General features: G+C 61.6%; 111 protein-coding genes, 3 tRNA genes, 1 other RNA gene and 1 pseudogene (2 of these 116 only partly in view). 42 read left to right on the top strand and 74 right to left on the bottom strand.

Going from position 1 to position 115343, the window contains the following annotated elements; translation table 11 throughout:
• Together lipA and DBV08_RS26060 are read left to right on the top strand one after the other, a co-directional pair.
• Positions 1-458 carry the end of a lipoyl synthase gene (gene lipA / locus DBV08_RS26065; RefSeq protein ID WP_003941610.1) on the top strand. It extends 553 nt beyond the left edge of the window, so the window shows 458 of its 1011 coding nt (coding positions 554-1011); its start codon lies off the left edge, out of view; the stop codon is at positions 456-458.
• A gap of 77 nt (positions 459-535) precedes the next feature.
• Positions 536-1291 carry a DUF4191 domain-containing protein gene (locus DBV08_RS26060; RefSeq protein ID WP_003941625.1) on the top strand — a complete coding sequence of 252 codons (756 nt, stop codon included), beginning with the start codon at positions 536-538 and terminating at the stop codon, positions 1289-1291.
• Positions 1292-1363: 72 nt separating this feature from the next.
• Here DBV08_RS26060 and DBV08_RS26055 read toward each other — a convergent pair whose 3' ends face one another.
• Complete coding sequence (locus DBV08_RS26055) at positions 1364-1837, bottom strand: RDD family protein (protein WP_124569331.1); 474 nt, start codon at positions 1835-1837, stop codon at positions 1364-1366.
• Positions 1838-2050: 213 nt separating this feature from the next.
• On the opposite strand from DBV08_RS26055, the gene glnA reads away from it, so the two are divergent.
• Positions 2051-3487: a type I glutamate--ammonia ligase gene (glnA, locus tag DBV08_RS26050; protein ID WP_003941609.1), complete on the top strand. Its 1437-nt coding sequence runs from the start codon at positions 2051-2053 to the stop codon at positions 3485-3487.
• A gap of 38 nt (positions 3488-3525) precedes the next feature.
• Here the strand turns inward: glnA and DBV08_RS33025 are convergent, their stop codons facing one another.
• Positions 3526-3660, bottom strand: a complete 135-nt coding sequence (locus tag DBV08_RS33025) for a hypothetical protein (protein ID WP_260395764.1) — start codon at positions 3658-3660, stop codon at positions 3526-3528.
• 563 nt (positions 3661-4223) lie between these two features.
• Between DBV08_RS33025 and DBV08_RS26045 the strand changes: the two genes are divergently transcribed.
• On the top strand, positions 4224-4409 hold the full coding sequence (locus tag DBV08_RS26045; RefSeq protein WP_124569330.1) for a hypothetical protein: 186 nt from the start codon (positions 4224-4226) through the stop codon (positions 4407-4409).
• Between the two features lie 46 nt (positions 4410-4455).
• Here the strand turns inward: DBV08_RS26045 and DBV08_RS26040 are convergent, their stop codons facing one another.
• From DBV08_RS26040 to DBV08_RS26005, 8 genes are all read right to left on the bottom strand, one after another.
• Positions 4456-5664 carry an LppP/LprE family lipoprotein gene (locus tag DBV08_RS26040; protein WP_124569329.1) on the bottom strand — a complete coding sequence of 403 codons (1209 nt, stop codon included), beginning with the start codon at positions 5662-5664 and terminating at the stop codon, positions 4456-4458.
• A gap of 293 nt (positions 5665-5957) precedes the next feature.
• Positions 5958-6272 (bottom strand): helix-turn-helix transcriptional regulator, encoded by a 315-nt coding sequence (locus DBV08_RS26035; RefSeq protein ID WP_124569328.1) that lies wholly within the window; start codon positions 6270-6272, stop codon positions 5958-5960.
• A 215-nt stretch (positions 6273-6487) separates the two neighbouring features.
• Positions 6488-7669: a hypothetical protein gene (locus tag DBV08_RS26030; RefSeq protein ID WP_124569327.1), complete on the bottom strand. Its 1182-nt coding sequence runs from the start codon at positions 7667-7669 to the stop codon at positions 6488-6490.
• Positions 7670-7756: 87 nt separating this feature from the next.
• Complete coding sequence (locus DBV08_RS26025; protein ID WP_260395763.1) at positions 7757-8671, bottom strand: hypothetical protein; 915 nt, start codon at positions 8669-8671, stop codon at positions 7757-7759.
• 308 nt (positions 8672-8979) lie between these two features.
• Complete coding sequence (locus tag DBV08_RS26020; RefSeq protein ID WP_185564915.1) at positions 8980-11445, bottom strand: LuxR family transcriptional regulator; 2466 nt, start codon at positions 11443-11445, stop codon at positions 8980-8982.
• Positions 11446-11854: 409 nt separating this feature from the next.
• Positions 11855-12541, bottom strand: a complete 687-nt coding sequence (locus DBV08_RS26015) for a class F sortase (protein ID WP_260395762.1) — start codon at positions 12539-12541, stop codon at positions 11855-11857.
• Positions 12542-12644: 103 nt separating this feature from the next.
• On the bottom strand, positions 12645-14132 hold the full coding sequence (locus DBV08_RS26010; RefSeq protein WP_124569325.1) for a hypothetical protein: 1488 nt from the start codon (positions 14130-14132) through the stop codon (positions 12645-12647).
• A gap of 353 nt (positions 14133-14485) precedes the next feature.
• On the bottom strand, positions 14486-15115 hold the full coding sequence (locus tag DBV08_RS26005) for a response regulator (RefSeq protein ID WP_185564912.1): 630 nt from the start codon (positions 15113-15115) through the stop codon (positions 14486-14488).
• A gap of 809 nt (positions 15116-15924) precedes the next feature.
• Between DBV08_RS26005 and DBV08_RS26000 the strand changes: the two genes are divergently transcribed.
• Positions 15925-18138, top strand: a complete 2214-nt coding sequence (locus DBV08_RS26000) for a sensor histidine kinase (protein WP_185564910.1) — start codon at positions 15925-15927, stop codon at positions 18136-18138.
• 421 nt (positions 18139-18559) lie between these two features.
• On the opposite strand, the gene DBV08_RS25995 is transcribed toward DBV08_RS26000, so the two are convergent.
• A complete protein-coding gene (locus tag DBV08_RS25995; protein ID WP_185564907.1) occupies positions 18560-19195 on the bottom strand; it encodes an SMI1/KNR4 family protein in 636 nt (211 codons plus the stop codon).
• A gap of 103 nt (positions 19196-19298) precedes the next feature.
• On the opposite strand from DBV08_RS25995, the gene DBV08_RS25990 reads away from it, so the two are divergent.
• Positions 19299-20264, top strand: coding sequence for a hypothetical protein (locus DBV08_RS25990; RefSeq protein WP_124569321.1), 966 nt, complete (start codon positions 19299-19301; stop codon positions 20262-20264).
• A gap of 300 nt (positions 20265-20564) precedes the next feature.
• Here the strand turns inward: DBV08_RS25990 and DBV08_RS32145 are convergent, their stop codons facing one another.
• Entirely contained in the window at positions 20565-21071 is a 507-nt protein-coding gene (locus DBV08_RS32145) for a hypothetical protein (protein WP_148090792.1), read from the bottom strand.
• Between the two features lie 137 nt (positions 21072-21208).
• Between DBV08_RS32145 and DBV08_RS25985 the strand changes: the two genes are divergently transcribed.
• Entirely contained in the window at positions 21209-21625 is a 417-nt protein-coding gene (locus tag DBV08_RS25985; protein WP_124569320.1) for a hypothetical protein, read from the top strand.
• 178 nt (positions 21626-21803) lie between these two features.
• A complete protein-coding gene (locus tag DBV08_RS25980; protein ID WP_124569319.1) occupies positions 21804-22565 on the top strand; it encodes a hypothetical protein in 762 nt (253 codons plus the stop codon).
• 101 nt (positions 22566-22666) lie between these two features.
• Here DBV08_RS25980 and DBV08_RS25975 read toward each other — a convergent pair whose 3' ends face one another.
• The 10 genes from DBV08_RS25975 to DBV08_RS25930 all read right to left on the bottom strand — a co-directional run bounded on the left by DBV08_RS25975 (position 22667) and on the right by DBV08_RS25930 (position 32169).
• Entirely contained in the window at positions 22667-23485 is an 819-nt protein-coding gene (locus DBV08_RS25975) for a helix-turn-helix domain-containing protein (RefSeq protein ID WP_124569318.1), read from the bottom strand.
• Positions 23486-23820: 335 nt separating this feature from the next.
• Positions 23821-24102 (bottom strand): hypothetical protein, encoded by a 282-nt coding sequence (locus tag DBV08_RS25970; protein ID WP_124569317.1) that lies wholly within the window; start codon positions 24100-24102, stop codon positions 23821-23823.
• Between the two features lie 74 nt (positions 24103-24176).
• Entirely contained in the window at positions 24177-24722 is a 546-nt protein-coding gene (locus tag DBV08_RS25965) for a hypothetical protein (protein ID WP_124569316.1), read from the bottom strand.
• A 355-nt stretch (positions 24723-25077) separates the two neighbouring features.
• On the bottom strand, positions 25078-25497 hold the full coding sequence (locus DBV08_RS25960; protein ID WP_124569315.1) for a hypothetical protein: 420 nt from the start codon (positions 25495-25497) through the stop codon (positions 25078-25080).
• Positions 25498-25559: 62 nt separating this feature from the next.
• Positions 25560-26381, bottom strand: coding sequence for a hypothetical protein (locus tag DBV08_RS25955; RefSeq protein ID WP_124569314.1), 822 nt, complete (start codon positions 26379-26381; stop codon positions 25560-25562).
• 119 nt (positions 26382-26500) lie between these two features.
• Complete coding sequence (locus DBV08_RS25950) at positions 26501-27286, bottom strand: hypothetical protein (protein ID WP_124569313.1); 786 nt, start codon at positions 27284-27286, stop codon at positions 26501-26503.
• A 45-nt stretch (positions 27287-27331) separates the two neighbouring features.
• Positions 27332-30073, bottom strand: coding sequence for a hypothetical protein (locus DBV08_RS33020; RefSeq protein WP_260395761.1), 2742 nt, complete (start codon positions 30071-30073; stop codon positions 27332-27334).
• Entirely contained in the window at positions 30070-30414 is a 345-nt protein-coding gene (locus tag DBV08_RS25940) for a hypothetical protein (protein WP_260395760.1), read from the bottom strand. The genes DBV08_RS33020 and DBV08_RS25940 overlap by 4 nt, the downstream gene beginning before the upstream one ends.
• 184 nt (positions 30415-30598) lie before the next feature.
• Positions 30599-31285 (bottom strand): MspA family porin, encoded by a 687-nt coding sequence (locus DBV08_RS25935; protein ID WP_124569312.1) that lies wholly within the window; start codon positions 31283-31285, stop codon positions 30599-30601.
• Between the two features lie 476 nt (positions 31286-31761).
• Positions 31762-32169 (bottom strand): hypothetical protein, encoded by a 408-nt coding sequence (locus DBV08_RS25930; protein ID WP_124569311.1) that lies wholly within the window; start codon positions 32167-32169, stop codon positions 31762-31764.
• A 411-nt stretch (positions 32170-32580) separates the two neighbouring features.
• On the opposite strand from DBV08_RS25930, the gene DBV08_RS25925 reads away from it, so the two are divergent.
• Positions 32581-33729 (top strand): TIR domain-containing protein, encoded by a 1149-nt coding sequence (locus DBV08_RS25925; protein WP_124569310.1) that lies wholly within the window; start codon positions 32581-32583, stop codon positions 33727-33729.
• A 39-nt stretch (positions 33730-33768) separates the two neighbouring features.
• Here the strand turns inward: DBV08_RS25925 and DBV08_RS25920 are convergent, their stop codons facing one another.
• Together DBV08_RS25920 and DBV08_RS25915 are read right to left on the bottom strand one after the other, a co-directional pair.
• The gene (locus DBV08_RS25920; protein WP_260395759.1) at positions 33769-34050 is read right to left on the bottom strand and encodes a YdeI family protein; all 282 of its coding nucleotides are present in this window, start codon (positions 34048-34050) and stop codon (positions 33769-33771) included.
• A 121-nt stretch (positions 34051-34171) separates the two neighbouring features.
• On the bottom strand, positions 34172-35137 hold the full coding sequence (locus DBV08_RS25915) for a YafY family protein (RefSeq protein WP_124569309.1): 966 nt from the start codon (positions 35135-35137) through the stop codon (positions 34172-34174).
• 110 nt (positions 35138-35247) lie between these two features.
• Here DBV08_RS25915 and DBV08_RS25910 point away from each other — a divergent pair, with 110 nt between their 5' ends.
• Positions 35248-36189, top strand: a complete 942-nt coding sequence (locus tag DBV08_RS25910) for an alpha/beta fold hydrolase (RefSeq protein ID WP_124569308.1) — start codon at positions 35248-35250, stop codon at positions 36187-36189.
• A gap of 88 nt (positions 36190-36277) precedes the next feature.
• Here DBV08_RS25910 and DBV08_RS33015 read toward each other — a convergent pair.
• The 3 genes and pseudogenes from DBV08_RS33015 to DBV08_RS25890 all read right to left on the bottom strand — a co-directional run.
• Positions 36278-36590 (bottom strand): annotated as a pseudogene (locus DBV08_RS33015) (ATP-binding protein); the annotation flags it as partial.
• An 837-nt stretch (positions 36591-37427) separates the two neighbouring features.
• Positions 37428-37886 carry a DUF5994 family protein gene (locus DBV08_RS25895; protein WP_124569307.1) on the bottom strand — a complete coding sequence of 153 codons (459 nt, stop codon included), beginning with the start codon at positions 37884-37886 and terminating at the stop codon, positions 37428-37430.
• A gap of 96 nt (positions 37887-37982) precedes the next feature.
• A complete protein-coding gene (locus DBV08_RS25890) occupies positions 37983-38378 on the bottom strand; it encodes a PPOX class F420-dependent oxidoreductase (protein WP_253252826.1) in 396 nt (131 codons plus the stop codon).
• A gap of 187 nt (positions 38379-38565) precedes the next feature.
• On the opposite strand from DBV08_RS25890, the gene DBV08_RS25885 reads away from it, so the two are divergent.
• The 5 genes from DBV08_RS25885 (at position 38566) to DBV08_RS25865 (ending at position 41912) form a co-directional block, all read left to right on the top strand.
• Positions 38566-39753, top strand: a complete 1188-nt coding sequence (locus tag DBV08_RS25885; protein ID WP_003941590.1) for an inorganic phosphate transporter — start codon at positions 38566-38568, stop codon at positions 39751-39753.
• 14 nt (positions 39754-39767) lie between these two features.
• Positions 39768-40049, top strand: a complete 282-nt coding sequence (locus DBV08_RS25880; RefSeq protein WP_003941641.1) for a hypothetical protein — start codon at positions 39768-39770, stop codon at positions 40047-40049.
• 34 nt (positions 40050-40083) lie between these two features.
• The gene (locus DBV08_RS25875; RefSeq protein WP_020908123.1) at positions 40084-40410 is read left to right on the top strand and encodes a DUF3349 domain-containing protein; all 327 of its coding nucleotides are present in this window, start codon (positions 40084-40086) and stop codon (positions 40408-40410) included.
• Positions 40411-40421: 11 nt separating this feature from the next.
• Positions 40422-40733, top strand: coding sequence for a DUF3349 domain-containing protein (locus DBV08_RS25870; protein WP_095969827.1), 312 nt, complete (start codon positions 40422-40424; stop codon positions 40731-40733).
• A 198-nt stretch (positions 40734-40931) separates the two neighbouring features.
• Positions 40932-41912, top strand: a complete 981-nt coding sequence (locus tag DBV08_RS25865) for an alpha/beta hydrolase family protein (protein WP_124569306.1) — start codon at positions 40932-40934, stop codon at positions 41910-41912.
• 72 nt (positions 41913-41984) lie between these two features.
• Here DBV08_RS25865 and DBV08_RS25860 read toward each other — a convergent pair whose 3' ends face one another.
• Positions 41985-42377, bottom strand: a complete 393-nt coding sequence (locus DBV08_RS25860) for a VOC family protein (protein WP_124569305.1) — start codon at positions 42375-42377, stop codon at positions 41985-41987.
• Between the two features lie 56 nt (positions 42378-42433).
• Here DBV08_RS25860 and DBV08_RS25855 point away from each other — a divergent pair, with 56 nt between their 5' ends.
• Both DBV08_RS25855 and DBV08_RS25850 read left to right on the top strand, forming a co-directional pair.
• Complete coding sequence (locus DBV08_RS25855) at positions 42434-43213, top strand: helix-turn-helix domain-containing protein (protein WP_260395757.1); 780 nt, start codon at positions 42434-42436, stop codon at positions 43211-43213.
• Positions 43214-43215: 2 nt separating this feature from the next.
• Complete coding sequence (locus tag DBV08_RS25850) at positions 43216-43566, top strand: inorganic pyrophosphatase (protein ID WP_095969823.1); 351 nt, start codon at positions 43216-43218, stop codon at positions 43564-43566.
• Here the strand turns inward: DBV08_RS25850 and DBV08_RS25845 are convergent.
• Genes DBV08_RS25845 through DBV08_RS25835 form a run of 3 tightly spaced genes read right to left on the bottom strand, consistent with a single transcriptional unit; the run spans position 43559 to position 46478 of the window.
• Positions 43559-44668, bottom strand: a complete 1110-nt coding sequence (locus DBV08_RS25845; RefSeq protein WP_124569303.1) for an LLM class flavin-dependent oxidoreductase — start codon at positions 44666-44668, stop codon at positions 43559-43561. The two genes, DBV08_RS25850 and DBV08_RS25845, sit on opposite strands and share 8 nt — an antisense overlap.
• A complete protein-coding gene (gene thiM / locus DBV08_RS25840) occupies positions 44668-45513 on the bottom strand; it encodes a hydroxyethylthiazole kinase (protein ID WP_095969994.1) in 846 nt (281 codons plus the stop codon). The genes DBV08_RS25845 and thiM overlap by 1 nt, the downstream gene beginning before the upstream one ends.
• Positions 45514-45557: 44 nt before the next feature.
• On the bottom strand, positions 45558-46478 hold the full coding sequence (locus tag DBV08_RS25835) for a sulfurtransferase (protein WP_095969821.1): 921 nt from the start codon (positions 46476-46478) through the stop codon (positions 45558-45560).
• A gap of 129 nt (positions 46479-46607) precedes the next feature.
• Between DBV08_RS25835 and DBV08_RS25830 the strand changes: the two genes are divergently transcribed.
• Complete coding sequence (locus tag DBV08_RS25830; RefSeq protein ID WP_095969820.1) at positions 46608-47294, top strand: GntR family transcriptional regulator; 687 nt, start codon at positions 46608-46610, stop codon at positions 47292-47294.
• 46 nt (positions 47295-47340) lie between these two features.
• Here DBV08_RS25830 and DBV08_RS25825 read toward each other — a convergent pair whose 3' ends face one another.
• From DBV08_RS25825 to DBV08_RS25810, 4 genes are all read right to left on the bottom strand, one after another.
• Positions 47341-47862: a hypothetical protein gene (locus DBV08_RS25825; RefSeq protein WP_095969993.1), complete on the bottom strand. Its 522-nt coding sequence runs from the start codon at positions 47860-47862 to the stop codon at positions 47341-47343.
• An 18-nt stretch (positions 47863-47880) separates the two neighbouring features.
• Positions 47881-48912: a cupin domain-containing protein gene (locus tag DBV08_RS25820; protein WP_124569302.1), complete on the bottom strand. Its 1032-nt coding sequence runs from the start codon at positions 48910-48912 to the stop codon at positions 47881-47883.
• Between the two features lie 43 nt (positions 48913-48955).
• The gene (locus DBV08_RS25815) at positions 48956-49777 is read right to left on the bottom strand and encodes an alpha/beta fold hydrolase (RefSeq protein WP_095969819.1); all 822 of its coding nucleotides are present in this window, start codon (positions 49775-49777) and stop codon (positions 48956-48958) included.
• Between the two features lie 187 nt (positions 49778-49964).
• Positions 49965-51092 (bottom strand): NDMA-dependent alcohol dehydrogenase, encoded by a 1128-nt coding sequence (locus DBV08_RS25810; RefSeq protein ID WP_095969992.1) that lies wholly within the window; start codon positions 51090-51092, stop codon positions 49965-49967.
• Positions 51093-51267: 175 nt separating this feature from the next.
• Between DBV08_RS25810 and DBV08_RS25805 the strand changes: the two genes are divergently transcribed.
• A complete protein-coding gene (locus DBV08_RS25805; protein ID WP_172436526.1) occupies positions 51268-52119 on the top strand; it encodes a spermidine synthase in 852 nt (283 codons plus the stop codon).
• A gap of 9 nt (positions 52120-52128) precedes the next feature.
• On the opposite strand, the gene DBV08_RS25800 is transcribed toward DBV08_RS25805, so the two are convergent.
• The 3 genes from DBV08_RS25800 to DBV08_RS25790 all read right to left on the bottom strand — a co-directional run bounded on the left by DBV08_RS25800 (position 52129) and on the right by DBV08_RS25790 (position 58159).
• Entirely contained in the window at positions 52129-55143 is a 3015-nt protein-coding gene (locus DBV08_RS25800) for a bifunctional [glutamine synthetase] adenylyltransferase/[glutamine synthetase]-adenylyl-L-tyrosine phosphorylase (RefSeq protein WP_124569301.1), read from the bottom strand.
• Positions 55140-56480: a glutamine synthetase family protein gene (locus DBV08_RS25795; protein ID WP_003941637.1), complete on the bottom strand. Its 1341-nt coding sequence runs from the start codon at positions 56478-56480 to the stop codon at positions 55140-55142. Before DBV08_RS25795 ends, DBV08_RS25800 begins: the two co-directional genes overlap by 4 nt.
• A 107-nt stretch (positions 56481-56587) precedes the next feature.
• Positions 56588-58159 (bottom strand): alpha/beta hydrolase, encoded by a 1572-nt coding sequence (locus tag DBV08_RS25790; RefSeq protein WP_124569300.1) that lies wholly within the window; start codon positions 58157-58159, stop codon positions 56588-56590.
• A 207-nt stretch (positions 58160-58366) separates the two neighbouring features.
• Here DBV08_RS25790 and panB point away from each other — a divergent pair, with 207 nt between their 5' ends.
• Genes panB through pip form a run of 3 tightly spaced genes read left to right on the top strand, consistent with a single transcriptional unit; the run spans position 58367 to position 60720 of the window.
• Positions 58367-59236 (top strand): 3-methyl-2-oxobutanoate hydroxymethyltransferase, encoded by an 870-nt coding sequence (gene panB / locus DBV08_RS25785; protein ID WP_095969815.1) that lies wholly within the window; start codon positions 58367-58369, stop codon positions 59234-59236.
• A 51-nt stretch (positions 59237-59287) separates the two neighbouring features.
• The gene (locus DBV08_RS25780) at positions 59288-59728 is read left to right on the top strand and encodes a hypothetical protein (RefSeq protein ID WP_172436525.1); all 441 of its coding nucleotides are present in this window, start codon (positions 59288-59290) and stop codon (positions 59726-59728) included.
• Positions 59728-60720 (top strand): prolyl aminopeptidase, encoded by a 993-nt coding sequence (pip, locus tag DBV08_RS25775; protein WP_075833467.1) that lies wholly within the window; start codon positions 59728-59730, stop codon positions 60718-60720. Before DBV08_RS25780 ends, pip begins: the two co-directional genes overlap by 1 nt.
• 4 nt (positions 60721-60724) lie before the next feature.
• Here the strand turns inward: pip and DBV08_RS25770 are convergent, their stop codons facing one another.
• The 3 genes from DBV08_RS25770 to rnpB all read right to left on the bottom strand — a co-directional run bounded on the left by DBV08_RS25770 (position 60725) and on the right by rnpB (position 63128).
• On the bottom strand, positions 60725-62134 hold the full coding sequence (locus DBV08_RS25770) for an RNB domain-containing ribonuclease (RefSeq protein WP_124569438.1): 1410 nt from the start codon (positions 62132-62134) through the stop codon (positions 60725-60727).
• Positions 62135-62210: 76 nt separating this feature from the next.
• The gene (locus DBV08_RS25765; protein ID WP_007735457.1) at positions 62211-62396 is read right to left on the bottom strand and encodes a hypothetical protein; all 186 of its coding nucleotides are present in this window, start codon (positions 62394-62396) and stop codon (positions 62211-62213) included.
• A gap of 317 nt (positions 62397-62713) precedes the next feature.
• Positions 62714-63128, bottom strand: an RNA gene (gene rnpB / locus DBV08_RS25760) — RNase P RNA component class A.
• A gap of 54 nt (positions 63129-63182) precedes the next feature.
• On the opposite strand from rnpB, the gene DBV08_RS25755 reads away from it, so the two are divergent.
• Positions 63183-63710, top strand: a complete 528-nt coding sequence (locus tag DBV08_RS25755; RefSeq protein WP_124569299.1) for a DUF1697 domain-containing protein — start codon at positions 63183-63185, stop codon at positions 63708-63710.
• A 28-nt stretch (positions 63711-63738) separates the two neighbouring features.
• Positions 63739-64974, top strand: coding sequence for an SLC13 family permease (locus tag DBV08_RS25750; protein WP_124569298.1), 1236 nt, complete (start codon positions 63739-63741; stop codon positions 64972-64974).
• A 29-nt stretch (positions 64975-65003) separates the two neighbouring features.
• Here the strand turns inward: DBV08_RS25750 and DBV08_RS25745 are convergent, their stop codons facing one another.
• The 4 genes from DBV08_RS25745 to cobC all read right to left on the bottom strand — a co-directional run bounded on the left by DBV08_RS25745 (position 65004) and on the right by cobC (position 69150).
• Entirely contained in the window at positions 65004-66143 is a 1140-nt protein-coding gene (locus tag DBV08_RS25745; RefSeq protein WP_124569297.1) for a bifunctional RNase H/acid phosphatase, read from the bottom strand.
• Positions 66140-66877: a zinc ribbon domain-containing protein gene (locus tag DBV08_RS25740; protein WP_019748955.1), complete on the bottom strand. Its 738-nt coding sequence runs from the start codon at positions 66875-66877 to the stop codon at positions 66140-66142. The genes DBV08_RS25745 and DBV08_RS25740 overlap by 4 nt, the downstream gene beginning before the upstream one ends.
• Positions 66878-66985: 108 nt before the next feature.
• Positions 66986-68119: a Nif3-like dinuclear metal center hexameric protein gene (locus DBV08_RS25735; RefSeq protein ID WP_124569296.1), complete on the bottom strand. Its 1134-nt coding sequence runs from the start codon at positions 68117-68119 to the stop codon at positions 66986-66988.
• Positions 68116-69150, bottom strand: a complete 1035-nt coding sequence (cobC, locus tag DBV08_RS25730) for an Rv2231c family pyridoxal phosphate-dependent protein CobC (protein ID WP_124569295.1) — start codon at positions 69148-69150, stop codon at positions 68116-68118. Before cobC ends, DBV08_RS25735 begins: the two co-directional genes overlap by 4 nt.
• Positions 69151-69206: 56 nt before the next feature.
• On the opposite strand from cobC, the gene DBV08_RS25725 reads away from it, so the two are divergent.
• The 3 genes from DBV08_RS25725 to DBV08_RS25715 are packed head-to-tail and all read left to right on the top strand — an operon-like array spanning position 69207 to position 71340.
• Complete coding sequence (locus tag DBV08_RS25725; protein ID WP_019748958.1) at positions 69207-69902, top strand: HAD hydrolase-like protein; 696 nt, start codon at positions 69207-69209, stop codon at positions 69900-69902.
• Positions 69889-70362, top strand: a complete 474-nt coding sequence (locus DBV08_RS25720) for a low molecular weight protein-tyrosine-phosphatase (RefSeq protein WP_124569294.1) — start codon at positions 69889-69891, stop codon at positions 70360-70362. The genes DBV08_RS25725 and DBV08_RS25720 overlap by 14 nt, the downstream gene beginning before the upstream one ends.
• Positions 70363-70410: 48 nt before the next feature.
• The gene (locus tag DBV08_RS25715) at positions 70411-71340 is read left to right on the top strand and encodes an SURF1 family protein (RefSeq protein WP_124569293.1); all 930 of its coding nucleotides are present in this window, start codon (positions 70411-70413) and stop codon (positions 71338-71340) included.
• Here DBV08_RS25715 and DBV08_RS25710 read toward each other — a convergent pair.
• The 6 genes from DBV08_RS25710 to DBV08_RS25685 all read right to left on the bottom strand — a co-directional run bounded on the left by DBV08_RS25710 (position 71281) and on the right by DBV08_RS25685 (position 74282).
• Positions 71281-72300 (bottom strand): cobalamin biosynthesis protein, encoded by a 1020-nt coding sequence (locus DBV08_RS25710; protein ID WP_124569292.1) that lies wholly within the window; start codon positions 72298-72300, stop codon positions 71281-71283. The two genes, DBV08_RS25715 and DBV08_RS25710, sit on opposite strands and share 60 nt — an antisense overlap.
• Before the next feature lie 65 nt (positions 72301-72365).
• Positions 72366-72590: a hypothetical protein gene (locus DBV08_RS25705; RefSeq protein WP_124569291.1), complete on the bottom strand. Its 225-nt coding sequence runs from the start codon at positions 72588-72590 to the stop codon at positions 72366-72368.
• A gap of 92 nt (positions 72591-72682) precedes the next feature.
• Positions 72683-72754 (bottom strand) — tRNA-Val (locus DBV08_RS25700).
• A gap of 32 nt (positions 72755-72786) precedes the next feature.
• Positions 72787-73251: a peroxiredoxin gene (locus tag DBV08_RS25695; RefSeq protein WP_003941619.1), complete on the bottom strand. Its 465-nt coding sequence runs from the start codon at positions 73249-73251 to the stop codon at positions 72787-72789.
• A 35-nt stretch (positions 73252-73286) separates the two neighbouring features.
• Complete coding sequence (locus DBV08_RS25690; protein ID WP_003941575.1) at positions 73287-73712, bottom strand: DUF3052 domain-containing protein; 426 nt, start codon at positions 73710-73712, stop codon at positions 73287-73289.
• Between the two features lie 177 nt (positions 73713-73889).
• Positions 73890-74282 carry a hypothetical protein gene (locus DBV08_RS25685; RefSeq protein WP_260395755.1) on the bottom strand — a complete coding sequence of 131 codons (393 nt, stop codon included), beginning with the start codon at positions 74280-74282 and terminating at the stop codon, positions 73890-73892.
• Positions 74283-74683: 401 nt separating this feature from the next.
• On the opposite strand from DBV08_RS25685, the gene aceE reads away from it, so the two are divergent.
• From aceE to DBV08_RS25650, 6 genes are all read left to right on the top strand, one after another.
• On the top strand, positions 74684-77539 hold the full coding sequence (gene aceE, locus DBV08_RS25675) for a pyruvate dehydrogenase (acetyl-transferring), homodimeric type (protein WP_095969802.1): 2856 nt from the start codon (positions 74684-74686) through the stop codon (positions 77537-77539).
• Between the two features lie 99 nt (positions 77540-77638).
• Positions 77639-78967 (top strand): CdaR family transcriptional regulator, encoded by a 1329-nt coding sequence (locus DBV08_RS25670; RefSeq protein ID WP_003941635.1) that lies wholly within the window; start codon positions 77639-77641, stop codon positions 78965-78967.
• A 127-nt stretch (positions 78968-79094) separates the two neighbouring features.
• Positions 79095-80003 (top strand): ACP S-malonyltransferase, encoded by a 909-nt coding sequence (locus DBV08_RS25665; protein WP_095969801.1) that lies wholly within the window; start codon positions 79095-79097, stop codon positions 80001-80003.
• A gap of 84 nt (positions 80004-80087) precedes the next feature.
• The gene (gene acpM / locus DBV08_RS25660) at positions 80088-80363 is read left to right on the top strand and encodes a meromycolate extension acyl carrier protein AcpM (protein WP_003941649.1); all 276 of its coding nucleotides are present in this window, start codon (positions 80088-80090) and stop codon (positions 80361-80363) included.
• A 7-nt stretch (positions 80364-80370) separates the two neighbouring features.
• Positions 80371-81621: a KasA/KasB family beta-ketoacyl-ACP synthase gene (locus DBV08_RS25655; protein WP_003941591.1), complete on the top strand. Its 1251-nt coding sequence runs from the start codon at positions 80371-80373 to the stop codon at positions 81619-81621.
• A gap of 108 nt (positions 81622-81729) precedes the next feature.
• Positions 81730-83163 (top strand): acyl-CoA carboxylase subunit beta, encoded by a 1434-nt coding sequence (locus DBV08_RS25650; protein ID WP_003941597.1) that lies wholly within the window; start codon positions 81730-81732, stop codon positions 83161-83163.
• Between the two features lie 142 nt (positions 83164-83305).
• Here DBV08_RS25650 and DBV08_RS25645 read toward each other — a convergent pair whose 3' ends face one another.
• The 13 genes from DBV08_RS25645 to DBV08_RS25585 form a co-directional block, all read right to left on the bottom strand.
• Positions 83306-83815 (bottom strand): DUF3145 domain-containing protein, encoded by a 510-nt coding sequence (locus DBV08_RS25645; RefSeq protein ID WP_003941617.1) that lies wholly within the window; start codon positions 83813-83815, stop codon positions 83306-83308.
• Positions 83816-83943: 128 nt separating this feature from the next.
• Complete coding sequence (locus DBV08_RS25640) at positions 83944-84783, bottom strand: serine hydrolase (protein ID WP_124569289.1); 840 nt, start codon at positions 84781-84783, stop codon at positions 83944-83946.
• A gap of 38 nt (positions 84784-84821) precedes the next feature.
• Positions 84822-85949, bottom strand: a complete 1128-nt coding sequence (locus tag DBV08_RS25635) for an NDMA-dependent alcohol dehydrogenase (protein ID WP_019748970.1) — start codon at positions 85947-85949, stop codon at positions 84822-84824.
• Positions 85950-86290: 341 nt separating this feature from the next.
• Entirely contained in the window at positions 86291-87586 is a 1296-nt protein-coding gene (locus DBV08_RS25630; protein WP_095969799.1) for an HNH endonuclease signature motif containing protein, read from the bottom strand.
• 66 nt (positions 87587-87652) lie between these two features.
• Positions 87653-88327, bottom strand: a complete 675-nt coding sequence (locus DBV08_RS25625) for a response regulator transcription factor (RefSeq protein WP_095969798.1) — start codon at positions 88325-88327, stop codon at positions 87653-87655.
• A complete protein-coding gene (locus DBV08_RS25620) occupies positions 88324-89526 on the bottom strand; it encodes a sensor histidine kinase (RefSeq protein WP_095969797.1) in 1203 nt (400 codons plus the stop codon). The genes DBV08_RS25625 and DBV08_RS25620 overlap by 4 nt, the downstream gene beginning before the upstream one ends.
• Positions 89527-89544: 18 nt before the next feature.
• Positions 89545-91761 carry an MMPL family transporter gene (locus DBV08_RS25615; RefSeq protein ID WP_124569288.1) on the bottom strand — a complete coding sequence of 739 codons (2217 nt, stop codon included), beginning with the start codon at positions 91759-91761 and terminating at the stop codon, positions 89545-89547.
• Positions 91762-91856: 95 nt separating this feature from the next.
• The gene (locus tag DBV08_RS25610) at positions 91857-92774 is read right to left on the bottom strand and encodes a carbohydrate kinase (protein ID WP_124569287.1); all 918 of its coding nucleotides are present in this window, start codon (positions 92772-92774) and stop codon (positions 91857-91859) included.
• A gap of 95 nt (positions 92775-92869) precedes the next feature.
• The gene (locus tag DBV08_RS25605) at positions 92870-93964 is read right to left on the bottom strand and encodes an ABC transporter ATP-binding protein (protein WP_019748976.1); all 1095 of its coding nucleotides are present in this window, start codon (positions 93962-93964) and stop codon (positions 92870-92872) included.
• A gap of 25 nt (positions 93965-93989) precedes the next feature.
• Positions 93990-94856: a carbohydrate ABC transporter permease gene (locus DBV08_RS25600; RefSeq protein WP_124569286.1), complete on the bottom strand. Its 867-nt coding sequence runs from the start codon at positions 94854-94856 to the stop codon at positions 93990-93992.
• Positions 94856-95806: a carbohydrate ABC transporter permease gene (locus tag DBV08_RS25595; protein ID WP_019748978.1), complete on the bottom strand. Its 951-nt coding sequence runs from the start codon at positions 95804-95806 to the stop codon at positions 94856-94858. Before DBV08_RS25595 ends, DBV08_RS25600 begins: the two co-directional genes overlap by 1 nt.
• A complete protein-coding gene (locus DBV08_RS25590; RefSeq protein ID WP_260395754.1) occupies positions 95803-97155 on the bottom strand; it encodes a sugar ABC transporter substrate-binding protein in 1353 nt (450 codons plus the stop codon). Before DBV08_RS25590 ends, DBV08_RS25595 begins: the two co-directional genes overlap by 4 nt.
• Positions 97156-97218: 63 nt before the next feature.
• Positions 97219-98217: a sugar-binding transcriptional regulator gene (locus DBV08_RS25585; protein ID WP_124569285.1), complete on the bottom strand. Its 999-nt coding sequence runs from the start codon at positions 98215-98217 to the stop codon at positions 97219-97221.
• 139 nt (positions 98218-98356) lie between these two features.
• Here DBV08_RS25585 and DBV08_RS25580 point away from each other — a divergent pair, with 139 nt between their 5' ends.
• Together DBV08_RS25580 and DBV08_RS25575 are read left to right on the top strand one after the other, a co-directional pair.
• Entirely contained in the window at positions 98357-99367 is a 1011-nt protein-coding gene (locus DBV08_RS25580) for an NAD(P)-dependent alcohol dehydrogenase (RefSeq protein ID WP_124569435.1), read from the top strand.
• Positions 99368-99374: 7 nt separating this feature from the next.
• A complete protein-coding gene (locus DBV08_RS25575) occupies positions 99375-100847 on the top strand; it encodes a mannitol dehydrogenase family protein (RefSeq protein ID WP_124569284.1) in 1473 nt (490 codons plus the stop codon).
• On the opposite strand, the gene DBV08_RS25570 is transcribed toward DBV08_RS25575, so the two are convergent.
• Positions 100848-101366, bottom strand: a complete 519-nt coding sequence (locus DBV08_RS25570; protein ID WP_124569283.1) for a DinB family protein — start codon at positions 101364-101366, stop codon at positions 100848-100850.
• Positions 101367-101415: 49 nt separating this feature from the next.
• Here DBV08_RS25570 and DBV08_RS25565 point away from each other — a divergent pair, with 49 nt between their 5' ends.
• Positions 101416-101706, top strand: a complete 291-nt coding sequence (locus DBV08_RS25565; protein WP_124569282.1) for a hypothetical protein — start codon at positions 101416-101418, stop codon at positions 101704-101706.
• A 97-nt stretch (positions 101707-101803) separates the two neighbouring features.
• Here DBV08_RS25565 and DBV08_RS25560 read toward each other — a convergent pair whose 3' ends face one another.
• Entirely contained in the window at positions 101804-102157 is a 354-nt protein-coding gene (locus DBV08_RS25560; protein ID WP_124569281.1) for a hypothetical protein, read from the bottom strand.
• 1798 nt (positions 102158-103955) lie between these two features.
• Here DBV08_RS25560 and DBV08_RS25555 point away from each other — a divergent pair.
• Positions 103956-105020, top strand: a complete 1065-nt coding sequence (locus DBV08_RS25555; RefSeq protein WP_260395753.1) for a hypothetical protein — start codon at positions 103956-103958, stop codon at positions 105018-105020.
• Positions 105021-105214: 194 nt separating this feature from the next.
• Here the strand turns inward: DBV08_RS25555 and DBV08_RS32425 are convergent, their stop codons facing one another.
• From DBV08_RS32425 to DBV08_RS25545, 4 genes are all read right to left on the bottom strand, one after another.
• Positions 105215-105373 carry a hypothetical protein gene (locus DBV08_RS32425; protein ID WP_172436523.1) on the bottom strand — a complete coding sequence of 53 codons (159 nt, stop codon included), beginning with the start codon at positions 105371-105373 and terminating at the stop codon, positions 105215-105217.
• A 150-nt stretch (positions 105374-105523) separates the two neighbouring features.
• Complete coding sequence (locus tag DBV08_RS25550; RefSeq protein ID WP_185564901.1) at positions 105524-105877, bottom strand: hypothetical protein; 354 nt, start codon at positions 105875-105877, stop codon at positions 105524-105526.
• Positions 105878-106245: 368 nt separating this feature from the next.
• Positions 106246-106395 (bottom strand): hypothetical protein, encoded by a 150-nt coding sequence (locus DBV08_RS32420; protein WP_172436522.1) that lies wholly within the window; start codon positions 106393-106395, stop codon positions 106246-106248.
• Positions 106396-106464: 69 nt separating this feature from the next.
• Positions 106465-106538: transfer RNA gene (locus DBV08_RS25545), tRNA-Ile, on the bottom strand.
• Between the two features lie 177 nt (positions 106539-106715).
• Here DBV08_RS25545 and DBV08_RS33010 point away from each other — a divergent pair.
• On the top strand, positions 106716-106913 hold the full coding sequence (locus DBV08_RS33010; RefSeq protein WP_003941659.1) for a hypothetical protein: 198 nt from the start codon (positions 106716-106718) through the stop codon (positions 106911-106913).
• 132 nt (positions 106914-107045) lie between these two features.
• Entirely contained in the window at positions 107046-107669 is a 624-nt protein-coding gene (locus DBV08_RS25535; protein ID WP_260395752.1) for an HAD family phosphatase, read from the top strand.
• A gap of 56 nt (positions 107670-107725) precedes the next feature.
• Here the strand turns inward: DBV08_RS25535 and DBV08_RS25530 are convergent.
• Positions 107726-107798, bottom strand: a tRNA-Asn gene (locus tag DBV08_RS25530).
• 136 nt (positions 107799-107934) lie between these two features.
• Here DBV08_RS25530 and DBV08_RS25525 point away from each other — a divergent pair.
• Positions 107935-108186 (top strand): hypothetical protein, encoded by a 252-nt coding sequence (locus tag DBV08_RS25525; RefSeq protein ID WP_003941570.1) that lies wholly within the window; start codon positions 107935-107937, stop codon positions 108184-108186.
• Position 108187: 1 nt separating this feature from the next.
• Here the strand turns inward: DBV08_RS25525 and dnaG are convergent, their stop codons facing one another.
• Positions 108188-110107, bottom strand: coding sequence for a DNA primase (gene dnaG, locus DBV08_RS25520; protein WP_095969986.1), 1920 nt, complete (start codon positions 110105-110107; stop codon positions 108188-108190).
• Positions 110108-110179: 72 nt separating this feature from the next.
• On the opposite strand from dnaG, the gene DBV08_RS25515 reads away from it, so the two are divergent.
• Complete coding sequence (locus DBV08_RS25515; protein ID WP_124569278.1) at positions 110180-111730, top strand: serine/threonine-protein kinase; 1551 nt, start codon at positions 110180-110182, stop codon at positions 111728-111730.
• Between the two features lie 13 nt (positions 111731-111743).
• On the opposite strand, the gene DBV08_RS25510 is transcribed toward DBV08_RS25515, so the two are convergent.
• Complete coding sequence (locus DBV08_RS25510) at positions 111744-113042, bottom strand: deoxyguanosinetriphosphate triphosphohydrolase (protein WP_124569277.1); 1299 nt, start codon at positions 113040-113042, stop codon at positions 111744-111746.
• Between the two features lie 4 nt (positions 113043-113046).
• Entirely contained in the window at positions 113047-113736 is a 690-nt protein-coding gene (locus DBV08_RS25505; protein WP_095969784.1) for a YdcF family protein, read from the bottom strand.
• A 69-nt stretch (positions 113737-113805) separates the two neighbouring features.
• On the opposite strand from DBV08_RS25505, the gene DBV08_RS25500 reads away from it, so the two are divergent.
• Positions 113806-115343 carry the 5' portion of a TPM domain-containing protein gene (locus DBV08_RS25500; protein WP_124569276.1) on the top strand. 529 nt of this gene lie beyond the right edge of the window, so only the first 1538 of its 2067 coding nucleotides appear in the window; the start codon lies at positions 113806-113808; the stop codon falls past the right edge of the window.

Genomic DNA, 115343 nt, shown 5'->3' with positions numbered 1-115343 from the left:
CCCGCATCTTCAAGCGGATCCGTCCGGCCTTCCGGTACCAGCGCAGCCTCGACGTCATCACCGCAGCACGCGACTACGGACTGGTCACCAAGTCCAACCTGATCCTCGGTATGGGCGAAACCCCGGAAGAGGTCACCGAGGCGATGGCAGATCTCCACGCCGCCGGTTGCGACATCCTCACCATCACCCAGTACCTGCGCCCCTCGCCCCGGCACCACCCCGTCGAGCGGTGGGTCAAGCCCGAGGAGTTCGTCGCACACTCCAAGGCTGCAGAAGAGATGGGCTTCGCCGGCGTCATGGCCGGCCCGTTGGTTCGCTCGTCGTACCGCGCCGGGCGCCTGTATGCGCAGGCCATGGCACATCACGGCCGTGAACTTCCCGAGGCGCAGCGTCATCTCACCGAGGGCGGAGACGCTTCCCAGGAAGCCAGCTCGCTCATGGCGCGCCTGAATCGCTGATCCACTTTTTTGCTGTGCGCCTTTATTAACCGCGGGCGGTTAGTAAAGGCGCACAGCAATGGACGTATCCTGGGTACATGGCGAACGGCAGCAAATCCGGTAAGGGCAAACCCACCAAAGAGGCAAAGGCTGCAGCGAAGGCTGCCCGCAAGCAGGCTTCCAAGGAACGTAGAACTCAGCTCTGGCAGGCATTCCAGATGCAGCGCAAGGACGACAAGCTCCTCCTGCCGCTGATGATCGGCACCCTCGTCGGTGCGGCTCTGGTCTTCTTCCTGGTCGGTCTCATCTGGGGCCTTCAGTGGTTCCTGCTGCCGATCGGCATCGTTCTCGGTCTCCTCGGTGCCTTCATCATCTTCGGTCGCCGCGTCCAGAAATCGGTGTACAAGAAAGCTGAAGGTCAGGCCGGTGCCGCTGCGTGGGCCCTCGACAACATGCAGGGCGCGTGGCGCGTCACGAACGCCGTCGCCGGCACCACCCAGCTCGACGCCGTTCACCGCGTCGTCGGACGGCCGGGTGTCATCCTCGTCGCCGAGGGTTCGCCGCAACGCGTCAAGGGCCTCCTCGCTCAGGAGAAGAAGAAGACCGCTCGCCTCATCGGCGACACCCCGATCTACGACATCATCATCGGCAACGACGAGGGCCAAGTTCCGCTCTCGCAGCTTCAGCGTTACCTGAACAAGCTGCCTCGCAACATCGACACAAAGCGTATGGACAACATCGAAGGTCGCCTCGCTGCGCTGAGCGCACGCGGCGGCGGAGCAGCGCTTCCCAAGGGCCCGATGCCCGGAGGCGCGAAGATGAAGGGAATGCAGCGAACCATTCGTCGTCGCTGACACTCCCCCACAGCAAAACGAAAGACCCGGGCCCATACGGACCCGGGTCTTTCTTCGTTCGAGAAGTTTGTGTCAGCGCGACTTCACGAGCAAAGTGCCGGTCGCGCGGTCCTGCATACCGCGACCGTCGATGTCGGTGATGGTCGCGGGAATGACGAACACCAGCAGCGCCTGACGTCCCAACGCGCGCAGGAAGCCCACTCGGATCGGGCCTTCGATTCGCGCGACCTGAAGTCCGAGGACGAACTGCCCCGGGGTGAAGTTGAACAGCGCCACGGTGACGACACCGACGGCGAACCACACCATCAGCGTGACCGTCGAGGTCATGCCGTCGAAGAAGTCACCGGTGATGAGCGAGGCCACTCCCACGGCCATCACCCAGTCCACCAACAGTGCCGCGATACGACGGCCCGAACCGACCAGCGAACCCGGACCCTCCTGAGGGAAACCGAGGAGCTCGCCGCGGTACGACTGCTCACGGCCGTCCGCGCTCTTCGGCAAAGCTGCTTGTGGCCCAGAGAGCCAAGTTCCGGTGATACGTGCCATGCTGTCCAGGATAGGCGTCGCAGCACCGTAGTCCAGATTTGCCGGGTTTTAACTGTGTGGCCGGTCACATGGACTTCGGAAATCCCCAGGATGCTGCGACGCGTAACACTGCCGAAACAAAGGGTTGACGAGCGGGCAACACCAGCTCCCTACCGTCTGCCTCGACGGATTCAACCGACATCACTTGGCTGAAGCGACTTAAGGAGCACAAGCGTGGCGTTCACCACGGCCGAAGAGGTCATCAAGTACATCGCGGACGAGAACATCGAGTACGTCGACATTCGGTTCAGCGACCTGCCCGGCGTCCAGCAGCACTTCTCGATCCCGGCGTCTGCTTTCAACCAGGACGTGTTCGAGGACGGCCTCGCATTCGACGGATCTTCGGTCCGCGGATTCCAGTCGATCCACGAGTCCGACATGATGTTGCTTCCCGACGTCACCACGGCGCAGATCGACCCCTTCCGCAAGGCGAAGACCCTCAACATCAACTTCTTCGTGCACGACCCGTTCACCCGTGAGTCCTACAGCCGCGACCCGCGCAACGTTGCCCGCAAGGCCGAGGAGTACTTGGTCAGCACCGGCATCGCGGACACCGCATTCTTCGGCGCCGAGGCCGAGTTCTACATCTTCGACTCGGTTCGCTACGACTCCGGCATGAACTCCGCTTTCTACGAGCTGGATTCCATCTCCGGTTCCTGGAACACCGGCGCAGAGACCAACGCCGACGGCTCCCCGAACCTCGGTTACAAGGTTCGCGCCAAGGGCGGCTACTTCCCCGTCGCTCCGTACGACCACTACGTCGACCTGCGCGACGAGATCTCCACCAACCTGACCAACGCAGGCTTCGAGCTCGAGCGCGGCCACCACGAGGTCGGCACCGGCGGACAGCAGGAGATCAACTACAAGTTCAACACGCTGCTCGCAGCTGCTGACGACCTGCAGCTGTTCAAGTACATCGTCAAGAACACCTGCTGGCAGCACGGCAAGTCCGCAACCTTCATGCCGAAGCCGCTCTTCGGTGACAACGGCTCGGGCATGCACGTCCACCAGTCCCTGTGGAAGGACGGCAAGCCTCTCTTCCACGACGAGTCGGGCTACGCAGGCCTCTCGGACATGGCTCGCCACTACATCGGCGGCATCCTGCACCACGCTCCGTCGCTGTTGGCCTTCACCAACCCGACGATCAACTCGTACCACCGCCTGGTGCCGGGCTACGAAGCTCCCATCAACCTCGTGTACAGCCAGCGCAACCGCTCGGCAGCTGTCCGTATCCCGATCACGGGCAACAACCCGAAGGCAAAGCGTCTCGAGTTCCGCGCACCCGACTCCTCGGGTAACCCGTACCTCAACTTCGCTGCACAGATGATGGCCGGCCTGGACGGCATCAAGAACAAGATCGAGCCGATGGCTCCGGTCGACAAGGACCTCTACGAGCTTCCCCCGGAGGAGGCTCGCAACATCCCGCAGGCTCCGACCAGCCTCGAGACGGTCATCAACCGCCTCGAAGCCGATCACGAGTACCTGACCGAGGGTGGCGTCTTCACCACCGACCTGATCGAGACCTGGATCTCGCTCAAGCGTGAGCAGGAAATCGCTCCGGTCAACCTGCGTCCGCACCCGTACGAGTTCGAGCTCTACTACGACGTGTGATCCGCATCGGTCGCTGATCTGCGACGGGACCGGCTGACCTAGCCTTCCGTCCGCACAGCATCCGCAGCATCTTTAGACGAGTCCACCCGCTTGGTGATCACAGCATCGATCGCCGAGCGGGTGGACTCGTCTGCGCCCGCCGCAATGAGCAGCGAGGCAAGATAGTGGCGCAAGTCGTGGAATGTGAACTCGTCGGGAAGGTCGACGTCCCCCCGAGTCCTTCACAGCGCGCAACGCACGTTCGATCAACCACGGTCCCGCGGCATTCCCCAATCCGTTCGTCACCATGTGCTCATGGGGCCACTGCTGCACCGACGCCGACAACATGAGGCGCCAGAGACTGCGGCAATGGAATCGGCACGTCAATCCTCTGTGTCTTCAACGGCTTGTCTGGCCACTGCCGCTTCGGGTGAACTACTCCCCTGGTGAAGTCGACATCGTCGACAAGCGTCGCGGCCGCTTCGGAGATTCGAAGGCCCGCAAACGCGCCAAGAAGGATCGCCACTCGATAGTGCGCCGGCGTGAATCGGCGAGTAACCGAGGCCCGGCACAGACTGTTCCAGCCCTGAAACGTCGTTGTGGAAGCTCGAGACTACGACCCGAATAACTCGCGTTGATCCTCAGAAGCGATTCTGACGCCCGTTCCGGGTCTAATCGACTCGACGTATCTCGATTTGCTCCCGAGACTTTCTGAATCACACTGAGTAACAGACACTTTGCAGGAAGCCGGAGGAAGGTGGATAGCCCCGATAGCGCGCATACCTGCGGTGACGAGGAAGCCATCAGTGTCGCCAAGGCGGCCGTCCTTCTGTCCGGTGGCAGTTTCGACGCCGATACCGAAGCCGCCTGCCGCCGCGTTCTCAACGGCGAGAGCCAAGTCGCGCATGAGCTTTCGGCCTTCCGACCTCGGCTGCGTGGTTAGCGCGCCCGCGGCTCACACCAGGATGTGACCATCCGTCGTCAAACCGCTACTTGCAACCACTGACCTCGAGCAACTCTGCAGGAAGGTCATTCTGCATCACGACCCCGTCGCCGTCCCATGCGAAAGTCGCGGTAGCCAGACCTGTCGGGTTCGCATTCGAGTCCATCCCTCGCGGCCACTTGTACTGAACCGTCACGCTGTCGCTGGTGGAATCAATCACCGATGTAAAGCCGAAAGAACACGCCGTAGCTGTCCCTTGATACTCCCCACGGTGGAAGAACATCACGTGCTGCGGCGAACTACCGGTCCCGCCATTGGTTTCGGCGATCGCGTAGCTCAGATCGGCGCAAGGATCGAAGTTCGTCTCCCCCAGGAAAGTCCACTCGATACCGGGAATCTGAGTTGCGGCTGGCACCCGGTCGAGGCCGGCCGATATCGCCGCGACTTTCGGGGTCGTTCCGCATTTGACTGTCGCAACCGTTGCGGGATCGACAGCGTTTGCCCCACACAGCCACGGCCATCCGGTCATCTGTCCGAGATCTTGGGGTTCCGCGGAGAAACTCTGCTCGTCCCCGAACAGGGAACCGTCACCGAACTGACCACCGTTCGCAGTGTCGTAGCTGTACGAAGTCACCTTCATCGCCGGTTGCGAGGAACTTCCGCCGTACGGCGCAGTGAAATTCCAGACCTCGATCGGCCTGGACGGGTCGCCGGTACAACGAACCGCGGTCTCGGCCCCTTCACCTCGATGCAGTTTCCACTCGACGGGATTGCCTTCGTACAACGACGCGGGTGGTGACATGACGGCCAAATTCGCGTCCTCCCACGACCAGACCTTGTATGAGGCAGAGCCGCCGAGCTCCTTCGTGGCGACAACAACCTCCGCACCCGGCACACCGTCAACGTCCCACGCTCCGACAAACCCTGCCGCGTCCTGCACCTTCGGTTCGGTCAGTAACTTGGAGTCCGTACCGGCTACCGCAGCTTCGATGCCGGTAGCTGTCAGCACCACAATCTGACCACCTGCACGGCCGATCGAATCATCTTTGCTGTCACCGTCGACATCCACCACAGCCAAAGACACACAGTCCTGTTTGCCCGAACAGACATCCGGCGCGGATGCAATCGTCGTGGTCGGCGATGAGGCCACTGCGCTGTCCCCCGCTTGCGCAGCGCCTTCGACTGAATCGGACCCACACCCAGCCAACAACAATGCGGCGGACAAGCAGATAGAAATCGCCAGTTTGGTTCTCACTATGCCCCCTGATTCGGTACACAATCCGCGATCGGATTGGTGCAACTATCGAGCAGTATGGCAGTTGCACTTCAACATGCCACGAATTGCCGGATATATAGGGTTCGAGTTCACACTCCGAATAGAAACGGTGGAGGTTTCAACTGGGGACTCACTTGTCCTCTGCCGATGGATAATTCAACTCCAGGTTGGGAGGCCGCACAGTTGAAATTGGCACTCTCCGTAGTCCATGAAATGAACCGTTCCGCGAAATCGCTTCCCTCGCTTGTCGCGGCTCTTCGGGGGCACTGATCTCACCTGCGACGCCCGCGAACACGGGGTGCCACAGTCGCAGGTGAACGTTCGGTGCCGAGGTCGCCGCGCCTGAAGGTGACGCTGGTGGCTTCGTCGGGTGTCATGTAGCCGCCGGCAACGAGCACCTCGTGAATCGGTACGTCGAAGAGTGTTGCGACTTGTCTGGTCGTTGCCCGTGTCGGATAACGCATGCCGAGCCATCGCACAACGGTCGAAGGCGGTACTCCTAATTTCCGGGCAGCATCGGTGTCGTCGCTGTACGGACCTGCATCGAGTTGCTCCCGCACCCAACCCGCAAAATCGTTGTAGTACATGCTTTCCTCTAAATCCTCTCAGGATCTGGCGATGATTGAACAGACCCGAGTCCAGCGAGGTTGATGCACCAGGCCGGGTGGACGGACGCCAAACATCACCGCATCCCGCTGACACCGACCGGCACGTGGTGGCCAGAGCCCGACGGGAGATCCAGCGACACCCGGCCCCACAGTGATCGTGATCAGGGCTGCCCTGTTCTGATGCGTCGTGGGTGTCATCCTTGACGGATCGGTGTGCAGTCCTCGGCGTCGGGTGTCGGACTGGGCGATGTAGGCGGAATGTCGGGGTCCGATCGTCGTAAGCCCGCCGGGGCTGCCGGAAAGTTCGGATCACAGGGTGGGAGGAAACTCTCGGGCGGAGGCGGTGAGAACAGAGGTGGTGGATTGGCACTCCCACCGATCTCACCCCACTCGGACCCGGATAAACCGGGGGCGTCGGCGTTTTCGCTTTCGGTCCGGTGGTCGCCACTTTCGTTCTCGGGTTGGTGTTCGTCGACCGTGGTGGACGGCGTGTTCTCGGTGATCGATGGATCTGTGGTCGCGGTGCTCGCGTTGTCTGGAGCGAGAGTGAACAACATGCCGATCAGCAACCCGCCGAGTACGAGCAACGTCGAAATCAACATCAGTGGTGTCCATCGACGCGGTCCGGCGATCAAGCCCGCCGCACCTCCTGCGGCCCCACCGCTGCCGACGGCCAGCGGCGCCGCACTGGTGGGGGTGCTGCGTGCTGCAGCGACCAGCGCGGCACCTATTGCGAGTTGGGTACGTTCGCCGAGGAAGGTGAATCCGAGACCGGATCGCTCTGCTGCGACCGCGGACATCTGCCGGGTCTGCTCGGGGGCTCCCATGGCTACGAGCATCTTCGGAACCGGGTCTCGTTCCGCGACAATCGTATCCAGTGTGGCAGTGAAGGTTGCGCTGTTCGAAAGAAGTTCAGCGGAAGTGTAGCGATGCGCGGAGTCGATCGTGCCGGCGATCGGGTCGATCGCGGCGATCACGGTCTCGCTGCCGTCCGGCCAGAACGCCAGGATCGGGGACACTCCGGCCAGGGCGTCCACCGACCGGAGGTAGGCCAGGCGTGCGTCGAGGCTGTTGACCAGCTCGACGTTCCCGATGGCCGAGGAGGAGAACGATTCCGGAAGCAGATCCCGTACGTCCGCCCGCTCACACGTCACCCCGACCGAGGTCGGGTGCAGGTGGGAACGCGATGCTCGCTCGATCGCGACGTCTGCAGCCGAGGCGAGCGCGCGAGCCGATGAAGGCGCGGAGGGGACACTCCCACCTTCGCCCCACGGGTGGCGGAACTCGTCGATCGATCCGAGGAGAGGTGTATCGGCGTCCACGAGAGCGGTGGAGATGGAACTGCTGTCGAGTGCAATACCCAAGCTTTCACGCACAACTACCTCCGAGAACGTCACGAGAGTCGGGAACAAAGAAAAGAGTGCGGGGGATCATGTCAGGTTTCGGAATGCGCGTGTCGATGGTCAGAACGTCAACCCGTTCACAGTCATCGCACCGTGGGACAACACGACCTCCACCGGTGCCCGGCCGTCGACTGTGAGGCGATACGACCCGGGAAGGAGCCCGACGAACGCGAAGCGCCCAGCGACCGGCGTCACTGACCGAACAATCGCGTGAGCACACTGATCAGTTCCCTCGATCGTCACGAACTCTGCCGGACCGGAGGTAACCAGACCGGCGATGCGGCCGTCCGCCACCACCGAACCATCCGGAGTTGCTGCACGGTCGGAGACGGGGACTCCGTGCGGATCACAGACGCCCGCGGTGGTCGAGATCCGCACGGTGACCCCTTCCGAACGGACACGAACTGCTCCCCCGTCGGCGGCCACAACTACCGCGATCGGTAGCCCATCCGTCGATAACCCGGGACCCGCTGTCATGGTCACGGTCCGAATGAAATGACTCTCCTGCTCCATACTTCCTATGCGGCAGGTCAATCCGATCTCGTCGAGACCCGACCCGGCGCCGCAGTAATCCGGCACGGACATCAACGTGAATCCCCGAGGAATCGGCATCTCGATGACCACATCCGACAATGGCGAGTCCCGAGCGCCGATGTCGACCACGTATGTAACCGGATCGCCCTCTCGGACAATCCCGTTGGAGGGACCTGAATCCAAACCGGGCCCGTCACCGGCGTCGAACGGCGGACCGCCGTCGAAAACAGTCAGTCCGACAGTGAAGGGTGGGCCAGTGATCTCCTCCGTCGACAGCCGGACACCCAAGGGCGACGCCGGCGCACCGAATGAGGCTGCCCCCACTATCAGCGCCCCGGCGATGGCACCCACTCCGATGACTCTCATACGCCTGCCACACGTGCGCGGGCGGACTCCGACGGCAATCGCTTTGGACCACAGCTCTGACAAAATCGTTCTCACGACGTTCTCCTTCACTGTCTGACTTCAGGGTCCCCGACGGACACACGTGAATCACATTTCGGCGAATCGCAAGCTAATTTCAATTAGAACTGTCCGATGAGACCAACACCCATCGACAGAGGGTGATTTCACGAGTGATTCATTTCCCGTCAGGGTGAATTGATGAATGAATCAGCGCGGAACTCCGCGATGCCGACGACTGACTCGTGATGGCAGTTCGAGGGATGCTCGAAGGCCTCACTGAATTCTCCGTTGTCGGGCGGTTGCGACCTGGGGCGCTGGGTTCGAAAGATGACGGTAAGTCACCTTCACACTCTGGAGGTTAACTTCAAAGCGTGCGCCCGCATGATTGCATCATCCCGGTTGTGCGCGTTCAGTTTTCGGTACAGAGTTCGCAACTGAGATCTGACAGTATTGACGGAGACGTAGAGGGTTTTCGCTATCGCGACTTGGGTCATGTCTTGCTTGAGAAGTGAGAGGACCGCTTGTTCGCGATCGGTGAGGGTAACGATGTGGAGGGCTTTCGGAAAGGACTCCCCTCCGGGATCCTTACGGAACACTGCGAGGGTCTGCGAGCCAGTTGTCGCGGCGTTTTCCAACAGAGCGATGTCGGAGGCGGCGATGGTCGAGAACGGACGCAGCAGTCCAGTCTGGTCTGCGATTTTGCAGACTTTGAACCACGCCTGCGTAGCCGATTGCGGTTCTCCCAGTTCCCAGTGGGCAACTGCTTGAACGAGAAGCAGTTCCATCTGGGCGCGTGGATACGACTCGAGAGTCCAGCCGTATTGGTGACAAAGAGCCAATGCCGCCTTGTTGTCGCCGATTCGCTGACGAAGCCGTGCCACCGACGTCAGGGTCCACGGGTACGCCGCAGGATCGTTGATGCTCCCGGCCAGTGCGAGTGCCGCGTTTCCTTCTCCGAGCGCAAGCAGCAGATCGATCTCGGTAGCCTGCAACAGAGGCAGGGATAGTGAAGTGTCGGTGTGTTGATGGCTATGCGCTGAGACGGTTCTGCGCATCAACGCCAAGGCTGCGAATGGGTCGCCCCGGGTCAGGGCGTATTGACTATGCGCGTAAATGACGAAGGCCCACAGTTCTTCGGCTTCGGACGGATGCCCCAATTCATCCAGCGTGCTGATTGCCTCGTCGATCGAGAGGGAGTCGAGCGACGTCAATGTTCGTGCGACTAGTCCTGCTGTGCGCAGGATCGGTTCGAGCCGGCCGCCGTGATCGGTATGTCGTTGTTCGCATTCTGACCAGTGCAGTGAGTGGAGAGGTTCGCCCACCATCGCCCAGTTCAATGCGATAGTGCTTGCGGCAGCGCGGGCGACAAAACCGATCTGCAGCGAAAGACCATCCTGGTAGGCCAGATGCGCTTCGATGGTGGATTCGGCGAGGAGCCCGTTGAGCTGATAGGTGATGGCCCATTGGGCTCGCATGAACGGCAACTGTCGGCTGACGACGTTCGAGTTGTCTTCGAGGGCGCGACGGCTGAGATGAGACAGACGATGCGCCACAGCCGCGGATTGTTCGTAGCGGCCGCTCAATCGGAGCATGATCGACTCGATACACCCGACGCTGAGCGCATCTTTCGCCGTATCGATTGCGTCTTGGTCGGATAACATGGTCGGTGGATCCGCTAAAGCGCCGAGCGTGACGACGGGGTGCCCGTCGAACAATGCGCGAATTGCGTATGCGACGGGGTGTTTAGCTGCCATCTCCGGTGGAATTCTTCGCAGCGCCGAACTGAGTCTGTCGACATCGTCGACGAGCATCTCCACCCAGTACTGTTCGGCAATGTCGATCGCCAGAGTCCAGTTCTGTGCGTCGAGAGCGCAGTCGAGTGCGAGAGTCTGTCGGCCGCACTCGATCAGAGCGTCCGCCAGGTAAGACAGGTGCGCTGAGCTATCGATGCCGGCTGTGGTGCGGAGCCGGAGAATGGAGCGCCGAATTGCCGACGGTAGCTCCCAGGTCTCTTCTGGTTCGGATTCGACTCGGTCGTAAAGCCCGGCCGCTTCGAGGACAATCAGCCGCGTACGCACCTGCGCAACCGTATCTTCGGACGATGACACCAGCCGCGCGAGTTCCGAAGTGAGGGTGCTTGCGTACGCGGTCGCGAGTACGAATTCGAGTTCGCCCAGCTCTTCGGCGAGAGCCAGCACATGATCAGCTGTGTACTTGTCGACCGCTCGGTTGACCAGACGCTCAACGACCTTTTCGCGATCGCTGCAGTTGTCGAGGTTCTTGATCGCAGCGACAGCCACTCGCACCAGCGCGGGTATCCCTCCGGTGAGGGCAGCAACACGTTCCGTATCACCAGCAGCGGCTGGCGTGTCGGTAAGAGCCAACAGCTGTGCGGTATCGGTTTCCCTGTACCGCAGCGCCTTCGCCGTGATGACGTCATGATCCACGCCGATCTGGCGTGGCCCGGAAAACATACCGGGCCCGGACAGAGTCACGATGATGTCCACCTCGGGGCATAGAGAGAGAAGACTGGTCAGTTGATCGGCCAATCCTCCGGCATTGATCAGGTCGGGTCTGATCAGGACGAGAAGAACTGGCCGCGAGGTATTTTCGAGTAAATGGACGACAGTGGTGAAGATCTCGCGGACGTCGCCGGAAGCGGCAGACGAACCGGTGACGCCGGCATTGCGAAGCCGGGCGAGTACACCGGACCAGTACGCAGCGGGGGTGACCACGCTCTGCGCTGGCGCATCAACCCACACAACAGTCCGCTCGGTATCGGGGGAACTACGCAACCAAGACGCGATCAATGCGGATTTCCCGTGACCGCTCGGCGCTCGAATAATGGTCAGCGCTCCGCGGCGATCGAGTCTCGCAACCAACTCCGACCGAAGGGGCGTCCCGATTGACCTGTGCCTGATCATATTAGTTGTCCGATCACTATGTTCCCTCGTCACTGCAGGAGAGCGACACCCGTTTCGTGCTCATTAATTCGCTCCAGTAGCCGTCCGCGTGGGGGTGATTTCCCGCCGGAAGGTCTATTAAATTCGGGAAGCGTAGACGTAGTTGGAGTGTTCGTTGTTCGTGTGGTGGTGCGCCGGTGCCAGCATCGACGATGCCGCGGTATCGCCGACGGTCGCGGACCAGGTCCATCCGAGTACGGGGCGGACGACGCATCTGTGGACGAGTTGTGTCTATCGATGGTGGATGTGCGCCCGATTAGGCGGCGTCCGCGTAGAGGTAGACGTTGTCCAGGTAGTTTCCGATGCCGTCTTCGTACTCCAATTCTCCCCCGCAGGTCACCACTGCAAGTTTGCGGGGCCCCTCTAAGCCGTCGAGGACGCCTTCTTCGATCCCGTCGGCTTTGGGTCGGGAGACGACGGCGGTCACTCGCCATGTTGTGGTGCTGCCTGAGGTACTGGTGGTGTGGATTTCTTGCCCGGGGGTCAGGGTTCCGAGGTCGAAGAGCGCGCCATTTCCTTGTCTTGCGAGGTTGACGTGTCCGGCAATCAGTGTGGTACCGGTGGTGGCCTCCAAAGGTGCACCGTCGAGCCAGATCCCGACTTCTTTGACATCTCCGGGCGGGGTGAGGACACCGTTGATGACAGTGGCGTCGACGATGGGTGTGTCGATGTTGATCGGATCCAGTGACAATGTGCCGTGGGTGGTGGTTGCCGCCGGGATTGCGTCGTGTGATGCTGCCGAGGACGTCGTCGCGGTAGCAGTTGTCGGATCGCTGGTGTCGCGGGTTCCGAAGTAGACGTCGACCGATCCGACGATGAGGGCCAACACGGCAACTACGGCGAGCAGAATGCGCATGCGGTTCCCGCGTCGAGCTGGGTTTTCGGTGCCGGATTCGGCGAAATAACGCCTGCCGGAAGAGTTGTCGTTGTTGTCGGGATTCACCGGTATTCTCCTCACCTGGTGGTGCGCCCGTGCTCGGCATCGATATTCTTCACCGATCGATGCCGAGCACGGGTCACTGTTTGCTTCGGAACGAGCGCGGCCTCTAGGTCCTGCTGCGCCTGATTGCGATGACTCCACAGCCGGCCACGGCGATCACGCCAAGCCCGGCGACTGCGATTCCTATGTGAGGTCCCGAGCTCTGATCTGCCGTTCCGCCGTCGATCGCTGTCGGACGCCCACCGATGGTGCCGGTAGGTGTCGAATACCCACCGGGATGGCCACCGTTATTCGTCTGCCCTCCACCATTGTTCGGTGCGGGATTGACGTAGGAGGGGGCGCCTCCTTGTGTCGGGCCGCCGGAACTCCCCGTACCACCTGGAATGGGGATCGGAATCGGGATCGGGATGATCGCCGTATTCGTCTTGGTAGTGGTGACCGGCGTAGTAGTGACCGGCGTAGTAGTGACCGGCGTAGTAGTGACCGGCGTAGTAGTGACCGGCCCGTCGAGGAAGGTCACCGAAGCATCGTCGGAAAGCCGGGCTGGGAGTTCCGATTCGAAGGACGCGAACACCTGGCACACTGGATCGGCTTGGTTCCAGCGAATTTTCTCATGCGAGTTCGGCTGCCCAGCAACGGAAATTGTGACATCGCCAGGAGTTTCGGCGGTGACGCACAGGCGAACCTCCGTGCCGGCGGTGCCGGTACCGGCGACTGTGAGGGTGTTGCCCGTCAAAGTCGCGCCGGCGCCCGGTTCGCACAAGGTCACCGCTGCCGTCGCAGGAGCGGTTACGGTCAACGGAATGCCGTACAGGTTGGTCGACACCGAGAACGTCGCCGTTTCACCGGCCCCGATCTCTGAGCGCTCCGGTGCGGAGACCGTCAGCGCCGGGGTCGACTTCATGATCGCAAGAATCCGCTCCCGCTCTTCCTGCCCGAGGTTCTCCTGGCAGACTTTGCCGGCACCGTTCCCCGACGCGCACCACACCAACTCCTGGCGATTCGAACGGTTCCAGGAATTGCCGTTGTCTGCGATCCCGGCCACACCGTTTTCATCGATGTAGGTATGTGGGTTCTGCAGAAGGTAGCTGACGAGCAGTTGCTGGTCCTCGCTCAGCCGCGGATTCCCCGAGAGTTGCTTCGCTGAACCGGTCACCACCCACTCGGTCCCGGTCCAATAGCCCGATTCTCCGTCCGGGGTTGTCTGACCGCAAACATCCAAATGCTTGTCGGTGCAGTACATCCACTCCGACGTCGGCCCAACTCCTGGAACTTCGAAGACGCCGCACACCGTTCCCGGTGCGATCGCCTCCATGACGTCCGGGTGTCGGTTGTAGTACATCGGCACTATTTGACCGTCGTTGTAATCGGCGAGACGAGCACGATCGATGTCGAGATCGCCCACACCACTACCGTTCGTGTTTTCGCACTCCGACGCGGTGAAGGCCTCACGAGGTGGCACGACAGGCGCCGCGCCAGCCGGCGCGGCCAGGGCTGCAGTGATTCCGAACATCAAAACGATCATCGACAGCACCGAACTCACTGTGAGCCAACCAGGTCGGCGGGGTCTGGTCCCGTAATGCGAATTACGCATGCAAGATTCTCCTTCTGGATACAGAGCGGGTTCAAGAAAATGCTCGCCTCAGCGGAAGAATGATCGGGTTGCTGTGCGATTGCCAGAATTTAAATCCGCAATCACGATTCATGTCAAGCGGACCTCACCCATAACGGCCGCCATTGATGCAAATGTCCCCTCGCCAGGGGTCATACTATTGACACTTAATAGTTAGCAGTCCTATTGTGACGGCTGATCATTTAGCATTCGGCGTCCCACTCTCAATGCAAGACAATAAACCTGCTTTGAACAGCCATACACGACGTTAGTTACAAAGGGCTTGTTACGTTAGTGGAATGATACCTTGCGGTATGCAGCGAACAATTCCTGCGTCAGGGCTCGATGAGCCCTTCCTTCCATGCGATCTTGCCGAAGTCCAGCTGCGTCTTCAATGTAACGCCGGAGGCTGAATATTTCTTTCGTGTCCGGTCGAGGTATTGTTTCGCTGTTTCTTTGCTGATGTTCATAGCTTCACCGACTTGTTGTAGCGTGAGCCCGGAGGCGTACAGCAGGAGTGCACGTTCTTCCTGGACGCTCAGCTTCGGTCGGTTGGAGTCCCCAGCGATAATTGAAGCGAGTTCGGGACCCATCCACTCTTCCCCGCGGAGTGCTGCGTGGATCGCTGCCAGAATGGCCTCCTCGGAATCACGCTTGCCCACGATTGCCGAAACTCCTGCCTTTATCATGCTTTGCACTAAGGATGGAGAAGCGAGCGCGGAGAGCACCACTATACGTAAGCCCGCCTCCAGAAGCTTGCAGACCAGTTCGACGTCCACATTGGGCTGTCGCTCCACCATCAGGTCTAGGACGAGAAGATGGGGGCGTTCGTTTCGCGGGACTGATCTGGACCATGCCAAGAACTCCGGTGCCGTCTCTCCGCTGAAGACCAATTCCAGCCCCGAACTGTTCAGAAGTTCCTCAGTCCTTACTCGTTGGAGTCTGTGGTCTTCGACAACCGCCACGCGGAACCTTGGCGTTCTCGCTGTGTTCATATGGGCCCTTGATCCTCTGCGGTTGTAGTCGGATATGAGACGCTTCTGGAATCCATCTAGCCTATAAGCTAGTTCGAAGCAACTCCGGAAGGCACAAGGCCGATTCAGACATCTTACTGTCCGACCTGCTCCTCCCCCATGCTTCGCCGGACTTGATCCAGTCCGCGGATATTGGTTCGAGCGAATTGATTTCGGCCTGGCGGTCGCTGGTGATGCCGGCTCGTGCGCCGGAATCGACCTCGGTCTGCCCGATCAGCCAGTGCACGGTCTTGCCGCCGATGTGCTCACGCTCTGCGTTCATCTTCGCTTGCGCGGGTCTGGATGGATGGTCTCTGTGTTGTTGAGCGATCATCCGCACGACCCGCTCGCGGCTCGCAAGCTAGATATCCTTGTGGATAGTTGTATCCTTTCAACTCGCTAGACTGCGGCACCAAACCTGGGGGCGGTCCACTACCGTGGGGATGAGTGAACTGCGCTAATCCCTTAACCTCGGGGTATCGCGGCGCGGCTGAGAATGCTGCCGATCCGCGCGGCATGCGGTTGTAGAATCGCCACGCTTCGCAGCGGATGCCGTCGAGATCGAGTTTCCGGCGTGTCCGACCGTGATTCCGACAAAGAAGATAATGGGCTATACAATTGATTACTCGTTGTCCATCACGAATGGAATTCCGAACTTGAGAAAACTCTTATCGACGACATTCCGGTTACCGCTATTTGCCATATTTTTCACAGATCTCAGTGATCGAGGATCTGAATCAGAGAGCACCCTCTCCACTGCGGTGGAGACTCGTTCGATCCTCAGGGCCTTCCGTCAAGGTGCACTTACCTTCACTGCACTCTGGCAATGCGTCATGGTGTTCGCCGCCTTCGGCACCCTCGGCCGGGATGGTCTCATACTTGCCGTCGCGGTGGCACTTGTCGGAGTGATCGCGCTTCTCGCGCGCTCCGCCCCACATCTGGACCCACTGATTTCGGCTGCGATGGTGGGCACGGGACTCTGGGCCTACCTCGCGAGCGGAGATATGGATTCTGCTCTGGTTTTTTCCGCATGCTGGCAGATCAACTTCGCGACCTGCCTGGGAATAATATTAGTGCTCCGCCCCTACGGAGTTCCTCTCACCGCCGCTTTCTCCGTGATGCTAGTCACGATCCTGGCTCTCGCTCTTCCTGAGTGGGGAATGGAAACGTTCTTCTCGATTCTGGCTACTCAGCTATCAATCATTGTCGGTGTCCGGTGGGGAGTATCACGACTTGTCGGTATCGCATCCGAAGCGGATGCGATCGAATCCCGTAAAAACGCCGCCCTGCGGCGGATCCGATTGGTCGAACGTGTGAGCATGGAACTCGCCGAGGAGTCTCGCATGCTTCACGACACGGCGATAAACACTCTCGGTGCCATCGCAGATGGTAGCGCCGACATGGCCGGTCATCGATACATACAAGAACAATGCCGCCGCGACGTGACCATGCTCCGTGCGCTACGAACTCGGACGGCCCGGCCAATCCCTGAGGGGCTGGAGGAGGTCTTTCATCACCCTGGATTTACTATTCGTCGAAGCGGGATCACAGATGACGAAATCGCTCACTGTAATCAGCTTATTCCCGCATCTACCGTCTCCGCGGTCGTATACGCCGTCCGCGAAGCAGTGAAAAATTCTGCCAAACACTCCGGTGCCGATCATGCACTGATCCAGGTTCGAACATCGGCGGCCCGACTGACTATCGACATCAGTGACAGTGGTCAAGGTTTTGATCCCCGGACGCACAGCGATGGCCGTGGCATCGCTGAATCGATTGTCGGTCGCGCCCGCGACAACGGATTTCATGCCGTCGTCGACTCGCGCCCCGGAGTGGGGACCCTCGTCACCGTTATTGTGCCACTGGATCAGACAGGCACCGGATCGCGCTATCCGAAAGTCACCGAAGGTGAGAAGGACTCAGCGTGGACGTCCACCGTCCAGCTTTACGAGCGTTCGAGCGAACTGTGGGCGATCGGCGTTACTGCGGTCAGTGCAATCCTTACGGCCGCAGGAGGTACCAACAACCACTTGGCGCTTTTCCCGATGATCGCTTTGATGGCCGCTGCCTGTCTCGTCTACCGCTTTGTCCCGGGTTTCCGAGGCCACCGTCTCGCTGGCCTCGTTCTGGCCCCTATCGCCGCCACCGTTTTCGTATTGTCTGCCGCAGCAGTCGAGTTCGGTAGCGACGGTGCGTTCCACTGGCAAGCTCTTGCCCCCACCGGGCCATTCGTCCTCCTTCTGTCGGTAACGACTAGACGGTCGATGCGGGGTTTCGCCGCAGTGTTCTGGACATTGGCAGTCCTCGCGACTGCTGTCGTGGGTTTTTCGTATTCAGTGGCGGCAGCGCAGATCGTGGTGATGGCCGGGGCGGTTGGGATCGGTTTCTGCGGACTATGGGCGCTGCTGCAGCACCTTCTTGCGACTTTCGGCAGAGAAGCCGCGAGATCAGAACGGGAAGCGCACGAAGCGTTGCTCCAGGCCGAAGTCGAGGAAGCCGCGCAGAAGAGCAATCAGAGGTGGATGGACGCGGGGCTCGAGTCGGCGATCAATTTGCTCGACGAGATCGGGCGGATCGCTCGGGATCCAGCTTCGCAGTCGACGCGTCGAGCGTGTGGGGCCGAAGAGCGGTACCTACGGCAGCTAATTCACATCAGCCCACATCTTGTAAACCTCAGTCGGGCCTTTCCTGCGACACTCGCACGTGCCCGCGACCTCGGCGTGTCATTCTTCTTGCAGCTCGGCGATGTTGACATCAGGCAAGAGGAAACCGCCCAATCCGTAGCTACTTACATTCAGGGCATCTTGGGGAAGCTCAATCCAGGGGACGAACTACGCGTATCACTCTTTCCTGTCGGTGATTCGCTCCAGCTAACCCTATTGGGCAACGCGATCACCTCGCCCGACTTTCCCTTCGCAAAGGTCACTCACGCCGACCTGGGAGCCGTCAACCTCGTTGAAATGACGTTCGCCTGAGCCCGAGCTTTCGTGCGTCCAGCGGAACAAGTTCGAGTGAGGCGGTGCGAGTCTCGCACGCATTGGCGGCGCGGAGGTCACGTACATCCGGTTTGGTCCCGAGATCGACGGATATCCCTCCTAAAAACATTCTTTAGGTGAACTTGAATATCGTTGCATCAGTTCCACTTCCGTCGTTTGATCCGGCTCACCTGCAAAGGGGAACCGAACGCAGCAAACGCGGCATATACGACCTCCGGCGCCGCAACGTTTTGAGCGGGATTGTCCGCGGACCGGCCTAGCGCACCCGCGCCATTGCCGATGTCATCCGAATCGATCTCGACCGCAACTGGAACCTCGTCAAAATCGATGAGAGGATTCGCGACGCCGAGTATGCCGTACTGCCGTTCACGCTGTGATTTTCTCGTGTTGAACTCCCAGGTCAGGGGGCGTACTTCCAGTCGAGTTGGCCGTCGACCACTGTAGGTTTCCAATATTTGTCAAATTTCGAGCTGGTCTCGAGGCTGTCCGCGAGATCGGTAAGCATCGCGCTGAGGGAGACCCATCGAGGGCCGGCATCGTCTGCATTGACCTTGTCAAACTCGGTCACACACCCGTAGAGGTCACCGGGACGGGTATCGACGAACAATAGGTAACCGTCGAGCCCCGCGAATGGAATGAACTCCGGCGTATAGGTGAATACCGCCGTGCCGGCTGTTGTTCCCTCCGGCGGCTCGTACTCCTCGATCTCATTCGTTTCGGCATAGACATCGAGTTCCATCTCCCGCTCCTGGACAACCCGCTCGAGGTCGAACAGTTCACGGCCCGGGAGAAGCCGAACGAACTCCTCAGACGGAAACCCGTTGATCTGTTCGTAGAACTCGATCAGTTCGGGCGGCCACGTAGTACCGGTGGATTCGGCACCATCTGCGATCTGGGCCGGGGTTGCGCAGGCAATGGTGACAGGAGAGAGATGCGAGTGCAGCCACGCCGCGATCCGTACCCATTGCTCCGCTACCGATCCAGCGGGTGTCGAGGATCGGGTGATCGGTTCGGACAGTTGAACATCTGGCTGCATGGTGACCTCTCGTCTGCTGTGTGCGACATCCGACGAAACAACTGCTCTTTTCGGGGATCGTATTGTCGTTGTCAATGACGAACATATCCAAGGAGCAACCCGCATGACCAAAGTGACCGGTTCAGTGAGGGTTTGGCACGCAGATCAAGGCTGGGGTGTATTCGACTCCGCGAAGACTCCCGGCGGATGTTGGGCCGACGCCAACGAAGTGATGCCGATGGAGCAACCACTCGATCTGCACCCCGGCTCACCGGTCAGGTTCGCCTGGGTCGACATCAGCCCGGTGCTGATCGAAGGCTTCCACTACCGAGCGCACTCCTTCTACCCGATCGACGAAACGCTGGACCTCGACGACGAAGACTACGAACTACTCGATCTCGAAGACTCAGCCATCCTCGATGACGAACCGCCCTGGTCCGAGCAAGATTTCGTTCCGCTTGGGGAACCGCCGAGCGCGGTGCCACAATTCATCAGTCGAAAGGAACTCAATACGGGCGCGGACAGATCACCGGTGGTCGGCGATGATCCCTGGCGTCAGAACGAACCACTGACCGGCGAGTTCGAAGCCCTCAACCACAATGCTGCTGCTCCGCAGCTCGTCCATCACAATCCCGAGTTGGTGGCGATGATCATCGCCATGAGTGAGCCCGACCAGCGACGTGTAGCGCGTTGGTGCGTCAACAAGGCCTACGAACGTTCCGGACTGGCAGATCTGGAATGGGTTGCGCCGGCACTTGCAGCATTCAATCGGGGCGATCCGGACATGCCTGCGCCGTTTCACGATCTGACGGACGCGGACGCGCGGTGGGCTGCGGAGGGATATCCCTCGTCTGATCTGTACCGGGGCGAGATCCGGTCGCTGAGTGAGCTTCGCAGTCCGTTCGACAACGACCAAGGATCACTCGCCTACAGTGCGCTGCCATCGTTGTTCCGTGCACGTCAATCCGATGCTCTCTCAGCAGTTATCGGGGCCCTGTCGGACGCTTCACACACCTTCGGCCCCTACGTCGACGAACTTCACCGCGCTCTCCTTGAGGAATTTCGCGAACCGAAAACCACTGCGAAATGAAAGTGGCTGCCAGTAATGATGCAACTCTGGTGTGGTCCGCTCGCCGCACTGTCGGGTGGGGTCTCAACCGTTCGTAGGATCGGGACCCCGTCTGACCAGTTCAGGCAGTGACGATTCGAACGAGCACGAGTCCATTCGTAGTCAATTGCTTTCCCCCACAGTCGATTCTGACGACCCGACGAAGCGAAATCGAGTCGATCTAGCTAGAAGCTCTCCCCGACGCTCAGAATCGCGCGCGGTCTCGACCCCTGCCCTGCCCCTTTGATAGCGACGTCAAACCATCGAACATCGCTAAACGCATCAGCCGCACTCTCCAGGTTTGCGATCGACACCCTGTAGTGCCACTAGCCACACTTCCTGGGTCAGCACTCCAGTGAACGGGTTGAGCGCCCGCAACTCTCGTCCAGACTCGCTATCTGCGAGCGATGCGGACTCCATCCAATCGAACGGGGCTTTTTCGACATAGATTGATATGGGGACACCAGTCAGCTTGGAGGCACGCCTGACATCCTGGACGAAATCGAAGTCAGCGGTGAAGCTGGTGACCATCGGCCTCGGCGGCAGCACCTTGGCGCCTCTGAGCTGTTTCGAATTCGGGTCGGATCGTTTCTGGCGAGGCCGTTTCGGCAGAGGAACTTCCGAAACATCCGCTCTCTGCCCAGCCGTCTGATCAATCCATGCTTGGAGCGCCGATCTGATTACGCTGCTCCTCGAAACGCCGAGATACCTCGCGGTAAGGAAGCTGTCCCTGGCCACCGGCCGTTCCATTGGCACACTTATGTTGCGCTTTCCATATATTGCGGTCACGAGATGACCGTAGCTCCCACACGTTTGCTTGGAAAGCACCCAGTCACGAATCCCATCGGAAGTTCTTGACTCAGCCTTGTGGCATCGAACTAACTAGCATCAACGAGAGAACGCCTAATCGAGAATCGAGGGTAGACATGACTGAATCAGCAAACTCCTACAGCGATATCGTGTCCTTCAAAGAAGAACTGCATCAAATGTTTTCGTGGGTATCGGACACTGAAGCCGCGAACCTGCTGTACCCCAATCACTCCGACGCAGAGCTCAGACTGGAGTCACTCAGAGGAGAAGGCGCACTAATCCGTCTTCCCCGTGGACTGAACTGGGAGTATCCGAGATTTCAATTCGACCTTGCAGCAGGGGCGGTCATTCCAATCGCCGCCCACGCAAACGTGGATCTCAAAGCGGAAACGGATCCGTGGGGAGCCCTCGCCTGGTGGGAGACCCCGATTCGCATCGCGGGCGCCCAGACTCCGCTTGAACTTTTGGCTCGTGGGCAGCTGACCACCAGGTTGGTCGACAACCTGACCGCGATGCGGCGACAGGCAATGTAGTCCCCGACCATGGCCGGATTACCAACCGCTGTCCAATCAAAGACGAAAGCTTCATCGTTCGATTGCGACGAAATCTGCCCTAACAGCACTCCATGGATAGGACCTTCACATTTGAAATAGCTGTCGTTCGGTCGCTCTAGTCTCAGAGTAAGATACCTGAGCGACAAGGGGTTTCATCATGTCGATTGAACCGATGCCGGAATTCGATGCAGACTTCCGGATGATCTTCGTCAGCGGCTTCTACACGGTCTATGTTCCCGGACTTGGGATTTCGGCCACTGACTCCAACTCCGACAAAGCGACCGACAAGTTAGTCCGACAGTTGCGGCAGTACGCATACTGGTGGAACCACTCCGACGACCCCACCTCGGAGCATCCGGAGCGGAGCGGGGCACTTGTGGCCCAGGTAGACGGACTGAGCGACGAGGAGATCGTCGAATGGATCAACCGCGAACCGGACCCGTCCAGAACTTTTCTCCCGGCACCTGCAGCCTCCACCTATCAGTTCGCCGGCTTTGAGGCCTTCCTCGACGACAACGGCGCGTTTGTGATCGTCGCACCAGATCTCGGCCTCTTATCGGGTGAACAGACTCTCGCGGAATCCGTCGCAGACATGACGCACGCCGTGATCGACTACGCGGACGAATGGTTGGCCCGACCAGAACTTCGAACCGCGAGAGGCCACATTTCGAACGAAGACGTTGTCGCAATGATCCGATCGATGAGCTGGCCAGAGGTATATGAGTGGGTGATCGGCGAAATCAGACCAGATGATGCCGTCCAGGGCTTGGCAACTCCCTCGGGATCCGAAGCTGCGCAACGATATCTGCAAAATCCTACGTCCGCTCCTGCGGTTCGATCTCCCGGTATTGAATCACCGAACCTGACGGAGGCACCTGATCCCGATAGTCCACCAGACCACCTCCCTCACTTTCGATGATCGCAGCGAGGTACGCACGTTCTTCCTCTGACCAGCCCTTACGCGATGTTGCCATCGGCCTTATCCGGGCCGGCGATCGCTGCACGGCGCTTGACTGCGACTCACGCTCGCTCCCCTGTCTCGCGGGCACGACGAACCAGTCCTGACCCGAGCCCTTCCCAGTCGGCGAACGATCTCGCATGAATGCTGTTCGCACGCCTATCTGCTGCGTCTATCTGACCGGCCGAATACATGTCGATCACCGTCTGTATCTCACCCATCGAACGCACCTTGTCTCCCCCAGCTAAAACACGTCCACGCACACGCGCATTCACCACCGGAGACATATCCAGTAACGTCACTCCCTCCCAGAAGCGTGATCGTCGATTACTACCGCCCCCACTGTCATTGAGTCGTTCTAACGCCAGCCGGGGATCCGATACGTAGATCATCGGCAATCCGTCCGCACCGGTGACCGCCCAATCAAGGTTGTCAGACTGTTGCAACTCTCGGAGCCTGGAAAAGATCTGGGTTGGAAGCAAAGGACCTCGATACATCTCTCTCCGCGGTCGATCCAAAATCCTTGCCGCATATCCGGCTGTTCGAAGGATCGTCCTGAACCCTGAGACATCGTCCGCTGCGGTTCCCATCTTCCGCCAACGCGTAATCCACTCGCTGGCAGCATCACTGAGCCGCACTGCTGTATCCCCCAGAACAAATCGTGCCGCCACCATCGCGGAGTAGTCGCAAATTGGCTGAAAGCCAGCCCGTTCGGCACCGACCGCATACATCAACTGATTGAACACAACGATCGAGACATTCGATTCGCCCAGCTCGGCGCGGCGGATGGTTGATTCGGAGACGCCCGATATCGCTGAAACCTCTCGCTGGCTGAAGCCTATATGCGTGCGAGCATCGATGAAGTCTTGTATAGAAGTCACTGATCGAGCGTATCCGGGGGAAAATCATCCTGACCAACAAAAGAAAGGCATTCACCACAGCGCAGGAACGTGGCCGTCACCAGAGGGCTTGGATACGAAAACAGTTGAGGTGGAAGCACGTACATCGTTCCTGCCCCAAACCCGGACGACGAGCCGGAGTTCTGCGCCCCGTCCTGGCGCCTCAGTTCGACCCAGCGCAAGCTTTCGAGATCGTTCGACTCTACGTATCGAAACGCGACCCTTTTGCAGCGAGCGTGGATCTGATCGTTTTACGTCGCGCTTATAGAGATGAGGATCGATCACCGAAAGCCTATCTCCCTCGGAACTCCAGTGGATCAGCCGGAAGATTGCACTAGGATTCGATTCAAAGTCGTACCGGTTTCGGCCACGCCGTAGTACGCGATGATGACGGCCTTGAAACTGGAGATCGACATACCCAAACCGTGCGGGAACGTCGCCGCAACCTTGTATCCCTCGAGCCACACGCTCGGATCATCTGGGATGACAGAACGCGAGTAAACGACCGCCTCGGTAAACTCGGTGATCTCGGCATCCGTCAAAGGTCCTGCGCCGTTACGGTTGTTCTCTTCCTCCTCGAGGAGAGGGTTCCTGGTCATGTCTGCTCGTCGGTGGAAGTACCTGAACATTCCACCCCCGACGACAATCCGTCATGTGCAACTTCGCTGCCACGTCATGATGGATCTCGCAACGGTGCGGGCGATCCATCACAGGTTAAAGTGACCCTCAGGTCGAAATCACCAAGGCTCTGTTTTGCTCCACTGCGCCAATACAGATTGGTCATCTCGCACTTCTTTGGAGACTGGTCCGACCCCACAGCCGCATTCACAGAAACTCTGCCAAAACTGTCAGGGCGACCCGGGATTGATTCAGAAGAAGGATCAAGTAACCTCACGTCCCACTTCTGTTCGACCTCTCCAACCAGTTCGGACCGAGCCTGTCTCTCGGTTTCCTCTGGATCCATACGCGCTCGCGACTTGTCCACCACCACAGTGATGGCGAACAGTGCAGCGACAACCCCGATCGCGACCAGCAGTTTCCTCGTCTTCAGATTGGACCTCTGCCCACGAAGACGGATCCATCCATTCTGAATCAACCAGATGAAAAGCCAGAACATCACAATCGCCAGCAGAATGATGAACTTGCCGATGAACCAATCAACGATCGGTGAATCTCTCACATCGGCAAGGAAGTGGAAATCGAGGTATTGGTCATCCATGCTTCGGTTCTCCTCGCAATTGCATGCCATGCCGGTCCTGCCGCGGGTCCTGAGCAGAATCGCAAGTGGCAGAATACGTTGCGCCGACATCACATTCGGACATCAAGCTACTCAATTCCTTCTCGACGTTCACGATGGCCTTCGCCTCTCACAGTTCCCGTCCAGCCGACGAGTGCTAGATCGTGCCTGCATCGAGCGGTGACCGCAGTACTCTTGCGCGAGCCCGCACGAAGAGTTCGTGCGCAACGAAATCGAATTCACGACGCACTGCCACCACACAGGATTCGTTCTGCTCCGGAGCCCCCGCCAGTACCGCAAAGGTGCGCTTCGTTCGTGTTTTCGTCAGGCGAGTGGTTCAGCCGAGCCATTCGGAGATGGTGGCGTTGTCGATACCGCCACCGAACGAGTGGAACACCAGCAACGCCTGCCCCGACATCACCAGGCGACCGTCCTCGGTGAGGCCGATATCGAGCATCCCCGCTTGCCCATGCACCTGACACCACACAAAGTCGGGAACCCGCAACAACCCCGACGCCGGGTCCGTATCGAGGTCCGCCGAATGAAGGGACACTTCACCGAAGACGTTGTCCTCGAGCGCTTCCGCGGTCTCACGGTCCACCAACACCAGCGGGCCCGCACCGATCAGTCCGTCGGTAGGTTGCCGGGTGAACACGAAGTGCGCCCTCTCTACCGTCGGCGGCGAGGTTGCGGTATCGACAACTGTGCGATCCCCGACAAACCCTGGCTGTTCCGGGACGACGACCCAGTGATCCATTGATTTCCCATCTCCCTGAAGTGTTGCGGTCGAAGCAAATTCGAGATTTTGCAGACGCGTGGCTAGCCGTTGCCCAAGTCGTCGAGAACGTCGGCGAACACCGAATCCGGTAGCGCGTAGTGCTCACGCACCGTGGCACGTCGATGCTCGTCGAGCCACCGCAGTGTCGTCTCTCGATCACCGGCAGCGGCTACCTCACGAAACTGTTCCCAGAACATGACAAGTAGACCTGCCGGGTCGGCAGCCCGGCTGCGGAGATAGTCGAGTTGGCTGTCGATGACCTCAAGCGGTGAGCCTGTATCGGCGATTACACGCAGGCCTGCCAAGAGTTTCCAGTTGGTACGGTGCTGTTCATCGCGAGCTAGGTAGGCGTCTTCGAACCACGCGGCAATGGCGTCGATCGGCTTCAAAGCAAACAGTTCCGTTGCGGGTCCCTGAGCCCACCGCGTGACCAGTGCCGCAGCGGAATCGGTGTCGAAGATGTCGATCTGCAGTCGCCGAAACTCTTTGTCTCGAAGCCTACTGTCCGAACTATCCTGCGTGAGGGTGATCGCACGTGGAACAAGAGGCTCGAAGAGCGGTGTGTGCCCGACAATCAGCCGTTCTCGGTTCGGGATAGGGTCGATCCCGACTGTGTCGAAGAACCATCGCACCGGAGTGTGCAGTAGTTCCGCTCGCAAACCGTTTCCGATGATGGTCCAGTTCGGGCCGAGCCTCTCCGCCGCCGCGTCCAGTACCTTCTCCCAGGCGGCACCTCTCCCCTTCTTCGGAGTCAGATCCGCGACGGCATCTTTCGCCATCTCCCGCAACTGATCCCGGTCCATTCCCAGGGATTCGAGCACCTCACTGACCGATTTCGGAGGCTTAGGCTTGTCATCACTCATCTGCATGCTTGCCCTAAAGGGCCATTCGTATCGTTTGGTAGACGAAAAGGAGCGACTGTGCACACCGACAGAGGTTCTCCGATGCGACGCGCAATCCATCGGGCTCCTCTCCCTCACGCCTACGAGTCCTCTGTATGGGAGATCACATCGGCAAACGCAGAATCCCGAAGCCCGTATGCATCCTTTACAGAACGACGTCGTTCTTCGTCCAGCCACTGCAAAGTCGCTAGTCGGTCTCTGCTTTCCGCAACCGCGCGAAATTGTCGCCAGAAACTTTGGACGTGGCCACCGACATCACGGCGAGCCAACTCCCAGAGGACGCTGTCGATGACCTCGATTGGCGAACCGGTGTCAGCTATCACCCGCAGTCCAGCCGAAATCATCCAATCCCGGCGTGGCTTTTCCTCGCGGTCGGCATAAGCCTGCTCGGCTGCAGCGACCAAGTCAGGAAGCGGCGGTGCAGCAAAGAACTTGGTGGACGGACCAAGCGCCCACCAGCGCACGATCTCCGCAGCACCGCGGGTATCGAAGATGTCCATCTGAACATTCGGTGGTGCAGAATCTGTGGGACCAGGTTGATATGAACTCTGCCGAAAGGTGATAGTGCCCGGCGTGAATTCTCTCATCAGGGGGACATGACTGAAGGTCAGCTCTTCCCGATTCGGTTTGGGATCCAACCCAATGGAATTGAACCACCATCGCACTGGTAGATGGATTAACTCCGCCTGGGTGCCAGAGCGTGCCACAACCCATTCTGGACCAAGACTGCTCGCCGCAGCCTTCAACACCCGCTCCCATGCAGAACCGCGCCCCTTCCTCGGGGTCGCCATGGCCAAGCCATCGATTCCCTCGAGGATGGAAGCCAACTTCGCTCTTCGGTCAGTACGAGATGGATCGTCAGTCACTATTTTTCCACCTTTCCTAGTACTTTCAAGATCGGGCGTGCAAACTCAGTCTGGACGGATGGTGTAGATCCACTCCAGCGGAATGCCCAACCTCGCTGCAGTCTTTTCGGCCCACTCTTGCGTTATCATCGCATCACCCGTCTTCAGATCCCAGACGGCGACGACCTCCTCAATCGCGGTCTCAATGTCGCCGCCAATCCGAAATAAGATCAGATCAGGACGGATCGAACCACCTTCTCCACGGCGCGCGATTTCGCCCAGAATTCCCTCTCTGAAGGATTCCTCGGCCCTCACCATGAACTGAGGATGCGCTTCGGCTAACGCGTGGACCAGATCGAGGTTGGTGAGTCGTTCAAAATAGATGTGCGCGACCATCCCGAGGTTCATAGGAGGAATGTTCGGATACTTCGACTGAGCGGTAGGCCAAAGTGTGTTCACCGCATCCATAACCCACTCTGCAACAAAGTCTTTGGCGGCCTGCGCGTCCGCAGGCCGCGTTGAATCAGCGGGGATCACCGCGGGAGTGTTCGGTGTCCGGGCTGGGCCTGGCTCGATAGCTGCTGATGGTGGCACCAGTACGCCGGGGAGCTGTGCATCGGGTGATGTCGTCCCAGGGTTGGGGGTAGAGGGCCGCTCGGTCGGATCTTTTATGGCACCTGGCTGTGGGATCGTGCTCGGGTCGGGATCGAAGGGGTCGAATTCCGGGGGACCGGGTTGTTGGGGCGCACCGGGTGTTTCGGGATCGACCGGGATGTGGCCCGGGTTGACCGGATCGACGGCCGGTTGCTCGCCCGGTTCGGGAGCCGAAGGTTGTTCGGGGTCACCGAATCCAGGTGTGGTGGTGCCGGGGTCTACTGGTGGTTCGAAACCCGGATCCGACGGTGTGGTCGGATCGGCTGAATCCGGTGCGCCGGATGGATCTTGCGGTCCTGTCGGATCGTCGGGTTGAGGATCGCCAGGCAGACGGGGCCCAGGACGGGGTTTCGGCTTCGTCGGTGATGGTTTCGTTGCCGGCCCGGACGGCACGGTACGCACAGGAGGTATCGTCACCAACGGATTGAGAACAGCATTGATGATTGCTCGTTGCTCCTCGGAGAGCTTCGCGATCTCCTCGATGAGCAGTGAGTAGAAGTTCAACCCGGCCTTGAGCGCCAACTCGCGCAGATTCAGCAGGTCCTTGAGCACAGCGGGATCGTCCAACCTGGCACCGCGGGCGACCTGCTCGAAGAAATTCGCAATCGCCACCGCCAACGACACACCGCCCACCACAGCCTCCGCGACAGAGGAAATCGAGAAGCCTGCCAATTCCGCTTGGGGGGTGTCGGTTTCGTTCGGTGTAGCGGGCGCTGGGTCGATGGATGGGGATGTCCCGGCACCTGGTCCGTCCCCGCCGATGTCCGCGGCCGGCGACTGCTGCGGGATCTGCTCGGGCACTTGCGCCGGAGCCTGCTCAGGGACTTGTGGTTCTGGCTCCGCCGCAGGTGGGACTGGTGGTTGGGTGGGTTTCGGTTTCTGGACTGGCGGATTGGGGGCCTTGTGGCCTTGGACTGGTGGTGGCTCGTTCCAATGTTGACCGTCCTCCGGGCGGGTGCCGTCGTCCTCACCGGAGATCTTGGTCGGGCGCGCCGGAGTGGGGGATTTCTTGCCGCTCTGTGTGTGGTCTTCCGGGTCCGCCAAAATCGGATACAGCACGTTCTCGATACCGGCGGTGTCGACGACCTGGACGAGTTGTCCGTCCCGGATCTCGTAATGCGTCGGAATGGGTGTGCCGTTGGCGTCGTACGCCCACGGGGCATCGATTGTCGAGACCGGGTTTCCGTCGGCGTCGAAAACAGTGACCGTGCCGTCTTGGTTGACGCTCATGTGACCGCCGGGCGGCACTGTCACCGGAATCACCGATTCGTGCGACGACGTTTCGTCGTGGATCAGGAAGAAGAACCGGCTTCCGCCGGCGATCGGATCGAACACCGGCAACGAGGACTGCCCGCCAGGTGCGTACGCCGTCAACGGCGACGCGACAGTCCCGACCACCTGGGAGAGTAAGGATTCCGGTGTCCGTGGACTGAAAGGTCCCGGCCGCCCGCGCACTCCGATACCCGCAGCGGTGAACGCCGCAGCGCCGATCAGGGTGAGTTCGAGATACCGGTCACGGCCCGAATCCTCCCCGGTTGTAGAAACATCTATTGCCGGGTCCGGAACCGTTTGGGCCGGTGCGATATTCGAATCCGAATCCGCGGGGACCGGTCCGGGACCACGATCGGGAACTGCTGTGGGTGCGGTCGACCCGGCGGGCTGCGGCGTAGTCGGGGCGGGCCAGCTGGTGGTCGTCGGAACCGGGACTCCCGCAGGGTTCTCGATACCAGATGATGTCGGCGTATTCGGCTGTCCAGACAGCGCGGCGCCGGGGACGGGGACGATGGGGGTGCCGTTGTAGGTGGGAAAGTTCGTCGGCGCATTCGCCCCGACATTCGGGCCACCGCCCGGAGCCTGTGCACCGGGGAGCCCAACGGTGGTCGGGGCAGCCGTCGCCGTCGTGGACGGCGCGCTCAGGCACGGGTTGATGATTTCGGGCGGGATAGGCGAACCGGGCGGCAGTGAGGCGATCAGGTTCAGGTAGATCTGATGATCACGTGCTCGCACCGCCGCGCAATCCTCTTCCGGTGTCGCATGCGCCGGTCCGGCAGTGAGCGCGAGGCCCGCACCGATCACGCCCGCGGTCCCGGTCAACAGTGCTCCGGCAGCAAGTAACCCCGCGAATGACCGCTTGAGTGTCAGAGCGGACTTCAACGTCGATCACCACTGGTGCCCGACTTCTTCCGCACCGTGGCAATCAATTTGTCTGCGCCCCACCAGAACAGGCGCCCCGCGATCGACATCCACAGAAAGAACGCCAGATACACCAGGATCGTCCCGTAATCCTCGGCCCAACCCCCGAGGCGTCCGATCACCGCGAACGCTGCAATCAACAACCCCAACCCGAAAACGGAGGCGATCACCGCCTTCGACGTTTCGCTCAATTCACTGTTCGGGTCCCAGTCGTCATCGCCAGCGTTGCGGTCGCGACCGACAGCAGCTCGTTGATCAGCTATCGGATCAGGCCGAGAATGATCAGCACTACGGACAGCCATCACATGAACTCCAGACAATGAACGAGAACGGCAGCAGGACAGATGAATTCAGAGAAGATCTCAATGCAGCAAGATCGAATGGCGCACTAAGCCCATGACGAGGCGCACAACGACGTCACACAACAGTCAGTTGCGGCGCTGACGTCGAGCAGATATCCCCGCGCGATCGCCCCGGGATCGTAGGTCAGAGCCAGGTGGGATCGGAGTACACGAACAACGTGTTGTCGGACGTCGCCGTCGACACCGAGAGTTGTGCGTAGGAGCGGATCGTCACCGGCCCCATGCACGCATCAACCTTCACGTGCACGTTTTCTGCCGTGATCGACGCCTTCGACGACTCGAGATCCTTCTTCCCCAACGGAATCGTCGTGATCGTGCCCGGCGCAATCGTCGACTGAACACTCGGATTCACCGACGCATTCACACCCACGTTCGCCGACGGGACACCCGAAATACTCACACCGACAGACGGGCCGAGCGAAAAGCCAAGCCCCAAGCCAAGTCCGGAGGAGACATCGATCTGGCAGCCGATCTGCAATCCCTGCTCGACATAACCGGTCTTCACTGCCGAATCGCCCGCACCACCGATCGTGCCGGTCACCTTCGCCGACACGAACCCCTCACGGGTGAACGCCGTCGTCGCCAGATTCGGCACCGGATTCGCCGAAAGTTTGGTAGCAGCAAGATCCAACGACCAGCCGTCATCGGTGACCGTGCTCGCATACTTGTCTGCCAACGCCGTCGGGGCCGCCGAAGCGGTTCCACCGAAGACGATTCCTGCTACGACAATGCTTGCAGCACAAACACTTACAGCCCCACCCAAAGGCTTCACACAGGGACGTGCTGCGCGATTCGATTGACCGATTCCCATGGACTGCCCCCAAGCCTCGAACGGCAACCCGCCGGTAACCGATAACTAACTGAACAAGTTACCGGACAGTACCAATCGTCCCGTTTGGCCGCCACAACTCCGAAGGCCCCGGAGCGAAAATACCTCGAAACTCCAATAACAGACACATCACTAAAGCAGTCCGACCTGCATAAGGGACCTTTGTCACCACGTGTCCGACATCACGTTTCCTGTTTGGTGCACGCGGTACGTCCCCGAGCATTCCCAGCGTCGACGGCTGCACAGTTCTCCAACAGTTTCCGGACAACGAAGGGCTCAGGGGTCTGACCGAAAGACACGACTACTAAGTCCGAAGGAAGGAAAACCACGGTTGACACGAACGGTCGAAACATCCGAATTTCTCCCTCCCAACACTCGACACAGTGCCGAAGAGGATCAGTAGCCGAATGACACAGCGACGCCGGCTTGGTCACGCGAATGCGTACCGTGAGCAGAATTCACACAGAGGTCGATTTAGTGTGCATCTGCTCAATCAGCCTTCTCAGCTCCGGGTGATCGAAAACGTCTGCTGGCTTGAGTGCCCTTGCCACGTTGAGGCAGCTACCAATCTCGGACGCGGGCGGGAGTTGCCTCTTGATGTTGACCACGATGGACCTGTACCTACTTGGCACCGACCAATTTAGGTCGTCGACCAGGTAGCCGGGAATCGAACCGGCGGTCGCAGTCAAGGGATCAACCCCGACACGTCTGACGGCGTAGTCAATCCAGCCTCTGCGATTGAGTTCATTCTGCGTCGCCCATGCAGGATTCTTCTTGGCTAACCGCAGCTGCATTTTGTGGAAGGCGGACTCAACATCGGGGGCACCTTCCCTCGCCGCCTTCGCTATCGAGATGAGCGCCCTCATGCTGCCAAGAAGCCGAGTTCCCGGATGCCCAACTGGAAGATAGACACCCATCTGCCAAGCTGGATACGCGCAATTGGAACGCTCTTCTGCCACCACGACAATGTCAAGCCGCGCCGGATCGACAACCGTGTCTGACCAACAACGGGTACACACACAGGTACACGCAGATGCAACGAGCACCCCTAATCGCCTGGAAACACCCCCCTGCGCAATCGCACCAACCGGGGGCAACGCAGTTCAGTCACATTCCCAAGCTGAATACGCGGGTTCGATTGCTGTCATCGGCTTGAGCGAAAGACCTGGTCAGAGCGATGTCTGGCCTGGACCAGCGTTTCTCCACTGTAGCCACTACCTCGGCAGTAGCTCCGCCTCCCATTCCGACCTGTCGGTCCGCTATGAGAAACTCCGCAGGTGACGACAACACCAAGCGGTAACCCCGCAGACTTCGAGTTCGATATCGCAGTGTCCTTTGCTGGCGAACAACGCACGTTCGTTGAGGAAGTGGTGCGACAGGTCGGACTTCCCGCGGGGCGAGTGTTCTACGACGCGGACTTCAAAGCCGACATGTGGGGCGAGGACCTGATCGAGTACTTCACCGACGTCTACATGAACAAGGCGCGATACGTCGTGATGTTCGTTTCGAAGGAGTACGCGGAGAAGGAGTGGACAAGCGTCGAGCGTCGAACCTCACTGGCGCGAGCCATGCGGCAGCGAGGTGCATACATCTTGCCGATCCGTCTTGACAACACCCAATTAGACGAAGTGGCTGGTCTTCTCTCCACTATCGGCTATCTTGAAGCCATCCGAGAGGGCATCCCGGGCATCGTCACCTGCATTCAGAAAAAGCTCGCCAAGGCAAGGGCGGCTGTCGACGCCATAACGTCGGGAGTGGGCGACCAAGCCGGAGCGACGGATTCGGACGGGCCGAATCTTGAGACTGCACGCATCGCGGATACTCCAGAGGCACTCCAGGAGTTGTTCAACACGCGGCCACCCGCATGGGAGTTCTTGATTTACGCATCAGTCCTCAAGCAGCGCCGCGACGCGTTGGCGACCGAACGCCGAGACTACGAAATTGCCTACGGCGCGGCGTCCGGCGAGGCGGTCGGCAATCCCGCCGAACTCCGCGAGCTGGCAGTTCGTACGCTACACGAGGTCGAACAGACCGCAGAGACATTCAACAAGCTTCTGGCGCCTGAGGCATTCTCTGCCGCATTCGGTGAGCCGGGTACCCCCGGGGACGCGGAGCGAATTCTTCATCTGGGTCAGCGCTTCATGGATCAATATGAACGCTTCCTACAAATAGCGGCACGGGTTCGAGGAGTGGCCGCTCCCTCCGCTTACGCGGCGGCTATTGAAGCCTGTGCGAAGCTGGTCGATAGTCCCGTCGCCGGGTTGGAGGACTTTTTTGCCGAATACATTTCGCTCGTTCGCGGCCTGCCGGAACGCCTCGTCGCAGGAGAAAACGTGCACGTCACTCTTCTCGTACGCCTTCATATGGATAACGCCCAAGCTCAGCGGCTCGTCGACCTGCTGAACGATGTCGACCAATCCGAATAGTCACCGCGGTAGTAGTCGATGAGTCACAGGTCATTGCAATCACCGCCGATCGGGATGCAAATTGCGCTCTTCGTCGAAGATGGTGTTGGTGGAATCGATCCAACCAAAGCAGATGGCTTCCTCAACGGCCTGAGGGTAGGGGCAGCGTGGTCGGCTGGTGGTGGTGCGCCAGGAGCACAACCACACACCGCGGCCTGACGTGTGATTGTCCGTCAGCCACGTTCGCCACTGTTCCCGAGTCTCGGCGTGGATGATCGGGTAGTCGAACTTCCACGTCGGGGGGTGGACGGAAGCCGGTGGCGATGATTTCGAATTGGTCACTTACTCTCCAAGCTCAGAGGGAAACGGATACGTGCCTCGATAGACGAGGGGCCGGCGCAGGGAACACACCCCGCGGCAACCTGGACATGAATGGTCTTGTCGCGCAATCCTCTTCTGACTGTCATGGTGGCGAGACCCTGAGATGGAGGGCGAGCCGACTGACGGTGTCGGCGAGCTCGGTTGGTTCGATGACGACCACTGGGGCGGTGAGCGCAATGCGCGCAACAGTCATGGCGAGCCTGCCGAGATCTTCGCTGCGGATCTGGACAAGGCAGCGGTCCGCTGCCACCTCGATCGGTGTGTGGTCAATCCATCTGAGTACGCCCTCAAGGTCGGCGAAAGTGGCTTCGATGGCGAGTTTTGCATCGTGGCGACGGGGCGGCGAGCCGACTGATCTCGCGACGAAGCCTGCCGCGTCACCGCCCGGGATCTCGCGTGGCGTGAAATGACTGCCTGCCAGCCAAGGCTCAGAGAGCCGGTCCAGTCGAAATGTTCGCCAATCCGCACGATGGTGGTCCCATGCTACGAGATACCAACGACGTCCCGCCGTGACAAGGCGGTGCGGCTCGACGAGCCGTCTGCTGCTCTCGCCATCACCTCGCCGGTAGTCGAAACGAACGTGCTCGTGGTCACGACATGCCGCAGCGAGCACACTGAGTGCTTCGGGGTCGACGATGTCGTCGTCGGCCCGCCGCATGGAACTGACGCTCGAATGCAGTGCCGACACACGTCGGCGTAGTCGATGGGGCAGGAGTGTTTCGATCTTCGTCAGCGCGCGTAGCGACGTTTCTTCGATTCCTCCGATGGCGGCCTCGGCGGCGTAGCGCAGTCCGACGGCTACCGCCACGGACTCGTCATCGTCGAGGATCAAGGGTGGCACGTGCGCCCCCGTTGCAAGTCGGTAGCCCCCGTATTTTCCGGACGTGGAATCGACCGGATAGCCAAGGTCGCGTAGGCGATCGATGTCGCGGCGCACCGTCCGCTGCGTGACATCGAGTCGTGCGGCAAGTTCGGCACAGTGCCAGAAGCGATGGGTCTGAAGGAGCGAGAGCAGTTGCAGTGCTCGGCCTGTGGGATCGTTCCGCATTTCTTCAGATTGCCAGCGATCTAGGACTTTATGTGTCCACGATGCTCCATATCGTCGGAGCACCCGGTCGATTCAGACACGAGATCGGTACTCAACTCGAAGGAGCATCCGTGAATTCATCCGACTTCCCCAGGCCCGTCCTTATCCCAGTCAACGGCGTGGAACTCGAAGTCTTCGAAGCAGGGCGACACAATGCCGGCAGACCTCTCGTGCTGTGTCACGGATGGCCAGAGCACGCCTATTCTTGGCGATACCAGGTGCCTGCCCTTGTCGAGGCGGGCTATCACGTCATCGTCCCGAACCAGCGCGGCTACGGCAATTCATCACGTCCGACCGAAGTGACGGACTATGACATTGAACATTTGGCGGGTGATCTCATCGCACTTCTCGATCACTACGGCTACGACGATGCCACCTTTGTCGGTCACGATTGGGGCGCCTTTGTCGTGTGGGGCCTGACCCTGTTGCACCCGGACCGGGTAAACAAAGTGATCAACCTGAGCCTGCCCTACCAGGATCGCGGAGAGCAGCCCTGGATCGAGTTCATGGAAGCCGTGCTTGGCGGTGACTTCTACTTCGTCCACTTCAATCGACAGCCGGGCGTCGCGGACGCCGTGTTCGAAGACAACACCTTCCGGTTCCTTCGCAACCTGTACCGGAAGAACGAACCCCCCAGGGAGCCTCAGCCGGGTATGGCGCTGATCGATCTCGCCAGAGCAGAGACGCCACTCGGTGAGCCTCTGATGAGCGATAGCGAATTGGCCGTTTTCGTCTCCGCCTTCGAATCGACAGGATTCACGGGCAGCGTGAACTGGTATAGGAACCTTGACCGCAACTGGCATTTGCTGGCGGAGGTGGACCCGATTATCCAACAGCCCGCACTCATGATCTACGGCGACCGTGACGCGATCGCGAGGGCTGAGAACCTGACAGAGTTCGTGCCCAATGTGGAAGTAGTCAATCTCGACTGCGGTCATTGGATCCAGCAAGAAAGACCCGATGAAACCAACCAAGCGATCTTGAACTGGCTGGAACGGCAGGATGCCACATAGTTTCAAGGCTGGGTGCGGTCTCGGTGAAAATGTCGGTCTCATTCAGGTCCAGTAAGGAGCTTGATCCGGACCCACCTCGTGTGTGCAAAGCGGATTGCTGAGCTCGGGTATGGGCGAGCCGATAAGAGTTCGGTGCCGATTTCGATGATGTTGTCGCCGAAGGTGAGCCGATCCACGATGGCGGCGCAAAGTCGTGGGTCGGTGAACATTGTCGTCCAGCCGGAGAACAATTCGTTGGAGGCGATAGCGACGGCGTTCTTTCCTCCCGTTCGGGCAACACCTCGAAAAGCTGCTCGGCGCCTCGTTTGTCGAGTTCCATGTAACCGAGTTCGTCGATGCAAGCCCACACGGCCGTAGCGGGCGATCGTGCGGGCGAGTTGCTTCTCGTCGGCGACTTCGACTTGCCGGGAGTGTCGGCGGAGATACCGATCAAGACCTCGCTCGCCGCGGACAACGCAGCCGACAGCGCGCGGCCCCGACCACCCACTGCCAGTTGGCCCCGGCCCAACCAGTTCCAGCATGGCCTGGATAGACGTTGTCGCCTGCAGCATCGACAAGAGCCTCTCGCCAGATTCCAAATCGCTACTGATACAACAAGTTACCGGGCTCCGCAAACGCGGCTGTCTCCCGGCTCCACTTTCGAGAATTAACGAGAGCGTCGGAAAACAAGCCACGCACCCAACCCGGCGATGGGCACAAGCCAAATCCCGACAGAGAAGGCGACAGCGCGCCACACACCGATTCGCCGGGACACGGAAACCACATCGGCTGTTCCGACAAGGCACAGGGAAATCCATGTCAAGGCGAGAATGAATCCGCCGACGTACAGAAGAACGAACGCCCCAAATCCGTCCATACAGTCCATTCCACTGTCGGCGCAGTCCTGAAGCCCCGCCGCACCGAGTAGGGAAATCTTCACAGTGGCGATGCTACGGAGCAAGGCGTCCCGAACTGCCGAACAACCCGGCAGATTCGGCGATGCGAACGCCGGTCAGTCCGAACAAAGTAGAAGCCCCACCCCCGTGGGGAGGGTGGGGCTTCCTTCGATCCGGCGCTCACGCACAGTGGGAGGGTGGTGGACATGCCGGACCGACGACACGGCAGGGAGTCAAGCTGCCGCGCCCAAGCGCTGACCGGAAGGAATGCGCCTGAGATCGTGGTTACGAGAACCATCAAACCAGACAAACTGGACGCATGTTCAGGAATCGAAAGATTCGATCCCACCCGTCAGAAAGATCTCACTGCACCCGATAGATTTCGCTGCGGCCAGGATCCACCAACCGCCGCATGATCTCGTACGCACGGTCCGGATCCGTGTACGGCGGAATCATCATGAGAACGAGTTGACGGCCGTGGATGTCGTCGAGATACATCAAATCGTGAGGCTGGCCAGGGTACGGACCCCGCACTTCAAGACCGTCGACCTCGTCGATACGTCGCTGGGCGCTGCTGATCGTGTTCCAGTCGAACGCAACCCGCGCGATCGGCCCCAACCTCAGCGAAAGTGCGGATATCAGATCGTGAAGCTCCGCCGTGACGTTCGTGGTCCACGGGAACCACGCGCCGTCCACCGATGCCTTGACGGCACCTTGCCCGCGAAGCAGGAATCGCGGAGTCCGCGTCGGCGACGGGAAAGGTTGCCCGACATGGCGCTGCGGCGCTTCCGTTGCATAGTCGAGAGTGCTGATGTGCGCCATGACGACGCTCCTTAACGGAGGATTCGTGGAACCGTCAGGCAGAGGCGCCCGGTCGTGGGTTCCATACCTTCAGGCTACTCCGACGCGCAATACCGACTACGCGTCAACGGAAATGATCACGCCGGTATCGCCGTACGGGAACGGCCCCTTGCCGATGTGGCCGAGAGTGTTGAAGAATTTCGAAATAGGCACCATCACACCGTATTTCGCTTTCACTTTGCTGCGAATCTCGTCGAATTCAGCTCCACCGCTCACCAACTGAGCTGTCCCGTCGACCGGCGACGTACCGTCGGTCACCTTTCCGCGGTTGTTGCACGGCACGACGGTGACGCGTGGGTTGTTCCGCAGCCGCTTGGCCTTGCCCGATTTCGAGGATGTCCAGAAGCCGATACGTCCGCCAGCGAGCGGTACGACCCACGTCGGAGTGGCCACGCCATCACCACTCTTACGGAAGGTGGTGACCGAGATCGTCTTCTCTTCGCCCAGGGACATGAGACGAGCGTATGCCTCCACACACTCGACGACCATGCACGCGAATGAACTTTCTCTGCCCCAGGCGTTTCAAAACGGACAATTATCCGGACGAAGATGAACAACAGGTGCCGAATGGTGGAAATGTCGCGGAACGACCCCGCCTCAGGTCGATTTGTGGCCCGCCGGTGTTGGAACATGACTTCTCGTGAATGCGGAACTCATCGTTCTCCTCGTCGTCGTCGTAACCGCTCTGGGGTTCGACTTCACCAACGGTTTTCATGACACTGGCAACGCTATGGCCACGTCGATTGCAACCGGCGCCCTCAAGCCCAAGGTGGCAGTCGCTCTGTCTGCTTCCTTGAACCTGGTCGGAGCTTTCCTCTCGGTAGAGGTTGCTGCCACCGTGGCCAAGGGCGTGGTGAACCTCGGAAATGTGGGTGGCCAAGCGCTGCTCACCATCGTCTTCGCCGGCCTTGTCGGCGGCATCATCTGGAACCTGGCAACGTGGTTGCTCGGCATCCCCTCGAGTTCCTCACATGCGCTGTTCGGCGGATTGATCGGCGCCGCCATCGCGTCCCTCGGAATGAGCGGTGTCGCCTGGAGCGGCGTCCTCAGCAAGGTTGTCATCCCCGCAGTTCTCGCCCCCGTCGTAGCCGGCTTGGTTGCAGCGGCCGGCACGTGGCTCATCTACCGCATCACCTCCAACGTCGGTGAGGAAACCAAGGACAAGGGTTTCCGACTCGGCCAGATCGGTTCGGCTTCACTCGTTTCCCTCGCCCACGGCACCAACGACGCTCAGAAGACCATGGGCGTCATCTTCCTCGCCCTGGTCGCCCACGGAACCATCTCCGCCGACGCGGACATGCCGTTCTGGGTCAAGCTCACGTGCGCACTCGCGATCGCTGCCGGAACCTACCTCGGCGGGTGGCGAGTCATCCGCACGCTCGGCAAGGGTCTTGTCGAGATCGCCGCACCCCAGGGCATGGCGGCCGAAGCATCTTCTGCTGCAATCATTCTCACCTCCAGCCACCTCGGCCTTCCCCTCTCGACCACCCATGTGGCGACGGGTTCCATCATGGGAACCGGTCTGGGACGCAAGGGCGCCGAGGTTCGTTGGGGCGTCGCCGGACGTATGGCGGTCGCCTGGTTGATCACTCTCCCGTCCGCTGCGATCGTCGGCGCTCTGTGCTGGGGCCTGGCCAACATCGTCGGCGGCCTGCCCGGTGTCCTGGTCGTCTTCGCTGTGCTCATCGCCTTGGCCGGTTGGATGTACCTGCGCTCCCGCAAGGAGCCCATCGATCCGAGCAACGTCAACGCCGAGTGGGACGGCGGCCTGGTGCCTGCAGAGGTCCCCGGTCCGGACGCCCGCGTCACCACCGACGTCAAAGCCTGAAAGAGGGAATCGACATGGATATCTTGAAAAACACCGTCGACTCGCTCTGGCAGGTCGTACTGGTCGGCCTCCTGCTGGGCGCCGGACTTCCCGCGATCTTCGCAATCGGCCTGAAGTCCCTCGACGCCGGGCAACGTGGCAGTGGCGGCGGGAGCACTGCCGTCGCGGCTCGCAGTCCCTTGGCCGTGGCAGGCGCAGTGGTGTGCTTCGCAGTAGTGCTCATCGCGATCGTCACCGGAATCCTCTTCATCATGCAGGGCTTCCTCAGCCACACATTCGGCATCGAGATCTTCTGATCCCGTGCGCCCTCACGAGCGGAAAGACATCACCGTGACTGCACCGACTCCATCCCTTCCTCAATCCATTCTGGAATGGCTTCGCGCCGGCTACCCCGAAGGCATACCGCCCAAGGATCGCATTCCGCTGGTCGCATTGCTTCGACGCAAGCTCTCGGACGCGCAAATTCGAGACATTGCCATCGGCGCTGCGCTCGCAGAACTGAGCGATGTCAACAGCGACCAGGTGATCTCGAGCGACGAGATCAGCGCTCAGATCGCCGATCTGACGAGCCAGACTCCCTCGGACGAGGATATTGCGCGCGTTGCCTCCGTCCTGGCCGCCGCCGGGTGGCCCCTCGCTGATCTCGACAACGACTGAAGCTCGATTCGTTGAGTCTTCCACCACTTCTGGCTTCGATACTCGGCTGGCTGCGTGCCGGGTATCCGAACGGTGTGCCGGAGCAGGACTACGTCCCTTTGATGGCCTTGCTCCGGCGACAACTGTCCGACGACGAGATCGCCGTTCTTGCCGACGATCTCGTCGCCGAGTTTCCGGTCCCTGTCGATCCGATCGACATCGGCGTCCTCATCACCAAGGTCACCGACGATATTCCGCACGAAGCAGACGTCGCACGGGTACGTGAACACTTGATTCGTGGAGGTTGGAAAATCGAGGCGCAGCCTCCGGTTGACGACGCCTGACGGCACTTCGTAAATCGGACCAGTTTGATAACGAACCGGTAACGGTGCCGTCGAGGTCAATACAGACCACTTAGTGTCATAAGGAATTCCGCGCCTCGGGGGGCTCGGTCGGATTTCGGTGTGCAAGCACCTTTGGGGCGGGAGTGATTCATGCACGAGATACACACAGGCCTTGCAAACAACCGAGATTCTTCGAAGATGCAGATTTCGAAACGAATCAAGCGTCGGATCCTCGGCCTCGCCGCGACAGCACTCGCACTCCCCCTGACCGCAGGCCTGATCAGCGGATCAGTAGCGACCGCAGCGCCCGCGCGTACCGCCCCGGCCGGTGGCTACGAGGATGTGTTCGTCGACTCCTCGATGGGGCCGATCAAGGTCCAGATCCAGTGGGCTTCGCGCGGCGGCAACGCGGCGCTCTATCTTCTCGATGGTCTACGAGCACGGGACGACCGAAACGCATGGAGTTTCGAGACCAACGCTCTCGAGCAGTACCGCGGCGACAACGTCACCCTGGTCATGCCGGTCGGCGGGCAGTCCAGCTTCTACTCGGACTGGTATGCGAACAGCAATTTGAATCGCCAACCGGTCACGTACAAATGGGAAACCTTCCTCACCCAGGAACTTCCCGCCTATCTGGAATCGCGTGGCGTCTCCCGAACCAACAACGGTGTGCTCGGATTGTCCATGGGTGGCAGCGCGGCCCTGACGCTCGCCGCCTATCACCGCGATCAGTTCAAGTTCGCCGGATCGCTCTCGGGGTACCTCAACATCTCAGCTCCAGGCATGCGTGAAGCGATCCGCGTGGCCATGGTCAGCGCCGGGTCCTTCAATGTCGATGCCATGTGGGGACCGCCGTGGAACCCCGCTTGGCTCCGCAACGACCCCTTCGTGTTCGCACCCGAATTGGCTGGGCTCTCCCTGTACATTTCCGCGGCGAGCGGCCTACCCGGACAGTTCGATCAACCGCGTCGACCCGTCGACTTCGTGAATACCGGTAGCGCCATCGGCCTCGAAGCCCTTGCCCTGATGAACTCACGCGCATTTCAGTTGCGCATGAACTCCCTGGGAATTCCGGCGACGTACAGCTTCCCGGCCAACGGCACTCACTCGTGGCCGTACTGGGGCGCGGAACTGTGGAAGGCACGAGGCCAGATCCTCGACACCCTCGACGCTTGGTGAACTGACAACGACTCGATCACCGACAATCGCAGGCCCCGACCGAATTTCGGTCGGGGCCTGCGTCGTTCGAAATCAGAGCGAGGCAAAGAGATCCACGGTGTTGCCGTCGGGATCGAGCAGAACGGCGTAACGCTGGCCCCACACCGCATCGAACGGTGCCTTGTGCCCGGGGAAGTCGGCTGTGATGCGCTGATACGCCTCGTCGACGGCGGCGGGTGTCCCGAAATCGAAGGCCAAAGCAACGGGGTGTCGACCTTCCCCGACCGCGAAGTCAGGATCGAAGCTCGCAATGGTGGACAGCGCGTCCCAGGCCAGCCGAAGCCCACCGTCGAAAGTGAACTCCACATGCGGAGCGTCAGCGGGTGTTTCCGGAATGTCGAGCCCGAGCGTTCGGTAGAACGCGAGGGAACGAGCGAGATCGTTGGTGACGATTCCGACGAGATCGAGTCTCGGAGAGACGGACACGGTATTTCTCCTGTTTCGGGTCGAGAAGTGATCGGCGAGTGTGTGACGATGATCTGATGACCGGCACTGACACCCTCGCTCTCGACGGTAGTCGGACGATGGCGTCGAGTCTTGAACAAAACGGCCACACCTATGTCGAAACTCGGATCACCGATTCGGCCGGCCTCTTCAGTTGCACGTGGAAAAGCACTACCGAAGCCCATACGCCAACGGAAGCAAAACGAATTCTTCCCGATCTCTGCGCAGACTTCATCGTCGACAGCACCGGAAAGTCCTGGCTCGTGGGACCTGCCACAGGTGCCGATCTGGTTTCGGTCGCCGCCGGGACAACCATGTGGGGCATCCGGATCAATCCACCGGCTCTGCGGAACCTGCTCGGCGCAGCGGCCGACGCGGTGCAGGATTCGAAGATCGCCTTCGACGACATCCTCACTTCCAGACAGGCGCGGGTGCTTGCCGACGCACTCCGTCACGAAGCAGTCGACGCTCGCCTACTGGGCGAGCTGTGGCGTGGACTGGAACCCGACCACGGAATCGAGCGCGGTTACTCCGCGCTCATCTCCTCCCCTTCGACTCCGATAGGAGAGATCGCCGCAGACCTCGGTGTTTCCGAACGTCATTTTCGACGCTCGATCACGTCGTCGATCGGGCTGTCCCCCAAAATGATTCAGAAAGTGCAACGTATCCAGGACGTGTTGACCCTCAGCCGCGATGCTGATCTCACGCTGTCGTCGCTGGCCGGTCGCGCCGGCTACGCCGACCAAGCCCACCTCGCGCGCGATACGCGAGCGCTGACAGGCCTGACACCGACTCAGCTACTGCGCGAGCACCGGTAACGATGAGCGAAGACCTGTTCTCCGCCCTCGATCACCTGGCTGCCACGTCAACTGTCGTGTTCGATCGCCCCCGAGGGTCGGCACACCCGCGTTACCCCGCTGCGATTTACCCGCTCGATTACGGCTATCTCGACGGGACCGTCAGCGCGGACGGCGACGGGATCGATCTGTTCCGAGGCTCTGCCGTCGGCAACGGCGTTGTTGCCATGGCCGTTATTGCCGACATCGACAAGAAGGACGTGGAAGTCAAGATCCTTCTCGACTGCACTGCCGATGAAATCGGCACTGCTGCAGCATTTCTCCGCGACACTTTAGGCCTCGGCGCCACTGTCTTGCGGCGCGAAGTCAGCTGAGTTCGTCGAATCGCGGAACAAGATGCTCCGCAACCCACTTAGCTTCCTCGATCAGAGGCCAACCTGCCAGGATCAGTGCAGTCAAACCGGTTCGGCTGCGAAGCGTGCGCACCGAGTCCGTGATCGAATCCGGATCGCCGACGTAGTACACCGCCGATGACCCGGTGCCGAAGATGTCGAGGGGTGACCACGCTGTGATACCCGCGTACAACCCGTCACCGACGTACAACTCCTCTGGTTCAGGAAGTCGGCCGGAGGCAATCTTGTCCGCCCAACCCTGCCGCTGTGCGTCGCGGGCGGTGAAAGTTTTGAGGTCCTGCTTCCCCTGAGTACGACGACGCACTGCATTGTCCAGGACATGAGCGATCTGCTCGACGCCCGTCTTCTCGAACAACGAACGGAAACGGTCGTGCGCCTGCGCTTTGGTGGGGCGAACGATCACACCGGTCAGCGCACCGAAATCGGTGAACTCACGTCCGGCTGCCTCCGCTGCCGCCCGTGCGGCAGAGAATTTGTCTTCGATGAACGACGTCTCCCGCAGCATCGCCAAGTAGGTATCGAGAACCTTGCCTGAATTCGCCAGGCCTGCAGGCGAATCACCGGTGCCCCACAGCGGAACCTGATGCCCCGTGGGCGCATCGATACGCAGTGGTGTGTTGGGAAAGTTCGACTCGGTCCCTTCGGAGTAGATGCGGCGGAAGTCTGCCCAGTACTGCTCCCCCAACTCGTAACGCTCGTCGTGAGGCACGTTCATGTCGTACTTGGTCAGGATGTTCTCGCGTCCGTTGACCGAGTTGATCAACAGTCGGCCACCACTGAAGGCGTCGAAGGTCAACGCCTTCTCTGCCAGCAGTCTCGCCGGCGTCATGTTCGCGTAGACGGCGACGAGGAACTTCATGCGCGTAGTGTGCGCTGCAGCCCAGGTCGCCGAGATGAACGGATCGTTCGGCCAGGTGGCAACAAGAGCACCTTCGAATCCGCCGTCGTCGATCGTCTTCGCGAGCTCGATCTGCCTGGCCCCGTCCACGGGGAACAGTCCGCCGGGGCTCCACGGGTAGTCCCCGTCGGCCTGGGTGAGATACCAGAATGTCTTGACGCCCATCAGTTCTGCACTCCAGCCGGCAGGTCGAACGATTCGATTCGGGCACGCGAGCGGATGGTGTCTGCATTCACGTTGTAGAGCGCGTCGAGGTACGCGACCGCGAAAGAACCGGGGCCCGAGGCATTTTCCTCGGCGATCTCCGACGCCACGGCAACATGCGTGTGCGCGGCAACCAATCCGTCCAGCGCGGTCGGCGTCACGGCGAGGTAGGCCGCAACAAGGCCGCCCAGAGAGCAACCGGTACTGGTCACGCGCGGCAACAGTGCGCTGCCACCGGAAACTCGGACACCCCGAACGTCGCCGCCACTATCGCGGCCCACGATGTAGTCGACCGGGCCTGATGCCGACACCGCGTCCGCATGCTTCAGGAGTGCCAGAGCGGCGGGCACTGCGTCGGCGGAGTCGGACGCACTGTCGACGCCACGGGTGTCACCGCCGAGTCCCGCCAGCGCGATGATCTCCGACGCGTTCCCTCGGATCGCGCTGGGGTGAAAGCGCAGCAAGTCCACAGCGATACCGCTCCTCCAGGGCAGTCCGCCTACACCGACCGGATCCAAAACCCATGGCGTACCGGCAGTTCGGGCCGCTTCAGCGGCTACCAGGAAGGCTTCGGCCGTTCCGTCGTCCGGCGTTCCGAGGTTGACGAGTACTCCCCCGGCGATGGCAGCGAACCCACCCGCCTCGTGAACATTGTCGATGTGAGCGTTGCTTGCGCCGGCAGCGAGCAGAACATTGGTCAAGAAATTCGCCGAAACGATGTTGGTCAGCGACTGGACGAGCGGCACCTGGTCGCGGAGTGCGTCGATCGCAGAGGCGACGGTTTCGACAGAGACATTGTCAGACATGAGATTTCCTTCAAAGCGGATGGTGTTATCGGGACTGCGACGATTCAGGATCGCTGACATCGATCGTCCGGAATCGCACCTTCGGACTCACCGCCGACAACCATCGGCAATGCCGGAACTGCAGTCCATTCCTCCAACGAACCGTCGTACACTTTGACGTCCCCGTAGCCGCTTCGGATCAGCGCAAGCGCCGTCAAGCACGCCGAAACGCCACCGCCGCAATAGATCACGACAGGTTCGGCGACTGCAGGCACAACGTCGGCAGATCTCGACAGAAGATCGTCCACCGGAAGCATCCTGGCGTCGGCGTCGAGAAGACTCTTCGCGGACAGATTCACACTCGACGGGATATGCCCGCGTCGCGAATATCGCGTCTTCTCCGTTCCCTCGTACTGCTCAGACGAGAGAGCGCACACCAGCGTCCCGGCTACTTCTCCCGAGGACAGTGAGGCAACGCGCGGTAGATCGACCCATAGGCCGAGGTCCGTCACGCTCCAACGCGCCGAAGCCGACGTGTGGGTTACGTCGTCGCCGCTCGCGAGAGCGAAGCCGCGTCGAGTCCATTCGGCGAGGCCACCGTCGAGGACTCTCGCTTCGATGCCGGCATTGCGAAACACCCACCAGAGCCGTGACGCCCAGGTGGTCGAACCCTGGTCGTAGATCACGATTGTCGCGCTAGGCTCGATACCACTGGATTGGAGATCGGAAACCAACTGCTCCGTTGACGGGTGTGTGAAATGCAGCGCCGCTTCCCTTTCGGAGAAGACGTCCATGAGGTCGATGTGCCGAGAACCCGGGATGTGCGAGGAGACCCAGCCGTCGTACCCGGATTCCGGGCGGTAGTCACCGTCGAATCGCGCAGGAGGAAAATGAACCGTCGCGTCGAGCACAGCGACGCCTCCCTCACGCAGCATCGCGTCGAGTTCAGCGGCACTCACCAGCGGCGACGCGGTCTCTCCAGCCACTTCGGACCCTCTCCCTCGGAAACGAACAACCACGAACCTAAATGAGTACTAGCGTATACGCAAGTACTCGACTCGTAGTCGATGGCATAATCGAACGCGTTCTACTTGAACGCACAGGAATGGGGACACATGGAACTCGACGCCGATACGAGCACCACCGATCTGCTGGTGCCGGAGGCTGCGCTGGGCCGGTCCGATCAGACTTCGAGGCAGTACCTGCGCCTGCGGGCCGACATCCTGGCCGGCAAGTTCCCCCAGGGCGCTCCGCTGCACGAGACTCAATTGTGCGAATCGTACGGCGCATCGCGTACCCCGATCCGGGAAGCACTCAACTGGCTCGCGCACGACGGTCTACTCGAGCGAGCGGCCCGCGGTTTTCGTGTCCGCTCCGGCACACCCGAGGACGTCATCGAAATCTACGCAGCGCGGGTAGCCCTCGAATCGGAAGCTGCCGGGGCTGCCGCACTCCGCCACAGTGATCTCGACCTTGCCCGACTGGACGGATTACACGAGTTCTGCTGCACTGCAACCGAAGGCACCGAGGTTCGTTCCGGGAACTTCAAGTTTCACGAGGCCCTGTGGCAAGCCGCCCACAATTCCACGATCACCTCACTGCTGATCCGCCTCACCACCCAATTGCGAATCTACGACAGCGGCCCGCCGTCGAACTACGGCGAACCGGACCTACTCAATTCCGAACATCACGAGATCTTGAACGCCATCCGCGCCAGGGACGAATCGTCCGCACGTGGCCACATGCGCAACCATCTCGAACGCAGCCGCGACCAGCGGATAAGGATGTTCGCCAGCCGCTGACTTCGGACAGCCGAGAGTTGCACACCGCCGCTTACGTCGCCGTCAGTCAGCCGGGGAGCGGGCCGATCTCGACGTCGTACACACTCTCGGCCGGGCTCGACATCACGCGGTCCGCCATCTCCTGCTTGAGCACTGTCAGCCGCGCTTCGTCTTCGGCCGTCCGGTAGTTCTTACGGGAAAGAGCAATGAACTCGTCGACGACAAATCCCTCACGAACAGTCAGCGTGACGCTCGCACCACGATAGTCGACTCGAAAGACGTACAGTGCGAGCGTATTTCCTCGTTCCGGCCGGGCCAGGGAGCTGTCGACGGTGTACCGCCCTTCGGTCACCGCGCGCGTGACCAACTCGAACGCGTCGCGCACGCCTGGTCCGCGATGTGCGGTGGCCACGACCAGGTCACGACGCTCGACGGAACCCTCCCCGCCGAGCACATCGAGTGCGCGCTCGAGAACCTTGTAGGCATGCGCCACGCCTCCCGGAGCCTGCGGACCGTGATAGCGCAGAGCATCCTCGTGCGTGAATTCGAGCGTCGTCCCGTGATCGGTCACGGTGAGCGTGCTGGTCATCATGGGCGTCCTTGCCGGTCAGCGCTGGCGGTCGATCGGATTGTTCCGCGAGACGATGAGCGGATCGATCGGGGTGAAAGGAAATTCCGGCAGATCGCGTTCCGGAACACCGAACGAGGCCGAGAGAACGCCGCGCGAGAACGCGGAAGCCGTTGCACGGTAGCCTATGTCACCTGGAGTCGGCTGGTCGAAGAAAATGAGGAAGTTGATGTCCTCGTCACCTAGAACCTCGATGTGATGGGGATAGGCACGCGGAACGAAATACACCTGACCCGGCTCGAGTAGATAGGTGTCGAGCGACCCGTCCGGATCGAGAACCGTCATCCGCCCGTGACCACGATGCACGTATCCCATTTCAGCAGTGACGGGATGCCAGTGTGGCTCACGCATCCCACTCTCGCGAATAGTCAACGAGTACATCGAAAGATCCTCCAGCGCCGCCCAATACTGCTTGCGCGCCACCTTCGCCTGTCCGTACGGATAAGCGAGAGGGGCGATCTGGCCTTCGAGGTCGAAGAGATGCGCGTTGGGAAAGCCGGCGGTGTCGGGAACGACGGCGGCGCCGTCCCGCCGCACTATCTGCGACGCATCGGCCCTACCGAAGACGTCAAAGGCCGACGCGGCGAGGTCGTAGGTATTGCCGAGCACCGCGTTCGACATTGCGCTTACGCTGCTCTGCAATGAAAAGTGCTGCGGGAGAGAAGTTCGCAAGGCAGCAATGATCTCCGCTTCCCCCTCTCCGATATTCTCGATGTGATAAATCGCGCCCGATTCGACGTGATACATCTGCCCCGTTCGCACCACGAAACTGGCGAACTCGTCGGCATTGCCCAGCAACGAGACGAGCACGGTTCCGCTGGTGACGTAAGCGATCTGGTTCGCGTTGACGTTCCATTGTGGTTCGCGGATCGCGCCGGGGCCGAGAACAATTCGTTTGATCGACAGACCGGACAGGATGGGCAACGAACTCGAGTCGAGCTGCGAGATCGATCCGAGTTCGTTTTCGAAAACGCTGGGACCATCGCGCAACGTGGCAACGTGTGTAGACATGGCTGTGGGTCCTTTCGACTCTGGTCCTTCCGCCTCGCTGACGTCAGTCCTCGATGAACGCGAGAATGTCCTGGTCGAGTGTCTCTTGATATGAGCCGTAGATGCCGTGCGGTGCGCCGGGATACACCTTCAGCGTGCCCTTCTTCACCAGCTTGATCGCCTTCTCCGCCGCCGCGCCGATCGGCACGATCTGATCGTCGTCTCCCTGAGCGATGAGGAACGGAACGTCGATAGCTTCGAGATCGGAAGTCTGGTCTGTCTCGGAGAATGCCTTGACGCAGTCGTAGGCCGCGGCGAGGTTGACCAACATCCCCTGCCTCCAGAAGTCGTCCTTCGCGCCTTGCGAGACGTCGGCTCCTTCGCGGTTCGCACCGTAGAAGCTCTCGCTGAGATCCTTGTAGAACTGCGATCGGTCTCGCAGAACTCCCTCACGAATGCCGTCGAACACCTCGATCGGTGTGCCTTCGGGGTTGCCGTCCGACTTGACCATGATCGGCGGAACGGCGCCGGCGGTGATCACCTTGGCCACGCGCCCTTTGCCGTGCTGCGCCGCATAACGGACCACTTCCCCGCCACCGGTCGAATGGCCCACCAGGATCAGGTCTTTCAGGTCGAGTGTGTCGATCAGCTCAGCCAGGTCCTTGGCATATGTATCCATGTCGTTGCCGGTGTACGTCTTCGACGAGCGACCGTGCCCTCGACGATCGTGCGCGACAGTCCGGTATCCGGCGTCGGCGAACAGCTTCATCTCGACCTGCCACGCGTCGGAACTCAGCGGCCACCCGTGGCTCAGGACGATCGGCCGGCCGGTGCCGTGCTCGGTGTAGTAGATCTCGGTTCCGTCGGAGGTGGTGATGTAGGGCATGTTCTGCTCTTCTCTGTCGAGTCGTCGAGTGAGGTCCGGACACGGTGCCCGGTACCCGCACTCTGCGAGTGCCCACTAAGGGGGCAGTCGACTCATCGATCGACAGAAATCTGTGTGGGGCGGAAGACTGCGGCCCGGCACCACGAAGTGTGGTGCCGGGCCGGACCCTTCTGTCAGAGGGAAACGATCAGTAATCGTCCTCCGTGTAGACGATCATGCCGCGCAGGTTCTTTCCCTCGAGCATGTCTGCGTAGCCCTCGTTGATCTCCTCGAGCTTGTAGGTCTTGGTCACCAACTCGTCGAGTTTGAGTGCGCCGCTTCGGTAGTGATCGAGCAACTTGGGAATCTGAGACCGTGGTCCTACTCCGCCGAAGATGGCTCCCTGCAAACGCTTCTGCAGAAGGGTCAGCTCGAAGAGGCTGAGCGTCACCTGCGAATCCGCGTAATGCCCCATTCCGACGACCACAACCTGACCACCCTTACCCGTCGCACTGAGCGCGGGCTGAATGATGTCGCCGTGGATTTCTCCCACGGTGATCACGGTGACGTCGGCCATCTTGCCCCAGGTGATCTCACCGATCACCGGTAACGCTTCCTCGAGTGAGGCAAACGTGTGTGTGGCGCCGAATTCCTTTGCCTTGTCGCGCTTGAATTCGACGGGATCGATCGCGATCACAAAGCGCGCTCCAGCGGACGCCGCGCCCTGCACCGAGTTGATTCCGACGCCGCCGACGCCGACGACCACAACCGTGTCACCGACCTTGGCTCCGCCGATCGCGGTGGCCGATCCCCAACCGGTGGCAACACCGCAGCCGAGCAAGGCCGCCTTGTCGAGCGGGATGTCCTTCTCGATCTTGATCACGGACGCCTCGTTGACGGTCACGTACGGCGAAAAAGTTCCGAGCAGGCACATCTGGATGACCGGTTCGTCGTTGAGCGTTACGCGATAGGTCTTGTCGGAGATCGCCTGCCCGGTCAGCAGGCCGGCTCCCTCGTCGCAGATGTTCTGCAGACCCTTCGCACAGGACGGACAACGTCCGCACGCGGGGATGAAGGCGAGAACCACGTGGTCGCCTTCTTCGACGCTCGTGACGCCCGGGCCGACCTTCGTCACCACTCCGGCACCTTCGTGCCCGCCGAGGGCCGGGAAGAAGGGCAGCGGGCTGGCACCCGTACGCAAATGTTCGTCCGAATGGCACAGTCCCGATGCGGCGAGTCGGACCTGCACCTCACCCGAGACCGGGTCCCCCAGCTCGACCTCTTCGATCTCCCACGCCTGACCTGGCGCCTTGACTACCGCTGCCTTGACCTTCACCTGCACTCCTCGAAAATCTTCGTGATGCACGGACGACGAAAGAACGCGCCGGCATTTGTGTCGCCGATCACACTCCAAGTACGAGTGTGCCTGAAGTAGCCCGAGAATACCGCCGGTCCGCGCGCCTTTTTGGTAGCCGCCTCTACCGGAAAGGCACACGGCTAATATAGACACAGTGGCCAAGGGAACTCGCAAGACCAGAACTCGCAGCAGTACTCCCGAGCGAGGCGAGTCCGGCCCGGTCGCCGGCACTTTCCCCATCGATACCGGGACGTGCGAACTAGTCCGCGATCAATACTCCGACGACAGCTGGATCATCCAGATCAACGGAGTGCCCAGTTCCCACGTGAACGTCGCAGATCCGACGGTGCTCGATTTCGAGTACATGCGGTGGATCGCGCATCTGGTCGATTCCGAACGTGACAAGGCCGAGCGCCTTCGGGTTCTGCACCTCGGCGGCGGAGCCTGCTCCATGGCCAGGTACTTCGCCGCCACCTACCCCGACGCGCGTCAGGTGGTTGTCGAAATCGACGGCGCCCTGGCCGAACTCGTGCGCGATTGGTTCGACCTTCCGCGCGCACCACTGCTGCGCATCCGCGTCGGCGAGGCCCGCGCCGTCACCGAAACTCTCACCGAGTCCACCCGGGACATCGTGATTCGGGATGTCTTCGCCGGCAGCACAACTCCGACACCACTGACGACGGCGCAATTCACCACCCACGTACGACGCGTACTCGCACCGGGCGGCATCTACATCGTCAACTGCGGCGACACCCCGGATCTCCAGGGCGCGCGCAGTGAGGCCGCGACCATCGGCGCCCAATTCGAACACATGGCGATCATCGCCGATCCCGCAATGCTCAAGGGCCGCCGCTACGGCAACATGATCATCGCCGGCAGCGACGTACCGATCGGCGGGCAACCGTCGCTCGCGCGCGAACTACTCGGCGGCGGAGTGCCCGCCCACGCTTGGCAGGACGCCGAAGTCCGCAAGTTCGCCGCGAACGCGCCGGTTCGACAGGACTGACCGACGGCACTACTCGCCGCCGAACACCCTCTCCACCACAGCCTTTGCCCGTCGTGTGATGCGCAGGTAGTTGTCGAGGAACTCCCCTGCGTCGTCGCCGTATCCGGCGACCTGCGCCACCGCCGCGAGGACACGGCCAGGGCCGGGAAGCTGGTCTGTCGGCTTGCCCCGCACCAGAACGAGGCAGTTGCGTGCCTTCGTCGCGGTGATCCAGGCGTCACGCAGCAGTTCGACGTCACCTTCGCTGAGCAGTTCCGCGGCCCCGATAGCGTCGAGAGTTTCCAGCGTCGACGTGTTGTGCAGCGACTCAATCTTGTCGGCGTGGCGCAGCTGCAGCAGTTGCACAGTCCACTCGATGTCGGCCAGGCCGCCGCGACCCAGTTTGGTGTGCGTGGCCGGATCGGCTCCGCGCGGGAGCCTTTCGGAATCGACGCGCGCCTTGATGCGCCGAATCTCGCGCACCGCCGCGTCACTGACGCCGCCTTCGGGGTAGCGGGTCTTGTCGATCATGTGCAGGAACCGCAGTCCCAGTTCAGGGTCACCGGCAACCGGATGCGCACGTAGGAGCGCCTGGATCTCCCACGCCTGAGCCCACTTCGCGTAGTACGCGTCGTAGGACTCGAGAGTGCGCACCATCGGTCCGTTACGACCTTCCGGGCGCAGTCCGGTGTCGACTTCGAGCGGCGGATCGGTACTCGGAGCACCGAGAAGCTTGCGCACCTTGTCGGCAATGCTGTTGGCCCACTTGACCGCAACGATCTCGTCGACGCCCTCACGGGGTTCGCACACGAACAGCACGTCGGCATCGGATCCATAGCCGAGTTCGCCGCCGCCGAGTCGACCCATGCCGATGACGGAGAAGCTGGCCGGCGCCTCGGTTCCGAGTTCGGTGACGCTGGCCTTGATCACCGCGGAGAGCGACGCGTTGAGCACCGCGGCCCACACCGAGGACAGCGCCTTGCAGACGGCGGGCACATCGAGCATGCCGAGGATGTCGGCCGAAGCGATGCGTGCAAGTTCGTGTCGCCGCAGCGAGCGGGCCGCGGCCACAGCACGATTGGGATCACTGTGTCGGCCGGAGGCGGTGAGGATTCCGCGAGCGACGTCTTCGGGCTTCGGCTCGACCAGGCGCGGACCACTCGGTGAATCCGCGAACAAACGGATCACGTCGGGTGCCTTGATGAGCAGATCAGGTAGATACGCCGACGAGCCCAGTACGGTCATCAGACGCTCGGCGACTGCAGCCTCGTCGCGGAGCAGGCGCAGGAACCAGGTCTGGTCGACGAGCGCGTCCGAGAGCCTACGGTATGCAAGCAGACCTGCATCGGGATCCGGTGTGTCAGCCAGTGATTCGAGCAGAGTCGGCAGCAGAAGCGCTTGAATCCGACCCTTACGTGAAGCGCCACTCGTCAGTGCTGTCAGATGTCCGAGTGCATGCTCGGGTGCCGTGTAACCCAGAGCTGCCAACTGCCGAACCGCCGCTTCGGGCCCCAGGACCAATGCTTCCTTGTCCATCCGCGCCACCGATTCGAGAAGCGGGCGGTAGAACAGTTTGGCGTGCAGGCGGCGAATACGATGCGAATTCCGCTTGATTTCGGCGCGCAGGACTCCGAGGGAATCCAGACGCCCGTCAGGCCGCATGTGCGCGGCGCGGGCGAGCCAACGCAGCGCTTCCTCGTCGTCCGGCGGCGGCAGGGTGTGCGTGCGCTTGAGCTTCTGCAACTGCAGACGGTGCTCGAGAAGGCGCAGGAATTCGTACGACGCGGTCAGGTTGGCGGCGTCGTCGCGGCCGACGTATCCGCCCGCCGCCAATGCGGTCAGTGCATCGACCGTGCTCTGGACGTGCAACGAACGGTCGGCCCGGCCGTGCACCAATTGCAGGAGCTGGACGGCGAATTCGACGTCGCGCAAACTTCCGCGGCCGAGTTTGAGTTCACGCTCGCGCAGTTCGGGCGGAACCATTTCCTCGACGCGTCGACGCATGGCCTGAACTTCGGGAACGAAGTCCTCGCGCTCGGAGGCGATCCACACCATCGGGCTCATCGCCTCGGAGTACTGGCGACCGAGCTCCATGTCGCCGGTCATCGGACGAGCCTTGAGCAGTGCCTGGAACTCCCAGGTCTTCGCCCAGCGCTTGTAGTACGTGATGTGGGATTCGAGGGAACGAACCAACTCTCCGCGCTTGCCTTCGGGACGCAGCGCAGCGTCGACCTCGAAGAAAGCGGAAGTACCGATGCGCATCATCTCACCGGCAACGCGGCTGGCCGTCGCATCGGCCGGTTCGGCGACGAACACGACGTCGACGTCGGAGACGTAGTTCAGCTCGCGCGCACCACATTTGCCCATGGCGATCACGGCGAGCCGGATCGGACAGCTGCCCTCGGGGCACACCGTTGCGATAGCCACCGCCAGTGCGGCGGTCAGGGCAGCGTCCGCGAGATCGGAAAGCTGGTGACCCACAGTCTGATACGGCACTACGGGCTCGTTCTCGACGGTCGCCGCAAGATCAGCCGCAGCCAGCAGCATCAACTGGTCCTTGTAGCTCTTACGCAGAGCAACAACAGCTTCCGGTCCGGTCAGGGTGGCGCGGTAGGTCAGTGAGCCTTCGGTAGCGCCCTCGTCGAGGGTGGCGCCCACGGCCTCGAGCAAAGCAGCGGTGGCCTCGTCCTTGGTCGGCAGAGCGGTGCCGTCGAGCAGTTTCCAGCCGATCGGATCCGCGGCCAGATGATCGCCGAAGGCCGAAGACGCACCCACCAGAGCGAACAACCGGCCCCGCAAGCTTTTGTCCTTGCGCAATGCCTGATCGAGCTCGCGCCACCCGTCGTCGAGCCCGTCCTTGATCCGGACAAGGGTGCGCAGAGCGAGGTCGGCATTCGCGGCACGCGAAAGCGACCACAAGAGTTCGATACTCTCGGCGTCGACCCAACCGAGCTGACGCAACTCGTCGGCAGCGGTGGGCTCGACCAGCCCGAGTCGACCCGGTCCTGGGACTGCTGATCTCGCAGCGGGCGGTTTCACCGTCACAGACCGAGGTAGGTCTTGAGCTCGAACGGCGTCACGTGGCTGCGGTATTCCTCCCACTCACGACGCTTGTTGCGCAGGAAGAAATCGAAGACGTGTTCGCCGAGTGCTTCGGCCACCAGCTCCGACTTCTCCATCTCGCGCAGAGCGCTGTCCAAGTTGCTCGGCAGTTCCTTGTAGCCCATGGCGCGACGCTCGGCGGAGGTCAACGACCACACGTCGTCTTCTGCCTCGGGCGGCAAGGTGTAGCCCTTCTCGATGCCTCGAAGACCGGCAGCAAGCAGGACCGCGAAAGTCAGGTACGGGTTGCAGGCCGAGTCTGGGCTTCGGATCTCGACGCGACGTGACGATGCCTTGTTGGGCGTGTACATCGGAACGCGGATGAGAGCCGATCGGTTGGACGGGCCCCACGACGCAGCTGTGGGTGCCTCTCCCCCGTGAACGAGTCGCTTGTACGAGTTGACCCACTGGTTCGTGACCGCACTGATCTCGTTGGCGTGCTCGAGGATGCCGGCGATGAACGCTTTGCCGGTCTCGGAGAGCTGCATCGGATCGTCCGGATTATGGAAGGCGTTGGTGTCGCCCTCGAACAAGCTCATGTGGGTGTGCATCGCGGAGCCGGCCTGATCACTGAACGGCTTGGGCATGAAGCTCGCCCGGACGCCTTCACCGATCGCGACCTCCTTCACGACGTACCGGAACGTCATGACGTTGTCGGCCATCGAGAGTGCGTCGGCGTAGCGCAGATCGATCTCCTGCTGACCCGGCGCGGCCTCGTGGTGGCTGAACTCGACCGAGATGCCCATCGACTCGAGTGCGTCGATGGCGTGGCGGCGGAAATTCGGAGCCGAATCGTGCACGGCCTGGTCGAAGTATCCGCCCGAGTCGGCCGGGATCGGCGGAGTGCCGTCGATCGGACCGTTCTCCAGAAGGAAGAACTCGATTTCCGGGTGGACGTAGCAGCTGAAGCCCAAGTCGCTGGCCTTGCTCAACTGGCGACGCAGGACGTGGCGCGGATCGGCCCACGACGGCGAACCGTCGGGCATCGTGATGTCACAGAACATGCGCGCGGAATGCTGCGCACCGTCCTTGTGGGCCCACGGCAGGATCTGGAATGTCGAGGCGTCGGGCCGAGCGACGGTGTCGGCTTCGGAGACTCGTGAGAATCCCTCGATGGCGGAACCGTCGAATCCGATTCCCTCCTCGAAGGCGCCTTCGAGTTCGGCGGGGGCGATCGCCACCGATTTGAGGTACCCGAGAACGTCGGTGAACCACAAGCGGACAAACCGAATGTCGCGCTCTTCCAGGGTACGAAGCACGAATTCTTTTTGGCGATCCATGCACGCGAGACTAAGCAAGCCACGTTAAATCTGTGTTACATCAGTGGTCCCGGTTAACAGAGTGATTGGTCACCATCGAATAGGCGCAGCGTACGGCGCCGCGCCGTCTAACATGTCAGGCCCTCTTCCGGCGCCTTCAAGTACACGAAGTAGTCGACGACGGCATCGTCAACGCAGGAGTTTCCGTCCAGAACGACCGTGTGCTGGGTTCCGTCGAAGGTGATCAGGGCAGCGCCCAACTGCTTCGCGAGATCCACTCCGGCCTGATACGGCGTAGCCGGATCCTGCGTCGTGGACACGACGACCAGCTGAGGCAGGCCGGCATCCGCGAGGGCCTGGGGGTCGAGCGCGTGGGGGCTGCCGGTTGCCGGAACGGGCCAGAACGCGCACAGGTCGAGCGGCGCTTGACCGGTCCCTCGGCCGTCGTCGAGGAACGGGGCCGCTTCGCGGTACCGGGTATCGGACTCGCCGGCCTCGGCGCGGTCGGTGGTTGCCGGATCGTCCACGCAGCGAATGGCGTTGAACGCGTCGTTGATGTTGGAGTAGCTGCCGTCGTCCTCACGGCCTTCGTACATGTCGGCGAGATTGAGCAGCGAGTCGCCGCGTCCGTCGGCCAGACTCGACAGACCCCCACGCAGCGGCGTCCACAACTGTGGCGAATACAGAGCTTGCTGGACGCCCGTGATCGCGTCGGAATAACTCAGCCCGCGCGGATCGGTGGTCTGTGCCGGCTTCTCGATCAACGGATCGACGAGTGCCTGAAAGCGCGCTTGCGCCTGCGCCGGATCGTCACCGAGCGGGCAGTCCGTTCGCGAGACACAGTCGGCGACAAAGGCGTCGAACGCGCCTTGGAAACCCTGACCTTGCAGGACCACTTCGTCGACCGGATCCTGTTCGGGGTCGAGCGCGCCGTCGAGGACCATCGCTCGGACGTTCTGCGGAAAGGTTTCCGCGTAAGTGGATCCGAGCCGGGTTCCGTACGAGAACCCGAGGTAGTTCATCTTCGGATCGCCGAGAACGCCGCGAATGACGTCCATGTCTCGAACCACCTCGTAGGTACCGACATGCGCGAGGAACTCCGTACCGGTCCGCTCAGCGCACTTGGCGGCGTAGTCCTTGCTGTCCGCCTCGGCGAGGGCGATGCCCTCCGGTGTCATGTCGACGTTGACCTCCGCACGCTCCGCGTCTGTCTCCTCCGGCGTCAAACACCGAACCTGCGGCGTCGACGCTCCGATCCCCCGCGGATCGAAGCCGAGCATGTCGAAACGCTCCTGCAGTTCGGTGCCCGAACCCGACGTGGCCATCGACAGCCCGGACCCACCCGGCCCGCCGGGGTTCAGCAACAGCGAGCCGATGCGGTCACCGGTGGCCTTCGAACGCGAGATCACCACCTTCGCGGTGTCGCCGCTCGGATTCGCGTAGTCGACGGGAACGCTCACCTCGGCGCAGTCGACCCCTCGCCCCAGCGACGCAGTTCCTTCTTCGACGAACTGGTCGCACGAACCCCAGTCGAGCGTCTGCTCGTAGAATTTCTCCAGGCCGGACGGCACCGCGGACGCGGCGGAACCAGCGGGTTCCACCGATTCGGGAGTGCCTTCCGAACTGGTGCAACCGACAACCAACACGAGCACTGCTGCGCTTCCGGCGAGGGCACCGGAGAGGCGAACGAACTTCGACATGCCATCGATGGTGCCAGGAAACCTCGGTAGCCAGCGGTTCGCCTCATCTCGGCACCTACCTGATACGCGCGCGGTGATGTGACCCATTGCACCCCGTCAACTATTCGTGTCGGCGATGTCCGGTGGCAGACTGAACACGTCATCACCCACACCCGGGGACCCGAAGGCGAACAACGCTCAGGGCCTCGAGGCCAGAAAGGGACAACGATGTCCGAAACACCTCTCTACGGTTCTGTACCCACTGCAGCTTCTGTACCCACTGCAGGCTCTACCGATGCACCGAAGCGTAAGACGCGCATTCACCACCTCGCCGAGATGAAGCAGAACGGCGAACGCTGGTCGATGCTCACCGCTTACGACTACTCCACGGCACGCATCTTCGAAGACGCAGGCATCCCGGTGCTGCTCGTCGGCGACTCGGCCGCCAACGTCGTCTACGGCTACGACACCACCGTGCCGATCACCGTCGACGAACTGCTCCCGCTCGTGCGTGGCGTGGTTCGCGGCGCCCCGCACGCACTCGTCGTCGCCGACCTCCCCTTCGGCACCTACGAGGGTTCCGCCGAGCAGGCCCTGGCGACTGCCACACGGTTCATGAAGGAAGGCCTCGCGCACGCCGTCAAGCTCGAGGGCGGTGAGCGGATGAGCAAGCAGATCGCGGCAATCACCTCGGCCGGCATCCCCGTCATGGCTCACGTCGGATTCACCCCGCAGAGCGTGAACTCGCTCGGCGGTTTCCGCGTCCAGGGTCGCGGCGACGCGGCCGAGCAGCTTGTGGCGGACGCCATTGCAGTCCAGGAAGCCGGGGCGTTCTCCGTCGTCATGGAAATGGTTCCGGCCGAGATCGCGGGCCAGGTCAGCCGCAAACTCACCATCCCCACCGTCGGCATCGGGGCCGGTTCCGAATGCGACGCGCAGGTACTCGTCTGGCAGGACATGGCGGGTTACACGAGTGGTAAGACAGCCAAGTTCGTCAAGCGTTTCGGTAACGTCGGTGACGAACTGCGTTCCGCAGCCGCAGCCTATGCATCAGAAGTTCGCACTGGCGCTTTCCCGGCCGCAGAACACAGTTTCTGATCCGAGACCGGCGAACGCCGCCTGTCTCTCAACCAGCCAGGGGTGCGTTCAATGATCGGTAACCGTCGAAGTTCTACTGCCGCAGCTGTAGTCGGTGCGGCAGCTCTCGTCACGGTGCTGAGCGGATGCGCGGGAGGGTCCACCAACTCTCCCGCGCCCAGCAGCACTACGCCCGCGAGTTCCACCACGACGGCGCCGGCAACAAGCTCTGCGTCCGGTTCGACGTTCACCGACGCTCAGGTCCAGCAGTTGTGCTCGGATATGGAAGGGCAGCTGCAGAACTGGCGGACCGTCACCCCGACGCTCGGCAAGGGTGGACTGAATACGATCGTCATCACGTGGGCGACGCAGAACGGCATCAACCTGCTCGATCTCGCCCAGAACCGCGAAAGCATCGACGCGGCAACCTCGGCCGCGTGCCCCGATGTCCGGAGCGGCGCGATTTCCGCACTCGAGATCCCCGATCTCGCCTCCGGACTGGTGGGCTTCTGATGACCGACACGTCAGCCACTTCAGGGCAGCCGTCGGCTCTTCGGAGTCTGTATCCCCCGATCGAGCCCTTTGTCACCGGCTTCCTCGATGTCGGTGACGGCCAGAGCATGTACTGGGAAGTCAGCGGCAATCCGGACGGCAAGCCAGTGGTGTTCCTGCACGGTGGCCCCGGTGGCGGTGCACAACCGGCGGTGCGCCAGTTCTTCGATCCGGCCGCATACCGGATTGTTCTCCTCGACCAGCGCGGCTGCGGGCGATCCACCCCGCACGTTGCCGACGGCGCCGACCTGTCGGTGAACACGACCGACAAGCTGCTGGCCGACATCGAAGCCCTACGTGAACATCTGTCGATCGACAAGTGGATGGTCTTCGGCGGGTCCTGGGGTTCCACGCTTTCCATCGCCTACGCCGAAACGTTTCCCACGCGCGTCACGGAACTGGTCCTGCGCGGGATCTTCCTCCTGCGTCGCAGCGAGATCGACTGGTACTACAACGGCGGCGCCGGAAACATCTTTCCGGAGCGCTGGGACAAGTTCCTCGAACCGGTGCCAGAGGCGCAGCGCGGTGAAGACCTCGTCGCGGTCTATCACCAATTGCTCCATTCCGAAGACCCCGACGTCGCAGCCCGGGCAGCGATCGCCTGGTCTGCCTGGGAAGGATCGACGAGTTACCTGTATCCACAGGCGGACAAGATCGAACAGAACTCCGAGACCAGGTTCGCCTTGGCCTTCGCTCGCATCGAGAATCACTACTTCGTCAACGGCGGATTCTTCGACGAGGGTCAGCTCCTACGCAAAAGCTCCGCACTGCACGGCATTCCGGGGACGATCGTCCAGGGCCGCTACGACGTCGTCTGCCCCGCCACCAGTGCCTGGGCACTGCACAAGGCGTGGCCCGAATCCAAGCTCGTGATCGTCGACGACGCCGGACACTCCGCGATGGAGCCCGGCATCGCACATCACTTGGTGGAAGCCACCGATTCGTACCGGTAGCTCCCTACGCCGGGAACGTGAATTCCACCGTCCGTTTGACGGTGTCGACGGCGGTGAGTCGCACCTTTGCGCGCTCACCGTCGTCGGGCGTTCCGACGCATTTCGCAATCACGGCGACCGACGGGACAAACACTTCCGCCGAGCGCTTTCCGTCCTTGGCGCGCATCACCACCGCGTCGAAGACCTCGCCGACCCGGCCGTCGAGCAGCGTGGACTCGGTCAGATCGATGCACGCGCGGTCGACCTTGTTCGCCAGTGAGTCGGACCCACTCATGATGTCGGGCAACTTGGGAAGGGCGGTGCGCACCCATTCCGGTACCGCCGTACCAGCTGTGATCGCCAGACACACCTCGGCGCTGAAACGATCGGACAGGCGGCGCAGCGGAGCCGTGACGTGAGCGTAGGGCGCTCCGATCCCCGCATGCACCGTCAACTCCGGTAATCGGCCGTCGAAGGCCGCGTAGTCTGCGCCGCGCAGCAACGACGGCGCAACCGACATCAGCGCCATCGTCGACGGCTCGCCCGAGTCGAGGCCGGCAAGAATCTGCCCGACGCTTTCACCCTCCGGCCACGTGATACCCAGCGCCACTGCAGTTCTCCGCAAGGTCCGAACCGCGGACTCCTCGGCGGGCGGCAGCGTGCGAAGCAACCCGATACCTGCGTCGATCATCATGCGGCCGGCACACATCCCGGTCAGTAGCGACACTTCTGCGTTCCAGTCGTCCGCTTCGGTGCGTGGCTCCAACTCGATCCGCCAGCGAACCGAGGACTCGTCCTCCGGCTGCTCCCGAACCACTGACTGCTCGGGCAGTTTCAGCTCGATGGCGCCCCTGGCAACCGCCGAGGCACTGCGCAATCGTCCGAACTCCGGTAGTGCGGCGATCGACGGATGCAAGGTGCCCGCGTCCGCGTCGCGCTGCACGGTCGAATAATCCAGACGCGCCACAGATTTCACCAGAGCTCGCCTCACCTGCCACGACGTGGGCTCGGCTTGGGCATCCAACTCGATACGCCACAGCGCGGCGGGGCGAACCACGTCCGGCAGCAGGCTCGCCGATCCCTCCGACAACGCCCGAGGATGCAGCGGAACGGAACCGTCCGGGAGATAGAAGGTTTGGCCACGTTTGCGGGTTTCGATGTCGAGCGCACCACCTGGCGTCACCACCGCCGCGACGTCGGCGATCGCGTAGTGCACGACGTACCCGGTCGACGTCTTCTCGATGTGCACTGCCTGGTCGAGGTCCATCGATCCGGGAGGGTCGATGGTCACGAAGGCGATACCCGTTTCGTCGACACGCCCGGCACCGAAACGATCCACGGCATTCTCGGCCTCGGCCTGCGCCGCGGCCGAGAATGCTCCTGGCAAATCGAATTCCGCCCGAACCACTCCGAAGTCGATTCCCTGCACCATCATTCGACCTGCGGGCACGCGTCCTCCATGATCGGTTCGGGCCGGTCCAGCAGCTGTACCGGTCCCAGTTGTTCCAGCCTCAGTTGTTCCAGTCTTCATCTGCCCGATCGGCGGCTTTGTTGCGTTCGGCCGCAATCTTCAATGCATGTTCGGCAGAGTCCCGATCAGGGTACGGCCCCATCCTCGTCAGCGAGGACGCACCCTTTCCCTGCGTGACGGAACCGTCGGACACGTCGAAGTACCAGAGTCGATCTTCATCAGTCATATCCACAGTGTGACATCAGAGTGAGATAGAAGCTTGTAGATCGCTGTGAGACTGATATTCTTTCTACTTGGCCTGGCAGGTGAGAACCGGACATTCGAACGGTGAGTTCTGCTTGAATGCCCAACACAAGCTACGAACAGAAAATGGAGTGCGCATGTCCGCAATTCTTTACGATTACCTCCTCCCGCTCATGGGCCATGACGCGGCAACGTACTGGGCTACGCTGCTGGTCATCAAGCCTGTCTGACAGCTTTCGACCTAAAAGGAAGACCCCCACNNGTGGGGGTCTTCCTTTTAGCTCTCTTGCAGATCGCGGGCGGACGAGTCGGCGTGTAAGCCGGATCCTGTCCTGCGACACCGAAGTGCCGAGTGGCGACCATCCATCTGGGCACACCGTCGCCGGGTGCCTCGAGCGGTTCACCCGCAGGCTCGGGCGAGCAGCCCTCGAACACCTGCGCAGCCGCACCGCGGGCGATGCGACCTTCAACCTTGCTCCGGGCGGGGTTTACCTAGCCACCCCGGTCACCCGAGGTGCTGGTGCGCTCTTACCGCACCGTTTCACCCTTACCTGCCTCGAAAGGCAGGCGGTCTGTTTTCTGTGGCACTGTCCCGCGAGTTGCCTCGGGTTGCCGTTAACAACCGCCCTGCTCTGTGGAGTCCGGACTTTCCTCGGCCCCAGGCCTGTGCGTGGTACACGCTGGTTCCAGAAGCCGCGGCCGCCCGGCCAACTCGTCCGCCCCCGTATGCTACCGGGCGCCTGTCGGTGGCCCGCACTATGGTCACCTTATGACTCGGTACGTGGCCCTGCTACGCGGTATCAACGTGGGCGGCATCAACATCAAGATGGCGGACCTGGCGAGAGTCTTGGGTGACCTCGGATTCGAAGGCGTGAAAACCGTCCTGGCCTCCGGCAACGTTCTGTTCGACAGTCCGAGCACCGACATCCCGTCGTTGAAGAAACAGATCGAATCCGCCCTTGCCCGCGAGTTCGGCTACGAGGCTTGGGTATTCGTCCTCGACATTCCGACACTGCAAGCGATCGTGGACAACTACCCGTTCGAGCGCGAACGCGAGGGTTGGCATGCTTACGCGATGGTTGCCTCCGAGCCTGAAATCCTCGAGGAATTGAGCGCTGCGGCAGCGCAACTCGATGCCTCGGTCGAACGCGTGGTGGCCGGCGACGGAGTCCTGTACTGGGAGGTCGAGAAGGGGCAGACCGTCAAGAGCGCGTTCGGCAGGAACACCGGAAAACCGAAGTTCAAGGCCTTCACCACAACCCGAAATCTGAACACGCTCTACAAACTGCTCAAATGACGCTCGTCCCGACACGGAGCACCAACGCGTGACTCTTCTACCGATCCTGCTCGTCGCCCTCGTCCTCGTCTTTGCGATAGTGCGTCCACGCGGGCTCCCCGAGATCGTCATCGCCGGGCCGGCAGCCGTCGTCGTTCTCCTGACCGGCATCGTCACTCTCGACGAAGCCCGCGAAGAACTGACGAGCATGGCACCCACCGTCGTCTTCCTGGTTGCCGTGCTGGTTCTCGCTCATGCCGCGGACGCTCTCGGCGTCTTTCGCTGGGTCAGCCAGATCCTGCAGCAAAAATCCCTTGCCGATCCGCAGCGGTTGCTGATGTACGTATTCGGCGCCGCTGCCCTGACCACGGCGGTCCTGAGCCTCGACGCCACCGTCGTGCTGCTGACGCCCGCAGTGATCGCGGCCGCACGATCCATCGGAGCAAGTCCGCGGCCCCATTCCTATGCCAGTGCGCACCTGTCGAACTCGGCGTCGACGCTCCTGCCGGTGTCGAACCTGACCAACCTCATCGCTTTTGCTGCAACAGGTTTGACGTTCTTGCACTTCACCGCATTGATGGCGTTGCCGTGGATCGTGACGATCGCTGTCGAATATCTGATCTTTCGACTGTTCTTCCGCTCGGAACTCGTGCGGGACGACAGCGCAGATCCGCCTGCGGCAGCCAGATCTGCGCCTGCGCCGATTCTGCCGCTGACGGTGATCGGACTGACGCTGCTCGGTTTCGCGGTTTCGGGTTTCTTCGGGATCGAACCCGCCTGGATCGCCGTGGTGGGTGCGAGTGTCCTGGGAGCGATCGCTCTGGCTCGGCACCGTACGACCGCCGCCAAGATGATCTACGCTGCCGATCTCTGGTTCTGCGCGTTCGTCCTGGTTCTCGGGATCATCGTCGCCGGCGTCGCGAACGGGCCGGTGGGCGAATGGATTGCGCAGATCCTGCCAGGCGACACCAGCTACGGCTCACTGCTCTTTGTCGCCGCGGTAGCGGCGGTTGCGTCCAATCTCGTCAACAACCTGCCGGCAACCTTGCTGATGATCGCGGCGCTCGGAACGGCGGCACCTCCAGCTCTGGTGCTCGCGATGTTGATCGGCGTCAACCTCGGCCCCAACCTCACCTACGTGGGCTCTCTCGCCACTATGCTCTGGCGACGAGTTGCCACCAGCGCGGGCGCACCGCCCACGCTGGCGACATTCACTCTGCTCGGGATCATCACGACGCCACTGACGCTGCTCGCCGCCGTGAGTGCCCTGTGGCTGGTGATCTGATCGGAGGCTGATCAGCCGTCAGGGCTCTTTCAGCGAAGGTGTGACGTGTCGTTGACCAACCGGACCGAGGCTCCCCCGTCGGGATAGAACTCGGTGATGCTCAGCGACGCCAGGTCCAGATGCAAGCGGTACAGCAACGACGGCCCGGCATCGAGCGCCAACTGCACCAAAGTCTTGATCGGGGTGACGTGAGAGACGACCAACAGCGTCGCGCCGCCGTAGGTCGAGATCAGGTCGTCGCGCGCGGCGACGACTCGTTCTCGCACCTCGTCGAAACTCTCGCCGCCGGGTGGACGCACCGAAGTGTCCGAGAGCCATTCGCGATGCAGGTCCGGGTCGCGCTCGGCTGCCTCGCGGAACGTGAGTCCGTCCCAGTCGCCGAAATCGGTTTCGATCAAACCCTTGTGCTCGACGACGGGAAGACCGAGCACGCGCGCCGATGCCTCTGCCGTCTCACGGGTTCTGCCGAGGGGTGAGCAGACGATGGCGTCGATACCGCCGCGGTTCCCGAAGCGTCCGGCCGCGCCGGCAGCCTGCGCGCGGCCCAGTTCCGTGAGCTTTGGATTGCCGCGCCCGGAGTAGCGGCGATCGACCGACATCGCTGTCTGTCCGTGACGTAGCAACAACATTCGTGTCGGCTTGCCGGTGGTGGCGATCCATCCAGGCGAGCCGGCGATCTGAGGCTCCGACGTCTCTTCGGACGGCGCGGCGGGTGCAACAGGTGCGGGGGCCGAAGGTGCGACTGGACCGGTTTCGATACCGGCAGCCGCGTCCATCGCCTCGTTGGCAAGACGATCGGCATGAGAATTCTCGCCGCGTGGAATCCACGTGTAGGTCACTCGCGAGAACTGCGTCGCCAACTCGGCAGCGCGTCGCTGCAGCGGAATCATGTCCGGGTGCTTGACCTTCCATCGCCCGGACATCTGCTCGACGACCAGCTTGGAGTCCATGCGGACGTCGACCGTCGACGCTCCGAGTTCACCGGCGGCAGTCAACCCTGCGATCAGTCCGCGGTACTCGGCGACGTTGTTGGTCGCGATTCCGATGCTTTCCTTGCGTTCGGCCAACACCGAGCGGTTGGAGTCGAAGACCACGGCACCGTAGCCGGCCGGGCCGGGGTTGCCGCGCGATCCACCGTCGGCCTCGACGATGACCTGCGTGGGACTCACAGACCGGACTCCTTGGTACGCACCATGATTGCATTGCACTCTGGGCAACGAACGACGACGTCGGCCGGTGTCGCGGCGATTCGGGAGATCTCGCCGCGGTCGATCTCGATCCGGCAAGCGCCACATCGGCGTGCCTGCAGAAGCGCCGCGCCCGGTCCGCCCAGGGTGCGCTGCTTCTCGTAGACAGCAAGGAAATCGGCGGGGAATTCACCGACGAGTCGTTCGCGATCGGCGGCGCAACGCTCCTGCGCCTTGTCCAGATCGGCGACGGCGTCGTCACGGCGACGCTTGGCGTCGATCAGCTCTTCTTCGGCCTGGGACAGCTGGGCGCCGGCGTGATCGTGATCGGCCTGCAACGCCTCACGCTGCTCCATCACTTCGAGCAACTCGTCCTCGAGGAGCCCCTGCCGCCTGACCAGACTGCCGAGTTCGTGTTCGAGTTCGGTGAGCTGCTTCGCCCCGACCGACCCACTCTGCAACAGCGTGCGGTCACGATCCTCACGCTGACGAACAGCGTCGACCTCGCCTTCGAGCTTGCGGATGTCGCGATCGATGTCGTCGATCTGGATTTCGACGGCTACGGACGCGTCTTTACGGCTGATTCGCTCGGCCTCGAGACGTTCGACTTCCTGCTGCTCGGGAAGCGCTCCGCGTCGGTGGGTGATCCGAGTGAGCTCAGCATCCACCCCGGCGAGGTCGAGAAGCTTGGACTGCACCTGTGGTTCGACGTTCACGCTGTATAACTCCTGCTGTAAGTCCGATGTCGGCAGTGCTCGCGAAGGACGGCTCTCGAAGAACTGCTCTTGAATTGTTCGTGCAACCGTACCTTGCAGAGCGCTGCACTAATGCGCACTCAAACACCACGGATCGGTGCGAATTGTCGAAACCCGGCTTTCCCACCCCGGATTGTCGGCAAACGCGGCGTCGAGCACCGATTTCGCCTGTGCACACCACGGGTATTCACTCGCCCAATGGGCGACGTCGACCAGAGCCGGGCCACCGGCGCGTAGGTGCTCGTCCGCGGGATGATGCCGCAGGTCCGCAGTGACGTAGACGTCGGCGCCCAGTGCCGCCACCACGTCGAGATACGAGTCGCCGGAACCGCCGCACACCGCCACGGTACGAACGGTCGCGTCTGGATCTCCGGCCGCGCGAACACCCCACTCGGTCGAGGGCAGTGAGCGCGCTACTCGCGCCGTGAACTCTCGCAATGTTTCGGGATGCTCGAGCTCACCCACCCGCCCCAGACCGAGCGAACTGGGGAACGCTGCGAGTTCGAAGACATCGAAGGCCGGTTCCTCGTACGGGTGGGCGGCACGCAATGCGCCCAGCACCGCACTTCGCTTTCCGCGTGGGGCAATCACTTCCACACGATCCTCGCGAACCTGCTCCACAGCGCCCACAGTCCCGATCGTCGGATTCGCACCGTCGGCTGGCAAGAACTGACCCGTACCGGTGACCGTCCAACTGCACTGGCTGTAGTCACCGATCCGCCCAGCCCCGGCCTCGAAAAGTGCATCCTGCACGGCCGATGCATTCTCCACCGGAACCATGACGACCCACTTGTCGAGCGGCTGCGTCGGCTTGGGTTCGATCGGGCGCAGCACGGTCAGGCCCAGAGCCTGCGCCAACGCGTCGGACACTCCAGGGTCGGCGGAGTCCGCATTGGTGTGCGCCGAGAACAGCGCACACCCGGCTTTGATGAGTTTGTGGACCAGCGCACCCTTGGGCGTGTGAGCGCCGACGGTGTCCACCCCACGCAGCAGAAGTGGATGGTGAACGACCAGAAGGTCGGCACCGGAGGCGATGGCGTCGTCGACCACTGCCTCGGTCGGATCCACCGCGAAAACCACTCGCGTCACCGCGTCGGCCGGATCGCCGCAGACCAGACCGACCGAATCCCACGATTCCGCCAGGGCCGGCGGGTAAGCGGATTCCAGCACGGCTATGACGTCCGCAAGAGTTGCGTCGCTCACAAGATCTCCTTCATCGCTTCGATCAGTACCGAAACCTGCTCGGCTGGACGGACGGCCACACGCAACTGATCCGGGCCGAGTCCGGGAAAGGTGTCGCACCGGCGGACGGCGATACCGCGGACACGCAGGTGCTCCCGCATCGCGGCGCCGTCACGGACGTCGATGAGCACGAACGGCCCCGCAGCGGGTTCGTGCACGGCGATCCCGATCTCGGTCAGTCGCCGGGACATGTCTCGGCGGTCCACGGCAATCGCGTCGGCTTTGATCCTCGACTGCTCGACCGCGAACGGTTCGCAGCACGCCGTGATGGCCTCGATCTGCAAACTGCCCAATGGCCAGTGGGCTCGGCCGTGAGTGAGTCGAGCGAGAAGATCCGGAGAGCCGATCGCGTACCCACACCGCAATCCGGCGAGCGCCCACGTCTTGGTCAGGCTCCGAAGCACCAGTACATCCGCCGACTCGACACCGGCGACGCTCTCCGTTTCGCCGGGCACCGCATCGCCGAAGGCCTCGTCCACCACCAGGATCCGGCCCGGCCGACGCAATGCCAACACATCGGCCTTGGGGTGAAGCACGGACGTCGGGTTGGTCGGATTGCCGAGAACGACAAGGTCCGCGGATTCGGGTATCTGTGCGGTCCGAAGCTCGAAAGGCGGCTCCAGAATCACCTGCGTCACCGGTACACCGGCCTCTCGCAGCGCCAGTTCCGGCTCGGTGAACGACGGATGGATCAGCGCTGCCGAACGAGAGCCCAGGCGCGGCAGCATCGCGAATCCCTCGGCACCGCCCGAGAGCAACAGCACCTCTTCGGGCCGGCGCCCGTGCCGCTGCGCGACCGTTTCGCGGGCTTTCAGTTCCGCTGCAGCCGACGGGTACGAACCGAGCGTCGACAGCCCTGCGGCCAGTCGATCCCGCAACCATTTCGGTGGGCCGGAGCCTTGGACGTTGACGGCAAAATCGAGTAACCCGGGCTCCGCTTCGACATCGCCATGATGTCTCAAGCTCTCCAGGTCAACCGTTCCGGTACTCACCCGGTCAGCCTACGGTCGAGCACCGTGCGCGGACATCACCCCTGCCGTCCGGGACAATGAGTGCCGTGACGACACCCCCCCTCGACCGTTTTCCGGTAGTTCTGTTCGATCTGGACGGAACCATCACCGATTCCGCTCCCGGCATCCACGGCGGCTTCCGACATGCGTTGGCAACTGTCGGCCATCCGGAGCCGACGGAAGCGATGTTGGCATCGGTGATCGGCCCACCGATGGTCGACACCTTCAGGTCACTCGGTATGGCCCCGGCGGACGTGGACCGGGCGATCGCCGCGTACATCGAGCGCTATGACGCGACCGGGTGGCAGGAGAACTCGGTGTACGAGGGCATGGACGTCGTCCTGGGTAAGGCTCGCGCGAGCGGCACCCGACTGGCCGTCGCCACTTCGAAGTCGGAGCGGTTCGCAATTCGTATCCTCGAGCATTTCGGTCTGGCCGAGCACTTCGAGTTCATCGGCGGCGCAAGTGACGACGGAACTCGGCGGGCGAAACCCGATGTGATCGCACACTCGCTGACCTCACTCGGGATCACACCCGTCCTCGCCGCCGACGGCGGAACCCCCGACGTGTTGATGATCGGCGATCGTGATCACGACGTCCTCGGCGCCGCGAAGTACGGCATCCCCACCGTCGTCGTCGAATGGGGCTACGGTTCCGCCGAGGAAGCGCGGCAAGCGTTTCGCTCCGTATCGTCGGCATCCGAACTGGGAGGACTTCTCGATGGCCGCCTCTGAACCACTCCATGTGACGTTTGTGTGCACCGGCAATATCTGCCGGTCACCGATGGCCGAAAAGATCTTGCTCGCGCATCTGGGCCGCGAAGGCCTCGCCGACCGGGTCCGTGTCAGCAGCGCCGGTACCGAGGGCTTTCACACCGGCAGTGACGCCGACGAGCGGACCAACGTCGTGCTCCGAGCGGCCGGGTATCCGACTGGCCACAGCGCCGCGCAGGTCAACGCAGATCATCTCGCAGCCGATCTCGTCGTCGCCCTCGACACGGGGCACGAACGTGAGCTTGCTCATCTCGGCGTGCCCACCGAGCGCCGGCGCCTACTGCGATCGTTCGACCCCGAGGCGGACGGAGATTCGGTTCCGGACCCGTACTACGGGGATCAGGAGGACTTCGAACTGGTTCGAGACCAGATCGAAGCGGCCATTCCCGACATACTCGACTGGATCCGCGAGCGAGCCTGAACCCGGAGCAAAATTCACTCCCGTTCGGGCAACGGATACCGTGGACGTGTGCGAAGACTGAAATTCCTGTTGCGGCCCGGTTGGTTGGTACTGGCAGCTGTGGTCGGGCTCTTCGCCTACCTGTGCTTCACCGTGCTCGCTCCGTGGCAACTCGGCAAGAACACGAAGACCGAGCATCGCAATGATCTGATCTCGAACTCGATCAACGCGGAGACCGTGCCGATCGGTGACGTCATCACCGATTCGACGATCGCACCGGACGACGAATGGCGAAACATCACCGCGGCAGGTACCTATCTGCCCGACGCCGACATCCTCGTACGACTGCAGTCCATCGAGGGCGCACCGTCGTACGAGATCCTGACGCCTTTCCTTCTGGACGACGGCCGCACGATCCTCGTCAATCGCGGATACGTTCGGCCGATCAACGGCGCCGAGGCACCGCCCATCGCTGCTCCGCCGACCGAGCCGGTCTCTCTCAACGGCCGCGTGCGCCTGTCGGAAGGCACTGCGCCCGGACGAGTTCCGATGTTCGAGGACGGCGCCAAACAGGTCTACTCCATCGACGCACGACCGATCGGCGAGTTCATCGGAACGGACCTGATCGACGCATACATCCAACTCGAACCCGACCAGCCCGGCGGTCTCGGCACGATTCCGCTCCCCCAACTCGATGCAGGCCCGTACCTCTCGTACGGGTTCCAGTGGCTGGCGTTCGGCATCATGGCGCCGCTCGGACTGGCCTACTTCATTCGCGCGGAGTGGCGCGAACGTCGCAAGGAAAAGGCGGCTCAAGCAGCTGTCGACGGCTTCGCAGCGGACGACGCCGCGACCGAGAAGACTCCAGATGCGGCAGCGACCGCACCCCCCGCCGAACCGGCTCGTACCTTCAGCCGTCGCAAGAAGCCGGAACCGGAATCAGTGCCCCTGACGGCGCAGGAAGCCAAACTTGCCGATCGATACGGCAATACCCGCTGACATACCCGCCGACACCACTGCCGCACTGATCTGCACCGCCGACGAAAGCCTCGACGCGCGGCGCAGATCGTTCGGCGTCGGCACGGGCCCGCTGCCGAGGACGGGGCGCATCTCCACCCCGTGTGCGTACTCGGTCCGGCCGCCCAACGAAATGCCCAATGCCCCTGCTGCCGACGCTTCCGCGACGCCCGCATTGGGGCTTGGATGAGCCGCTGCGTCGCGTTTCCACGCTGTCAGCGACTCGCGCACCGAGCCGCCCACCACCGGTGCACACGCAGCCGTCAGCGCGCCGGTCAGCCGAGCCGGGATGATGTTGACCAGGTCGTCGAACCTCGCCGCAGCCCACCCGAATCTGAGGTATTTCTCGGAGCGATAGCCGATCATCGCGTCGAGTGTGTTGACCGCGCGGTAGGCGAACAGACCCGGCACACCCGCAACCGCGCCCCAGAACACTGCGCCGACACTGGCGTCGGAGGTGTTCTCGGCGACCGACTCCAGCGCAGCTCGAGCGAGGCCCTCTTCGCCCAACACCGAGGGATCACGTCCACACAGTGAAGGAAGAAGCTCACGCGCTTTCGTCAGGTCGCCGTCGACCTGTGACGCCTCCAATCGAGCGGCCATGTCGATGCCGGTGCGTGCAAGCGACGTCCCGCCGAGCACGGCCCAGGTGGCTATCGCCGTCGTACCCGTGACGGCCACCCAACCGGCCCGGCGCGAGGCTGCTTCGGCTGCGAGGCCGAGCCCAGCGGCGCCGGCCACGAGCACGGCGACATGAAGTGTTCCAGCCGTGCGTGAGTCTCGGTAGGACATCTTCTGCAGCGCGATAGCTGCGGTTCCGAAGCCGGCAACCGGATGGAACCTCCCCGGATCGGCGAAAGCCCGATCCGCAACGTAGCCGAGGAGAAGCCCGGCAGCTCGCGCATTGAATCGAGATTGGGACGAACGAACCGAAATCTGCACGAGCGTAGTTGTAGCAGCGACGCTCGTTCTCTGGCCAACCGTCACGTGTCTGCCCGAGCTGAGCACTACCGGTCCCAGTCGATCGTCAGATAGATCAAGCGGTGCATTCGGTTGATTTCCCAGACACGGGCAATCCCGGTCGCCAGCGCGTCGCTTTGGGAACGAACCCGGATCGTCTGCCCCGCGAACAACGCAACACTGAGACTGGGCATCTCGGCGATGTGGATGTGCGAACGGGTGGGATGCACGCGCGTCGGGTCGACGGCTACTTCGATCATAGAACTGGACATGCGTCCAGAATGGCGTATTGCGGACAATTCGTTGTCGAAAACGAAAAACCCCGATCTGCATCGACATGCAGATCGGGGTTCGAATTCTTCGGTGGGCGCGGAGGGTTTCGAACCCCCGACCGCTGGTGTGTAAAACCAGAGCTCTACCACTGAGCTACACGCCCGAACTCCCGGTGAGACCCTCACCGGGAGTGCTCTAAGACTCTAGCGCGGCAAGCGCGTTTGCCCAAAGTCCGTGGTCACGAGCTTCTCCGGGGCCGTTCATCTCGGCAAAACGAATGATTCCGTCTTTGTCGATGACGAAGGTGCCACGATTGGCGAAGCCCAACTTGTCGTTGAACACCTCGTACTTCTGAGCGACTTCACCGTGCGGCCAGAAGTCCGACAGCAAGGGAAATGTGTACCCCTGCTCGGCCGACCAGATTTTGTGCGTCGGCGAAGCACCGACAGAAATCGCGAGAATGGCAGTGTCGTCGTTCTCGAACTTCGGAAGCTCGTCACGGACCTTGCAGAGTTCCCCCTGACAAGTCCCGGTGAAGGCCAACGGATAGAAGACCAGCAGAACATTCTTCTTACCGCGGAAATCTGCGAGCGAAACTTCCTGGTTGTTCTGATCCTTCAAGGTGAAATCCGGTGCCTGGGCACCAACTTCGAGAGGCATGTGCGATTCCTTGGGAAAGTGCGGAAAGGACCGGGTCAGCGCTTGTTGGCCGGACGAGCCTTCGGCTGAACCAGTCGACTTCCCGACCAGTCACCGAGGTTGGCTGCCGATGTCTGCGTCAGGCCGGCAGTCGGCGCCGATTCGGCGATCTCGCTGGGCTCGACATGTCCGTCGAGACCGGTCTTGGGAGTGAGAACCCACACGAAGCCTTCGTCGGCGAGGGGCCCGATGGCATCCATCAGGGCGTCCACCAGGTCACCGTCCTCGTCGCGCCACCACAGCAGCACGACGTCGATGACCTCGTCTGAATCCTCGTCGAGCATTTCCCCGCCGATGGTTTCCTCAACCGCGGCACGAATGCCGTCGTCGGTATCCTCATCCCAGCCCAGTTCCTGCACCACCATGTCAGTGGTAATCCCGAGTTTCTGAGCGTAGTTCTGGGCATCCGCCGCGGCGACCACGGTGGGGTCCTCCTTTTGTTGATGGTGTGTGGCGACCCCGCACACCTACCGTTTGACGATCAATTAGGGAAAGCGAACATGGTCTGAGGCGTTAGCGCAAGCCGACCACGCCGAAAACTTTCACCAAAGATCGTCTTCTGACACACGCCGAACCTTACGCCTGCGGATTACCGCAGGTCACAGGGATCCACATTCATCGAAGATCGACTTGCGAATCGAATTGCTCGCATCGCTGATCGAATTGATTTCATCCGCCGAATGATCACTCTCGATGACGACGGCAGATGAACGCAGGTTCGCGGCCAATTCGTCGAACAGTCCGGAAAGTTGCGCCGGAAGTTCACTCGAGACCGAGTCGAACCACGAGGCGGTATCGCGTGCCGACGAAGCAGCGGCGCCGGCTTCAGCCCTCAGATCCGTCTCACCGTGATTTCCGGCGTCGACGTAGGCATTGAACGCGACAACGTCGTTCTTCGATCGAGAGACCGCTTCCTCACAGATCGCGAAAGCCGCCTCCGCCGCATCTGCCGCCGCTTTCGACGAGGACGCCGCGGCCACCGAGACACTCACCTCGGAACGGTATGCAGCCACTTGCGCTTCATTGGGTACCGCCGATCCGGTCACCGCCGCCGAGCACCCCACGATCACTGACAGTCCCACTGCGATCGATCCGATCGAAACCCACGCCCCGACCCTGCCGTAATTGATTTCTTTGTTTATTTTTTCCCACCCCTTCATACGTTCCGATCGATCCCCCAAGCCTGTGACTACGGGGAACCATCACACCCCTGCGTCACGCCGAAAAACGCTACCCGAGAGTAACCAGAGGCGAGGTGTGCCGGACCGACCGGGATGGTGAAAGATGAGGTACGCGCCATATTCACGATGGAAGTGCGTCGGACCTAACAAGGCCTCGATCACCTATGTAAGGACGCCCCACCACGCGTCCCCAAACCAATGAGGAGCACACGTTGTCTGACCTGATCCAGGGTCCCGCGTCCGGGCAGAACGCCGATTCCGGCGCCGCCGGCGAGTCGGGTTCGCCCGCATCGAACACGCCGGGGGGAACCGACGGTCGCGTTCGCGTCATTCGCGAAGGTGTTGCGTCGTACCTGCCGGACATCGATCCGGACGAGACCACCGAATGGCTCGAATCATTCGACGGACTTCTGGATCGATCCGGACCCACGCGTGCCCGCTACCTCATGCTCCGCATGCTCGAACGCGCCGGTGAGAAGCATGTCGCACTCCCCGCGCTCACCTCGACCGACTACGTCAACACGATTCCGACCGAAAACGAGCCGTGGTTCCCCGGCGACGAAGAGGTCGAGCGCCGATACCGCGCCTGGATCCGTTGGAACGCCGCGATCATGGTCCACCGCGCCCAGCGACCGGGCGTCGGCGTCGGCGGTCACATCTCCACCTACGCATCCTCGGCAGCGTTGTACGAGGTCGGCTTCAATCACTTCTTCCGTGGCAAGGACCACCCGGGCGGAGGCGACCACATCTTCATCCAGGGTCACGCCTCCCCCGGCATCTACGCGCGCGCCTTCCTCGAGGGCCGCATCCCCGCGGAACAGCTCGACGGATTCCGCCAGGAGAAGTCGCACGCGGACTTCGGCGGCGCACTGCCGTCCTACCCGCACCCACGGCTGCTTCCCGACTTCTGGGAATTCCCGACGGTTTCGATGGGCCTCGGCCCGATGAACGCCATCTACCAGGCCCGGTTCAACCACTACCTCAACGACCGCGGCATCAAGGACACCACCGATCAGCATGTGTGGGCGTTCCTCGGCGACGGCGAAATGGACGAGCCCGAATCACGCGGCCTCGCTCACGTCGCGGCAACCGAAGGCCTCGACAACCTCACGTTCGTCGTGAACTGCAACCTCCAACGCCTCGACGGCCCGGTCCGCGGCAACGGAAAGATCATCCAGGAACTGGAATCGTTCTTCCGCGGTGCCGGCTGGAACGTCATCAAGGTCGTCTGGGGTCGCGAGTGGGATGCACTGCTGCATGCCGATCGCGACGGCGCACTGGTCAACCTGATGAACGTGACGCCGGACGGTGACTACCAGACGTACAAGGCCAACGACGGCGCGTTCGTACGCGATCACTTCTTCGGACGTGACCCCCGCACCAAGGAACTGGTCAAGGACCTCACCGACCAGGAAATCTGGAACCTCAAGCGTGGTGGCCACGACTACCGCAAGGTCCACGCCGCCTACGCAGCCGCCATGGCACACAAGGGCCAGCCGACGGTCATCCTCGCGCACACCATCAAGGGCTACACCCTCGGCAAGCACTTCGAGGGCCGTAACGCCACACACCAGATGAAGAAGCTGACGCTGGACGATCTCAAGGCGTTCCGCGACATGCAGCACATCCCGATCTCGGACGCCGAGCTCGAGAAGGATCCGTACCTGCCTCCGTACTACCACCCGGGCGCGGACGCTCCCGAGATCAAGTACATGCTCGACCGTCGTAAAGCACTCGGCGGATTCCTGCCGTCCCGTAACACCGACGCTGCTCCGCTCAAGCTCCCCGAGGACAAGACGTACGACGTCATCCGCAAGGGTTCGGGCAAGCAGGAAGTCGCCACCACCATGGCGATCGTGCGCATCCTCAAGGAACTGTTGCGCGACAAGGAGATCGGCAAGCGAATCGTGCCGATCATCCCGGACGAGGCTCGCACCTTCGGTATGGACTCGTGGTTCCCGTCACTGAAGATCTACAACCGCAACGGACAGCTCTACACCTCCGTCGACGCCGAACTCATGCTCGCCTACAAGGAGAGCCCGATCGGCCAGATCCTGCACGAGGGCATCAACGAGGCAGGTTCGACGGCTTCGTTCACCGCAGTCGGCACGTCGTACGCCACCCACGGCGAACCGATGATTCCGCTGTACATCTTCTACTCGATGTTCGGTTTCCAGCGCACCGGCGACGGCCTGTGGGCGGCCGCCGACCAGATGGCTCGCGGATTCGTTCTCGGCGCGACCGCCGGTCGTACCACCCTGACCGGCGAAGGTCTCCAGCACGCCGACGGACACTCGCTGCTGCTGGCATCGACCAACCCGGCCGCTGTCACGTACGACGCCGCGTTCTCGTACGAGTTGGCGCACATCGTCAAGGACGGCTTGCGCCGCATGTACGGCGGCACCGAGGGCGTCGACGGTTTCGGTGGCGAGAACATCTTCTACTACCTGACCATCTACAACGAGCCGTACGTTCAGCCGGCCGAGCCCGAAGGCCTCGACGTGGAGGGCTTGCTCAAGGGCATCTACCTCTACAAGACGTCCGAAGCAACCGGCCCGAAGGCACAGATCCTCGTCTCCGGTGTCGCGATGCCCGAGGGTCTGCGTGCGCAGAAGCTGCTCGCCGACGAATGGGGCGTTTCGGCCGACGTCTGGTCGGTCACGTCCTGGGGTGAGCTGCGCCGCGAAGGCGTCGAGTGTGAACGTCAGGCCCTGCTCAATCCGTCCGAGGATGCTCCCGTTCCCTTCGTCACCACGGCGTTGTCCTCGGCGCAGGGCCCTGTCGTCGCGGCTTCGGACTGGATGCGGGCGGTCTCGGATCAGATTCGTCAGTGGGTTCCCGGCGACTACACGACGCTGGGCACGGACGGGTTCGGGTTCTCCGACACACGTACTGCCGCGCGTCGCTACTTCAACGTCGATGCCGAGTCCATCGTCGTCGCGGTGCTCATCGGTTTGGCGAAGGAAGGATCGATCGAGCGGTCGAAGGCCGTCGAAGCAGCGAGCCGATACCGCATCGACGACGTGAATGCCGCTCCCGAGCAGACCGGGGACACCGGTAGCGCTTAAGCCGTAGCGCACCGGTCCGCGCGATCGAAAACAGACCTACGCCCATCGCCGCGGGTGTCATCTCGACATCCGCTGCGGCGATGGGCGTAGGTTTTTCTCATGCCCGAACCTGATCCCGAGAAACCCGAAGAGGGCGTACGCCGCACTCGACCACAGTCGTCCGGGTTGCAGGCTGTCCTCGCCCGCCGTCGTCAGGTTCGCGATCCACTTCCCGAGGCCTTGCTCCGCCGCGTCAAACAGTTCTCCGGTCGGCTCTCCACCGAGGCCGTGACCGTGATGGAGGAGCAGCTTCCGTTCTTCGACAGTCTCGACGCTTCGCAACGTGCCGACGTTCAGCTCCTGGTGCAGACGTCGGTGGTGAATTTCCTCGAATGGCTGCGGCAACTCGACTCGGAGATCAGCTTCGGATACGAGTCTTTTCCGGTCATCCCTCAGGATCTTGCTCGACAGCTCACGCTGCGCCAGACCGTCGACATGGTCCGGGTGGCGATGGAGTTCTTCGAGAAATGGCTACCGGCTCTCGCCCGCAACGATCAACAGCTGATCGCGCTGACAGAAGCCGTCCTGCGCTACGGGCGTGAACTCGGCTTCGCAGCGGCGACGGTGTACGCAAGCGCCGCCGAATCTCGTGGCGCGCTGGACACGCGACTGGAAGCGCTCGTCGTCGACGCCGTCGTACAGGGAGACACCGGATCGGACATGCTTTCCCGTGCCGCGACGTTGAACTGGGATGCGACGGCTCCGGCCACCGTCATCGTCGGGTCTCCCCCGCCGGACGAGCGCGTCTCGGTTGCCGGCACCGTCCACGCGACTGCCGCCGCGCACGGGCGCGCTGTTCTTGCCGTGGTGCAGGGTCCGCGACTGGTGATGATCGTCAGCGGCGAGCTGAGCAGCAAGACGGAGGGCAGCCAATTCCTTCAGGATCTGCTCATGAGTTTCGCCGACGAGCCGGTGGTGATCGGCCCGACCACGCCCTCGTTGAGCGCCGCGCACTTCAGTGCATCCGAAGCTCTGGCGGGAATCAAGGCCGTCGCCGGGTGGCGCGGCGCACCTCGTCCGGTTTTTGCGACTGAACTACTCCCGGAACGGGCACTACTGGGAGACGCCGCTGCCGTAAAGGCTCTCCGCGATTTCCTGGTCGCACCTTTAGCTGAATCCGGCACAGTCTTGACCGATACTTTAGACAGCTATCTCGACTGTGGAGGTGCGGTTGAGACTTGTGCACGCCTTCTGTTTGTTCATCCAAATACCGTTCGGTACCGCTTGAAGCGGATCGCGGAAGTTACCGGCCGGGATCCGACGAATCCACGCGACGCGTACGTACTACGAATCGCCGCTACCGTGGGCCGATTGACACAAATCGATCTCAAATCGAACAATTCGGTTACTTCAGTCACATCTTTAACATCCGGACAAACAAACCTGTAACCCCGGAGCGTCCAATTTCGATGGCCGAGCGCGACGTGGGATTTTGTGGGAACCCTACAAAACACTTCGCCAGAGTTCATCGCGACCGACATCTCGCAGGTCACTCGCGGCGGTGTTCTCTTAATAAGTGATTTCGTTGCTCGCCCCGGGACAGGGCTCTCAGACACCCGGCATGCTCAGCCCCTGGCTGGCACTGCCCGGAGCGCAAGACCGCCTCGAAGTGTGGTCGAAGGCAGCCGGCCTGGACCTCGTGCGACTCGGCACGACCGCGACTGCCGAAGAAATCACCGACACCTCGGTAACCCAGCCCCTCGTCGTTGCCGCTGCTCTGCTGGCATATGAGGAAATCGAATCACGTGGGCTCCTCGGCGCCGACGTCATCGCTGCCGGCCATTCGGTGGGTGAACTTGCCGCTGCTGCGGTCGCCGGTGTCATTTCCGCCGACGACGCCGTCGCGCTTGCCGCCCTCCGCGGCGCCGAGATGGCCAAGGCCTGTGCGCTCGAGCCCACCGGCATGTCAGCCGTTCTCGGTGGCGACGAAGCCGAAGTGCTCGCACGACTCGAAGAACTCGGATTGGAACCGGCCAACCGCAATGCGGCCGGCCAGATCGTGGCTGCCGGACTGCTCACCGCGCTCGAAGAACTCGCAGCAAACGCACCTGAGAAGGCCCGCGTCCGCGCACTGCCCGTCGCCGGCGCTTTCCACACCCGCTTCATGGCACCTGCCCAGGATGCCGTCGCAGCTGCTGCCGCCAAGATCACCCCGTCCGATCCGACGCGCACGCTGCTTTCCAACTCCGACGGCGCACCCGTTTCCTCGGGTGCCGACGCCCTCACCAAACTTGCCGCGCAGGTAACAAGCCCGGTTCGTTGGGACCTCTGCTCCGCGTCGTTGCGGACAGCCGAAGTCACCGCGATCGTGGAACTCCCGCCGGCCGGAACCCTCGTCGGAATTGCCAAGCGCGAAATGCGTGGCACACCGACGGTGGCCCTCAAGAACCCGGAGGATATCTCCGCACTGTCCGAGCTGACCTAGCTCGGGCGCCCACCCGGCCGATCAGCCCGAACGACGGCCGGACGTTTCACCCCACCTCAATCGATCAAGAAGGGAGCCACACCAGTGGCCCACACTCAGGAAGAAATCATCGCGGAACTCGGCCAGATCGTGGAGGAGGTCACCGGTATCGAGCCTTCCGAGGTCACCGTTGACAAGTCCTTCGTGGACGACCTCGATATCGACTCCCTGTCCATGGTCGAGATCGCTGTTCAGACCGAAGACAAGTACGGCGTGAAGGTCCCCGACGAGGATCTCGCAGGCCTGCGCACCGTCGGCGACATCGTCGCGTACATCCAGAAGCTCGAAGCCGAAGGCGCCGAAGCCAAGAACGCAGAGTGAGCCGACCGTGACTTCCGCTTCTACCCGCAAAGGGAAATTCCCCGACATCGTCGTCACGAGCCTCGCGACGTCGACCTCGGTGGCTGGTGATGTGGATGGCACGTGGAAGGCGCTACTCGCCGGCGAAAGCGGCATCGGAATCCTCGATGACCCGTTCATCGACGAGTTCGACCTTCCCATTCGCATCGGCGGGCACCTGAAGGTTTCACCGGACGAGGGCTTGTCCCGCGTCGAAATTCGACGGATGAGCTGGGTGGAACGCCTTGCCCTCACGTTGAGTCGCACGGTCTGGAGCAACGCCGGCAGCCCCGAAGTCGATCAGGACCGCCTCGCGGTTGTCATCGGCACCGGACTCGGCGGCGGCGACACGCTCATCGACGCCGTCGACAAGCTCCGTGGCGGCGGATACCGCAAGGTGTCCCCGTTCTCGGTGCAGATGGTCATGCCCAACGGACCAGCCGCAACGGTCGGGCTCGAACTCGGGGCCCGCGGTGGCGTCATCACCCCGGTTTCGGCATGTTCGTCGGGATCCGAGGCAATTGCTCACGCTCACCGCATGCTTGTCATGGGTGACGCGGACATGGTTGTGGCCGGTGGAGTCGAGAGCTTCATCGACGCGGTTCCGATCGCGAGCTTCGCCATGATGCGTGCGATGAGCACCAACAACGACAATCCGGCCGCAGCTTCACGTCCTTTCGACAAGGACCGCGACGGATTTGTCTTCGGCGAAGCCGGCGCACTGATGATCCTCGAAACCGAGGAACATGCAAAGGCACGCGGGGCAACGATTCACGCCCGCCTGCTCGGTTCCGGAATCACTTCGGACGGGTACCACATCGTGGCACCGCATCCGGAAGGCCTGGGCGCGGCGCGAGCCATGACCCGAGCAATCGAGATGGCCGGACTGACGAAGTCCGACATCAAGCACATCAACGCCCACGCCACTGCGACGCCGATCGGTGACATCGCAGAGGCAAAGGCAATCAACGCAGCGGTCGGCAATCACGCTGCGGTGTACGGCCCGAAATCCGCGCTGGGACACTCGATCGGCGCTGTCGGCGCCCTCGAATCAGTCCTGACGGTTCTGGCAGTGCGTGACGGGATCATCCCGCCCACGCTCAACGTTGACAGCCAGGATCCAGAAATCGATCTCGATGTCGTCAAGGGTGAACCCCGAACCGGCTCTTTCGATTTCGCACTGAACAACTCGTTCGGTTTCGGTGGGCACAATGTCGCGCTCGCCTTCGGTCGGGCCTAGCCCGAACCGCGGTTTGCACCTGTCCGCGGGTGTCGTTGCACCACAACGTCACCCGCGGACAACACCGACCTTTCGTTCCACCCAAGGCTCGTACTGAAGGAGGACGCGATGACCATCCTGGCCCCCGTGACAAAGTCCGAATCATCGACAGACCCGCGCGATCCTCTTGCGCGCCTGGAAAATCTGTTCGACCCCGGCACGACAGTGCCGCTCCACGCCCGCGACAAGTCCGGCGTGCTCGCTGCGTCCGGAAACATCGACGGCGTGCGCACCATCGCATACTGCTCCGACGCCACCGTCATGGGCGGCGCCATGGGCGTCGACGGTTGCAAACACCTCGTCAAAGCCATCGATACCGCCATCGAGGAAGAGTCCCCCATCGTGGGCCTCTGGCACTCCGGTGGCGCGCGTCTGGCTGAAGGCGTCGAAGCGCTCCACGCCGTCGGACTTGTCTTCGAGGCCATGGTCCGCGCGTCGGGTCTCATACCTCAAATTTCGGTCGTGCTCGGCTTTGCCGCCGGTGGAGCCGCGTACGGTCCAGCCCTCACCGACGTCGTGATCATGGCGCCGGAAGGCCGAGTGTTCGTCACCGGCCCAGACGTAGTTCGCAGTGTCACCGGCGAACAGGTCGACATGGTGTCACTCGGCGGCCCGGACACACACACCAAGAAGTCGGGTGTCGCGCACATCGCCGCACACGACGAGGCCGACGCATTGCACCGCGCGCGCCGCCTGGTCTCGATGATGTGCGAGCAGGGCGAATTCGATCAGCGGGCAGCGGAACTCGGGGACAGTGATCTGCGCGCCATGATGCCTGCATCCGCAAAACGTGCATACGACGTTCGTCCGATCGTTCACGAAATGCTCGACAACGTCGAAGGTGAGTCGAGTTTCGAAGAACTGCAAGGTAATTACGCCCGGAGCATCGTCACCGGTTTCGGTCGGATGGCCGGACGCACCGTTGGTGTCATCGCGAACAACCCACTGCGACTCGGGGGGTGCCTGAACTCCGAAAGCGCCGAGAAGGCCGCTCGATTCGTGCGACTGTGCAACGCATTCGGCGTGCCGCTCGTGGTCGTCGTCGATGTTCCCGGGTATCTGCCGGGCGTGTCGATGGAGTGGGAAGGCGTGGTTCGGCGCGGAGCGAAGTTGCTTCACGCCTTCGCCGAGGCAACCGTCCCCCGCGTCACCGTCGTCACTCGAAAGATCTACGGCGGCGCCTACATAGCAATGAACTCGCGAGCACTCGGTGCCACGGCCGTATTCGCTTGGCCCAACTCCGAAGTAGCCGTGATGGGCGCGAAGGCCGCGGTCGGCATCCTGCACAAGCGGGCTCTCGCTGCGGCACCGGACGACGAGCGTGAAGCATTGCACGACCGTCTCGCCGCCGAACACGAGGCGATCGCGGGCGGCGTCGACCGCGCGGTTGAAATCGGCGTCGTCGACGAGGAAATCGACCCGGCGAAGACTCGCAGCATCGTGACCGCTGCGCTCGCATCTGCACCATCTGTTCGCGCGCGGCACAAGAACATTCCGCTCTGACAACCCTTGACAGCAAGGTGGGCCTCGCCGATACGGCGGGGCCCACCTTTTGTCATTCAAGTCTTGGTCGTTCAACTCTGTGTCGTTCAACTCTGTGTCGTTCAAGCCGAAAGGTTCACTCCGGGTTCAGGATGGACCTGGATCAGCTGACACGCCTCCGCAGCCAGGTTACTTCTGCACCTTCGCCGGAACTCCGGAAGGGTTCGAGTTCTTCGTCCCACGGTGCGCCTATCGCCCGATCGATTTCCGCGGCGATGTCTCCTCCGGAATTCATGATGGACCGTAGCTTCATCTCCCCGACGACGACATCACCGTTCGCACTGGTGGATCCGCGCCACAAGCCGAGTCCGGGTACATGGCTGTACCGTTCGCCGTCGACGCCATGACTCGGGTCCTCGGTGACCTCGAACCGCAACATCGGCCAGGCGCGTAGCGAATCGACCAGGCGGGCACAGGTTCCGACGGGACCTGTCCAGTCCGTCGTCGCCCGGAGAAGCCCGTCGTAGGCGGGCTGTGAGGTCCATCTGAGCTTGGCAGGGCTGTCCAACGTGGCGGACAGAGCCCAATCCACGTGCGGGCACAGCGCCGCGGGCGACGAGTGGATGTACACCACACCAGTCGTCACGTCCGCGAATTGATTCATTTCGCGCACTCGAGCCTCCTGCTTCGACGAGGGACGTCTTCCCCAACGACCTCTGTCGAGTTCGTGCAGCAGGCTCGATTGAACAGTGTGCCTTGTGTTACCCGTGTTGCGCCAGTGGAAGGAGAGAAATTTGTGCTCTATCGCGAAACTTCACCGATCACGCCATCTGACAATTCAGTCCACAAAGGCTTGGCCCAATCACCGAAGTCGCGATCGGTAAGCACGACGCACGCAGTATCGATCGTGGGATCGACCCACAGGAAGGTCCCGGACTGGCCGAAATGACCGAAGGTTGCGGCCGAGTTCGCGAGCCCCGTCCAGTGCGGACGCTTGTCGCCGCGAATTTCGAATCCGAGTCCCCAGTCGTTGGGGCGCTGAGAGCCGTAACCCGGAAGAATTCCGTTGAGCCCCGGGAACTGCACGGTTGTCGCCTCTGCGAACGTCTGCGTCGAGATCAGCGTCGGCGAGAGCAGTTCGGCCGCGAACTTGGCCAAGTCGTCTGCCGATGCCTGCGCACCGTGGCCGGCCGGACCGACAAGAGCCGCGCTGGTCATCCCCAACGGCGCGAACACCGCCTCGGCCAGGTAATCGGCAAACTCGATCTCGGTCTCCCGGGAAACCAACTCGGCAAGAACTTCGAAACCCGCACTCGAATAAATCCGCTTCGACGCCACCGGCGCCTGAACGACACGTTCGGCGAATGCCAACCCCGAGGCATGCGCGAGGAGGTGACGAACGGTCGACCCCTCGGGCCCGGCCGGCCCATCCAGCTCGACCGCCCCTTCCTCCACTGCCACGAGAATCGCGTAGGCGCACAACAGTTTTGTCACCGAAGCCAGGGGGAAAACGTGCGACTGGTCGCCGCTTAAACCACGAACGCGGTCGCCCTCTACCGGATTCTTCCCGGAGAGGACGACCGCTGCCGCGTTGTCGACCGGCCACTGCTGGATTACGTCGAGACTGTGAGTACTGGGCACCCGATCAGACTACTGGCACAAGAGTTGCGAGCTTCCGATCACCAGTCAGCTTCGGTGTAGCGGATGACGCCGCGGATGTTCTTGCCATCCAACATGTCCTGGTAGCCGTCGTTCACGCCTTCGAGCGTGTAGGTCCGAGTGACCATGTCGTCGAGGTTCAGCTTGCCCGCCTTGTACATCGCGAGAAGGTTCGGGACGTCCTGGCGAGCGTTGCCACCACCGAAGATGTTGCCCTGAAGATCCTTCTGAAGCATCGACATCAGGAACAGGTTCAGCTTCACATCCATGTCCGTCAGATGCCCCATTGCGGTGACAACACAACGGCCAGCCTTGGCCGTCAGAATCATCGCTTCTTCGACGTACTCACCCTTCATTTCGCCGACGGTGATGATCGTCTTCTGCGCCATGCGTCCATACGTAGCGTCGATGATCGGCTGAATGGCCGCGGCGGCGCTTTCGAAAGCATGCGTTGCACCGAACTTCAGAGCCTGCTCACGCTTCCACGGCACCGGGTCGATGGCAAAGATGTACCGAGCACCCGAGGCAACTGCACCCTGCAGGGCACTGATACCGACGCCGCCGACACCCATGATCACCACGTCTTCGCCCGGCTTCACATCGGCGATGTGGGTTGCCGATCCCCAACCGGTGGGAACACCGCAACCGACGAGTGCGGCAACCTCGAACGGGATGTCCTTGTCGATCTTCACCACTGACGACTGGTTCACGACCATGTAGGGCGAGAACGTCCCTAGCAGGCACATCGGGATCACGTTTTCGCCGCGAGCCTGGATCCGGTACGTGCCGTCGCTGATGGCCTGGCCGCTGAGGAGGCCCATCCCGAGGTCACACAGATTCTGATGTCCGGCCGAACACGCCGGACAGGTTCCACAAGCCGGAATGAAGGACAGAACGACGTGGTCGCCGACCTCCAGGCCCTTGACCTCCGGGCCGAGCTTGGTGATGACGCCCGAACCCTCGTGCCCGCCCATGACGGGGAACGACGGCATCGGAGTCGCGCCGGTGACGATGTGGTGATCGGAGTGGCACATTCCGGCCGCTTCCATGCGAATTTGAACTTCGCCGGCTACCGGTTCGCCGATCTCGATCTCCTCGACGGACCACTTTTCGTTGAGGCCCCACAGGATTGCACCCTTGGTCTTCACGTCACTTCACCCTTTCATTCGCACACCCGCATCTATCTCTGTGACCATAGCCACAAATCCGCGAAATTGGAACGTGTTCTAACGAAAGATTTTGCACTGCAGGTCAGACGTCCAAATGACCTGGCACAATCGGCGCGGCGAGCACGAAAATAACGACCCACTGAGTGGGACAACGGCACTGTCTCTCCCCGAAAGCACGGCACCTCTGAAAGCACGGCACCCCGGAAAGCACAGCCCCACTGAAAGCAATCCCCAACGAAGGCACGCTCCCTGGGCTCCGCCTCCAACAGATAAGTCGGACGCGGAGCCTGGCCGTGTTCTGTTGTGCCTGAGGTTCGTCCTCAGGTTGTGAAGGTGGTGTTCGCCGGCCGCGGGTGCCGCTGCGGATCGATCGAGGGCGGCGGGATGAACCAGGGCTTGTTGTCGACGCCGATCCGGATCTCCCACTTGCCGACGAACCCGGATTTTCGGTGCATCAACCGATGATGCGAACGGCACAGCAAGACCAGGTTGTTCATCACCGTCGGGCCGCCATTGGCCCAGTGCCGGAAATGGTGCGCATCCGTCCACGCCGGCACACACGTACAGCCGGGGAACGCGCAGCCTTTATCTCTCGCGATCAGCGCGACGCGTTGTTCGGCGGTGACCAACCGTTTCCCTGGTTTCGCATCCAACGGCGCGCCATGATCGTCCAGCAGAACAGTGGACAGGAAACAATCACACCCGAGAAGCCTGGTCTGCGACACCGACAGTGGTCCGAGCCAGGGCATGTGCCCGACATCGAGATCCGACACAGACCCACCATCAGTGGGTGTCGTGGCGCAGTCGCGGTGCTCGGCGAGATCCCGGGCGTTGATGTGCACGTTCACGTGCGGGCGCTGACCACCATCCATACCGGTGTTGGCGCAGTCCAGATACCGGCGGATCAGTTCGGTGAACCCGTCCGCGGTCCGCTTCGCCGCCGACCGAGCATCCGGGGTTCCATCGGGTGCCGGGGTGGGCATCGTCAGATTCGACAACGCCGACAGCAGCATTTCGCCGGCGAGGGCATCGAAATCCCCACGCACCACCACCCGACCATTCAACGTCGACGCGATCCGGAGTTCGTTGCGGTCGACGTCTTCGGCTGGCGGAATCTCATCGGACTCGAACAACCGCTCCAACGTCGCAATGACGTTCCGCACCTTCGTCGTCGTCGCCTCCACACCCGACGCGGCAGCCAACAACAAATCGATACAGCGAGGCATCGCCTCGTCCGGCATCCCCTTCGGCAGCGATTCACAAAACGCCACGATCAACACGGCGTGCTCGAACGAACAATCCCCGCAATCGAACCGAGCCGCCACTGCCGGAAACGGCCGCAACGCCGCACCCAGGGCGGCGATCTTCCTCCCGTCCCGCACCTGCAGCATCGTGTTCGACGCCAACCACGCACCCACCCCGCGGCTCGCGATCACCTGATCATCCGGGCGCAACGACAACTCGTCGACCACCGCCACCCGAACAGCTTCCAGACGCAGAATCTCCGCGCTCGCCGACACCGCAGCAGCACGTAACTCAGCAGCCGACAACCGCCACAGACGTCCGCGTAACCCCACCGCAGAACCCGACACCACATCCGACAACAGAACACTCATTGAACCCCCCGATCCCCCTGAAACACAGGGTACTCGAACACCCGTTCGAGTCAAGAGTTTCTCGAGTCAATCCACCGAACGTCCCGGAACGACCAAACCGCATTGATAGGCCAGAACCACCAGTTGCGCGCGGTCACGGACATCCAGTTTCGTCATCGCCCGGTTCACGTGCGTTTTTGCGGTGACAGCGCTGATCACCAACTCCGCGGCGATTTCGTCGTTGGACATCCCCAGGGCAACGAGAGTTACCACTTCGAGTTCACGTGGGGTCAATTGACCGAAAATCCCAGACGTCGAGTCGGCCCGCGACGGAGTGGAAAGGAATCGAGAAATCAACGCACTGGTCGCAATCGGCGACAACAAGGAGTTCCCACTCGCGACCGTCCGCACGGCATCGAGCAGGTCTTCAGCCCGGATTCCTTTGCCGATGAACCCGCTGGCTCCCGCCCGAATTGCCTGTGCCACATGCTCGTCCACTTCGAAGGTCGTCAGGATCAACACATGTACGTCGGAGAGATCCGGATGATCGGCAATCATTGCCGTTGCTTCGACGCCGCTGGTGCCCGGCATGCGAATGTCCATCAGTACGACGTCGGGTCGGTGCGCGAGCGCCGCCTGGAATGCCTGCTCTCCGTCTGCTGCCTCGGCGACCACCTCCATGTCGTCTTCCGAACCGATCAGCAGCGCAAGCGTTTGACGGAAGAGTGCCTGATCGTCTGCCACCACCACCCGAATACTCACGACTCCTCACGCTCCGAACCGCTTGACACCGAGACAAGCGGTAGTTGGGCGTCCACACGAAATCCCCCGTCCGCGCGGAATCCTGCCGAAACCTCGCCTCCCATCGCTTGCGCCCTCTCCTTCATTCCCAGCAGTCCGTACCCGGGTGGCGAAGTCGAAGGCACTGCCGTTCCGGCGTTTTCGACCGTCAGGACCAGAACCTCGGCTTCGTACGACAACGTCACAGTGACGGCACCGGGCAGCGCGTGCTTGCTCGCATTCACGAGTGCTTCCTGGATGATTCGGTACGCCGTGAGGTCTACCGCAGGCCCGAGAGGGCGCAGCGAACCCACAGCGCGCACGTCGATTTCCATTCCTGCACTGACGAATTGATCCACCAGCGCCGGTAGATCCGACAGCCCTGGGGCCGGCTTCATCGAGCGATCGCTGTCCTGAGCATCACGGAGAACTCCAACCGTAGCCCGAATTTCGTCGAGTGCCGCCTTGGACGTTTCCTCCACGCCGCGTAGTGCAGTCGTCGCCTTCTCCGGGTCTTTCCCGATCAAGTGCGACGCGACCCCGACTTGCAGGTTGACCAAGGCAATGTGGTGCGCGACAACATCGTGCAGGTCCCGCGCAATCCGCATCCTTTCTTCCACGACACGATGTCGAGCCTCGTCCTCGCGCATTCTTTCCGCTTGCACCGCGCGCGCCTCGACGGACTCCAGATAGGCGCGGCGAGAACGGACCTCGGCGCCGGCAAAACTCGCCATCAACAACCAAGCCAACAGCCCCAGGGCCTCCTGCAGGAGATTGTTCCCGACTCCCAGGAAGATCGTGACGAGCATCAGCGAGCTGACGGTGCTCGCCGCTGCGAAAAAGGTCCTCCGGCGGTCACTCGTGCTGGCAACGTAATAGAGGCACACCATCGCTGCGGAACCTGTACCGGCATTCGGCGGCGCTGACAGTGCAATCATCAACACGCCGAGGAGTACTGCCACCGCCAGCGCCGAGAACGGATAGCGCCTGCGGAACACGATGGTTGCCGCTGCGATCGCTGTTACAAGGACTCCTACAACTGTTACTTCGCGGGTGTCATTGCCATCGAGCGCGATGCGGTGCGCCGTCCACGTGGCAAGGAGCACGAGAATCGTCAGTGCCAAGTCGATGGTGCGCGGGTGTTCCGCACACCATCGACCCCACGTCGATGTCGAAGTCATCGATCTACCGTATCCGGGTCACACCGACAGCTTGTCGCTCGTGGGCTCACTGGATTCCCTCGAATCAGCGAGCAGCGCAGTCAACTGCTCCCCCTCGACATCCACGTTCGGGACCAACCGGTCCAGCCAAGCGGGGAACCACCATGCCTTCGAGCCCAACAGCGACATGACGGCGGGCACGACGGTCATACGAATCACGAAGGCGTCGAACAGAACCGCGAACGAGAGCCCGAGTCCGATCTGCATGATGAAGGCGTCGCCACCGAAGATGAAACCTGCGAAAACGGCGATCATGATCAGCGCGGCGGCCGTGACCACTCGGGCGCCCTGGTCGAAGCCCTTCACGACTGCTTCGTCTGGTCCGTCACCGTGGACGAACGCTTCACGCATTCTGGTCACCAGGAACACCTGGTAGTCCATCGCCAACCCGAAGACGATGCCGATCATGAAGATGGGCAACATCGCGACAACTGACCCGGTTTGACCTTCGATTCCGAGAATGCCGGCGAACCAGCCCCACTGGAAGATGGCAACCAGCACACCGAACGTCGCGCCGATGGAGAGCAGAAATCCGAGAGTTGCCTTGAGCGGTACCAAGATCGAGCGGAACACCAACATGAGGAGAACGAAGGCGAGGCCGACGACCAATGCGAGGTAGGGAACGAGGGCATCGGCAAGACGGTCCGATACGTCGATCGTCAACGCTGTCTGCCCGGTGACCGACATCGTGGCCCCGGTCTCGTCGGTCAGCGATCCGGCAACCTCACGTATATCTGCGACGAGCGCCTTTGTTGCCTCGGTTTCGGGGCCGCTCGACGGAACCACCGTGATGACTGCTGTGTCACCGGCCTGATTGAGTGCCGGCGGCGTCACTGCTGCTATGTCGGGCAGAGCACCGAGTTTTTCCTGGGCCCCACTCAATGCCGATGCCGGATCCGCAGCGTCGGCAACGTCGACGACCACCATGAGTGGACCACTGAACCCGGCACCGAATCCCTCGGAAAGTCGGTCGGTGGCTCGGGCCGCAGTGGTATCGGGGACAGGTGGGCTCGCCAGGCTCAGGTTGATGCCGAAGGTGGGGATCGCCAGCAATCCCAGCCCGAGGACCGACGCGAGCAAAACCGGAACTCGACGCCGGATCACGAACTTGGCCCATCGCGATCCTGCGCCCTCTTTCGTTTTGCGATGCGTCAACTGCCCACCGGATGCAAGCAATCGACGGTCGGAGCGACTCAGAACGTGCGATCCTGCAAAACCCAGCGTGGCCGGTAGCAGAGTCAGTGAAATGACCACTGCAACAGCAACTGCGAACGCTGCAGCCAGACCCATGCTCGTCAGGAACGGGATATTCACGACGAACAATCCCGCCAAGGCGATGAGCACGGTCAATCCCGCGAACACTACTGCCGAACCCGCTGTCCCGGCTGCACGGCCCGCTGCGATTTCGGGATCGTGCCCGTCACGTAGTTCCGCGCGGTAACGCGAGACGATGAACAGCGAGTAGTCGATCGCTACTGCCAACCCCAGCATCATTGCCAGGACGGTTGTGCTCGAACCCAATTCGATGAAGCCCGTTGCGATGGTGATCGTGCAGATCGCGATACCGATACCGATGAGCGCGCTGATCAACGGAAGCCCTGCCGCCACCAACGAACCGAAGGTGACCGTCAGCACCACCGCGGCGATCGCGACTCCGATCACCTCTCCCATGGATTCGGCGCTGCTTTCCATCAGCACGTTGCCGGCAACATCGACTGCCAGTCCTGAATCCGAGGCGTCATGGACAGCAGACTCGAGAAGTTCCTTCGAACTGTCCGGCAAGTCCATCGAGTCGGCAGTATAGGAGACCTGCATGTATCCGATCGTCCCAGTCGGCGACACACCGCCGGAGGCATACGGATCCGACACCGCTGCAACCTCGGGGTCCTTCCCGAGCGCAGAGACCAATTCACCGACGGATCGTTGAATGGCCGGATCGGCGAGCGTTGTGCCCGCGGGAGATTCGAAGACGATGCGAGCACTGGCTCCACCAGTGGACGATTCCGGGAACCGTTCAGCCAGAAGGTCTTGCGCAGCTTGCGATTCGGTTCCCGGAATCGACAATGTATTGACGGTCGGGCCGGACAGCGTTGCTGCGCCTACTCCACCCGCCACCAGCAGGACGACCCAGAAGCCCACCATTGCCCAGCGGCGACGAAACGCGAATCGCGAGAGTTTGTACAGGAATATCGACATGCGTATCACTGTGCCGATACACGGGCCCGTCGCACATCGTGCACAGGTAGGCAGTTCGACGTACTGCGCTCGCAGTAGGGCGGTGGTCCCCAGGGCTAGACGGGCAGGCCCAACTCCCTTGACCACGGCGGATCCGCCCCGGGTCGTGACACGGTAACGGCTGCCGCACGTGCCGCAAAGGTCAATGCGGCCGACCAATCTGCCTCGGAGAACCCACGCACAACGGCGGCGTCGAGTGCGTCGTGACGATCGAGATAGGCCAACAGGGCTCCGTGTACCGTATCGCCCGCACCGATCGTGTCCGCGACGTCGACCGCGGGCGCCGGAACCGAAACATCGAGTTCCTTGGTGATCAACCTCAATCCATCGCCGCCACGGGTGAGTAGGACGGCGCCGACGCCTTCGTCGAGCCACTCGGCGCCGTCGACCGAACCCAACCACTTCGCGTCGTCGTCGCTCACTTTGAGAATATCGATGGCGGGCAACCACGATCGAAACCGTCGTCGATATGCGTCCGGGTCGGAGATCACCGCCGGACGAATGTTGGGGTCCACCATGGTGAGTCGACCGCGAGAGTGCGCTTCGTGCAGCATCGCTTCGTAAGCGGAGGCCCCGGGCTCGAGCACCAGCGACAGCGTCCCGAACGAGAACGCCCGAGCAGAGGGAAGTTTCGGCAGCGCGAACTGTCGATCCGCCGTTCCCTCGAGGTAGAAGGAATACCGCGCACCTCCGTCCGCTGCAAGGTTCACGACGGCCAGAGTTGTCGGCTCTGGCCCACGCTCGACTCCGGTTGTGTCGACATTCGACGCGGCCAGCGAGTCGATCATCCGATCTCCGAACGCGTCGAGGGACAAGCGCGAGACGAATCCCACGTCGGATCCCAGTCGCCCCAGTGCGATCGCAACGTTGAACGGTCCACCGCCCAACTTAGGTGAGAAGTTCTCCCCCACCGGAACCAGATCGACCAGTCCCTCACCACACACCACGACGGATCGTTCGCGTGTATCACTCATCGGTAGACCCTAACCTTCTCACCAGTCGAAGATGGATGTGACCTGCTCGGCACGAACGAGTTCGGGTGCCGAGCAGGTCACGATTGTGGTGGGATTCAGCTACCCACGCGCTCACCCGTAGTCGGGTCGAAGAGGTGAACAGGACCGTCCACCCGCTCGAAGCCCAGCGTCTGGCCGTACTGCAACTTCGATCGCCCGCCGGTGCGGGCAACGAGCGAAATCGGGTCGGCTTCGGTACCAGGCACGTGTGCGTAGATGTACGACTCGTTACCCAGTTCCTCTACCAGGTCGATCTGAGCTGCGATTCCGTCTCCGGCAGCGACCACCTGGAATTGCTCGGGCCGAATTCCCACTGTGACCGAGGCCAGACCGGCCGCGGCGATTGCCGCCATCTGCTCGCGGTCCAGCGGAACCTCGACGTCACCGAAACGCACCCCACCCGAACTGACCGGCGCCGTTACCAAGTTCATCCCTGGAGATCCGATGAAGCCTGCAACAAAAGCATTGGCCGGACGATCGTAAAGTTCTGTGGGAGAAGCGAATTGTTGCAACTTCCCGCCCTTGAGCACTGCCACGCGGTCACCCATCGTCATCGCTTCCACCTGATCGTGCGTGACGTAGACGGTGGTGGTTCCGAGACGACGCTGCAACGCCGCGATCTGCGTTCGGGTCTGCACGCGTAGCTTTGCGTCGAGGTTGGAGAGCGGCTCGTCCATGCAGAACACCTGTGGTTCGCGAACGATGGCGCGGCCCATGGCAACTCGTTGCCGTTGACCACCGGAAAGCTTGGCCGGCTTGCGGTCGAGATACTCCGTCAGGTCAAGCAGTTTGGCCGCTTCGGCAACTTTCTTCTTACGCTCCTCGACGGGCACACCGCGCATCTTCAACGCGAACCCCATGTTTTCGCCGACGGTTTTGTTGGGGTACAGCGCGTAGTTCTGAAAGACCATTGCGATGTCGCGATCCTTCGACGGGACATCGGTCATGTCCTTGCCGTTAATGGTGATCGCCCCGGAATCGATGTCCTCGAGCCCTGCCAACATCCGCAAGGCCGTGGACTTTCCGGAACCTGACGGACCGACGAGCACGATGAACTCGCCGTCCTTGATATCAAGATCGAGTGAATCGACAGCGAGGGTCCCAGCACCTTCGTAGATGCAAGACGCTTTCTGGTACGAGATTTCAGCCATGACGAACTCCTGAGAGGGTGAGGAATTACTTGATTGCACCGAAGGACAGGCCACGCACCAGTTTGTTCTGGGCGAACCAACCGGCCAGGATGACGGGCAATGCCGCCATGGTCGCTGCCGCGGAGAGCCGAGCCCAGTACAGGCCCTCGCCCGTGATGAACCCGACCAGGAAGACCGGAATCGTCTGCGCTTGAACAGCTGTCAGATTGACTGCGAAGAAGAATTCGTTCCACGAGAAGATCACGCAGATCAGCGCAGTCGCAGCAATTCCGGGCGAGATCAGCGGGAGTATCACCTCGCGAACCGAAGTCCACAAACTCGCGCCGTCCATGCTGGCGGCTTCGAGAAGTTCTCCGGGGACTTCGAGAAAGAACGAACGCATCATCCACACTGCGATCGGCAGATTCATCGATGTGTACAAGATGACCAGCGCCCAGATGTTGTCGAGCAATCCGATGTCGTTGACGATCACGTACAGCGGCACGATTGCGGCGACGACTGGGAGCATCTTGGTGCTGATGAAGAAGAACAGAACATCCTGAGTCTTGGCAACCGGGCGAAGCGACAATGCAAACGCAGCCGGAACGCCTAGTAGCAGAACAAGAATCGTCGACATGGCCGTTGCAAATGCAGAGTTTGCCAGCGTCGTGCCGAGACCGGAGTCGAGGACGGCACGGAATTGTTCGAGGGTGGGAGTGAAGAACAGCTTCGGCGGATCCGTGTAGGCGTCTGCCTCGGTCTTGAACGCGGTCAGGACCATCCAGAAGACCGGGAAGAAGAACCCGAGAGCGGCGATCCACGCCACAACGGACCACGGACTGAACTTGCTGCTCTTCTTTTTCTTGACGACGGGCTTGTCGGCCGTCGCGTTTGTCGTCTCTACGGCAGTCATCACGCCGCCTCCTCGTTGCCGGTGAAGCTCTTGAAGATCAATCGGAGCGCAAGTGTCGACACGATGATGGTCGCGATCACTGTCACGACACCCATCGCCGCAGCTTGACCTACGTCGAAGCCGAGGAACGCGCGCTGGTAGATGTAGAACGGCAGGTTCGAGCTGGCCACGCCGGGCCCACCCGAGGTCATCATGTACACCGCGTCAAAGGTGTTCACGAGGTAAATCGCACCGAGAACTGCACCGAGTTCGATGAAGCGGCGCAGGTGCGGCAACGTCAGTTCGCGGAACATCGCAAACGGCTTGGCTCCGTCCACCCGTGCGGCTTCGAGAATGTCTCGGGGCATGGACTGCAAACCGGCCAGAATGAGCAGCATCATGAAGGGCGTCCACTGCCAGATCAGATTGATCATGACGGCGGCGAGCGGAAACTTGCTGACCCAGTCGACCTGGCCTACACCGAAAGGCTGGAGGACGAAGTTCACGATACCGAATACCGGGTCGAACATTGTTGTCTTCCAGAGCAATGCGCCAGCGACGGGGGTGATGAGAAATGGCGTGATCAGCAGTGTCCGCACGATCCCGCGACCGAGGAAGGCTCTGTCGAGTAGCAGTGCCAACGCGAGTCCGAGGATCACCGAAACGATGACCGTACCCACGATCATGATGACCGTGTTGACCGCCACTTCCCGAAACTGACTGTCCTTGAAAACCTCGATGTAGTTGTCGAACCCGTTGAAGTGCCGCGATCCCGGACGGACAAGGTTCCACGACTGCGTCGAGTAGTAGAGGGTGAACAGAAACGGAATCTGGGTGACGACGATCGAAAAGATCAACGCCGGCAACAGGGGACCTCTACGACGCCAACCCTCGGCGCGGGAGATCTTCTTTTCGACACGGACCGGTGGCGCGTCGTCCACCGTGGTTCTGGGTTCGGCAACCGTAGTCATCGGTTCTCCTGATAGGTCTTGCCGACCACCTCGGCATACTGCTGGGATTGTTCGAGTGCTTCTTTCACGCTCTTCTGACCCGCGATGGCAGCACTGATCTGCTGGCTGACGCGGGTGCCCAGGTCCTGAAACTCAGGGATGGTGAGGAACTGGACGCCGGTGTACGGAACCGGTTGCACTGTCGGGTTTTCCGGATTTGCATTGTTGATCGATTCGAGGGTGATCGGACCGAATGCCTGTGCGGCCTCTTGATACTCCGGAATCTCGTAGGTCGAAAGGCGACTTCCCGGAGGAACTCTCGACCAGCCGAGTTCGGTTCCGACCTTCTGGATGTAGTCCTTGTTCGTCATCCAGGAAATGAACTTCCAGGCGTCGTCTTTGTTCTGTGCCGACTCCGGGATTCCGAGCGCCCAGGTGTAGAGCCAACCAGGATCCGACTTCTCGACCTTCGGCGCCTTCGCGTATCCGATGTTGCCGACTACCTTCGACGACGCAGGGTCCTCGAGAACCGACACAGCCGAAGTCGCGTCGTACCACATCGCCGTGTTCCCTTGCGCGAATTGTGTTGCACATTCACCGAATCCGCTTGTGGCAGGACCCGGCTGACCGTGCTCCTTGACAGTGTCCACGTAGAACTGAACCGCATCCTCGACCTGCGGACTGGTCAACTGCGCATTCCAATTCTCGTCGTACCAGCGTCCACCGAAGGTGTTGATCACGGTGTTCAGCGGTGCGAGCACCTCACCCCAGCCAGGCTTTCCACGCAAGCAGATTCCCGCCATCTTGGCGTCTGGGTTGTCGAATTGCGCTGCCCAACCTGCAACTTCTTGCCACGTCGGGTCTTCGGGAACTGTTATCCCCACCTGATCGAACAGATCCTTGCGGTACATCAGGAACGACGACTCCCCGTAGAACGGGACCGCGTACATACTGTCCTCGTACGACAGAGAAGTCTTGATCGACGGTATGAAGTCGTCCTCGTCGTAACCGGGCGTCTTGTCTGCATACTCGGACAGGTTCGTGAGCCAACCGTTGGCGGCCCACTGAGGTGTCTCGTAGTTGCTGATCATCACGACGTCGAACTCACCGCCACCGGTTGCCGTCGACGCCGTGATCTTGGCGCGCGCCTGGTTCTCGGAAAGGCTGACGAATTTGAGGTCGATGCCAGGGTTCTCGGCTTCGAAAGCCGGCGCCAGTTTGATGGCGTCCTGCATCTGCGAGTTCGACACCATCGCGATGGTGACTGTTCGTTCGCCGGAACCACCGAGCGCACCAGCGCCCGCACATCCCGACACCAGGAGGCAGAGCGCCGCCGCGGCAGCGCCCCACACTCGTCTTCCTGTTTTCACGGATTACCTTCCTTCACACTTGCGTGTCAGTCGCGCGCTCGGACAGCGAAACTCGTGAGATTGCTAGCCTTCGAGCAGCCACTGGGCGCACTCGACGTCGGTGACGAGTACGTTTGCCAAACCTCCGCGCAATGCGCCCAGAACGGCCTGGCGTTTGTGTGTTCCCCCCGAAATCAGAATCGTCTGATCGCAGGATTTCACTGCGTCGAGCGATACGGAGACCGTTCGCTCAGGCAGTGGCCCCTCCACTGGATTGCCGTCGATCGTGTAGAAACGGCCGCCGATTTCACCGACAGCGCCTCGACTTTCCAACTCGTCCAGCATGGTCGAGTCGACGAAGCTACCGGCAAACAAGGTCGTGGCAGTCGATACGGCACCGACTCCGAAAACCATGATGTCGGAATCAGATCCAGCTTTCAGCGCCTTCGAGATGACCGAGTCGTTTCGCATCGACTCCACAGTCGCCGGGTCGGCATACAGCGGAGCATTGAGGCGAATAGGATTGGCCTGCAACTGTTGTGCGCATCGGCCGATAGTGAAGTCGACACCGGTTTGGTAGTCGGTCACCGTCATGGAGCCGTCAAGTTGTACCACAGCCGAGCACTTCGCCGCCTTGTCTGGCAAAGATCCTGCAACCGCAACGGTTTCCGGGCCCCAGGTAAACCCGAGAACACTCGATGGCTGCAGACGACGAACAAGAACTTCCGCTGCTCGTCGGCCGAGCGCGTCGAAGTCCGGATCGTCCGAGTCCGAATTCGCTTCGGGCACAATCAACACTTCGGCCAACCCGAAGTGCTTCTCCAGCTTCGATTCCAACTCCGTGTTCACCGAACCTTCGAGCTCGGGCGGTACCAAAATCTCGACCCTGACCAAACCTTGGGTCCGCGCCCTGGCCAACAGTCGCCCGGCCGTAGGCCGCGAGACACCCAACTTCGCTGCGATCTCCGCCTGAGTAGCGCCTTCGAGGTGATACATGGTCGCCGCTCGCAACGCGAGCCGCACATCCTCGGAAGCAGGCAACTTCGACGACTTGAGTCCTGCGGGCTGAGCCGACTGGTTCACGCGGTCTCCTTGTGCATCGGGTTCAAAGTTTCTCGATCGTGAGCAAATGCTCACTAGATGTTATTATGCTCATTAAGCTAACATCTAGGTTGTGACCCACACAACAGTTTCCGGAGAATCCATCGATCTACCTGCGACAATTCGGGCAAACGTCCTCGTTGAAACCGGAAAGATGCAGATGGTCGAGAGACCACGACCGTCCCCGAAGGCCGGCGAAGTCCTCGTTCGCATCCATGCCGTGGGCGTGTGCGGGTCGGACGCGCACTACTTTCGTGAAGGTCGCATCGGCCCTTACGTGGTCAACGCGCCCCTTGTTCTCGGACATGAGGCATCGGGACGCATCGCCGCAGTCGGCGTCGGCGTCGAACCGGGACGCATCGGGCAGCGCGTGTCCATCGAGCCTCAGAAACCTGATCCGACAAGCCCCGAATCCAAGGCAGGCAGATACAACCTCTGCCCCCATATGGAGTTCTTCGCGACGCCGCCGATCGACGGAGCACTGACCGACTACGTCACAATCGGCGCCGACTTCGCCCATCCCATCGCAGATTCCGTGTCCTACGAGGCAGCTGCGCTGTTCGAGCCACTCTCCGTGGGGATTGCCTCAGCCCAGAAGGCGGGAATCACGGCGGGCTCTCGTGTGTTGATCGCCGGCGCCGGCCCGGTGGGGATCGTGACGACGCAGGTGGCCAAGGCATTCGGCGCGACGGAGGTCATCGTCTCGGACATCGATGCGGCCCGGCGTGATGTGGCACTGAAATTCGGCGCAACAACCGTCGTTGATCCTCGTGAAAGCGACGTACGCTCGCTGGCCGTCGACGCCTTCATCGACGCCTCGGGTGCCACGGCCGCCGTGATCGACGGGATTCACGCAGTTCGGCCCGCTGGGACCGTCGTTCTGGTCGGGATGGGTGCCGACGAGATACCGTTGCCGGTCCCGATCATTCAGAATCGCGAACTGGTGCTGACCGGAGTGTTCCGATACGCCAACACATGGCCGATCGCCGCCGCACTGGTCGCTGCCGGGCGCGTCGACCTGGATTCGATGGTCACAGCGCGCTTTTCACTCGAACAGTCGCAAGAGGCCCTGGTGGCCGATCGCATTCCCGGCAGCATCAAAGCCGTAGTCATCGTCGCCGAAGGAGACTAGAACTTTCATGGAACTCAACACGAAGACCTTGCTCGACTTCGATGCTGCACTCGAAGTGCCGAACTACGACCGGAGCAAAGTCACCACCGGCATAGTGCATTTCGGGGTCGGAGGCTTTCACCGTGCACACCAGGCCATGTACATCGATAGTCTCCTGCGACGCGGTGAGGGCTTCGACTGGGGAATCTGCGGAGTGGGAGTGATGCCGTCGGACAGGCGAATGAAAGACGCACTCCGCGCGCAGGACGGCCTCTACACACTGGCGCTCAAGCATGCGGACGGAACCCTCGAGGGCCGGGTCATCGGATCGATCGTCGAGTACCTGTTCGCTCCGGACGATCCGGAGGCGGTGATCGAGAAGATGGCGGCCGAATCGACGAAGATCGTCTCACTCACCATTACCGAGGGCGGGTACAACATCTCGCACACCACGGGTGAGTTCGACGCGTCGAATCCCGATGTGGTGCACGATCTCGAGCCGGGAACGCTCCCCCGCACCACCTTCGGTTTGATGTGCGCTGCCCTCGCACTCCGTCGAGACCGCGGCCTGCCACCATTCACGATCATGAGTTGCGACAACATCGAAGGCAACGGATCAGTCGCGAGGACGGCCGTCAGAGCCTTCGCCGCCCTGAAGGATCCCGAACTTGCGGAGTGGATCGACGAGAACGGCGCCTTCCCCAACTCCATGGTCGACCGGATCACACCCGTCACGACAGCCGAGGTGACCGCAGAGATCGCCGAAACGTTTGGCGTGGACGATCAGTGGCCGGTCGCGGCCGAGCCGTTCACCGCATGGTTCCTCGAGGACGAGTTCACCTCAGGCCGGCCGCCTCTGGAGAATGCCGACGTCAATCTCGTGCCGGATGTTCGCCCCTACGAACTGATGAAACTGCGACTTCTCAATGCCAGCCATCAAGGCATCGCGTACTTCGGTTACCTTGCCGGATACCGCCTGGTTCACGAGGCGTGCCAGGACGAACTCTTGTCAGGGTTCCTGCTCGACTACATGAATCTCGAAGCGACGCCGACCCTTGATCCGGTGCCCGGCGTCGATCTCGATCAGTACAAGAAGACCCTCATCGAAAGATTCTCGAACCCCCAGGTCCGCGACACGATTGCACGTCTGTGTGCCGAGTCGTCCGATCGAATTCCCAAGTGGCTGTTGCCCGTCATCCGGACCCAACTCGACACTGGCGGACCGATCAACCTGTCCACCGCCATAGTCGCCAGCTGGGCCCGCTACGCCGAGGGCACAGACGAGAACGGTGACCCCATCACCGTCGTCGATCAGCTGTCCGACACTCTTGTGCCGCTCGCCCGGAAGCAGTCGAGCGACCCGTTGGCGTTCATCGGGTACCGCCAAGTGTTCGGCGATCTCGTGGACGATCGCCGATTTGTCGCAAGCTTCCGAAAGACGCTCGACTCGTTGCACTCCGTCGGAGCCAGAAGAACCCTCGAGGAGGTACGCGGGCTCTGACTACGCCGAGACGTCGTGCAAGTGGTGGATCGGATCGTGAATGAAGTATGCCGCCAACGATTCGACGGTGAACGCCGATCCGTCACTGCGGAGACCCCGTCGTTGGCGGCTGCCCTCCGGCACGGTTTCGAAGGCGTTCGCGACCTCCGCCGCGGCGTCCGCCAACTCCGATGCGACCGTTGCCGGATCTTGGTCGTTGTACCGCTCGGACTCAGCTGTTGCGTCCTGATCCCAGTTCTCGAATGTCGGATCGTCGAATTGGAGCATCTGTTCCAACCGCACCTTGAAGATCCTGAACACGTCGCGCACGTGGGCGGAATACTCCAGCGCTGACCATGTTTCACTGTCCGGTCGCTCCGTCACATTCTCGCGTTCCAGCACCTCAACCCACGATGTGGCGTTGCCACGCACCAGATCAGGAACATCCGTGAATGCGACGGTGGAGGAATCGAACCCGCACTCGGCGCAGGGGCGTTCGAGGACCCAGGTCCAGTTCTTTGTATCCGGGGTGATCGGCATGGATCGAGAATAGTCCGCCAGGGCGGAGTCGGTCTGCTCTGATTGGCCGATGAAGCGAATCATGCTCGGTGTCGCGATTCCACTTGCGCTCACGCTGACTGCGTGTGGCGGGGCAGTGGGCGACGCCGAGCCGCGCGAACTCGCCTTTACGTGTGACGACGCGTATGCATTGCTCGAGGCATTCGGAACCGTGGAAGCGACGTTGGCACGGCTGCAGAGCCCTGGATCGAACGACGTACCGGCTCTCGCTGATTCAGACAGCATGTGGGATATGTACACACCGCGACAGCAGACAGTGGTCGTCAATTCACTTCATGCGGCGGCGCGAGGTACGTGTTGATCCGTGATCGGCTGCCACCGGCTCTCGTGACACGCACCTGGCTCGACGCTCGCCTGGCGAGCCTGTGTCGTTGTGGACGAAGCTCCCACTGACCTCGTCAACCCTCGTGAGAGGGAAGCGGGTCGACGAATTTCCCTTCGGAACGCAGTAAATGTTCGGCCGCCAAGATCAACAGGGAGAAGGATTCGTAGGAGAGTCCCTCGGTTGCACGCAGCAACCTTTCGGGCGCCGAAATCGACCGGTCGCCCGCCGAATCCTCGAATCGCTGCGCATAAAGCACGGTCGAGAGTTCTCGTTGATCGACAACCCGACCTGTCCTGTTCGCTTGCTCGAACATGGTATTCAGCCGCTCGACCAATGCCTCACCCTCAGCTGATCGAATCGTGTTGCTGAACAGCCTGTTTCCGTGATCGTCCATAAAACCAGGCGCGATCAAGTTCTTGATTTTCACAGTACGTTCTCCGTTACTTTGGTCCGTGGGATCAGGGGTCCAACCCGGCACAGTTCGCCGAGTCCGTGTTGCGGCGCGCAGCGGCGTCACCACCCATCGACAGCACACCGATATCCCCCGGCGCCCGTCGGCGTCCGGTAATGCGGCCTCGAAGTTGCTGTTGACTATCAGCATGTCGTTACACTTTATCAACAAATGTAACTATTCGACAAGTGTTTTGTTCCGATTGCCCGGTTTTTGCATCCGATCGAGGTAACTACTGAGCGCTCGCGGACTGTGGATTCCACGATTGACGGAGCACGGAAAAACGACAATCGAGCCCGAGTCACCACCGAAGTACACAAGGATGGAATCGGAACATAGAAATGTTTCCCGTCACCCTGATCAAACAACTGAACGAGACCGAGCACAAAGTCCTCGACGTTGAAAGCCCTCGTCCGACAACGCTTTTCAGACAAGGAAATGGGCCCCGCACTTGCGGGGCCCATTTCCGTTTCTATTCCTCGCATTGAGTGGGTACCGACGGTCTGCTCCCGGTCAACGCGTCGATGAAACGTAGCGTGTATTGCTCGGCAGTCGAACGGATTTCGATCGTTCACGTTGAACGCAGTCTCGGACTGAAGTCGGCTGTCCATGATGGGGCCGGTGATCACACCTGTGGCGTCGGACAACCGAGCTGTAGCTACACGTACGATCCCAAGTCGCATCCAACCCCGAGTCGGAACTTGCAGTCGCCAGTTCTAACGCGGCCATTCGGGCCCGATGCCGCCCGTTGGGGGCAGCCGAGCCGCGGGGGGACGGCTCGACTGCCTTGTACCTACACCGGTAGGCACATCTAAAGCGTGACACTTCCCGCGAAGTTGGGCATAGCGTTCGTTCGGATGGTGGAACTCTGTGCGATCCGCATGCCACTCGATTGATCGCGAATTACGTTCGATGAGTCAGACGCTGCGGCAGCCGATCAAACGCACGCCCTGATTCGTCATTTTCGTCACGCATTGATCCACCGGCCTCGACCTGGCCGGTCGCACAGCCGGCCATCCTGGGTGCACCTGTTCCGGACAGCTCAGGTGTGCCGACCTGCCGGAGTGGACACTGGGGCCGCCCCGGCAGACGACCCCCTACAAGGGCAGCCACAAGGCAGCTCGTTCTCACCCACTGAGAAATCACCAGACCGGCTCGGAAGCCTCGAGCGTCTTCGCCTACGCCGTGAAGTTCAACGGCTGCACCACCAACTTCGCCAAGAAGGATCCGAAGCCCGAGACAGGCACCGGTTCACTCGGTTCACTCGGCGACATCTTCGACAGCTAGCAGCAACAGTCCTTCTGCAGATGACGAAAGCCCCCAACCTCCTTGCGAAGTTGGGGCGCTTTCGTTTCGAGACATCGTAAGGACAGACAGGACCTTCGTCGCACAATCCGCGCACCAAAATCCATAGGCCAACACGCCAGCTCACCGGACAATGAAACGATGGCTCACCTAGCGCAGGACCGTGTCGATGTTCGAACCTGAAACAGTAGACACCACGATCCTTGTCATCTTCATCGGAACGGCCATTTCGGCAGTCGCTGCGATCGTCATGCCATGGGCGTCCGGAAGGACGCCACGAACCAGGTCGACGCCCTATGACAATTATCGACGAGTTTTCGGATTGCTCGCAGCAGTGCCCATGCCGTGGTTTCGCTCCGCGTTCTGTGCTGCGTCAGTACCTGGAATATTTCTCATTCCGATAAAGCCCCTAAATGGATGGCCCCGATGGAGCAAGGCGCTCATTGGGGCAGCCATCGGGGGTGCATTCATGGTTGCCGCCAGCGCTTTCCTTCAAGGCGTGCCACTACCGGTGACAGCCATCGCATCGCTTCTAGCCGCGGCCCTATTTGCGTCCTCAGCAGTGAAGTTGACGGCTTGCGAACGAGACGCAGGGCAGTTGATCTCCTGGACCGCCGCTGGTCATGCCCTGTTCTTTATCTTGATCGGCACAAGCAATACGTCCGACACATTTGAACACCTGTGGAAATACGGGATCGCCACACCCGTGACGATAATTCTGATTTACATGGCGGTATCGACCGGCAGAACATGGCTGTCTGCCGCACTACTCGCAACTCTAGGTGTCGCCAGCATGTCTCTAGGGTTCCGGTCCCACGCGCTTGTGTGCCTGATTTCGATGGTCATACTGATAGCGAAGGGTGCATCAAGCCGGCCCAGATGGGCGAAAGTTGGGGTGGCAATCGTCGGCATCTATGCTCTGGCCATACTTCTGCCAAATTCCATATCTTCCGGTGCTTTCGGTGCTGACGTGCAAGCTCGGACTATTGCTCAGGAGCAAGTTTCCGATGCGCCCGCCTTCCTCGCGGGCCGGGTCGAGCCGCCATTCTCAATCGCGGCTATCTCGGAGAAGCCACTGCTAGGGTGGGGAAATCTAAACAAGATCGACCACGCTACCGAAGCATCAGGTGTCCAAATTGCCAGAGACCTCGGAATGGAAAACCCCGATTCGTACCGAAAAATCTGGATTCGGGAGGGGGGCCAAGTATCCCTGCATTCAGTATTCTTCGAGTCGTGGGCCGCGGGTGGGGTGCTGGCCGCCGGATTCCCAGCCTTACTGATCTGTCTTTTTTCCGTAGCGGTCATTCAGGCACGAGGGCAATATGCCGCACTGGTGGTCCTGGTGTCGGTACAGGGTCTTTGGGATGTAATCTTTTCACCCTGGGGTTACAACCGCCCGATCCTTTTTGCGATCTCGGCAGTGCTCGCTTGTTGGTGTATTACGGAGCATCGCCGAGTGAAAAATAAGCCTCGGCCTCACTCTGTGTCGGACCCCAACCACCTGGTCGGGCGTTTCTCACAGAATCGTACATAGAAGTATCCTATTGCAGCCAAGATGCTAGTCCTCGATAATCCGAATTCCCCGTTCACGAAATCGGATACTGCATAATCAGGATTAGCACTATCGCGCAGATCCACACTAGTTTTCGGGCTGCGACACCGCAGTTCTCCGACATGCGGCAAATCATGACACCCAGCGAAAGCCGTACCCTGATTGTCTCAGTTCGGTCAGGTGATGCGGACGAAGGTGTTCGAGCCCGCTGTGACAGTGACGGTCGTAGCCTCCGTATCCACCTTCACCCACAGTGAGATTGGATCAGATCCCGTGGCACTGTTTGCGGCGGTCGGAATTGTCGACACCTTGGCGAGGTGGGTCGTATCGGTCATCGAAAGACCAGGGATGAGGACATCATTCTTCAACGACTTAATCGTCCACTTACTGCCCGCAACGTAGTACTCGCCCGGGATCGTGGTGTCGGTTTTTGAGTTGCGAGCTGCTTTCGGTGCAATCGCCGATGAACTTATCGACGGTCATTGTCAGCCCTTCGAATCGAGTACCCTGCGACGTTCCCGAGAACCGTCCCGACCGATCTTCGAACGACACCACAACAGTCCCGTGAGGTTAGCCTCGAGCCAAGGAGGCGGATCGCCATGCAGGTAGCGGCGCACGATCGGAGTGATCTCGCCGTAGCGCATCATCGTCTTCGCAATGTCGTACAACTTCTTGAATCGCGAGCCCGCAATCCCCCACAGCGCACCAGAATTGAGCGAATCCATCAACTTGATCGCCCTGACGACAACCGACCAGGTGGACTGACCCAGGTTTGTGCGGTTCGCCGGATCCGTCGGATCGTCCGGCATCGCCAGGCCGAATTTCGCTCTCGATGGCACTGGAGGTCGAGCATCGTGGACATGATCCACGGGATCGGCCCCGGGAGAATGAACACACACGGCGCCGGGAAGTGCTCACTGAGGAAACTGTTCGGCCAGACCGTCCCCCGCTTAAGCCGCTCCTAGCCGCTCGACAACGTCGCTACGACATCTTGATCACCGTTTTCTCGCTTGTCGCGTTCGACGTACTCGAGGAGTCAACCCCACCTTGGGCCTGTGTGCCCGACGGTGATGTTTTTCCGCTTCTCGCCACAGATGGGCTCCACTCATCTCAGAGCCACACGCCCACAGGATGATCAAGCGGATGTTCCAATTGCCCGGGTCCGGTGTCCCCTTCGATCAGGTCGAACGTACCGCCCTACTCGGCCTTAACCAGATGCTGCAACCTCGCCGTCCCACAGATTTGCAACCGGTGGGATCTGACGCTGATTCTGCTCACGCCGCTCTTCCGCTCGGGTGGCTTCCCAGATCGCTTCGCATTGCACTTCGAGAGACAGTCCGTGATAGATCGCAGTCACCGGCGTTGCCGAAAACGATGAATAGGTGATGGATGCCCTCTCTCTGCTTTTCAGAAAGGGCATTTGACGTGGGGCGGGCGGGGCTCGAACCCGCGACCAATGGATTATGAGTCCACGGCTCTAACCGACTGAGCTACCGCCCCATCCGGATGCGATGCATCGCGGCGAATCCGAATGTTACCGGCACATCCGACGCGGATCACAATCGGGCAGGCGGTGACGCGTTGCACTCTTTCGAGTCGAGTCTTCCAAGGTTGGTCGGCACAGGCGCGATGAGCCGATACCGTGGGAGTGCACACCCCACGGAACAGGATCACCACATGAAGCTTGCACTGACCGAATTCAAGAACTCGAAGGCCACGATCCGGATCATCATGTCCGACGGCGCGAAGCTGAACGGCACCGTCACCGATTTCACCGAAGACACTCTCGTTCTCAATTCTCCGAACGGTGTCTACTACATCAACCCCAGCCACATCATCCGACTATTCGAGCCTTCGGATCGCGCAGCGAAGTAAGCGCACCGGCCGATCAGTTCGACGGTTTCGCCGAAAGCCCGACGCAAGCACTTGCGTCGGGCTTTCGGCGTATTGGTCGCCGACGTCTTCGAGTCGCATTCACGGGCACTGATGACGCCTACCCTCTACGACATGGCGAACGGCAGCGGACGACCCGAACTCGTTCTGTTCGACTTGGGTGGCGTGCTGTGTCGATTCGAGCCCGATCGTCGCGCCGCAGAACTGGCAACGGCTATCGGCGTCGCTGAAGACGAAGTCCATGCACTCGTGTTCGCGTCCGGGTTCGACCAGGAATGCGATCTCGGCCTTCACTCCGAAACTGCGATCCTGGAACGTTTTCGACGGCTCGGGTTTTCTGGTGACCGCGACGACCTACGCCGAGCCTGGGCGACAGCCTTCGTCCCGGACCGCGCAGTCATCGCTCTCGCAATCGCGCTTCGAAGCGAGGGCGTCGTGGTCGCCACGCTCTCCGACAATGGACCTGTCCTGTTGGCCGCCATCGAAAGTGTTGTAACTCCATCGGCAATCGACAAGCATGTTTTCTCCTGCATGCTCGGAGCTACCAAACCCGCCCCTGAGGCCTTCGTGGCTGCGCTGGAGTTTCTCGATGCGCGTCCACAGCAGACCTTCTTCGTCGACGACAACCCGGTGAACGTCCTCAGCGCTCGACGGCTGGGAATTCTCGCAGAACAAGCAAACAACGCGGCAGACGTCGAATCGGCACTTCGATCGGTGGACCTGCTGCGAGCGCACTAGGTCAGACGAATACAAGAAAGCCCCTCACCTGATTTCTCAGGTGAGGGGCTTTGCTGCTCCCCCGGCTGGACTCGAACCAGCAACCGTCCGATTAACAGTCGGAAGCTCTGCCAATTGAGCTACAGGGGATTGTCTTGCTCGCTTCGCCCGTTCCGGCGTTGCCTGAGAAACTGTAGCGAATCCTCCACCGAAGTACCAAATCGCCTGCCCAGCGAGTCATCAGGCAGGATGGAGTCAGGACGATCGGTGCTGGAGGGAAGCAGGAATGATGCGTTTGTTGATCGGTGTTGCAGCTGGGTACGTCCTGGGAACCAAAGCGGGCCGCGCACGATACGAGCAGATCAGCCGGGCCGCGAAGGCGGTGGCCACTAGTCCGGCCACCAAGAAGGTGTTGGACGCGTCACGGCAGAAGCTGGCCGACTCACTGAGTACTCAGCCCAAGCTCGAGCCGATGAAGCCGATCAACGAGGAGACCACGATTCTGGTCCCTCACGACCAGTTGAAGAAAAACCGCTAGGTCAGACGCTTTGGTCGCCGACAGCCTGCTCACGCAGCTGTCGGCGATACTGCTCCAGGGCCACGAGGTCGCCGAACAGTGAGTTGTACTCCTCGGGGGCCGCGGCAGGTGAGACGCGCTGAAGCTTGGATTTGAGGTCGGCAACCTGCTCGCCCACCCACGCTTCCTGCAGTCGTGCGAGCACTCCGTTGATGTAGCGCGGAACCGTGTCTTCGTCGCACGGCATCGGTTCGACGGCCAACTCCGACACAACCGAGGCCACCGTCATGTCTTCGACGCCCTTGGTGACGACTTCGATCCACTCGGCGCCGCCGAGCCCCTTGCTCGTTCCACCGGCGTCAGCCATTGCCTGCCTGATGACAACGTAAGCGGGGTGGGTGAATGTCTCGGGCGGCAACGAGTCGAAGACACTGCCGGCGATGCCAGGGTGCTGCAATGCGGCCTTGAGGACAGCTCGCTGCGTCGAGAGCGCCGGATCTTTGGGCCGGGGCCTGGAGATTCCGATCGGCAGCGCAAGCGCATCGGCAGCAGGTGGGTCGACAACCTGACGACGCTTGGGCGCCGGTGAAGATCCACGCGTCGACGCCCGTTTGCGAGCTTCGTCACGCACGCGTCGTCGAACCGACGGAAGATCGTCCCAACCGACCCATCCGCACAACAGATTTGCGTAGCTGTCGCGCAGAGTTGATTCCTTGATCTGCGCGACGACGGGGACGGTACGACGCAGTGCCTCGACGCGACCTTCAGCGGTCTCCAGATCATGCTCGGTGAGGATGGACTTCACCACGAACTCGAACATCGGAGTGCGCCGTGCCACGAGGTCGCGAACGGCGGCGTCACCGGACTTCAGACGCAGATCGCACGGGTCCATTCCGTCGGGAGCGACGGCGACGAACGTCTGCCCGGCCATCTTCTGATCACCCTCGAACGCCTTCATCGCAGCGGCCTGCCCCGCGGCATCACCGTCGAAGGTGTAGATGATTTCACCACGAAAGTAGCTGTCGTCCATCAGGAGTCGGCGGAGCATCGCGAGGTGCTCCTCACCGAAGGCGGTTCCGCACGAAGCGACGGCGGTCTTGACGCCGGCCAAGTGCATCGCCATGACGTCGGTGTAACCCTCGACGACTACCGCCTGGTGCCCCTTGGCGATGTCGCGCTTGGCGAGGTCCAAGCCGAACAAGACCTGAGACTTCTTGTAGAGAATCGTTTCCGGCGTGTTGACGTACTTACCCGGCATGGTGTCGTCGTCGAAAAGCTTGCGGGCACCGAAGCCGATGACGTCACCGGCGACGCTGCGGATCGGCCACAGAAGTCGGCGATGGAACCGGTCGATCGGACCTCGTCGGCCTTCTTTGGACAGCCCGGCTGCTTCGAGTTCCTTGAACTCGAAGCCCTTGGACATCAAGTGTTTTGTGAGAGTGTCCCAACCTTCGGGCGCGTATCCACACCCGAACTGCAGTGCAGCGGCGCCGTCGAAGTTTCTCTCGGTGAGGTAGTCGCGCGCCGCCTGGGCATCTGGTTCGCGTAGACGAGCGGCGTAGAACTCCTGAGCCGCCGCGTTTGCTGCGATCAAGCGTGCACGGGTGCCTCGATCGCGTTGAACGGACGGCCCACCGCCCTCGTACGAAATCGTGTAGCTGAGTCGATCGGCCAACTGCTCGACAGCCTCGACGAAGCTGATGTGGTCCATCTTCTGCAGGAACGAGTACACGTCCCCACCCTCACCGCAGCCGAAGCAGTGGTAGAGGCCGTGGTTGGGTCGCACGTGGAACGACGGCGACTTCTCGTCGTGAAAGGGACACAGACCTTTGATCGAATCGCCACCGGCACGCTTGAGTGAAACGTATTCACCGACGATGTCCTCGATGCGAGTGCGTTCGCGAATGGCCGCGATGTCTCTGTCAGAAATTCGGCCCGCCACGTACATCAGTCTAGGCGGTCCCCCGACACGTCCTGACAACGATATGTTGATGGCCGACTCTGCACCGCAGCGATGGGACCGACGATGACTGAAAACGCCTCGAGCTCGCACGAAGGGCGATCGGGAACCCGATTCGGCGTCTACGAGTTGCGTCGCCTCCTCGGCCGAGGCGGAATGGGTGAAGTGTACGAGGCGTACGACACCTCGAAGGATCGCCTGGTCGCACTCAAGTTGCTCCATCGCGAGCTTGCGGCCGACCCGTCATTCCAAGCTCGTTTCCGCCGAGAATCTCGCACCACTGCCGCCTTGAACGAACCTCACGTGATCCCTGTGCACGACTGGGGCGAGATCGACGGAGTCCTCTTCATCGACATGCGCTTGGTCGAAGGCCACACATTGCGAGCCGAGTTGGCCGAGTTCGGCCGACTCACGCCTGCACGAGCCGTCGACATCGTCTCGCAAATCGCGTCGGCGTTGGACGCCGCACATGCCCGCGGGCTCATCCATCGTGACGTCAAACCAGACAACATCATTCTCACGAACAACGGCTTCGCCTACCTCGTCGACTTCGGAATCGCATACTCACAGACGGACACGAAGATCACCACCGAGGGAAGCGCAGTCGGTTCGTATGCATACATGGCGCCGGAGCGGTTCGGAATCGAAACGCCGACGGCCGCAGCAGACGTCTATTCCCTGGCTTGCGTCCTCTACCAATCACTTACCGGAACAACACCTTTCAACACCACAAGCATCGAGCACCTGGTCAATTCGCACCTGAACGCTCCGCCGCCACGCCCCACACTGACGGTTCCGTCGCTCCCGCAAGGTTTCGACGCCATCGTGGCTCGCGGCATGGCAAAGGATCCCGCACACCGCTATCCGACAACGGGAGCGCTCGCACTCCAAGCGCGGCAGGCCCTCTCGACGAACCACACTCCCGGTGTGGCGGGCGGATTGCACCCCACGATCGTCGGCCCGCCTACCTACACCACGGCGAATCCCGCTCACGGGACCTACGCGCACATCGCGACAAAGACCAAGCGCAATCGAGCGCCGATCGTCGTCGGTGCAGTAGGTCTTGCCCTCATCCTGGCGGCGGGCGGCGCAGCGGCGTGGGCGGTGCTCACAGACTCCGGACCGGAATCACCAACCACTGCAGCGGCTTCCACCGCCACGTCGACACAGGAACCCATTCAGGAGCCGGTCGGAACGCCGAAGCTCGAGCCGCTACCCACCGCCGGACTGCAAGCGACCACAACCACTCGGGCGTCGAACCCGTCCGCGCGAAACGGCGACCTCGGGGTGAGCAAGCCGATCACCGTCCCCGCATGCAAAGGAACCGGAATCGTGGTGTTGGCCAATGCCACCGATCCGGCAACATACGCCAGCGAGATCCAGAACTACCTCGACGCGTTCCCCGGCTCGAGATACCTACGGACAGACCAGTCCTGCCCGTCACTGCGTCAAGTCTCCGATTCGGGGACGGCGATCTACACGGTGTATCGCGAATCCGGGAACACCGAGTCGAAGATCTGCAAGGACGTTCGCGTAGCAGGCGGCGACGCTTACGGCAAGTGGCTCGATACCACTACCGACCCGTCGACGCGGATGACCTGCTGAGGGCGTAAGCGGCTCAGCCCCAGCTGGCCTGCGCGCCCAGGCTCGCTTTGTCCACCCGTTCCAGCCGGCTCTCCGTGTACGACGCGATCTGATCCACCACTACCCGGACCCGAGCGCCGTCGTCCGCGGCTCGCTCCCACGCGGGCAGCAGTATCGGATCGAGCCCGGCCGGCGCGGTTGCCAACAGCCATTCCGCGACGCGATGAACACGATCACGCTGCCGATCCTGACGCGCCTTGTGTCCGGCGTCGGACATCACGTAGTACAGCGCCACTGTCTTGAGCAATGCCACCTCGGATGCGACGGCCTCGGGTATGTCGAGGTCGGCTTGATACCGCGAGAGGGGTCGGTCACCGTGTGTCAGCCGGGTGCTGGCAATCGCCGCGGTGGCGAAGCGACCCACCAATTCACTCGTGAGATTCTTCAACGCGACGGAACTTCCGAGCGTTCCGTCGAAACTTCCGACCCCGCGTACGACAGGGAGTTCGGACAACCGTTGAGCGGCTTCGATCAGATCGTCGACTACCAACCCCCGAAACTCGGAGGCCCCCAGTTCTGCCAGTGCGCGCTGCTCGGACGGATCGGCAAGCGAGCGAAGGTCGATACGGCCTGCGATCACGCCGTCCTCCACGTCGTGCACGGAATACGCGATGTCGTCGGCCCAGTCCATGACCTGAGCTTCCAGGCATTGCCGTCGGTCGGGCGCACCCTCGCGAACCCAGGCGAGCACCTCTGCGTCGTCGTCGTATGCCCCGAACTTCGCGCCGGGCTCAGGGCGGGTCCAGGGGTACTTGATGGCTGCGTCGAGTGACGCCCTGGTGAGATTGAGGCCTGCGCTCAGACCGTCGGGGCGCAGGATCTTGGGTTCGAGGCTGGTCAGTATCCGCAGATTCTGCGCATTGCCCTCGAAACCTCCGCAGTCCTTGGCGACTTCGTCCAGGGCCTTCTCGCCGTTGTGACCGTACGGTGGGTGCCCGATGTCGTGCGCGAGACCGGCGAGGTCCACCAGGTCCGGATCGCACCCGAGTCCGTCGGCAATCCCTCGCCCGATCTGTGCGACCTCCATCGAGTGCGTCAACCGCGTACGAGGTGTGTCACCGTCGCGCGGGCCGACAACCTGGGTCTTGTCGGCCAAGCGTCGCAAAGCCGCGGAGTGTTGGACACGGGCCCGATCTCGCGAGAAGTCCGAACGATGCTGCGCCGCTGCGATCTGCGAACCAGGCAACCCTGCTCGCTTCGGCGCCTCGACGACACGACGTTCGAGGTCGTGTTCGGAGTAGGTGCCGCCTCCGTAGGTGGTGTGAGCTGTCATGGTTCTATTGCCCTGCCGTGTAGGGGAAGTCTGCCGAGAAGTGCGTGAGCTGATACCAGAGCAGCGCGCCGGTTTCACGGGCGATTCCGTGCAACTGGGATTCGCGGGTGAAGACAGCCGGGCCTTGACGGGTAGGGGCGGTCCACGCCTGGAGTCCCGTGTCGCGGGCCATCGTCCGTGTTCGCAAGGAGTGCCACGGGTCACTGACCAGGACAGCGGAATTGATTCCCTGCGAGGACATCTCGGCACTCACCGCGTCGATGCTGAGCAGTGTGTCCGAACCGGTCTCCACAGCGGTGATCGCACTCGAGGGAATTCCGCGATCGGTCAGATACATCTTTCCCGACGCCGCTTCGGTGTACTCGTCACCTTCTTGTTTACCGCCGACGGTGATGATCTGCGGAGCCACTCCGCGCTTGTACAGCTTGTACGCCTGCTCGAGTCGGGCCTCGAACACGGACGACGGAGTGCCGGAATACTGCGCCGCGCCCAGAACGACTATCGCGTCGGCCGGTCGTGTGTCGTCGATGCGTGCCACCTGCCACACCCGGAACGCAGTACCCCCGACCAGAACCACGGCGATCAACAGCGCTCCGGCGATCAGTCGGCGCGTCCAGCGAGCCAATCCTGCCCCGAAGCCGCCCGCCCGTGAGGGTGATGGGTCGTGGGGGCGGTTACCGAAAGCAGGTTTCACTCCCGCAATTCTGCCAGTTCGCGGCGATCACCTCCGATGCCGACGCGCCACAACGGATAGATTTGCGTCATGGCCCTCGCACCACACTTCGCGCAGTTGTCCTCGGTAGAGCAGAGTCGGACAACCACCCGACCCGTTCGGCGTCGGGGAAGCGCCGCAGCCGTCGCTGCGATTTTCGCTTTGCTGGCGCTCGTCTTCAGTCCCGCGCTCGCCTCGGCGGACGCCCCGATGGTGTTGCCGAATCACATCACCGACACCTCCGGGGTCCTCGACGCCGGGCAACGCAGCGATATCCAAGCCGCCATCGATCAACTAAGCGAGGACCACCAGATCGATCTGTGGGTCGCGTTCGTCCCCGATTTCAACAACCTGGGTGGCCAGGCATGGGCACAGCAGACCGCCACGAAGTCGACGCTGAGTACCAAGTCCGTCCTGCTTGCCGTTGCCACGGCAGAGCGTGCTTACTACCTCGATGTCCCGGCTGAGCTGAGCAACATCACGGATTCCGACATCGAATCGATCAATACCGACGCCGTGGAACCAGCTCTCGCCGAGGATGATTGGACCGGCGCGGCAATCGCCGCAGCTGGAGCACTCGGCGACGCGAACAACACGAGCGGCGGAATGGGAGTCGGAACACTTCTCATCGCGGGCGGCGCTGTGGTGGTCGGGACAGGCGGCGTGGTCCTGTACTCACGTAAGCGCAAGAACGACAAGAACAAGGCAAGCGTCGAAGCCGCGAAGAACATCGCCCCCGACGACTTCGCCAGCCTCAACGCGCTTCCGCTGCCCACCCTCGACGAGCGGGCGAAGGAGATCCTCGTCGAGACGGACAACGCGATCGCCGGCAGCCAGGAGGAACTCGATCTGGCTCGCAGCGAGTTCGGAGATTCCGCAGTTGCGCCCTTCTCCGCCGCATTCGACAAGGCAAAGGCGACTCTCGCGGACGCCTTCGCGATCAGACAGCGACTCGACGACGCCATCCCGGAAACTCCCGATCAACGCCGGCAGATGCTGATCGACATCATTTCCTCGTGTGGTCGAGCCGACCAAGAACTCGAAGCTCGCGTCGAGGAGTTCGACGGACTCCGCGACCTTCTCATCAACGCCCCGGCACGCCTCGATGCGCTGACGCAGAGTGTTGTTTCTCTCAGCGTGCGCTTGCCCGAGTCCGAGGCGATCCTGACCAAACTGAAGGATCAGTTTCCCGCGCCGACGCTGGCATCTGTCGTGAACAACGTCACGATGGCGAGTGAGCGCCTGACGCTCGCCGAGAAGTCGATCGAGGAAGGCCGAGACGCGACGGCGCTGCCGGCCGGTAAGCAGGGCGCTGCCGTCACCGCGATTCGCACTGCCGAAGCGGCTCTCGATCAGGCGCGCAAACTACTCGACGGCGTCGATCACGCCGCCGACGACATCCGAAACGCCATAGCGACGCTTCCGTCCGCGATGGACGACGTCCAGCAGGGCATCACCACTGCGGATGCTTACCTGGCGCAGGGCGGGCAGAAGTTGGCGGACGCGAAGTCCGCGGCCCAGGCAGCGTTGGCGAATGCTCAGACGTCTAAGGACAGTGATCCGCTGACAGCCTTCAACCAGATCGTCGC

The sequence above is a fragment of the Rhodococcus sp. KBW08 genome (genome assembly GCF_003852455.1).
Taxonomy (GTDB): Bacteria; Actinomycetota; Actinomycetes; order Mycobacteriales; family Mycobacteriaceae; genus Rhodococcus_F; species Rhodococcus_F baikonurensis.
The sequence above is the reverse complement of the archived record's forward strand: the minus strand, read 5'-3'. Positions and strand labels throughout refer to the sequence as shown.

Excerpts from the sequence above, each read along its gene's own strand:
- DBV08_RS26060 (WP_003941625.1), top strand. The coding sequence starts at position 536 with ATGGCGAACGGCAGCAAATCCGGTAAGGGCAAACCCACCAAAGAGGCA.
- DBV08_RS26055 (WP_124569331.1), bottom strand. The coding sequence starts at position 1,837 with ATGGCACGTATCACCGGAACTTGGCTCTCTGGGCCACAAGCAGCTTTG.
- DBV08_RS26035 (WP_124569328.1), bottom strand. The coding sequence starts at position 6,272 with ATGTACTACAACGATTTTGCGGGTTGGGTGCGGGAGCAACTCGATGCA.
- DBV08_RS26010 (WP_124569325.1), bottom strand. The coding sequence starts at position 14,132 with ATGCGTAATTCGCATTACGGGACCAGACCCCGCCGACCTGGTTGGCTC.
- DBV08_RS25995 (WP_185564907.1), bottom strand. The coding sequence starts at position 19,195 with ATGCAGCCAGATGTTCAACTGTCCGAACCGATCACCCGATCCTCGACA.
- DBV08_RS25990 (WP_124569321.1), top strand. The coding sequence starts at position 19,299 with ATGACCAAAGTGACCGGTTCAGTGAGGGTTTGGCACGCAGATCAAGGC.
- DBV08_RS25985 (WP_124569320.1), top strand. The coding sequence starts at position 21,209 with ATGACTGAATCAGCAAACTCCTACAGCGATATCGTGTCCTTCAAAGAA.
- DBV08_RS25980 (WP_124569319.1), top strand. The coding sequence starts at position 21,804 with ATGTCGATTGAACCGATGCCGGAATTCGATGCAGACTTCCGGATGATC.
- DBV08_RS25970 (WP_124569317.1), bottom strand. The coding sequence starts at position 24,102 with ATGACCAGGAACCCTCTCCTCGAGGAGGAAGAGAACAACCGTAACGGC.
- DBV08_RS25965 (WP_124569316.1), bottom strand. The coding sequence starts at position 24,722 with ATGGATGACCAATACCTCGATTTCCACTTCCTTGCCGATGTGAGAGAT.
- DBV08_RS25960 (WP_124569315.1), bottom strand. The coding sequence starts at position 25,497 with ATGGATCACTGGGTCGTCGTCCCGGAACAGCCAGGGTTTGTCGGGGAT.
- DBV08_RS25955 (WP_124569314.1), bottom strand. The coding sequence starts at position 26,381 with ATGAGTGATGACAAGCCTAAGCCTCCGAAATCGGTCAGTGAGGTGCTC.
- DBV08_RS25940 (WP_260395760.1), bottom strand. The coding sequence starts at position 30,414 with ATGGCTGTCCGTAGTGCTGATCATTCTCGGCCTGATCCGATAGCTGAT.
- DBV08_RS25935 (WP_124569312.1), bottom strand. The coding sequence starts at position 31,285 with ATGGGAATCGGTCAATCGAATCGCGCAGCACGTCCCTGTGTGAAGCCT.
- DBV08_RS25930 (WP_124569311.1), bottom strand. The coding sequence starts at position 32,169 with ATGAGGGCGCTCATCTCGATAGCGAAGGCGGCGAGGGAAGGTGCCCCC.
- DBV08_RS25915 (WP_124569309.1), bottom strand. The coding sequence starts at position 35,137 with ATGCGGAACGATCCCACAGGCCGAGCACTGCAACTGCTCTCGCTCCTT.
- DBV08_RS25895 (WP_124569307.1), bottom strand. The coding sequence starts at position 37,886 with ATGGCGCACATCAGCACTCTCGACTATGCAACGGAAGCGCCGCAGCGC.
- DBV08_RS25890 (WP_253252826.1), bottom strand. The coding sequence starts at position 38,378 with ATGTCCCTGGGCGAAGAGAAGACGATCTCGGTCACCACCTTCCGTAAG.
- DBV08_RS25880 (WP_003941641.1), top strand. The coding sequence starts at position 39,768 with ATGGATATCTTGAAAAACACCGTCGACTCGCTCTGGCAGGTCGTACTG.
- DBV08_RS25865 (WP_124569306.1), top strand. The coding sequence starts at position 40,932 with ATGCAGATTTCGAAACGAATCAAGCGTCGGATCCTCGGCCTCGCCGCG.
- DBV08_RS25855 (WP_260395757.1), top strand. The coding sequence starts at position 42,434 with ATGACCGGCACTGACACCCTCGCTCTCGACGGTAGTCGGACGATGGCG.
- DBV08_RS25850 (WP_095969823.1), top strand. The coding sequence starts at position 43,216 with ATGAGCGAAGACCTGTTCTCCGCCCTCGATCACCTGGCTGCCACGTCA.
- DBV08_RS25845 (WP_124569303.1), bottom strand. The coding sequence starts at position 44,668 with ATGGGCGTCAAGACATTCTGGTATCTCACCCAGGCCGACGGGGACTAC.
- thiM (WP_095969994.1), bottom strand. The coding sequence starts at position 45,513 with ATGTCTGACAATGTCTCTGTCGAAACCGTCGCCTCTGCGATCGACGCA.
- DBV08_RS25830 (WP_095969820.1), top strand. The coding sequence starts at position 46,608 with ATGGAACTCGACGCCGATACGAGCACCACCGATCTGCTGGTGCCGGAG.
- DBV08_RS25825 (WP_095969993.1), bottom strand. The coding sequence starts at position 47,862 with ATGACCAGCACGCTCACCGTGACCGATCACGGGACGACGCTCGAATTC.
- DBV08_RS25820 (WP_124569302.1), bottom strand. The coding sequence starts at position 48,912 with ATGTCTACACACGTTGCCACGTTGCGCGATGGTCCCAGCGTTTTCGAA.
- DBV08_RS25815 (WP_095969819.1), bottom strand. The coding sequence starts at position 49,777 with ATGCCCTACATCACCACCTCCGACGGAACCGAGATCTACTACACCGAG.
- DBV08_RS25795 (WP_003941637.1), bottom strand. The coding sequence starts at position 56,480 with ATGGATCGCCAAAAAGAATTCGTGCTTCGTACCCTGGAAGAGCGCGAC.
- DBV08_RS25790 (WP_124569300.1), bottom strand. The coding sequence starts at position 58,159 with ATGTCGAAGTTCGTTCGCCTCTCCGGTGCCCTCGCCGGAAGCGCAGCA.
- panB (WP_095969815.1), top strand. The coding sequence starts at position 58,367 with ATGTCCGAAACACCTCTCTACGGTTCTGTACCCACTGCAGCTTCTGTA.
- DBV08_RS25780 (WP_172436525.1), top strand. The coding sequence starts at position 59,288 with ATGATCGGTAACCGTCGAAGTTCTACTGCCGCAGCTGTAGTCGGTGCG.
- pip (WP_075833467.1), top strand. The coding sequence starts at position 59,728 with ATGACCGACACGTCAGCCACTTCAGGGCAGCCGTCGGCTCTTCGGAGT.
- DBV08_RS25770 (WP_124569438.1), bottom strand. The coding sequence starts at position 62,134 with ATGATGGTGCAGGGAATCGACTTCGGAGTGGTTCGGGCGGAATTCGAT.
- DBV08_RS25765 (WP_007735457.1), bottom strand. The coding sequence starts at position 62,396 with ATGACTGATGAAGATCGACTCTGGTACTTCGACGTGTCCGACGGTTCC.
- DBV08_RS25755 (WP_124569299.1), top strand. The coding sequence starts at position 63,183 with ATGACTCGGTACGTGGCCCTGCTACGCGGTATCAACGTGGGCGGCATC.
- DBV08_RS25725 (WP_019748958.1), top strand. The coding sequence starts at position 69,207 with ATGAGTGCCGTGACGACACCCCCCCTCGACCGTTTTCCGGTAGTTCTG.
- DBV08_RS25720 (WP_124569294.1), top strand. The coding sequence starts at position 69,889 with ATGGCCGCCTCTGAACCACTCCATGTGACGTTTGTGTGCACCGGCAAT.
- DBV08_RS25705 (WP_124569291.1), bottom strand. The coding sequence starts at position 72,590 with ATGTCCAGTTCTATGATCGAAGTAGCCGTCGACCCGACGCGCGTGCAT.
- DBV08_RS25695 (WP_003941619.1), bottom strand. The coding sequence starts at position 73,251 with ATGCCTCTCGAAGTTGGTGCCCAGGCACCGGATTTCACCTTGAAGGAT.
- DBV08_RS25670 (WP_003941635.1), top strand. The coding sequence starts at position 77,639 with ATGCCCGAACCTGATCCCGAGAAACCCGAAGAGGGCGTACGCCGCACT.
- DBV08_RS25650 (WP_003941597.1), top strand. The coding sequence starts at position 81,730 with ATGACCATCCTGGCCCCCGTGACAAAGTCCGAATCATCGACAGACCCG.
- DBV08_RS25630 (WP_095969799.1), bottom strand. The coding sequence starts at position 87,586 with ATGAGTGTTCTGTTGTCGGATGTGGTGTCGGGTTCTGCGGTGGGGTTA.
- DBV08_RS25620 (WP_095969797.1), bottom strand. The coding sequence starts at position 89,526 with ATGACTTCGACATCGACGTGGGGTCGATGGTGTGCGGAACACCCGCGC.
- DBV08_RS25615 (WP_124569288.1), bottom strand. The coding sequence starts at position 91,761 with ATGTCGATATTCCTGTACAAACTCTCGCGATTCGCGTTTCGTCGCCGC.
- DBV08_RS25610 (WP_124569287.1), bottom strand. The coding sequence starts at position 92,774 with ATGAGTGATACACGCGAACGATCCGTCGTGGTGTGTGGTGAGGGACTG.
- DBV08_RS25605 (WP_019748976.1), bottom strand. The coding sequence starts at position 93,964 with ATGGCTGAAATCTCGTACCAGAAAGCGTCTTGCATCTACGAAGGTGCT.
- DBV08_RS25600 (WP_124569286.1), bottom strand. The coding sequence starts at position 94,856 with ATGACTGCCGTAGAGACGACAAACGCGACGGCCGACAAGCCCGTCGTC.
- DBV08_RS25595 (WP_019748978.1), bottom strand. The coding sequence starts at position 95,806 with ATGACTACGGTTGCCGAACCCAGAACCACGGTGGACGACGCGCCACCG.
- DBV08_RS25575 (WP_124569284.1), top strand. The coding sequence starts at position 99,375 with ATGGAACTCAACACGAAGACCTTGCTCGACTTCGATGCTGCACTCGAA.
- DBV08_RS25570 (WP_124569283.1), bottom strand. The coding sequence starts at position 101,366 with ATGCCGATCACCCCGGATACAAAGAACTGGACCTGGGTCCTCGAACGC.
- DBV08_RS25565 (WP_124569282.1), top strand. The coding sequence starts at position 101,416 with ATGAAGCGAATCATGCTCGGTGTCGCGATTCCACTTGCGCTCACGCTG.
- DBV08_RS25555 (WP_260395753.1), top strand. The coding sequence starts at position 103,956 with ATGGTTGCCGCCAGCGCTTTCCTTCAAGGCGTGCCACTACCGGTGACA.
- DBV08_RS32425 (WP_172436523.1), bottom strand. The coding sequence starts at position 105,373 with ATGACCGATACGACCCACCTCGCCAAGGTGTCGACAATTCCGACCGCC.
- DBV08_RS33010 (WP_003941659.1), top strand. The coding sequence starts at position 106,716 with ATGAAGCTTGCACTGACCGAATTCAAGAACTCGAAGGCCACGATCCGG.
- DBV08_RS25535 (WP_260395752.1), top strand. The coding sequence starts at position 107,046 with ATGGCGAACGGCAGCGGACGACCCGAACTCGTTCTGTTCGACTTGGGT.
- DBV08_RS25525 (WP_003941570.1), top strand. The coding sequence starts at position 107,935 with ATGATGCGTTTGTTGATCGGTGTTGCAGCTGGGTACGTCCTGGGAACC.
- DBV08_RS25515 (WP_124569278.1), top strand. The coding sequence starts at position 110,180 with ATGGGACCGACGATGACTGAAAACGCCTCGAGCTCGCACGAAGGGCGA.
- DBV08_RS25510 (WP_124569277.1), bottom strand. The coding sequence starts at position 113,042 with ATGACAGCTCACACCACCTACGGAGGCGGCACCTACTCCGAACACGAC.